This is a genomic window from Enterococcus sp. DIV1444a (genome assembly GCF_051712125.1).
GTDB lineage: Bacteria > Bacillota > Bacilli > Lactobacillales > Enterococcaceae > Enterococcus > Enterococcus faecalis.
The window spans coordinates 1,304,803-1,420,145 of sequence record NZ_JBIOOG010000001.1 but is presented as its reverse complement, the minus strand read 5'-3'; the positions used below and the strand labels follow the sequence as shown (position 1 = coordinate 1,420,145).

Here is a 115,343-nt window from a genome sequence, read left to right as displayed (position 1 = left end):
TAAACCAAAAACCGATGTAAAAATTGAAAAAATTAATATTCTTCAAGAAGCAAAAAAATAACAAAAAGTCAGAACGTACCCTGAAGTTACGTTCTGACTTTTTGTTATTTTTGAATCGCTTGTAATGCTTTTTCTGGTACTTGGTCTTGATTGACCTCTTCATACGTATTGATGTGGGCCCCTTTATTTGAGACTTTTAGATAATGATCTGTTTTTAATTCATGGTCCGCTGTAAAAGTTATTTCTCGTGTTTTGCCTTCCTCATCTGCGGCTACTTGCGTATAGCTAGCAATTCCATAACCATTAACGCTATCGGCTTTCTTTGTTTTAACATACACATTTCCTTCTTTAACCAATGGATTTAATTGATCTAACACGCCAGCTAGTTCGCCAGAGTTCTTCTCTGCGTAAAACTTCGCCCCAAATAAACCACCACCAATAACAATTGCTGTCACCACTAAAAATTTAATAAATTTCATCACACAAATCCTCCCGAGTAATTATTCTCTGTTACTTCTTCCAAAGTATAGCAAGTTTTAAACAATACTTCCTCGGGCGCAACGACCAGTTTTTTCTCAGACTTATGTCGTATTTTTGTTATTTATTTAAAATAACAAAAATACTACTCTTCTATCAATAATTGACTCAATAATTGAATTTCTTGATTCTTAGTCAAACCGATTGTTTTCATTGTAACGGCTGTGGCTAACCCTAAATAGATCACTACCATTTTAGGAAATAATTCGACAAATTTTTCTTTGTCCATTTGTACATATTTTTTATCCAATAATAAACGTTCTTCAAAAAAAGTTTGAAGCATTTGTTGTAGTTCTTCTTCATAACCATGCGCTTTCATAAATAACGCTGTATAGACTTTTTGATGTTTTTGAGCAAATAATATAAAGTTCAGACCCAATGCAATCGCTGGGTCTGATGCACCGACATCTGCTTTATAAAATAATTGCATACGATGAAATAACGATTTAATTAAGGTTCGTTTTAAATCGTCCATGTTGACAAATTCTAAATAAATCGGCTGCGTAGAAATCCCCATAGTCTCTGCAATATTTCTCGCGGTTAAACTAGAAAAACCTTTATCTACTGCAATTTTTTCAGCTACGTTTAAGATTTTTTCCTTCGTATATACCTTCGTTCTAACCATTTTCATACCCCTTTTCTCTTTTAGTTAACAATAACTTTATTATGTTTACACAAAAGAAAACCATTTCCATTATATATATAATATTTTACACTTTTTTATGCGTTTCTTTTCTCAAAATTTTCTATACATTTCAAAAAAATTGAGAATTTTTAATACTTCTAAACAAATAGGTCCAGAACAAATGGTCATCCACCTTTTGTTCTGGACACTAAACGGTCGCTCTCTTTATTCTGCCGTTTGTTTTCCTTGTTCTTTTGCAAGCTCGTTTTTATCATAAGCTACAAAGAACGGATAGTAAATCAAGATCGCCACTAGAATTAAAATAATATTCAAAACAGCAGCACGCCAATCACCGCCTGTCGCCATAAAAGCGCCAATTGGCCCTGGTAAGGTCCAAGGTGCGGTAAAGACAACTTCACTTACTAAACCTAATTTTGTGGCAAACCAAGCAATCGTTGCTAAAACCATTGGTGCAAAGATAAAAGGAATCATTAAAATCGGATTTAAGACAATCGGTACACCGAAAATAACTGGCTCATTAATATTAAAAATAGACGGTGCTAAAATAGCTTTCCCTAGTTTTGAACCATATTCTGATTTTGCCCGGAAGGCTAATAATATAGCTAAACCAATTGTGGCCCCGGCACCACCAATCCAAATAAACCATTGGTAAAAAGGTTCTGCAGCAATCCGAGGTAATGCTTCGCCAGCTGCTTTAGCAGTCGTATTTTCCTCTAATAGTTGTAGCCATAGAGGACGCGCCAACGATCCTACGATTGAAGCGCCGTGAATCCCAAAGAACCAGAAAAATGTGGTTAAAAAGACTAACAGCAAGACACTCAATAAAGAGTCCGCTGCTTGAACTAGTGGTCCGACTAAGTTCCCTACAAAGGTGTGCCAATCAAAGCCTAAATAATAAGTGATTGAACCAATCAATAACATGACAATCAACGTCGGCGTCAGCGATTCAAATGAACGAGCAACAGCAGGCGGAACGTTATCAGGCATTGTAATTTTGAACTTAGACTTATCTGTCACTCGATAGATTTCGACAGCAATAATTGACGTAACTATCCCGACAAACATCCCTGCACCACCCAAATTAGCCATTGGCAAAACAAAGCCAGAAACGCCAGCTGCTTTACTGGCTTCTTCAGGAATTGCCACAGGTACTAATGTTAATAAAAAAGCAATCGTGGCTAAAATCCCTCCTGAGACTTGATCAAGATTATATGATTTCGCTAAACTAGCGCCAATGCCAAAAGTCGCATATAGTGCCATAATGTACATCGTCATTCGGTAAGGCAATAAGATTGTAGCAGCATTACTTGTTAAAAATTGAGTAATGCCCCAAGATTCTGGTAACGGCGGAAACGCAATAATTAGAAAAAAAGAACCGACAATAATTAAAGGTAATGTCGCAATAATCCCATCCCGCACCGCACGTAAATGGCGCTGATTGGCAATTTTAGCCATTGGTCCAGCTAGATGATTTTCAATCCAAACAGTCAATTTATCTAACATAAATAACCCTCTCCTCTGTTTTTCTCTTAAAAAATAACTCCTTTAATCAGCCATAAATAAGAGATAAGCTCTAATAAAATAAGAGAAATTAAAAACAACCAAATAAAACGCTTACAAAAACCTGTTTTCGTTTCAATAAAATAATGACTATACGCTAACGCAAAAGCAATCCCAACAGGCAAAAAAATCATGGCACCAATATTAAACGGCAGATTGAAAGTCCATAATAAAACACTCGGCAACAGGACACCACATAAGAGCCCCATACTAAAAAGAAAACCGGCACTTTTAACTGAAAACTTAGGAACCATTGCTTGATTGTTTTCCATTTCAATTTCGCTCCTTTCGTTTGTTATTTTGTTACATTTAAAATTATAAGCTATTAAAAATATTATTTCAATCTATTCGCTGATTTAATACTAATTTTAAAATAAAAAACCAGTCCACTGAGTGAACTGGTTTTATGCTTATTCGACAAATTCAAATTCAAAGTTACCAATCCGAACAATGTCGCCATCTTTCGCGCCACGTGCTCGTAATGCCTCATCGACACCCATACCACGTAATTGACGTGCAAAACGCATTACTGTTTCATCATGATCGAAATTCGTCATTTCAAATAATTTTTCTAATTTTTCACCAGATAAAACCCATGAAGCATCTGGTTCACGATCAATCGTAAATTCTGGACCTTCTGGTTGGAAGCCATAACGAACGGTTTCTTCCTCTACTACTTCATCTTCATATAATGGGAATTCCGGCGTTACTTCCAACAAGTCAGCTGTTGCATTTAATAAAGGTTCAATACCTTTACGAGTAACCCCAGAGATTGGGAAAATAGGTAGCTCATCAGCATACTCATCGGTGCGTTCCTTCGCAAGTTGCTCTTTAAATTTTGCTAAATTCTCTTCTGCTTCAGGCATGTCCATTTTATTGGCAACAATAATTTGAGGTCGCTCCATCAAACGTAAATTGTGTGAAGCCAATTCTTTATTGATTGCCAAATAATCTTCATAAGGATCGCGTCCTTCCATGCCGCTCATATCAATGACATGTAAAATAACACGCGTCCGTTCAATGTGGCGTAAGAACTGTGTTCCTAAGCCGACACCTTGAGAAGCTCCTTCAATTAAGCCTGGCAAATCTGCTGCAGCGAAGCTTCGACCGTCACTAGTAGTCACCATCCCTAAGTTTGGAACTAACGTCGTAAAATGATAGGCACCAATTTTCGGACGTGCGGATGAGATAACAGAGAGTAACGTTGATTTTCCTACAGAAGGAAACCCAACTAACCCAACATCTGCTAAAACTTTTAATTCTAATTCGATTTTACGTTCTTGGCCAGGTTCGCCGTTTTCGGCAATTTCTGGTGCAGGGTTTCTTGGGGAAGCAAAGCGAATATTCCCGCGACCACCGCGTCCGCCTTTTGCTACTACTAAGGTCTGACCATTCTCAATTAAATCCCCAATTAAGGCTCCAGTTTCTGCATCACGAACTGTTGTACCTGGTGGAACTTTGACAAGTAAATCTTCTGAACCACGACCGTGCATTCCTTTACTCATACCATTTTCTCCAGGTGTCGCCTTAAAATGACGATTAAACCGGAAATCCATTAATGTGCGTAATCCTTCTTCAACAACTAAAACAACGTCGCCACCGCGACCGCCATCACCACCAGCGGGACCCCCATCTGGTACATATTTTTCTCTACGGAAAGCAACCATTCCGTCGCCGCCTTTACCAGCTTTGACATCAATCGTCACTTGATCTAAAAACATGGACATATAATTTGTCCTCCTATTCTACTTCTACTATCTTTAATCACTTCAAAAAGCGTGATTTGAAAGTCTTTATTATTGTATCGGGAAAACAATCGTTTGTCTAGCAATTCTAGTTAGTTATCGTTGGAAAAAGCAAAATTTCTCATGAATCTTTCGCTTTCTTTTTGTCGCTTCGCTATCAGTCTTTTGACAAAAAAATTTTAGAGGTTCATACTATAGATAGTTGAAGAAAATCACTTTTTCAGCAAGGGTTCAAAGAAACACAAACAGCTAAAGGAGGAATTTTTGTTATGACAGTCAAAGTAGGAATTAACGGTTTTGGAAGAATTGGTCGTTTAGCCTTTCGCCGAATAAAAGAAGTTTCTGATGATATTGAAGTTGTGGCAATCAATGATTTGACTAGCCCCACAATGTTGGCTCACTTATTACAATTTGACTCTACGCATGGCACCTATCCTGGCACCGTGACAGCCACTGAAAATGGCATTGTGGTTGACGGCGAAGAAACCCGTGTCTACGCAGAACCAGATGCAAGTAAAATCCCTTGGGTTAAAGAAAACGGAGTAGACATTGTCCTTGAATGTACAGGTTTTTATACCTCGGAAGAAAAAGCACAAGCTCATTTAGATGCAGGTGTGAAACGTGTGGTTATCTCTGCTCCTGCAGGCGCAATGAAAACCATCGTTTATAACGTCAATGATGATACACTTGATGCCAAAGATAAAATCATTTCTGCCGGCTCATGTACGACAAACTGTCTAGCACCGATGGCTTACTTCTTAAATAATGAATTCGGTATTGAAGTTGGTACCATGACAACTGTCCATGCCTACACATCAACACAAATGTTACTAGATGGCCCTGTTCGTGGCGGAAATCTTCGTGCGGCACGCTCTGCTGCAGACAATACTATTCCCCATTCAACTGGTGCTGCTAAAGCAATTGGCTTAGTTATTCCAGAACTTAATGGAAAATTACAAGGCCATGCCCAACGTGTTCCCGTTGTGGATGGATCCTTAACAGAATTAGTTAGCATTTTAAAAACAAAAGTAACAGCTGATCAAGTAAATGAAGCAATGAAAAAACACACCATTGATAACCCTTCTTTCGGTTATGATGATCGTGAAATTGTTTCTGGAGACATCATCGGCACGACAGAAGGGTCGATTTTTGACCCAACGCAAACAGAAGTAACGACAGCTGGCGATTTCCAATTAGTGAAAACTGTGGCTTGGTATGACAATGAATATGGTTTTACTTGCCAAATGATTCGCTTATTGGAAAAATTTGCTAATTTATAATTTCAATGAATAAAAAACTGCCTTGCATTAATTAATGCAAGGCAGTTTTTTTTAATGTTTACTTTGACAACTTTGACAAATACCATGAAAAGTTAAGCGATGATCTTTGACTAAAAAATGATACCGACTTTCAACAATTTGCTCTACTTCACCAAGCAAGTCTTCTTCCACTTCCTCAATTGTGCCACATTCTAAGCATAACAAATGGTGGTGAAAGTGCTTGGCGCCTTCTTTTCTTAAATCATAGCGAGCTAAACCATCGTTAAAGCTCACCTTATCAACGACTTTTAAGTCTGTTAAGATTTCTAGCGTTCGATAGACTGTTGCTAGACCAATTTCCGGACTTTTTTGTTTTACCAAGAAGTAAATTTCTTCTGCTGATAAATGATCTTTTTCATTTTCCAATAATACAAGTACGGTTGCTTCCCGTTGTGGTGTTAATTTAAAGCCTGATTCATGTAATTGTTTTTTTGTCTTTTTTAAAGCAGCAGTCGAATCCATTATTACAGCTCCTTGTTTAGAATGATTACAAATTAAGAAACTTAATTTATCAATCAAATTAAAATAATTATAAAAGAAATAACTGTAATTTGCAAGATATTCTCAATTAGCTACCTTAATTTTTTTCTTTTGATTGTTCCAACGAGCCAATTAGAATTGTTTTACCATCTTCTTGTTTAATTAATTTTTGTTTCATTAAATGGCCTAAGGCGCGTTTAAATTGCGCTTTACTAATGCCAAAGGTTTGTTTAATTTCAGCAGGGCTTGATTTATCGGTGAAAGGAATTTGGTGATCGTTTGCTCTTTCTAAGAAAGTTAGAATCATTAACGCATCATCGCTGATTACTTCATGACTTCTTGGTTTTAATGAAAGATTCAATACGCCGTCCGGCCGCACGCCAATCACACGTCCCACTACTTTTTCACCTAAACGTGGTTCCTGGAATCGTTCAGAAGGATGGATAAATCCAATGTATAAATCATCAGTTAAAATATACGTTCCTGCAAGTTTCAGACGATACACATGCCCAGTTAAGTTTTGGTTTTGCATTTCAGCATTCCCGCGTTTCGCCATGGCTTTAAAGACTTTTTCATCTGCTAATTCGCCCCAAATGCGGTCTTTACTGTCCACTTTTAAAGTAACCATTACTCGGTCTTCTTTTTTAGGCCAAAGTTCCCGCATAGTTGGTAATTCATCCAACGAAATAACGACATCTTTATCTGGTAAGCCAACGTCTACAAAGACACCTAAATCACGTCTCGTTCCTGTGACAGTACCAAAGCCATAGCTACCAATGCGCACAGTAGGAATTGTAGTTGTCAGTGCTGGCTCTTGTTTTTGATTTAAATAACCAAACCCTTCTACAGCCTCCCCTATAGCATGTGTACCTTCTTCTTTTTTTAAACGGAATGTGATGCCATTTTTTTGAACAAAATAAAATTGTTCATTTTCATCGACTACAATGCCGGTAAATGTTGTTGCTAGTAATTCTCTCATTTATCATTAACTCCTCAAGGAAAAGCAATCGAACAAAAGATTTCCGCTTTTGTTCGATTGTTTCTATTTTCTTTTATTGCCCTGCATTACGAGAAGCGTTCCCTTTGAACCAACCTGTTTTAGCATTGATTGTAACTAAGTACATGTGAACATTTTTCTCTGTAGTGCCTTCTAATAATTTTGATTGATTGTTGGTTGCATAAAGATTGTAGTAACCTTCGCCATTCACAATTTTGGCAGGTTCTAAAGAATAGCCGCCAGGAACCACATAGCCACGAGCAATCACTGTGTCTAAGACTTTTTCTTTCACTCCTGGTGCCCATGTCCATGCTGGATTGCTACTATCAGCGATATCGGCAGCATCTGGCGCATAAAGCGGACTAGTGTAAACCCCGTCACTATTCGGCGCCGTGTAGCCATTCGCTTCTGTTTTTACTGTTTCTTCCTTCTTAGCGTTCTCTTTTTTCGCGGCAGCATCTTGTTTCGCTTGTTCTTCTGCTTGTTTTGCTTGCTCTGCGGCAGCTTGTTCTTCTGCAATTCTTTTCTGTTCTTCTTCAACCTTGGTTAACGCTTGGTCAGCTGTCGTGACTTGTTTGACCAGTTCTTTTTTCAGCTTATCACTTGTTACTTTATCTACTTCTGCCTTAGCAGCTTGATACGTGTCTCGATTCAGCTGATTGGTAGTTTTTCCATCTTTATAAATGACCTCAACCGCTTTTTTAGCTTTTTGTAATTGGTTGTATTGTTGGTTCGCTTGATCGATTGCTTGGTTCATCAATTGGTCAAATGGATCATTTCCTGTTAATTTCTTTACGGAAATTGGTTGATCAGCAGCTAGAATCGCCGGTTTCAACTCATTGCCATTGACAATCGGCGCCTCAAATAATTGGTTGATTTGTTGAATGGTTTGTTGCTTCTCTTTCAATGTTTGAATTTGTTTATTTAATTGAGAATACTCTTCTGAATCTTTAATTTCCGCGACTTGTTTTGAGAGTTTTTCTGGACTAACAGTCACCATATCGGGTTTAATAAAAACTTGCTCCTTCGTGGTATAAAAGGCTGCTAGTTCATCTTTCAGCGTATCTGTTTTCTTGGTTAGTGCCGCCGCCTCTTGCGCGGCAGCTTTTTGCGTTTGATCATGATACGCCCAAGCACTACCTCCAGCTAATAAAACAACCGCAAGCGCAACGAAAGCCACTTTTTTTGATGGTTTCTTCGGAGCAGGCGCTGGTTGAGCATTCCCAGTTTCATTCATCGGTGGTATCACACCTGAATCTGAAACTTTTTCCTCGGTTGCATCAGCGTCGCTCGGTACCTCTAGCGACGCTGCACTTGTTAACCCTTCTTCAGAATCTGAAATGGATTCAGTTGGTGTTTCGGCTTGGGTTAATACTGCCTCACCGCTGTTTTCTAACTCTTGGGTCTCTGCTGTTTCTTCTGATTGATTTTCAGACATTTCTGTATCTGCTCGATGCGCTTGAATATAAGCTTGCAAAGTTTCGTTTGGTGTTACATCTTGATCTTTTATCGGTGGTTGTGAAAAAATTTCTTCTTCAGAAGTAGCAGGGATAACTTCAGTTCCTGAAATTTCTGTTAAAGCTGCCTCTTCTGACTTCACCGTCTCAGATACCTCAGCCGTTTCTGCTTCAACAGTAGTTGTTTCTTCTGTTGGTTCTTCTAAAGTAACTGCTTCGTCCGTTGCTAGTTCTTCTTCTGTTAAATGAGTAGGCATCGCTTCTGTCGCTGGTGTCGTTTCCTCCACCAAATCATGAGTCTCCTCACTAGCCCCTTCTTGAAGCGCTGCTTCTGGACCAGAAACATCCTCTGAATCAGAGACTATTAAGCTATCTTCTGTCGACTCTTCTTTTTTGTCATCACTACTTTCTTCTTCTGGTGATTCGCCAAATAGTTCCATCACATGGCCTAAGCTCATATCTTTTAACTCAGACCACTCAATATTCTCATTTAATTGATTTTCGTGTTGGTCATTTTCCTGTGTTTCAAAATCTATATTGGTTGAAGTCGTTTCCGCTTCTTCTGTATCAACTGTTGTGTCAGTTAGTGAATAGCCACATGTTGGGCAGGTCGTTAATTCTGCATCGAATTCGTTCCCGCACTTCGGACATTTCTTTGTCATTCTTCCGCCTCACATTCTGCTAATATTCCATTACTTCTAATTTACCACAACTTGCGCCTTCTTCCAATAACTAGCAATGACATTTAGAGACTTTTTAAAAATCAAAAGCGGCTCTTCTCGCATGCACGAAAAGAGCCGCTAAACGGTATGTTTATTCTAAAAAGTCTTTTAATTGTTTTGAACGAGAAGGATGTCTTAATTTTCTTAACGCTTTTGCTTCAATTTGACGAATACGTTCGCGAGTGACACCGAAAACTTTTCCGACTTCTTCTAGCGTACGTGTCCGACCATCATCTAAACCAAAACGTAAACGTAAAACATTTTCTTCACGGTCTGTTAAAGTATCCAGAACATCTTCTAGTTGTTCTTTTAACAATTCGTAAGCTGCATGTTCAGCAGGACTGGTAGCATCTTGGTCTTCAATGAAATCACCTAAATGTGAATCATCTTCTTCACCAATTGGTGTTTCTAAAGAGACTGGCTCTTGTGCGATTTTTAGGATTTCACGAACTTTTTCTGTTGGTAAATCCATTTCCGCACCAATTTCTTCTGGCGTTGGTTCTCTACCTAAATCTTGCAATAGTTGGCGTTGAATCCGAATCAATTTATTGATTGTTTCAACCATGTGAACAGGAATTCGAATCGTTCTAGCTTGGTCCGCAATTGCCCGCGTAATCGCTTGACGAATCCACCAAGTAGCATACGTAGAGAATTTGAACCCTTTACGGTAGTCAAATTTTTCAACAGCTTTCATTAAGCCCATATTACCTTCTTGAATTAAATCCAAGAATTGCATACCACGACCTACATATCGTTTAGCAATTGAAACAACCAAACGTAAGTTAGCTTCTGCTAAACGTTGTTTTGCTTCTTGATCGCCTTCTTCAATTTTAAGTGCCAATTCAACTTCTTCTGCGGCAGTTAATAATTGAACGCGCCCAATTTCTTTGAGGTACATACGCACGGGATCATTAATTTTAACACCTGTTGGCGCAGATAAGTCTTCTGCTTGGGCCTTTTCCGCTTCTTTTTCATCTTTTTTCAAGCTATGTTCACTTGGGTCTCCATTTTCATCGACCACGCTGATACCAGCATCTTCAACTTTTTGGATCAATTTTTCCATAGCTTCCGCATCCAAAGTATACGGTGTGGCTAATTGATTCGCTAAATCATCATAAACCACTGTTCCTTTAGGCTTGTTTTCTTTGATAAATGCTGCCACTGCAGCTTCATATTTTTTACTTGTTTCTTTTTCCATGAAAGAAGGCCCCCTTCATTTTTCGGTTCACGCTTGAAATAAAAGATAAATCACTGGGACTTATCAAAATAAAATGAACAAAACGTTTGGTTCTATTCATTTATTACTTAAGTAAATGTTCGTTGAGCTTTAAGCTGTCGTGCCAATTGGATAATCTCCATTGTTAATTCGGCTTCAAGCTGTTGGTTGCCCACTCGTTTTGCTTCTTGCTGTTGAATCTTTTTCTGCTCAATTGCCTCTGCAATACTTGATAAGGCAATTACATGTAATAAATCGGCAACTTCTCGCTCAGAGCTTTCTTCCGATAAATTCTGATACGCAATTTCAATTGCTAATTGTTTGGTTTGATTATCTTGCAAGAAATTAATAAAATCGGCAATGTCGAAACTTTGATGCAGTGTCGCATAACTTTCTAGCAAGAAATATAATTCTTGGTATTCATCATGAGCGAATGAAAAATCTGGCAATTGTTGAACGGTCTGCCGTACTCCTTGTTCATTCATTAAACGAAATAGTAAAGAACGTTCTGCTTTTTGAACTTGGGTTAACGGTAACTTGTTCTGAACGTGATTCTCTTCAAAAACAGGTTCTTCCATTGGTGGTGGCATCATTTCATCTTGATAAAATTGTTGCCTTTCTTGCCGTTGGACTGAACGTTGCTCTTGCTTCAATTGATTGAATTGTTCTTCCAAACTATGAACAGAAAGTTGAAATTCCTGAGCAATTTGGTTTAAATAACGATCACGTTCCAAGGGAGATTGAACATTGGTTAACTCCCGTAACAATTCGTTCACATAATCCAATTGTTCTTTTTCGTTATTCATGTTTCTAGTTAAACGATGATAATTCATTTTAAAACTAAAAACTGTTTCTCGGCCATGATTGGCTAAATTTTGAAAAGCTTCTGCGCCATATTTCCGCACATATTCATCAGGATCCAGCTTTTCAGGGATACTGACAATACTCAAGTCAAAATGACTGTTTTCTTGCAATAATTGAATCGCACGGTTTGTGGCTTGAACACCGGCATTATCGCCATCGTAACAAATAACTACTTCCTTAGCGACCCGTTCCAAACGCCGAATTTGTTCATTAGTCAAACTAGTCCCCATTGAAGCCACGCCACTTTTTACGCCTGATTGCCAAGCAGCGATAACATCCATGAATCCTTCAAAAAGCAAGACCGTATTTTCTTTACGAATTTCTTTTCTGGCTTTATCAAAGTTAAACAGCGTTTCTCGCTTATTAAAAAGTGTTGTTTCAGGACTATTCAAATATTTAGGCATCTCATCCCCTGGAAAATCAGCTGTTTTTAACAAGCGACCAGAAAAGGCGATGACATTGCCTTGGGGATCATTAATTGGAAACATGATTCGTTGATAGAAACGATCTAAAAACGTACCGTTATCTCTTTGGACAAACAGCCCAGAAGACTCAAAAAGCATTTCATCCAGTTGTTCATTTTTAAAAACTTGACTTAAGAAATCACGTTTTTGCGGCGCAAATCCAATTTGAAAGGTCTCAATTAGTTCTTGTGTTAACCCCCGCTCTAATAAATAGTTTAATGCGGGTTCGCCAATTTTAGTATTCACTAAAATATGATGGTAAAGTTCTGCGGCTTTACTATGCAGTTGTAACAAACTCCGTCTTTGTTGGTTTTCTGGGGTATCCGCTACTTCACGCGGCTCTGACCAATCAAAGTCCACAGATAAATGTTCCAAATCTGCAACACGTTTCACGGATTCTGGAAAACTAATGCCTTCAATTTCTTGCAAGAAATTAAAAACAGTTCCACCTTTCCCGCAGCCAAAACAGTGAAAAATTTGTTTGTCTTCTGCTACTGAAAATGAAGGGGAACGTTCTTCGTGAAACGGACATAAACCCATATAATTTTTACCGGATTTTTTTAACTGGACATACTGCCCAATAATATCTACTATATTCGTTCGGTGACGAACTTCCTCAATGACTTCCTGAGGAATGCGTTGTGCCATTGTCCTCACCTCCTAAGAATAGCATTGTGCTAACTCATGTGATTGACCGTTTAAAAAACGCACTGTCATTTCAGTGCGAATTCCAATGGACACATTTACACATGATTTATTGTATCACATAATCTCTGTTTTTCAAGTATCTTGTTTCAACTCAACAAAAAAAAGAAAGTATCTAGGACAAAAGTCATCCTGACTCCTGCCCTAGACACTAACTCTTAAAATAATCAGTGAAACATCAAGCTTGCTCCGACTTCCTTCAAGGCTTAAAGAAGAACTACATTCTGGAGACGAATGCTTTTAGCTCAACCTCTGTTTTTTATAAATCTTTAATTGTTTTTCCAGCACGTTTCATTTGTCCGAAACCAATTGCTACACGCACTACAATATTAATGGCCATCATAATAAAGAAGAGACCCATTGTTTGCGAAGTTAAGAAACCAATTTCTAAAATGTTGTGGAATAACATAGCTGCTACATAGATACCAATAATGGTACTGAAAACCAAGAAAATACGTAATGGATTTAAAGGCAGACACGCGCGAACAACAGCCATACAGCTAATTCCAACTAATAAATAATACATTAACGTCGTGGTGTCTAAAGAAGAAAATCCTTGATTTTGTCCAATCAGATAAACAGCAATGATATTCGCTACAACTAAAAGCGCATTAACAGACGCATTTTTCAAAGCCGTTGGTAAAAATTTCCCGACAACTTTACGTTTGTCCCCTTCGAAAGATAAGAAGAAGGCTGGATATCCTTCAATTGCTAAATCAATCAAGGTCACTTGAATCGGAATGAACGGGAACGCAATGGCCGTTAAGGCACAAATGATTGAGAGAATAAACGAATAAATCGTTTTAATGAAGAAAACGCTGGAAACTCGGGTTACATTATTTACCACACGTCGTCCTTCAAACAAGACATCTGGTAACGTTGTAAAATCAGAATCTAGCAAAACTAGATTAGAAATTTGCCGAGTAGCGCCATCTCCTTCTGCCATGGCGATACTACAATCCGCTTCTCGTAACGCTAAAACATCGTTGACGCCATCGCCGGTCATCGCCACCACATGCTCTGTGTCTTTCAACTCACGTACAATGGTTCGTTTTTGCTGAGGCGATACACGTCCGAACACTGTGTATTGCTGAACCGCTTCACGCACTTCTGCTTCTGTCGTTTTGGTCGACAAATCAATATAAGACTCATAACCGGGTAGCCCAGCACGACGAGCAATATTTGAAACAGTCACCGGATTATCACCAGAAATTACTTTTAAGTCGATTCCTTCTTCTTTTAGATAAGCCAGTGTTTCTTTGGCATTTTGGCGAATTGGATCATCAATTTCTAGAATTGCTAATGGCTCTAAATAAGGCATTTTGGTTTCGTTTAACGGTTGTTGCTCCGCAATAGCTAACATCAAGACGCGATAACCATTCTCTTGTGCTGTAAAAACAGCTTCTGGCAACCGACTATCGTCTACCAAACGCTCAGGAGCCCCTAAATAAACTGTTCCAATTTCTGGAAATTCAATAGCCCCCCATTTTCGTTCAGAAGAAAAAGCCAAGACTTCTTTTACGCCAAATCGATTGGATACTTCATAATGATCACGAATTGCTTGCATTGTAATATTATTATCCGTACTTTCAGATAGGTAGCTTCCGATAATCTGCGGGAAAAGTTCTTCATATTTATCATGCAAGATAATCGCCTTTTGCACTTTCATTTTACCTTCCGTAATCGTTCCAGTTTTATCTAAACACAAAGTGTCCACATGGGCCAATGTTTCAATTGAGTACATATCTTGTACTAAAATACGTTTTTTGGCTAACTTAATGACACCTGTTGTCAGCGCAATACTAATCAATAGTACTAATCCTTTTGGTAACATGCCTAACAAAGCAGCTGCAGAAGCAACAACGGATGTTTTGATGCCAGCATCTCTTAACCAAAAAGCTTCAACAAATAAAATAATCCCTAGAGGAATAATCACCCAACTTGTAAATTTAGAGACTTTACGAATCGAATTGACTAACTCTGATTGGATTGGTTTATGCACTTTGGCTTCTTGGGTGATTTTCACAGCATAGTTTTCGGCACCAACGTGGATAACACGGGCATAGGCTTGTCCGCTAACAATGAAACTTCCAGAAAGCAAGGTATCACCGATTTCCTTTTCAATTAAATCTGATTCACCTGTTAACAACGCTTCGTTCGCTTCGACTTTACCGTCAATAACTTCCATATCAGAAGGAACTTGTTCCCCTGCAGAGATAATAACAATATCTTCCATAACTAGTTCTTTTGTATCAATTTCTTGTTGTACGCCATTTCGAACAACATGAACATTTTCTTTTGCCACAATAGATAATTTTTGAACTAAATTACGGGCATGAATTTCTTGGAAAATCCCGATTGACATGTTCACAATAATAATCGCTAAGAAAGCCAGATTGGAATACGCTCCGACAAATAGTAAACAAACAGCGATTGCAAAGTTTAAAAAGTTGAATAACGTCATGACGTTATCAAAAATAATATCTTTTGTAGATTTTGCTACATTTTCCTCATAATTATTTTGAAGGCCTAACTCTTTCTGCTTGGCAACTTCTTCTGTACTTAACCCTTTTTTCAGGTCGACTTTATTCAACATCCAGCTCTTTCCCTACCTTTTCAATTAATCAGTTACATCCCTTCTAGTTTACTTGCATTTTCATGAAACTGCAAGAAAAGCCTAAAAAATTCCTGTAAGTTGAAAGAATTCTTTAGACTTTTCTCGTTTTAATTTAACTTTTCAATAAACCAACGATTCATTTTGACAATTTCCGCATAGAACATATTGCCACCATTTTGATAAAGGTAACCACCATTGTAAACTAACGCTTGCCAACGATAATAACGATATTTCGTATTTTGGTCATTCCCTAACAACGGTGAAAGGACTTCTCTTGAATATTCTTCTGCTAACTCTGTCGTATGTTTCCCGCCGCGTTCTTTCACAAACTGAATGTAATCCAGTCCATAATTATATGCTTGTACGCCCGTCCATTCATCACAGCCAGCTTCTTTTGCTTTCCCTAACGCTTCCGCGAGAAATTTGACGCCATGTGCAATACTTTCTTCTGGTGTTTCAATCACTTCTTGTTGCCCATAAACACTTTCACTGCTCTGCATAATATCACCAGATTTCCCTTTAGATTCTGTATAGATAATCGCTAAAGCTAATGTTTTGTATTCAGGTATTTTATTTTTTTTGACTTCTGCTTCTACTTGCTTTTCAAAGGTCATTACCGTTTCAACATTTTGATGTATTTTATAGCCAAGATAGCCAAGACCAGCAACTAAACCAACAAACAAAAGTAGCATGATTTTATAAATTATTTTTCTTACTCTACGCATCGAATCATCCAAACTTTTTCTTTTAAGATACGTTCTATGTTACTTGAAATAACCGAAAAAAGCGAAGTTTTTGTTACTTCTTTAGTTTTATTTAATAAAAGTAACTTTTTTGTGAACAAACCGTTCCTTCGCAAGATTGAACGTTTTCACATAGAATAGAATAACAAGTAATTTTGTTCTATTGACGCTTATTTATTGCATCAAAAAAGCCTAGATAAGAATGAACAAAATTCTTTTCTAGGCTTGACTTTATACAACTTATCTATTCTTTTAACAAACAGTCAAATGTTTTATGGAATTTTTTTCCCAGTCATTTCTTCATAGTCTCTACTCATCATTCTCCAAGCTTTTTCAATATCTTCATTCAATCCAAACAAGCCGCTTCTACCAACAATATAAATATCAGGTCCTGCAGCATCAATTCGCTTAAATGAATTTCTATTCGATGAGCCGTCCATTTCAATTACATAACGATACCCTTTTTCTTCACGTAAATTACGAAGAGCAACAATTTTATCAAGTGTTCCTTCAATAAATCGTTGGCCAGCAAAACCTGGATCAACGGTCATGATTGTGATTTTATCCAACAATTCAATATATGAAAAGATTGATTCAATAGGCGTTTCGGGATTAAGGACGATCCCTGCTTTAAGATTAGCATTGTGAATTTGGTCAATTAGGCGAAATGCTAGACCATCTAAAACCTCTGCATGCATACAAATCCATTCACATTTGATATCTACTAGTTGTTGTACCCAAAAACTTGGATTCGTAACCATTAAATGGGCAGATACTGGGAGCTTCGAAATTTTTCTTAACTCCTCAATAAACCACGGAGATAATGTAATGTTTGGCACATAGTGACCATCCATAATGTCTATATGATACGAAGCAACATGATCATTTAAAAAGGTGATTTGTTGTTTAAACTTGTCCAAATCCATCGTCATTAGTGACGGAGAAAATTCAACTTTGTTCATTCTAATTTTCAACTCTTTCTATCTGATTATTTGTTTGATGTTTTTGAAAATTTTTCTAACTCGTTATATTCAGACGTTGACACATCTCTGACAGGCAATATAAATTGCATTAATTTTGTTGCGCTTTTTCATTTTGTTTAGAAAATCTGAATATCTTCCAAGTTTATCTCCTCTTCTTCTTTTTCTACTAAAGCTTCCATATCTTTCTCAGTTACATCTTTCTTAATAATCGCTAAAACTAAACCGGTAACCACAGCGTTTACAACAATTGCAATAACACCAGCCAGCGGTTTACTCATTGTTGGAATCATTAAAACACCGCCAAATGGAACAGTCGCATCTGCCCCTAAGATCATTGTTGTTGCGCCACCCACGAAGCCACCAATCGCTGTAGCAATGACTCCTCGGACAATATCATTCATAACTAAAGGAATAACACCTTCAACAATGTTAATCACGCCCATTGGTACGGCAGACTTTAACGTTTCAACTTCTAGTTTTGTATAAATATTTTTTCTAAATAATTTAGCAAAGAAGAAAGCTAATCCAAAGCCTATTGGCGTTGATGTATTTACTAATTGCAATGCTGTAATTGGTCCATTAAGTCCTTCCGCTTGCATTGTCAAAACAAAGGCAAAAACAGTTTTGTTAATGGGTCCGCCATAGTCTATACCACTTAATAAACCAATTACACCACCAAAAATTAATAATGACGAGTTACCTAAGCTATCTAAAAAGTTCGTTAATAATGAAGTAAATGCCGTTATTGGGGTCCCGATAATATATACCATGATTAATCCACCAGTAATTGAGGTTAAAAATGGAATAATTAATGTTGGCATTAACCCTCTCGCCCAGTTTGGTAATTTCACATATTTTAAAATAGCTAATACAAGATATCCTGCCAAGTAACCACCTAAGATACCACCAATAAAGCCAGCGCCAACTGCATTCGCAGTTAAACCAATAATAAATCCTGGAGCAATTCCAGGTTTACCAGCGATTGAAAAGGAAATGCCAGTAGATATAACAACCGGCAGTAAGCCTAAGCCAGCGCCACCCATAGTAGCTAAAGCATCCCAAAGCGAAAATTCACCTGGTACCAAGGTTCCTTGACTTGAGCCACCAAACCCCATACCAATTGCAATTAAAAAGCCAGCACCACAGACAATTGGAATTAAATATGAGATTGCTGTTAATAAATGACCTTTAAGATTTAACTCTTTTAGTTTTTTCATTTTTATCCTCCTAAACATTGTTCTTTTCATTTTATTTTCTATTTTAAAAAATTGCTGTTATGGATTCTTCTGTAGAAAATATCCACAATATGCTGTCTCAGTAATTTCATTAAGAGAAAGCCTTTACTACATCCTCTGGCGATTTTGATTGAAGGAGTTCTTTCACTACTTCATCATTTCCGAGTTTTCTGGCAAACAATGATAATAGTTTAAGATGGCTAGTTATTTCTTTATGATCATTCCCCACAGCAAAAAGAATGATTCCTTTTACGCCGTTATCATCTAAAGATTCCCAAGGAATTTCTGTACTATTAATACCAATGGCCACGCCCATTTTTTTTACATACGCACTTTTGCCATGTGGAATGGCTAGATAGTTTCCAATGCCTGTTTGGCCTTCCGCCTCTCTAACATAGATATCTTTTATAAAGCCTGTTTCCTCTGAAATATTGCCATTTTCAAGCAAAAGATTGGCTAATTCTTTTAACGCTTCCTCTTTTGTATTTACATTCATATTCGTTTTAACGGTTTTTAAGTCAATGATATCCTTTACTTCCATTACAATTCCTCCTAGAAGGTTACTTTTCTTGTGTCATAACTTCTTCTGCTTTTTCAATTAGTTTAGTGGGTGATTTTACAGCAACTTCTGTAGGTACTTGAATGATTCGTTTCCCATCAAAACGCTCTCTTCCAGAAATTTTTACATCAATGGCTAATATAACAATGTCCGCTTCCTTAATTTGTTCATCCGTTAGTTTGTTTTCAATCCCAATGGTCCCTTGTGTTTCTACATGGATCTCAACTCCTGCTTTTTTTGCAGCGTTCTCTAATTTTTCTTGTGCGATATATGTGTGAGCAATTCCTACTGTGCAGGCTGCTACGCCGACTATCTTCATTATTTTTCCTCCTCAAATCTTTCTATATTTTTATAAAAATCTGTTTCTGTTTTTAAACGCAACAACTTTTCTAAGAAGTCTTCATTTGCTAATTTTCTAGTAAATCGACTGATTTCTTTTTTTACTTTTAACCGTTCATTTTCTTTTAGTAAGATGACAATAATTAATTTCACTTGCTTAATGTCTGCCGTCCATTCTTGGATTTCTGTTTTTAAGCCAATCAGATATATTTCACTTTTTTTCAAGAGTGCATTTTCTAAATGTGGCAAGACAATTTGCTCTGCAATCTGATTACTTCCCATCTTCTCACGATTTACCAAAGATTCCTCAATCTGCTTTTTTTCTTTGGGCGTTAACAAAGGTGCTGCTGTTTCTGCAATGAATTGATATACTTGCTGTTTTGAAAGAAGTTCTTGGTTTAGGAAAACTTGGTATAAAGGACTAACGTTCATGATAGATTTCCTCAACTTTTCTTTGTAATCGATACTGATCATCAGTTGTAAACATGGCACTGACCAACAATGATTTAATAGGGACTTTTTCCTGTAAATGAATCGTTGTCAAAATCAATTCAATATCAGAATAATCTTTTAATGATTTCCTTATATTTCGTGTGGCAATAATTTCAACAATTTGTAATTCAGGGAATTTCTTTTCAACTTTTACTCTCAATAGTTCTGAAGTTCCAATTCCAGTGGTACACATAATCAAAGTACGAATAGGTAACTGATTGGTTTCAATCATTCGCGCAAAATACAATGTAATAAACCCATTCTCATCTTCGTTTATAACCGGCAGTTGATAGTTTTTACTTACTTGCTTAGAAACTTGCACAATTTTTCTGAAAATTGTTTCATACGTCATTTTTATTTGATCCAATAAACTATTCTTAACATGTATGCCGTTTTCAAGACGATTTATCATTGGTTTTATATGACTAGCCAATTCAAAAAGTAGCTGATCATTATCAGTTAAAATTTTTAGTTGTGCACTCATTTCCTCTAAATAAAATTGAGTAATTTGCATTACTTTGAAAGAAAAATTAGTTGCTTTACTAAATGAACCTTGCATCCTAGAAGAAACCAAATATTGATATAAGTAATAAATTTCAACGTTAGGCAGTCTCTTATTTAAATAAGTTTCAATCTGTTGAATCGTTGTTTGCGCGACCTTTTTGAGTACTAAGTCCTTTGTTAATTCTTGTTCTTCTTCGTTAGATAATTGGTATTTTTCAGAAATAGCTACTTTTCGTGAACGACTAATTAAGATATAAAGATGAGAAAAGATGTTTACGTTATATGGATGTGGAATAGTAATATCCAGTTTCTTTTCAATGTTCCTGACTTGATCTAACGTAAAAAGGACATCATAATTATTAAAATTTAATGCTTTGTTGTTTCGAAGATCCTCAATATCGATAATGTTCAACAGTTGTATTCTATCGGAAATGGCTTTCCTGATAGCTCTTTCCTCACCGATAATTGCCAACGTTCGATTTTTCCGTTTGAGTGTTAAATCATATTTCTTTAAATCTTCGGCTAATTGTTGTTCATCGCTAAATATCACAGAATCGCCAACATAATATCTTGCAAATAATTCATAAACATTTTTAGCTTGTGGAGAAGCTAACAACAATTCCTCCAGAATTCGATTGCGTCTTTCCCTTGGCGAAAAATCACTTTCTTTTTCGACTAAATGTCGATTCTGTTCCATAAATCGTTCATAGTCTAGCTTGTATCCTCGTCCTTTCTCAGATAATATGAGTGAACCTTCTGAAAATTCATCGTTAATTTTTTTTATCAAACGATAAACTGTCTTAGGAGAAGTACTTAGGCAGTTTGCCAATTCTTTTGCAGTCATATAATCTTGTTTTTTTGAGAGAAGTAACAACAATTTTTGTCCACGTTCTTTTTTCGAACTCATAGCAACCCCTCCTTGATATATTTATTATAATCCATATAAAAGAAAACGCTTCCTTATTTTCTGTCCGTTACATTGGCCATTTTTGTGAGTGGTTAAAGTGTTCAATTATGCGAAACTTTCTAAGGCTATTTATAAATAAAAATCTGTAGAGTAAGCTATTTTGAATTACTGTCTCTACAGACACTAATACTTTCAAAGAATACAAAAAAAGGGCTGCCTTACGGCTAGCCCTTTTTTACTTTTATTTTACGGTAACATTTCCGATTACATCATTCATTGAAGTCGTTTGACCTGCTTTTTGTAAATCGTACTGAGCAACGATATCTTGATTTGTGAAAACAACAATTAAATCTGATTTTTTGCCAGCTTGTTCTAATGCGGCTAAATCAATGGTTGCAATTTTATCGCCTTGTTTTACAACTTGGCCTTCTTCAACATGTAAGGTAAATGGTCCACCTTGTAACTCAACAGTATCTAGACCCATGTGTAATAATACTTCAATGCCTGAATCTGTTTGGATACCTAACGCATGTTTTGTTGGGAAAATGCTAGTAATTTTACCAGCAACAGGTGTTGAAACTTCGCCGTCTGTTGGTACGACGGCAAAACCGTCACCCATCATTTTTGCTGAGAAAACATCATCTGGTACTTCAGAAATAGGAATAACTTTCCCATTTGCTACAGAATATAATTCAGTTTTTTTCGTTGAAACGGGTGTTTTTTCCTCAACAACTGGTTTAGAAACAGGTGTTTCTTTGACTGGTGTTGCTGGCGCTTGGTGGTTATATAATCGTTGCATTTCGTCAGCAACAAATTGTACTTCCGTGCCAACGATCACTTGGATATTGGTGTCATCAATGACTTTCACACCAGGAACCCCAGTTGCTTTAATTTTTGCTTGATCCACTTTGCCTGTATCTTTCACTGTTAAGCGTAAACGAGTTGTACAGTTATCAATAGAAGTTACATTAGCATCAGCGCCTAAACCATCATAAATACGACGAGCTAGAGAAGCAAATTTGTTGTCGCCTTGTGCAACATCTGGCGTTTCTTCGCCATCGCCTTCTTCACGTCCTGGTGTCATTAAGTTAAACTTAGTGATTGCAAAACGGAAACCGAAGTAGTAAATTGCTGCAAAGACAAGTCCTTGAACCACCAACATCATTGGGTGATTAGCGACTGGGTTTTTCAAACTTAAGAAGAAGTCTACAAAACCTGCACTAAAGGCAAAGCCAGCTGTCCAATGCATAAACGCAGCGAATGCTAAAGAAATACCTGTAAAGACCGCATGTAAAACATATAAAGGCCAAGCAACGAACATAAATGAGAATTCTAAAGGTTCAGTAACGCCTGTAAAGAAAGCCGCAAAACCAGCAGCTAACATTAATGAAGCTGTAACTTTTTTCTTCTCAGGACGCGCACATTGATAAATAGCAAACGCGCCTGCTGGTAAACCGAACATCATTACTGGGAAGAAACCAGCTTGATACATCCCCGTTTGTCCGACAATTGCTTTACCAGTATCTAACGCTTGTTGACCAGCTAAAAAGTTCCCAATATCATTGATACCAGCAACATCAAACCAGAAAACAGAATTCAAGGCATGGTGTAACCCTGTTGGAATTAATAGTCGGTTAAAGAAACCATACAAGCCAGCTCCTACGAAACCTAAGCTAGAGATTCCTTTACCAAAAGCAACTAATCCGTTATACACAACTGGCCAGAAGAAGAATAAGACAGCTGAGATTGCTAACATCGAAATAGCTGACATAATAGGAACTAAACGTTTTCCACTAAAGAATGATAAAGCCATTGGCAATTTCACACCAGAGAAACGATTATACATTGCCGCGGCAACTAAACCAGCGACAATTCCGACAAAGACATTGTTGTCCATGCTGTTGAAGGCTGGGTTTACTTCAGCAATATCCTTGAAGCCTTTAATGGCTTGGATAGAAGCAGGCGCTAAAACAGTTTTTGGCACTAAATAAGCGACTAAACCAGCTAATGCTGCCGATCCATCTTTATCTTTTGACATTCCTAACGCTAAACCAACCGCAAATAATAATGCTAAGTTGTTTAAGATAGCCAAACCACCATTCATTAGAAAAGTTGTGGCTGGACTAGCGCCGATTGTTCCCACAATCCAGTTGGCAATACCGACTAATAAAGAAGCCGCCGGTAATACAGCAACTGGTAACATTAACGAACGTCCCATTCTTTGCATATACGCTTTCATTATACGTAACTCCTCACATAAACTATTTAATTTTTATTATTTGGTCATTCTTAATCGTTCAATGTGAATCGATAAATAACCAAGTTCTTCATTTGGTACTTGATAATGAAAATTTCTCATTAATAAGACTTGTACTTTTTTTGAGATTTCATAGCTTTCAGCATACTTTTTCTTTACGACTTCCAAAATTTCTTCATCTAAAACAGCATATTGATTTTGTTGGAAGCGATGAATAAACAAACGTAAATGATTCACCAAACGTGAATAACTGAGACTATTTTTATCATCATGAATATCAATAGCCAATTCCTGCTCGATTAAATGAATAATTTCAGAAACGATTGTAACTTCACGGATACTTTTACTATTATCAGTACGCCCGCTGCGAGCACTATGGATATGAATTGCAATATATCCTGCTTCATCATAACTAAATGGAATTTCTAAGGTTTGTGTTAAATATTCTACAGCCCATTGAGCAATAGCAAATTCTTCACTATATAAAATCTCAATTTCACTTAAAAGCTTGTTCCGAACAATAATATTATTTTGAATATTTTCAGCTGCAAAAGCAATGTGATCACTCAACCCAATATTAATATGTTCATTCAACTTTTCACCCAATACCGTTTCAGCATGTTGGATAATTTCTTCACTCGCTAAAAAGTATTTGTCTTCAATTTGTGATAGCAATACTTGAAGTTTTTTCAGTCCTTCTGGCTCCATCACAAACATCCGCTCTACCAATTGTCGAGATAAGACATCATTTTTAGTCTTATTAAACCCGACGCCTTTACCGACAGCTACTTTCTCCTGTCCTTCGTCAAGAACAAGTACAGCATTTTGATTTAGCACCTTTTTAATTTTCATAAATGACCCTCTTCTGCAGAAGTAATTCTAACATTTTCAGTGAAAACAACAAAAAAAGCATAGAACAATCCCGTTAAACATGTTGCGTAACCACTGTACACCACATTGTATTACGAAATTCTTCCATGCCTAGTATTATCTAGTCACATGAAAACGCTATTCATTTGTTAACAGTGCTTATTCTAACGAGTATCATTATTTTTGTCAACCTTTTTCAATTATTTTTTTATTAATTGTTGACTATTAATAAAAAAGAAGCTCTTATCGGGAAAAAAGTACCTTCAGCTAAAGGTACTTTTGTTCACTAAGTTATTCTTTATAGGCATACTTATATGTGCTCGTTGCACCGAAGTTATGATACTGAATACCTTTGACACCTGGTCGTACAAGCTGACTACGGGCCTCTTGGTATAAAGGAATTAAAGCGGCATCTTCTTCCACCAATACTTTTTCAGCTTTAATTAATGTTTGCCAACGAGTTTCAGGATCATTTGCGTATTTAGTTGTTGACTCTTCAATTAGTTGATCAAACGTTGGGCTAGAATAGTTCATACGGTTGCCACTAACTGAGCTTTCTAAGAAGGTCATTGGATCCTGATAATCGGGGCCCCACATGCCAACAGACAATTCATAATCCCCTTTTCTCATTAATTCAATCGCATTATTTAAAGGAACTGTTTTGACATTAATAGTGAGACCTGGCAACGTTTCTTGTAACTGGCCTTGGATAAATTCAGCAACTTTTCGGTCACTATCACCATCTCTTGAAAGAAGTTCAATGGCTACCTCTCCGTTTAGCTCTGCTTTTGCTTTATCTAAATACTCTTTGGCTTTTTTGGCATCTGTTTTGACAAGGGCACCTGCTTCTTGACGAAAATCTTCATTTGTTTCTGGGTTATAGACAAATTTTTCTGGAATGTACCCATAAATTTCTTTTGAACCATCCGCTAAAATGTTGTCGACTAAGCTTTTTTTATCCAAAGCATAAGCTAAAGCTTTGCGGACATTCTCATTTGCAAAAATAGATGGTTTTTCGTTTCTTTTTTGGTTTAAACGTAAGGAATACACTTTTGATCGTTCGATTGCTTCATAGTCTGGGTTATCTCGATTTTGTTTAGCAAAATCTCCTGTTAAGACAGCCACATCTAATTCACCTGATTCGTACAAATTATAAACGGTATTGGTTTCTTTAAGAACTTCAAAATGAATCGTTTCTGATTTTACTTTTTCTTTATCGTAATAGTCGGGATTACGCACAAAATCCCACGACATTGCTGACTGATCCCAATTTTTCATTAAAAACGGACCATTAGATACAATCATTTCACTAGAAGTGCCATAGGCTTTTCCTTTTTCTTTCACGAATGCTTCGTTTTGTGGGAAAAATGGAGAAAATGCCAATAACGACGTAAAATACGGTACAGGCTTTTCTAAAGTAACCTCCAAAGTATACTCATCAAGCGCTTTGACACCCAATTCCTCTGGTGCTTTTTCCTCTTTTGTAATAGCTGTTCCGTTCAGAATCGTTCCTTCTAACAAGAAAAAGTAATTGGCTTGGTTTTTGGGATTCGCTAATTTACGCCAAGCAAAAACGAAATCATTGGCTGTTACAGCATCACCATTGGACCACTTGCCATCTTCTCTTAGTTTAATGGTATATCGTTTGCCATCTTCAGAAATTTCAGGCATCTCTTTAGCCGCAGCTGGTATTAGTTGATCCTTCCCATCCAATTGATATAACCCTTCAAAGACATTGGATTGTGCGTTAATACTGGCTTCATCTTGTGTAAAAATAGAATCCATTGAACCGATTCCCGAGTTTTCCATTAAATTTAAAACTTTTTTCGAGACACTGGTTTTCTCAGTTGTTTTCTCGTCTATTTTCGTCTCTGCCGTTGTGCCACAACCTACCAAGACCGTACTAACAAATAACATAATTCCCATCATTTTTAACTTTTTCATACTATTCCCCCTCTGTGTCAATCAAATGGCAACTCTTCCATGGAAAGCCGTTCTTGCGAAACTATCAAGCATGCGTAGGGCAAGCCCTCATTTTCGTACTCAAACTCGCCCCGCTGATTGTCAATTGGATCTGCCCGCAATTGCATTTTCGCTGGCTGAAAATCTGCTTGAATTTCACTATTTGCGAACATTCTAAAAACATCTAAATTGCCGAAATAATAATTCCACCGCTGTCTATCGCCGTCTCGATAAGCACCTCCGCCAAAAGACAAATCTGCAAAGAGCCAGCCGTACGGTTCTATATAAAATTGTGCCCAATCATGACAGCCTGTATAATGTGTAGAAACATATAATCCCGATTGCCATTTGGCTGGTATCCCTGCAATCCGACAAAGCGTGATAAACAAAATCGCTTGCACGCCGCAGTCACCTTTTAAATTAGTTGCAGCATACTCTGAAATATTGGAAATTGTAAAATATTCACGCATGAAAGAATAATGAATCTTTGTCGTCACAAAGTCATAAATCAAGCGTGCCTTTTTTAAGGGATTATTTTCATCGCCTACAAGATCATCTGCTAAATTTCTTAAATAAGGCGTGAATCGAATATGCGGTAACTGTTCCTCTAAATCAAAGCTTGGTTGCATTTTGTCTACGTTATTTTCTTCTAACTGCTGGTAAACCATCCGATTAACATAACAATATTCAACTGTAAACGTTTGATTTTCTTTTAAGATTGTTTCAAAACACAGTGTTCGTTGCGGCGCATCTTCTGCCGCAATATAGGTGGCCTCAGGTGACGTAGCCAGAATTTCAATTTCTGATTGTTGTTGACACGCTTTGGGCAGCGGCAAATGGACACGAACACGCTCACCTGAATGTTCAAATTCTTTTTTCACCTGAATAGTGGCTTTAATTGTTGTTCTCACTTTTCTACCACCATTTTTTTGCATTTGTTCGATGTTCTCTTTTAGTTCTTTTTTGCGGAGAATTTCTAATTGATTGCTTTCTGCTTCTCGCAAACGTGCAACATATGCCGCATTTGTTTTAATTAAATTGGCCAAAAATCGAAGTTGGAAATACGGTTCACCGTCAATATAAACCCAGTCCACTAAACCCGTTTCTTTTAAACGAATTAATTCCTCTGTTTGATAATCCTGAAAAGTATCTCTCATCATTTGATCAGCTTTTGCAAAGCTATGAGGATACTCATTCATACGCATCATTTTAATGACATCTTTTTCAATTATCAGACGTTCTTTTAATGCCTGCGGAAGTTCTTTTGTCAACCAAAAATCAATGGCAGTATCCGCGCTTGCAAAATCGCCAAATTCTTTCACCCTTTGAATTTCCTCAGGCAAAGGGACACTAAGATACTTTAAGTCATACTTCATTTGCTTTGCTCCTTTTTTAATGAGAAATACCTAATCCGGCTGCTTCTCCTAATTCCAATAATGGTTTTGCTTCTAAGGATACGCCCCCAGTTACGGGCGCAGTTTCTAAACCGAATGTCGCATCTAAATCTGCTCGTGTGATATTCTTTTGAGCAGCAGCTAAATGAGCAGCAGCCGTGATGCCAATGGTTGTTTCTTCCGCCATGCAACCAATCATGCATTCGATACCTGCTGTTTCACAAATCTGATTAATTTTCAATGCTTCATGAATGCCGCCACACTTCATTAATTTTATATTGATAACATCGACTGTGCCTTTTTTTACTAATTCCAACGCATCTTGGGCATCAAAACAGCTTTCATCAGCCATAATTGTCGTATTGACTTGTGAGGTAACGTATTTTAGGCCTTCTAAATCGCGCCTTTTAACTGGCTGTTCCACTAACTCAATTTGATAATCTGCCAATTCTTGAATCGCTTTAACTGCATCTTTGGGCGTCCAAGCTTGATTCGCATCTAAGCGGAGCTTGATATTAAAGCCAACTGCTTCACGAATCGCTTTTACTCTTGCAATATCAGCTTCAATTCCTGTTCCGACTTTAATTTTTAATGTATCAAAACCTAGTTTGACTTTTTCGACGGCTTTTTGTGCCATCACATTTGGTTCATCAATACCTAGTGTGATATCCGTTATCACTTGGTTATCATAGCCACCTAACAATTGATAAAGAGGCAGTTGCGCTTTCTGACCCATCAAATCATAACAAGCAATATCGATTGCTGCTTTTGCGGCTGGAGCGAAAGCAGATATTTTATCCATGACTTCATGAATTTTCTCAATATTAAAGGGGTTTAAGCCAATGATTGCTTGACCAAATAATTCGATCGTTTCCAGCGTGCCAGCCAACGTTTCACCGGTAATAAAAATGCCGGGCCCTCCTTCTCCATATCCAACTAATCCCTCTTCTGTTTCAATTTCTACAATTGCGCTATCCGCCGATTCAATCGTCCCCAAAGCGATTGTAAACGTTTCTTTCAGTTTGATTTTCGATGCCCTAACATGTACCTGCTTAATTTTCATAAAATCCTCCCTTTAACATTTTCAATTAATTGAAAATTCAGTTTTTTTAAAAGCTCAAAAATTAAATTTTGATTGTTATCGAACATTCTAAACTCATTATTTTCTAATGTCAACAAAATAATGAGATTAAGATTAAAATAATATGAAAATTGAATTCACGAGCTCTTTTATAAATCAGTAAATTCCAGAACATGTGAGATACTTCTCATTTACAAACATCCTTAAAAAAGGTATGATAGTGAAGAGGCAACTTGCAAAGGAGTAGAAGACGAATGAGTGAACAACCTCAACAACGCTCAACCGAAGAAGTTGAAGCAATCAAAGAAGATATTTTAACTGCATTAGAAACAGTGATTGACCCTGAATTAGGCATCGATATTGTTAATTTAGGACTAATTTATGAAGTTGAATTTGCAGAAGAAACTGGTGATACTGTCATCAAAATGACCTTAACCACAATGGGCTGTCCGTTAGCAGATGTTTTAACAGAACAAATCCATGGTGTTTTAAAAGATATTCCTGAAGTGAATAATATCGAAGTAAAATTAGTCTGGTACCCTGCATGGACAACGGATAAAATGAGCCGTTACGCACGAATTGCTTTGGGTATTCGCTAGTTATTTCGAGACTTTGACTAATGATAAAAACCACCTGAAAGAACTAATCGGTCAGTTCTTTCAGGTGGTTTTTTATTTGACTAATAGTTTGGTAGTCCAACTTTATTATTTTTCTTCTCAAGCACTTTAAATTTAGCTAAACGAGTCAAACAAAACAAGACATGGAATCATAAAAATCCATGTCTTGTTAGTCGGGTGCTGTTTTTACCGCAGGACAGTTTTCTTCCAAAAATTCAAAAATACTACTGTAATAATTTTCAGGTTCGTAGACACTTGAAGATAAATGTGGTGCTTTAGCAACAATGAGGCCTTTTTTTATCCCTTGAGTTGCCGCTAAATTTTCTTCAAACATCGTCATTGGAACAAAACGATCACCTGTGCCGTGAATAAAAAATGTTGGCAACGTATTTTTGTGTAATTGCCTCACAGAAGAAGCGGTTTTCAATTGAAAGCCATAGTTATTTAATGCTAATTGATTAGCAATTGTTAAAATAGGAAAAGCGGGTAAATGAAAAGATTCATGTAGGACATATTTAAATTCATCATAAACAGAAGTGTAGCCACAATCCACTATTAATCCGCGAACATTCGTTGGTAACTTTTCACCACTTGCCATCATGACGGTAGCCGCCCCCATGGAACCTCCCACTAAAATAATTTCTGCTTCCATATCAATGGCAAGAACTTCACTAATCCAACTTAATAAATCTAACCGATCCAACCATCCCATCCCAATTTTATTCCCTGAACTTTTCCCGTGCGCACGCAAATCGGGAACTAAAACATTGTAACCTTCTTCTGCAAAACGTAATGCAGTATATGCCATATCGCGTTTTCCGTTTGAACGATAACCATGCACACAAATCGCCCAACGATGGTTATCTGGATAAGGGATAAAGCACCGCGCATACAATGTTTCGTCTTTAATTTTCAACCAACGATCTTCAGCAAAAGACTCTGTCCAAAAAGCTTCGCCTTCTTGTTTTTGTTGTTCTTCTATTTTTGTGTATCTTGTTTCCCGTTCTTGAAAATTATCAGGATTTAATAACCGATGCCCTTTTTTATGATACCAAGGATTGTCTTTAATCAAAGCGATTTTCAAAAAATAATTGGCAATGTAAAAAGAAAAAACAACGCCAATCATTGCAAAAATGATCAGTAACCCGAGGAGCCATTTCATCTGCAAATCACACCCTCTTCTAAAGTATTTCCTTCTCCATTTAATATACTATGGATCTTTCATTTCTGAAAGAAATCACCCTTACATTTTGTTATTTTTTGAAAAAAGCAGCCGTCTCAAAAAGAGGCGGCTACTTTTACTCTATCAACAATCCAACGTTGTCATATCTTCATATGTCTCACGGCGAGCAACTAATTTTGCTTGTCCATCTTCGACAAAAACCACTGCTGATCGAGGATTTCGGTTGTAATTACTTGCCATTGAATAACCGTAAGCCCCCGTACTACTGATGGCCAATAAATCCCCTGCTTTAACTTCTGGCAATAAAATATCTCGAAGTAAGACATCGCCTGATTCGCAATATTTACCAACCACCGTGACTTTCTTGACTGAATCATGCCCATCACGATTTGCTAGAAAACCATCATAAACCGCTTGATACAAAGCAGGCCGTATATTATCACCCATGCCACCATCTACGGAAACAAAATGACGAACGCCAGGAACCTCTTTTTGCGCGCCAACTGTATAAATCGTTGTGCCCGCTTCGGCAATTAAACTGCGGCCTGGTTCAATCCAAAGCTCAGGCAATGGATACCCGAATTGTTCACAATGACCTTTCAATGAATCAACAATTTTTTCAACAAACGTTGCTGGTGCTAATGGCTCATCTTGCTGCGTATACTGCACACCAAAACCACCACCCATATTTAAAACACGTGCTGTAAATTGATGGACTTGCCGCCAACCTTCTAAAATAGTAAACATTTTTTCAACAGCTGCTAAAAAGCCTTCCACAGCAAAAATTTGCGAGCCAATATGGCAATGGACCCCTTGTACATCAAAAGAGGGATTTGATAAAAGGCGAACGAGTGCTTCTGTTGCCTGCCCACTTGCAACATCAAAACCAAATTTTGAATCTTCTTGGCCTGTCAAAATGTAATCATGTGTTTCTGCATCCACACCAGGACTCACCCGAAAAAGAACTTTTTGTGTTTGGTTTCGTGTAGTTAATAATTCTTCCAACAAGTCAATTTCGTAAAAATTATCTATGACAATAGTACCTATTTTGTTATCCAAAGCGTAACGCAATTCTTCAGGGGTTTTGTTATTTCCATGGAATTCAATTTCTGCTGGCTCCATGCCCCCTTTTAAAGCTGTGAATAGTTCCCCACCAGAGACAACATCACAAGCAATATCTTCTTCTTTTAACACTTGATAAATAGCTAAACAACTAAATGCTTTACTTGCATAAACCACTTTATTTTTGTTACCTAATTGATTTAACGTTTGTTTAAAACCACGTGCCTGCGCGCGAATATGAGCAACATCATAGACAAATAACGGCGTCCCGAATTTTTGCGCCAACTTTACGGTGTCACAACCACCGATTTCTAAATGATTTTCCCGATTCATTTTTGCTGTACCAAATAACATTTTTTCCCGCCCCTTCATTTTGTTTTATTAAAAATCATAGCATAAAACCCAGTAGCTTCCTATAATTTTCCACATTTTTCTCGGACTTTCTCCTGTTGCTTTTTTACGCTAAATAGCCTACAATAATTGGCATACAGATAAAAAACCTTTATTATCAAGACTTTAATCTTTTAAATTAAAATTGGTATATACGAAAAAGAAAGAAGGCAGATGACTTGGCTACACTGAACCGCGATCAACAAATTGAAGAAATTATTAATTTGGAAGCAATTTTGAATTTACCGAAAGGAACAGAACATTTTGTCAGTGATTTACATGGTGAATTTGAAGCTTTTGACCATATTTTAAGAAATGGTTCTGGGCGAATCCGAGAAAAAGTTCAATTTTTATTTAAACAAGAATTAAATGCCCATCAGATGGACGAGCTTTGTTTTATTATCTACTATCCAGAAGAAAAATTAACACTTTTAGAAAATGAAAGCGCCCTCTCTTATGAATGGTGGCTATTAACGATTCGCCGTCTGGTTGAAATCGTCCGTTCTTCTTCGATGAAGTACACACGTTCTAAAGTTCGCAAAGCCCTTCCTGAAACCTATGGGTATATTCTCGAAGAATTGATTTATCAATATGATGAAACAACAACCAAAAATGGTTACTATCAACAAATTATTGAAAAAATTATTTTACTAGGTGAAGCCAAACGTTTCGTGACAGAATTAGCTTATCTAATCCAACGTCTGATTATCGATCACCTACATGTTATTGGGGATATCTATGACCGGGGGCCAGCACCAGATAAAATTATGGACCGATTAATGTCCTATCACTCCTTGGATATTCAACTAGGCAATCACGATATGATTTGGCTGGCTGCTTATAGTGGTTCACTGGCTTGTTTAGCCAATGTAGTACGTATTTGTGCTCGCTATGGAAATTTAGATTTGTTAGAAGAACGTTATGCTATCGATTTAACCGCCTTAAAAAAATTTAGTTTAGAAACGTATAAAGAAAATCCTGCTTTTGCACCCAAGAAAAATCCCTATCGTGCGTTAACTGAAGCTGAAAAACAAATAGCGATGCGTGTGCAACAAGCCATTGCCATTATTCAAGAAAAACTAGAAGGCCAAATTATTGGTCGACGTCCTGATTTTAACTTGGCACATCGGCTACGCTTAGATAAGATTCAAGGGGAAACTATTACTTTTGACGAATGTCGTTATACATTAATTAACAGCTGTTTCCAAACCGTTTCTGAAGAGCAGCCTTACCAATTAACACGTGAGGAAAAACAGATAATTGATGATTTATTAACGCAATTTCAGTCTTCGCCGCGGTTAACAAAACACATGCGCTTTCTAATGGAAAAAGCTTCTCTTTACCTTGTGTATAATCAAAATTTATTGATCCACGGCTGTCTGCCTCTGAATGCGGACGGTACGTTTCAAGCTTACACATTTAAAGGCCACTCCTATTCAGGAAAAGCTTTAGTTGACTTCTTTCAGAAAATGTTAGAAGAAGCATACGCTCAGCCTGCTATTACAGATGACTATGCGACAGATTGTTTATGGTATCTTTGGTGTGGCGAAGGTTCCTCATTATTTGGCAAACGAGCTATGAAAACCTTTGAGCGTTATTTTCTCGCTGAAAAAGAAACACACCATGAAGAAAAAAATCCTTACTACTCTTTGCGTGATACGGTTGAAGTTTGTGAAAGAATCCTAGATGAATTTGAAGTGACTGGTGAAAATCGACATATCATTAATGGCCATACACCAGTTAAACGAACAAAAGGCGAATCGCCAATCAAAGCAAATGGCACGCTTCTCGTAATTGACGGCGGCTTTTCAAAATCTTATCAGACAATTACTGGAATTGCTGGTTATACATTGTTGTACAACTCGTTTGGGTTACAACTGACCGCGCATAAATCTTTTTCTAGTAAAGAAACAGCCATTTTAAATAATCAAGACATTCATTCCATCAAACAAGTCATCGATCGCCCCTTACAGCGGTTATTGGTGAAAGATACCACTATCGGCAAAGAGCTATTAAAGCAATCGCAAGCACTTCAAAAACAAATGAAACAAAACCAGGAGTGCCGTTAAAAAGACGCTTGCGCTCTTATCCGAAAAATGATTAAATGGAGGAGTTGAGAAAAATATCTATTAGAGAAACGGAAAGGGTTTTACATTGAAGAAACAGCAACTCTCACTTTACGGCACCATTTTCTTTCTTTGCTTTTTCCTAATTGTGGGCTTCTTCTTCTCAAGTCGTGGCGAAGATTATGCCAAAGAATCTGAACAAAAAGTTACAATTGATTCCGCCAAACATGAGAAGCATACAAACAACAAGGAAGAAAATAATTCAGCAAATACAGTATTTTTTGATAAAATAAATGACCTGCTCGTCGCTTCTGTCAAAGAATTTGAAGGAACGGTCGGGATTAGTTATTTAGATTTGGAAACTGGCGAACAACGTTCTGTGAATGGCCAACATGAATTTTATACAGCTAGTACTATTAAAGTGCCACTGACGATGCTAGTCGCCGACACGGTTGCTTCTGGTCAAAAAAAATGGACAGACCTGATTCCCTATAACGCCGAAGAAGATTATGAAGAAGGAACTGGGATCATTGCCTATAATATCCAACCAGAATATCCATTAAAAACGTTACAAGAATATGCCATCACCTATTCTGATAATATCGCTAAAAATATGCTCTATGACACATTGGGTGGTGATGCAAAAGCAAAACGAGAAATGTATCAGCGTTATTTGCACAAGACACCTTCGATTGAAGAACCACAATTTTCTTCGGAAGATGCGCTTGTTATTCTACAAAAATTATATACTGAAAAAGCAACGAAACCAGATTACCAAGCGATTTATGATTCTATGAAACAAAGTGTTTTCCATGAAAGAATGGAAACTCCCACAACTCAAGGGAAAGTTGCTCATAAAATTGGTTCCTATGATGAATTTATTCATGATATGGGGATTTTAGAAACACCTCACCCCTTTGCTTTAGCAATTTTTACTAAGGGACCTGATAATGCTAAGAGTTCTGCGTTTATTGCTTCAGTGACAGATAAACTTTGGCAATTGCAAGTGTCTGAATATCCTAATCAATAACAGTAAAAAAATACCCTTGGTTTATTAAAACGGCTTAATAAACCAAGGGTATTTTGCCTATTGTTTGTTATTATTATCCGTTTGTACAGCCAACAACTTCGTAAAACGTTCTGCCAACATTTGGTGGGCATCAATTTTTTTGGTTCCTTGTGCTTTTGCTGCAAAACTAGCAAAGTTTAAGCCAGCCCCAAATAGTTGTAACGCACCGTTGCCTAAATCTCCCTTTTTAAGAGCTTCAAGCCCATCTTCGATAAATTGGTTACTTTCATCTAAATGACACTCAGGAAGATATTTCACGCCGTGATGATAACGTTTTACATTCAGAATGATTTGCTTCGCGGCTTCTTCTGAAATAGCTGCTCCCAAGTTTAACAGTAGCTCATTAATTGGTTCCACCAAGTGAGCATAGTCACTTTCGTACTTTTGACAATTCAGTGCAATCGCTTTGCGGCGTTCTTCATTTTTCATTTTTTTCACTCCCTTTTTTATTAAAAACGAGCACGAAAGCTACCAACTGGCTTCGCACTCGTTCTTTCTAACCATTAATTTTCTTTGTTCATGCTTTTAATTTTAATTAGACGTGTAATTTCGCCACGTTCATTTTCTTCTAATTTCATTTGAATGTAGTAAATTGTTTCTTCTAATTGTGGAATCGTCATATACTCTAAGGCGTTGACACGACGACGCGTTTTTTCAATTTCTTTTGATAATAATTGGCACGTCTTTTCAACATTTGCAAGTGCTAATAATTTCGGTAAAATGCTTGAAATTTTAGCAAAAGCTTGATCAAGCTCGCTGTTTGAATTCACGTAGCCATAATCTAAGGGTGCTTCTTGAACCGATTCATCGTAATCAAAAATCATTTTAGGAACTGGCACACTTAAGATGTTCTGTTCAATAATTTCTAATTCAACTTTTTCGGCTGGAATTGCCACTAACTCTTCAATAAAGGCTTCGTTCAGCGTTGCGTTTGCCAATACAAAATTTGATAACGCATCTGTCACTTCTTGTTCAACCTGAATACGTAACTCATTGTTTTCTTTGACTAGCGCAATAAACCTTCGCATCAATTCATCTTGTTTGTCTTTCAGCAACTTATGACCTCTCGTGGCCGTAGTTAACTGTTTTTTCAGTCGGGAAAGTTCCATACGGGTTGGATTAACATTTAATCGAGCCATTTTTCTACTTCCCTTCAGTTAAATATTGATCGAGCATATCCTCTTTAATTCGTTTTAGTTCTGTTCTCGGTAGCATACTTAATAGTTCCCACCCAAGATCTAACGTTTCTTCAATCGAACGGTTTGTATCGAATCCTTGGTTGACATATTCTTCTTCAAAACGTTGGGCAAAAGCTGCGTAAATTTTATCGACATCCGAAAGAGCTGATTCTCCTAAAATGACAGCTAATTCTTTGGCTTGTTTCCCTTGTGCATAGGCTGAGAACAATTGATTCATCGTCGCTGCGTGATCCCCGCGCGTTTTGCCTTCGCCAGTTCCTTTGTCTTTAAGACGGGAAAGTGATGGCAATACATCAATTGGTGGTTGGATACCGCTCTTATATAGTTCCCGGGACAAGATAATTTGCCCTTCTGTAATATAGCCAGTTAAATCGGGAATTGGATGTGTTTTATCCTCCTCTGGCATTGTTAAAATAGGAATCTGTGTTACGGAACCTTTTGAACCACGAATTCGGCCTGCCCGTTCATACAACGTTGCTAAGTTCGTGTAAAGATAACCTGGGTAACCACGACGTCCTGGAACTTCACGGCGTGCTGCTGAAATTTCTCGCAACGCTTCGCAATAATTGGTCATATCCGTCATGATAACTAAGACATGCATGCCCTTTTCATAAGCTAAATATTCAGCGGCTGTCAAAGCCATTCTAGGCGTTGCAATCCGTTCAATGGCTGGATCATTCGCTAAGTTCATAAACAAGACTGAACGATCAATTGCGCCTGTTTGACGGAAATCTTCCATAAAATATTCCGCTTCTTCAAAGGTAATCCCAATGGCCGCAAAAACTACGGCAAATTCTTCTTCACTATTTAACACGTTGGCTTGTCTGGCAATTTGTGCTGCTAATTCTTTATGAGGTAAGCCAGAAGCTGAAAAAACAGGTAATTTTTGGCCGCGAACTAAGGTATTTAAATGGTCAATCGCTGAAATCCCTGTTTGGATGAACTCATCAGGATAATCACGAGCAACTGGATTGATAACTTCGCCGTTAATATCTAATTTTTTCTCAGGTAATAATTCTGGTCCATTATCTTTTAAACGACCTAAGCCGTCAAAAACGCGCCCCATCATATCTGGCGAAACCCCTAATTCTAAAGGATGTCCCAGAAAGCGAACTTTTGAATCACGAATATTGATATTACTCGTTCCTTCAAAAATTTGGACCATCGCTTTATCTCCATTGATTTCTAAAACTTGCCCTTGGCGAATTTCGCCATTTTGCATGCGCACTTCAATTAATTCTTCGTACTTTACGCCTGCCACTTTTTCAACAATCATCAGAGGACCAACGACTTCATTGATTGTGCGATATTCTTTAATCATTCGTCATTCCTCCTTCAGCAATGATTTCTTTTACCGTTGTTTTAATTTCTGCTTGTAAACGATCCAATTTTTCTAATTCTTCTTCTGGTAAATACTTGCTACGAGCAATGCGATCACGGATTTCAACGGTTCCCGCCATTAACTCAGAGAAATAAGTGCCTAAACTTAAGGCTTTTTGACCTTCTTCACCAAAAGTTAGAATCAATTGCAACATTTTCGCTTGTTTGGTTCGAGAAGTGAACGTGTCCACGTCATCAAAAGCATTTTGTTGCAAATAGTCTTCCCGTAATGATTTGGCTGTTTCCAACGTTAAACGGTCTTTATCCGACAAGGAATCAATCCCAACCAAACGAACAATTTCTTCCAATTGAGATTCCTCTTGTAAAATCCGCATCCCTTCAGCTACCATAGCGGCCCAGTTCCCTTGCAATTCCAAGTCTAAATATTGTCCTACTTCTGTGGAGTAAAGAGAATAACTTTGCAACCAGTTAATAGAAGGAAAATGACGTTTTTGTGCTAACTGGGAATCTAAGCCCCAGAATACTTTAACAACGCGTAACGTATTTTGGGTGACAGGTTCTGATATGTCCCCACCAGATGGCGAAACCGCACTAATCGCCGTAATGCTTCCTTCACGATGATCTTTTCCTAACGCGATGACTTGTCCTGCTCGTTCATAATATTCAGCTAAGCGGCTACCTAAATAGGCTGGATAGCCTTCATCACCAGGCATTTCTTCTAACCGGCCACTCATTTCTCGTAACGCTTCTGCCCAACGAGAAGTAGAATCCGCCATAATTGCGACTGAGTAACCCATATCACGGAAATATTCTGCAATGGTAATCCCTGTATAAATCGAGGCTTCCCGTGCTGCTACCGGCATATTTGACGTATTCGCAATTAAAATCGTCCGATTCATCAAAGACTCACCAGTTGTTGGATCAATTAATTCTGGAAATTCATTTAAAACATCTGTCATTTCATTCCCGCGTTCCCCACAACCAACGTAAACGACTAAGTCGACATCGGCCCACTTAGCAATTTGATGCTGAACGACTGTTTTTCCAGCGCCAAATGGTCCTGGAACTGCTGCCGCTCCGCCTTTCGTAATTGGGAAAAAGGTATCAATTACGCGTTGTCCGGTCACCATCGGTACTTTGGGACTTAGTTTTTCTAAAATGGGACGTCCCCGCCGAACGGGCCATTTTTGCATCATGCTAAAACTTTCCGTTCCTTTAGCCGTTTCCACTGAGTAAACTGTTTCATCAATGGCAAAGTCACCTGCTTTAATTTCGGCAATCGTTCCTGAAACGCCGAAAGGCACCATAATTTTATGTTGAATAATCGGTGTTTCTTGAACCACACCGACGATGTCACCTGCCGACACTTCTTCACCAACTGCCACAGTCGGTTCAAACGTCCATTTTTTCTCACGATCTAACGCATCAATTTTAACGCCACGACCTAAAAAGTTACTGTGGGTTACTTCTTGAAATGTATCCAATGGTCGTTGAATACCATCAAACATTTCGGCAATTAAACCTGGGGCTAATTCAACAGATAATGGTTCTCCTGTTGAAATAACTGGTTCTCCTGGTCCAATGCCTGTTGTTTCTTCATATACTTGAATCGAAGCGACGTCGCCTCGCATTTCAATAATCTCTCCGATAACGCCTAAATCTCCTACATGACAAATGTCTTGGATACTAGCATCTGACATGTTTTCAGCTAAAATCAAAGGACCTGAAACTTTGACAATTTTTCCAATTTGCACGCTCATTCTCCTTTGCATTATAAAATATTTTGTCCAATTGCTTTTTCAACATTTTTTTCAATCTCACTTAAACCGATTCCGATTGTACCATTATGACTTGGGATTAAAATAATCGCTGGTGTCACTTGTTCTTTGTATCGTTCAATCGTTTCTTCTGCTAAAGTAGAGGCTTCTTCCGTTATGAAAATGACCCCAAACTTATTTTTCGCCATAGTTTCAATGGCTTCTCTAACTTGCATTTCTGAAATGGCATGATGGACCTCAAAGCCAAACAGTTTAAATGGTAAGATTGAATTTTTGTCTCCAATGACCCCAATTTTATACCCCATTGACTTTTCGCATCCTTTCTCGAATTTTTTCATTTGAAAACCCACTATGTTTTCCGACCAAAATTAAACGTAGATTTTTCCATTCAACCTCTTTCGCATTCAAAAAGGCTAGTAATGGGAGCGGCCCAAAAGCAACCGTTCGACCGTTTTCATACATTGAGGTCAGGTAATCATCCTTGAGTTTTTCAAAAGCCAATAAATTTAATTCATTGGTTTCTTTATTGATGATCTTTTCTAATAGTTGTCCGTAATTCGTTGTTCTGACAAATGCAGTAAATTCTACAAGTGACTTTTCCGCATAGGTCAACAGCTCTTTCTTTGAGATACTGCCAGCGCTAGAAAGCACGGTTGATAAAAAGTTACTGTTTTGATGTTGAACAATCCCTCTGGCCATCGTTGATAGATTGGTTAAATCAATAAAAGCGATGACCTCCTTCGTTAACTCTTCATAGCCCAATTCATCCGCCAATTTTCGCTGTTGCTGTAAAAATGCTCGATCATAAAGGATATCAATTGCTTGCGGCAAACCGCCTTCTTCCAGATAGGCAAAAACATCACGGATTACTTCTAACAATGCTGGCTCAAGTTCGGAAGAGTTTTTTGTATGAATGGCGCTTTTGACTGTGTTTAGAGAATAACGACCATCCTCTAAATAAAGATAATCAAAATCTTTACCTGTTCGCTCAGCTTTCGTCAAAATCTTCAAGTTATGGAAGGTAAAACGCATCGTATACAACGTTACTACAGCTGGTTCTGGAGCTATTTCATATAACCACCGATAAAGATTTCCCAATGCTTCAGAAGAATGGTAGTCAAATTTTTCTTCAAAAGTTTCGGTTAAATAAGGTTGATAAACCGTACTTTTTAACATATTTTTAACGTCTTCAACTGTTTCCGCTTCTAAAAGTTGTTGAAACTGTTGCTCAGAAAGCAACTCCGTTTCTTTTAAACGAATCAGCGGATTAATTTGATGATACGTTGGTTTTCTCATTCTACGTCCTCCCTTCTTAACTGAAAAGTTTTTCTGCTACTTTAAAGCCTTCTGTTTTTTGAATCTCTTCAACTAATGCTGAAAAGAGAAAATTATAATCCAAACCATCTTTTGCAACGATAAAGCCACTTTCTTTTGGAACAACCTCCTCTGAAAGCTCCCATTGAACAGTAGCATCAGAAAGTGCGGTCAGCCACTCTTGCGTTACTTTCGTTTGAGAATACTCGCCTAAAAGAATGGTTGCTTTTCCTGTTAATTCAAGTGAGCCTAATTGTGCTTTCATAAATTGTTGAAATTCTTCCGCTGACCATTCACTCATCTTTAAGACCACTTCGTCAAATAATTGGTTAAGATATGCTTGTTTTTTATTTAATGCATCTTGACGAATTTCTAGTGTTTGCCGTTGTTGGCGTTGTTTAAATTCTTTTAATAATTGTTGTTGTCGTTTTTCTATTTCATGTTCTTGCTTCAGCAAAATTTCTTGTTGTGCTGCTTGGAATTCTTGATCGATGCGCGTTTGTTCACTGGTGACATAGGCTTCGACTTCTTGCTTTCCTTGCTGCTTAATTTCACTGATGATTTTTTCAATGGCATCCATCCATCTGCCTCCTCAATTATTTGACGTTCAATACAAGTAAGAAGGAAATTACGAACCCTAAGATGGCATAAGTTTCAACCATGGCAGCATAGATAATTCCTTTTGTTGCATGTTCTGGTTTCTTCGCTAAAATTTGGATCCCCGCAGCGGCTACACGACCTTGGGCAATCCCAGAGAACAATCCTGCAAAGGCAATTGGTAAAGCTGCTACAAAATAGTTCAATCCTTGAACCATACTCATATCGTTTCCTAAGTTAATATAAATTAAGAAAGCAATAACGAAACCGTATAATCCTTGTGTACCTGGTAATAACTGTAAAATTAACGCTTGACCAAATTTTTCTGGCTGCTCCGTCGTTAAAGCTGCTGCTGCTTCCCCAGTAAAGCCAACTCCTTTGGCTGATCCAATCCCAGCAAAAATTGTCGCCATCGCCATTCCTAATACTGCAAAAACAATTCCACCATTATTATTAATTAAGTAATCCATCATCTCTATTTTCCTCCAATAAATAATTTTCTATTTTTTCTCAACATTAACATACTTTTCTTTTGTTTTTAGCGGGTTAAACGCCCGGCCACCGCCTGTGTAAAATTTTCCAAAGAACTCAACATATTGCAAACGTGCACCATGAACATACGCACCTAATAACGATAAGAATATGTTTAACGCATGTAAAACAATTAACAGCAAGATCCCCACGCTAAAACGGGCAACTGGCGGCATGAACTCAACGAGCATATTAAACGCTGAAGCAATACTTCCCCCAGCAATTCCTAACGCCATCAAACGTGTATAACTAACTAAATCACCGACATAGCCTGTCACACCGTATAGTCCATACAGTCCTTTGGCTAAACCTTTTAATTTGGCCTTCGATTGAATCATTGGAATCACAATAATTGCAACGGCAGAAAGGCTAGCTAAAATCGCACCTGCTGTAAATAAGCCTTCATTTTTAACTACTAATTTACCAACGACTAACAATGCTAAACCAAACAAAATCCCTAACCAAGCGTAACTTTCGTTAATACTATCTAAATAGCGCCTTTGTTTTGATAACTGAATCCCATTAATCATTAAACCGACAACCAATTGGATAAACCCAAAAATAACCGATAAAATAAGAATCGTATTTACATCTTCGGTCGTTGATAAAATCGGAAATGGTGATTTGATTCCAAACATTGTTGGCGGTAATGCTGCACCGAAAAACGAACCGTAAATGAAGCCCCAAATAATTGTTGGAAATGATAAAATCAAGAAAAAGTCGGCAAAACGTTTCATGCCTCTAGGTAAAACAAATGCTTTCAAAGCAATAATAGACAAGAATAGCATCAGTAAGCCATAGCCAATATCCGCTACCATCATGCCAAAAAAGACTAGATAAAACGGCATCATCGCGGGTGTCGGATCAACTTCTTCATATTTTGGTAAGCTATACATCTCTGTTAACATTTCAAACGGCTGCACCAATTTATTATTCGCTAGTTTAACTGGTATATCTGTCTCAATTTCCACCTTCGTAGGATTTTCAAAAGTAAGAGCTATTTCGTCCTTAGGAACTTTTTCTTCAATCGCTGTCAAAATCTCGGCTTTTTCTTCGACTGGAATCCACGTTTGCAAGATAAAAAATGAGGAAGCATTTAATAAATGTTGACGTGCTTGCTCTCTTTGGATAACCGCCAATAAGACTTCTTCAGCCAAGCAAAACGTTTCATAGAAATCATGATAAGAAGCCAGTTGTTGCTTTAAGGTTTTTTCTTCTTTTTGTAAAATTTCATATCGTTCTTTGACTTGTTGATATGCCTCTTTAGGCGGAACATCATAACGGTATTGGAGTGATTCAAAACTATATTGGTTTAATAACTCGGTTACCTTTTGCTGATGTTCCTTCAGATAAACGAGTGTAAAATAACTATGGTGCATACTTTGATAAATTTCTTCAAAATAAACTGTTGGCCATTGAGATAAAGCGCTCAAAAAGCTGGCTTTATTGGCTAGATTTATCGAACCATGAACGACATAACTACTTTTTAACTGCTGTTTATGCGGTAAAACATCCAGATATTGCCAGCGGCCTAATAATTCTTCTTCGGCTTCTAATCCTTGGCGATCCGTTTGAATTTGTTTCAAAGATTCTTGAATATTCTTTAATTCCGTCAAATAGCTTTGTAATGTTTCTTCATCAAAGGTTTGTTCCAACTCTTCCAAAGTATAGACTTTTCTTTTTATCTTTAAACCTTTTCCTGAAGAGCGTGTCAAAAATAAAAGAAGCTCTTGCAATTGTTGTAGCATCGTTTCATATTTACGTAGCTGTTCAGTTGACTGTTCTGCTTGTAAAAAAGAATATTGACTCTTTAAGGCTTGTTCTTCTTCAGGCGAATGAAAAATCCGTTTTACTTCGACAATTTGCAGGCCTTGAATGGCTTGTAGAATTGCTGCTTCTTTTTCAGCAGCGGCAATTATTGTCATTTTTTCCATTTTACTAACTGCCATAAACGTCTTTCACCCTCTCAATAATTGAATCAATGACTTGTTCTTTGTTCGCTTCGTAACGTTCGTGAAGCGCTTGTTCTGTGCGCTTTGTTTCATCTAAAAGTTGTTCTTTTTCAAGTTGTAACATCTTTTCTTGCGTTGCTAGTGAATCCGTCAGCACTTTTTCAACAGCTTCTTCACTCTCTTGCCGTAGTTCAGCTAAACGTTCTTGCTTCTGTTCTTCATATAAACGACAATTCATCTTAGCTTGTTGCCGATGCTCTTCCACCGCATCTTCCGCTGCCTTGATTTGCTCTAGTACTTCTTGTACCATTATCTCCACCTCCTTAGTTTTTACACCTTTAGCATATAAGAAAAAGGACTAGCGAAATAGAGATACGCTCAGCCCTTTTGTTTTAGGTATGCAAAAAGGCGCAAACTCAAAAATTGTTCTTCTCACCCCTTGAAGAACTGAATCCTTGAAGCTTTCGCCCAACCATTCTTTATTCAATACTCTACCATCTTAGCAAAGTTTTTCGCAAAATTCAATACTTACCCAAATGAATTAAAATAACAAACTTTCCCTTTTATAATAGGTAATAAAAATAATAAATTTTTTCACATCGATGTGCTATACTTACGTAAACAATTAAATTTATTTGGAGGGATCTCTGATGAATATACGATATATTTCAATCTCTGGTAATACACGCTCATTTGTTCAACGTTTAACAACTTATGCCGAAGAGCAACATCAGCAAAACGAAAAAAATCCTACGATTACTTTAAAAGAAATTTCGGAAAATTCTCCGTTAGAAGTAGAATCAGAACCATTTTTTACCTTTGTACCTACCTATTTAGATGGTGGCGATGGCGTCAACAACGGCAATACCGAAATTTTAACAGAAGTCATGCGAGAATATCTTGCTTTTGAAAATAATTATCGTTATTGCTCCGGCGTGGTGGGCAGCGGCAATAAAAACTTTAATCACCAATACTGCCTGACAGCCAAACAGTATGCAGAACAATTCAACTTTCCCTTCTTAGCTGATTATGAATTAAGAGGCACCCAAGCGGATATTGAACGAATTTATGCTATTTTAAAGGAAAACCAATAAGCAAGTTTCATTACTAAAAGGCTCACCTATGATAGACTACATTTTGAGGTGAATAAAATGAGAAATACATGGTTAGCAGAACAACTTCAGTCAATCAGTGAAGAACCCAATTCTTTTATTATCGAGGAAACCATCAAATATATTGAACAATTAGAAGATGATAATGAAAGTCTTCAAGTTGCATTGGAAGGAACTATTTGGAGTCCTAAAAAATGGAACGAACCTTTGGAAAAATAGACTAGTAGTTTACATTCAAAGTTGGTAATCCTTATTTAAATTTAGGTACGCATTGTCTATCCGAATAATTTTTAATAAACCACTCTTTTATGTAAAGAGTGGTTTATTAAAAATGCTACATATTTTGTCATCTATTCAGCATATATTTCTTCTGTCCGCTCAAAAAAATGCGCTTACATAGATATTAATATATTACTTTATTTGTCTTGAAGTGCTTATTTAAGAATAGTATACTATTCTTAAATAAGCACTATATACATTTGTTTTATCAAACAAAAAGTGTAGATAGTTATTATATTATTTTTATAATATTTGATTACTAATAATTGTGAGCATCAATATATTAGGAAATGGGTTGATTTTTGATAAATATAAACAATGTTTTTGGGGATTACCGACAGTATTAAATAATAAATAAGGAGTTTTTAATATGATGAATTTTTCTGTTTTTTGTGTTCTTTTAGGTGGACTTGGTTTAATTTTTGGTGCTGTTTTATTTTTAACACAACTATTATTAAAATATGACAAGAAAAAATCTAAACAAATATTGTTATTCTCTACTATATTTGTAGTTTTAGGTATTATCATTGGAGTTGCGGCTCCTTCAAATGAAAAATCGGAAAAAGCATCCTCTACTTCGGACAGTAGTTCTCTTTTATCTAATGAGAGTTCTACAACACAAACTACACTAGAAATGGACCAAACATTATCAAGTTCTACATCTCAAAAAAATAAAGAAGTAAATATTGCAGAGTATGCATCAGACATAAGCTATGATAACTTAGCTCGCAATCCTGAAAATAATAAAGGAAAAAAACTAACACTTTCAGGCACGATTATTCAAGTTATCGAAGGCACTGATTATTCTCAATATAGACTAGCAATGGATGATGATTATGATCGTATAGTATTTATAGAAATTCCTAAATCCTTATTATCATCTCGAATCTTAAATAATGATATTGTTACAATTTATGGAAAATCCTATGGAACTATTGATTATGAATCAACATTGTCTGGCAATATTACCGTTCCCGCTATTGCAGTTGATAAATTCGAAATCACGGGACAAGCTGAATAAAAAATTAATACTTAAGTTTTTTTATAACTCACTAAAAGTTCTCTTAAAATAAAAGAACGAGCTGTAAATAAACTTAAATTATATCAAATGCACCACAAAAAATCAGGTAACTAAAACGTTACCTGATTTTGTTTGTAAATGTATCACCATTTGTATCACCAAAAATATTTAAAAGCAAACATCTTTGTATCACCACAAAGCTAAAAATCAGCTTAGAATGCTATTTTATAGGCGTGCATTTAAATCTTTTGCTAATTCTTCAAATCCTGGTTTACCTAATAAAGCGAACATGTTGCGTTTGTATGCTTCAACACCTGGTTGATCAAATGGATTAACCCCATTTAAGTAACCTGAGATACCCACCGCAATTTCAAAGAAGTACATAACATAACCTAATGAATAAGCATCCATTGTTGGCACTTTAACGATCATGTTTGGCACACCACCATCTGTGTGAGCAAGCAACGTACCTTCGAACGCTTTTGTATTGACGAAGTCAATTTCTTTTCCTTGTAAATAGCCTAAGCCATCTAGATCTTCATTTTGTTCTGGAATTGAAATGCTATGGCGTGGATTTTCAATTTTAACCACTGTTTCAAATAAGTTACGCATACCTTCTTGAACATATTGACCCATAGAATGTAAGTCAGTTGAAAAGTCTGCGGCTGCTGGGAAAATACCTTTGCCATCTTTTCCTTCTGATTCACCGTATAATTGTTTCCACCATTCAGAGAAATAGTGCATGCCAGGCTCATAGTTAATTAACATTTCAGTTGTTTTACCTTTACGATATAAAATGTTACGTAACGCAGCATATTGATAGGCTTGGTTTTCTTTTAAGTCGCTCGTTGCGCCGTATTCTTTACGTGCATCATTTGCACCTTCCATTAAACGATCAATATCCGCACCGCTAACAGCGATTGGTAAAAGACCTACTGGCGTTAAAACAGTGAAACGGCCGCCCACATCATCAGGAATCACAAATGTTTCCCAACCTTCCGCATCGGCTTCAACTTTTACTGCTCCTTTAGCACGGTCTGTTGTCGCATAAATACGTTTATTGGCTTCTTCTTTGCCATATTTATTAATTAATAACTCTTTAAAGACGCGGAAAGCAATCGCTGGTTCTGTCGTAGTTCCAGATTTTGAAATAACGTTGACAGAAAAATCACGATCACCAATCACATTGATTAAATCAGCTAAATAAGTTGAGCTGATGCTATTTCCAGCAAAGAAGATTTGTGGCGCTTTCCGTTCTTCTTTTGATAATAGATTATTAAATGAATGTGTCAAAAATTCAATTGCTGCACGGGCACCTAAATATGAACCACCGATACCAATGACTACTAATACCTCAGAGTCAGATTGAATTTTTGCTGCTGCTTTTTTAATGCGCGCGAATTCTTCTTTGTCATAGTTTTCTGGTAAATCAATCCAGCCAGTAAAATCATAACCAGCTCCTGTACCTTCACGTAATGCTTTGTCCACTGCAGTGACTTGTGTTTGCATGTATTCCAATTCATGTTCAGCAACAAATGGTGCTAATTTGGAATAATCTAATTGAATGTGTGACATTCCTTTTCCTCCTCGAAAGTAAACTTACTACATGTATACTTTACGTGTTTTTAGACATTTTTTCAAGCAAATTCTTTTGGATAGACCAATTGTTTAATTTTAACTATTTAATTAGTGATATTTATTCTCTTAATCAAACAAACCAACAAAAAATGCTAGGATTTCCTAGCATTTTTTGTTATTAAACGAGTCCTTGACTCAGCATCGCTGCCGCTACTTTTTCAAAGCCAGCAATATTCGCACCTAAAACAAAGTTATCTCGTGCCTGATATTCGTTAGCTGTATCACGACAAGTCTCATAAATGTTTTGCATAATTTGATCTAGCATACCGTCAACTTTTTCAAAGGACCAAGCTAAACGTTCAGCATTTTGGCTCATCTCTAATGCAGAAACCGCAACACCACCTGCATTAGCGGCTTTGCCTGGACAATAAATTACAGCTGATTTAGCAAAAACGGCGACTGCCTCTAGTGTACAAGGCATATTTGCGCCTTCTGCCACGACTTTCACTCCGTTTTTCACTAAAATAGCGGCTTGTTTTTCGTTGATTTCATTTTGTGTTGCACAGGGTAACGCAATGTCATACGCTGTTTCGAAATCCCAAACAGATTCTTTGTCATAATAAGTTGCGCCTTTACGTGTTTCAACATATTTTGAAATGCGTTCACGATTTTTTTCTTTTAGTTCTTTTACTAGCGCCACATCAATTCCTTCTGGATCATAGACAAAGCCAGACGAATCGGAACATGTGATTACTGTGGCCCCTAACTCAGTTGCTTTTTCCATGGCATAAATTGCGACATTCCCACTACCTGAAACAGCGACTTTTTTGCCTTCAAATGTATCGTTTTTATCTGCTAATAAATGTTTAACAAAATAAACCGTTCCATAACCCGTCGCTTCTGTTCTTGCTTGGCTTCCCCAGTATCCTAAAGGTTTTCCAGTCAACACTCCTGCATCATAGTTACGCAAGCGTTTATACATGCCAAACAAATAACCAATTTCACGAGCGCCTACGCCAATATCGCCTGCTGGAACATCTGTACTTGGACCAATATGTTTTTGAAGTTCGGTCATGAAACTTTGACAAAAGCGCATCACTTCAGCATCTGACTTACCTTTTGGATCAAAATCACTGCCGCCTTTGCCGCCACCGATTGGCAAACCAGTTAAACTATTTTTAAAGATTTGTTCAAAGGCCAAAAACTTCATCACACTTAAATTCACACTTGGATGAAACCGTAAACCACCTTTGTATGGTCCAATCGCTGAATTATATTGGACACGATAGCCTCTGTTCACATGCCAGTTGCCTTGGTCATCTTGCCACGGCACACGAAATTGAAAAATACGTTCAGGTTCAATCAAGACACCTAAAACATTTGCTTCAATGTATTGAGGATTTTTTTCTAAAAAACCTTCTACGGTTGGTAAAAACTCATCGACTGCTTGTAAATATTCTGTTTGACCTTGGTCTAATTGGTGAATCTTTTCTTGAATATTTTTAACATATTGTTTTGCGTCCATTTAATCATCCTCTCATTGTTATAGGTTTATTTTAACTGAAAATTCAAAAATTACCATAGTCAAACGTTTATTTTTTCCTTAAATCCAGAAAAAATCCCGTAATTATGGTACACTACCTATTGAATTGGAGGAGAACTATGAAGAAATTTGATGTAATTATTGTCGGTGCTGGGACGAGTGGCATGATGGCCACGATTGCGGCCGCAGAAGCTGGTGCTCAAGTATTATTGATTGAAAAAAATCGCCGTGTTGGGAAAAAATTATTAATGACTGGTGGCGGTCGCTGTAATGTAACCAATAATCGGCCCGCAGAAGAAATTATTTCATTTATTCCTGGGAATGGAAAATTTTTATACAGCGCATTTTCACAATTTGATAACTATGATATCATGAACTTTTTTGAATCCAATGGTATTCACTTAAAAGAAGAAGATCACGGGCGCATGTTCCCTGTTACAGATAAATCGAAGTCAATCGTTGATGCGCTATTTAACCGTATTAACGAATTAGGAGTCACTGTATTTACAAAAACACAGGTCACAAAATTACTACGAAAAGACGATCAAATAATTGGCGTTGAAACCGAACTGGAAAAAATTTATGCACCGTGTGTTGTATTAACAACTGGCGGCCGCACGTATCCTTCTACAGGAGCAACTGGTGATGGCTATAAACTAGCCAAAAAAATGGGGCATACCATCAGCCCACTCTATCCTACCGAATCGCCTATTATTTCTGAAGAACCTTTTATCCTTGATAAAACGTTGCAGGGCCTCTCTTTACAAGATGTTAATTTAACTGTTTTGAACCAAAAAGGAAAACCTTTAGTTAATCATCAAATGGATATGCTGTTTACACATTTTGGTATTTCAGGACCTGCTGCGCTCCGCTGTTCTAGTTTTATTAACCAAGAATTAACTCGCAACGGCAATCAACCTGTCACCGTAGCCTTGGATGTGTTTCCGACAAAATCTTTTGAAGAAGTGCTGAAAAACGTTGATTGCATGATTGACGAACAGCCAAATAAAGTGGCGAAAAATGCCTTTCATTCTTTACTACCAGAACGTCTGCTCACTTTTTACCTAGAGAAACTAGCAATTGAAGAAGTGCCTGCCAAACAACTAACAGAAAAGCAACGTCTTTCCTTTGTGGAACTACTGAAAGATTTTCAGTTCACTGTTACGAAAACATTGCCTTTGGAAAAATCTTTTGTCACAGGCGGTGGGATTTCCCTCAAAGAAGTGACCCCAAAAACAATGGAGAGCAAATTAGTCAATGGTTTATTTTTTGCTGGTGAACTTTTAGATATTAATGGCTATACTGGAGGCTACAATGTTACAGCTGCATTTGTCACTGGACATGTTGCCGGTTCCCATGCTGCAGAAATTGCAGAATACACCTATTTACCAATTGAAGAAGTCTAAGAGGTCGGGACGGAACCGTTTAACTCCGAGAACCAAGTAGGTACTGTTCAACATCTATTTGCTTTGCAAATAGTGTTTCTCAGCAATAAGAAGGAATTTCCGAAAATTGCTTTTTAATTTTTGGAGAATTTCGGCTTATTTCCGAAGGACCTTCAACTCTTAGAGCTTTAGCACTTAGAAGTTGTTGAGATCGGAGCAACGTGTAGTGTTGGTTCTGTTCCCGCCGTTTATCAGGTTTTGAGCCTGGGACAAAAATCCAAAGTGATTTTTGTCCCAGGCTCTACTTTTTTTATTTATCAATAATTTTCCCGTTTTCTAAATAAAGAGTGTGAGTAGCTACTTTTTCCACAAACGTTTCATCATGCGAGGTGAAAATTACTGTTCCTTGATAGGCACTTATAAATTCTTCAAGTGCTTGGATTGTCTCTAAATCAAGAAAATTTGTGGGTTCATCCAATAAGATAATATTATTTGGTTCTATAAACAATTGCGCCAAAGTAATTTTTATGGCTTCTCCACCACTGAGAGAAGATATCTTTGTCTGTAAATTTTCTTGTTGAAAACCTAGCCGATATAAAAGTGAACGCACAATCTTTTCAGAATAATTTGTCCGTTTCAATAAATAAGTCAACAGTGGTTCATCATTTTTTAATCGATAATCTAATTGATGATACGTTCCTAACCGGACTTTGGGAGAAAAGTAAATGGCCGGGTGACGGGCTTCAATTTGTTGAAGGAAAGTACTCTTCCCAGCACCATTTTTTCCACAAAGTGCTATTTTTTCGTTTAAAGGAATTTGAACGTTCACATGGTTAAGAATTGTTCGATTCTCATAAGCGAAAGTTAAATTTTCAATTCTAATTGGATATGGATTGTATAAAGAGAACTGATTATTAGTAGGAAAAATAATTTTTCGCTCTTGTTTTGCTTGTGCAACATCTGGTAATCTGTCAATTCTGGCATTAATCGCTTTCGCTTGTTTTTGGAGTGCTTTTTGTACGGTATCTTTTTGTTTAGAACCAGCTAAACGACTAGGTTGAATTTGCTTTTGTTTTTGTTTTTTTGAAACATGACTAGATTTTTGCGCTTGCGCTTGTTTCTTTGCGTAAGACTCCTGTAATTTTTTCTTTTCCTTTTGATACTGACGATAGACATTATATTGTGTTTGCTGTTCCAATTCTTTTTGACGACAATACGCATCGTAGTTCCCTAAATATTCTTTGACATGTCCATCCGAAACTTCCCAAATTTTCTCTGCTAATTGATTCAAGAAAAAGCGATCATGACTAACAAACAAAACGGTCCCATAATAATACGTTAGATCTGCCACTAACAACTGACGATGTTCTTTATCTAAATGTGTGGTTGGTTCATCTAAAATAACCCCGGTTGGATACTCTGAAAATAATGTTGCTAAGCGTTTTTGGACTTTTTCGCCACCACTTAGTTTTTGATTTTTCTGATTTAGCAAACAGTTTTTGGCAGTTTTCTCCGGTTCATTCGTTATTTCTTCAGCTACTTGTGCCAAGTAATGAAAGTCGTTCAATCTTTGAACTTTTCCTTTGTCTGATTGAATCTTACCCATAATTAAATTGAGCAGTGTTGATTTTCCTGCGCCGTTTTTACCAATAATCCCAATTTTTTCATTTTCATATACAAATAATTCATCAATTTCTAGAATTGGTTTTCCCGAAAAGTGAATACTTACTTCTTTCAGATGAATACTTAATTTTTTCATTTTGCCCTCTTCTTTCATTTCTGAAACGAAAGAATCTTGGGTACGCAAAAAAGGACAGCCTAATCGCTAGCCTTGTAGTTTCGTATAAAAGTACACACGCCACCCATGAATTTTAATTTCAGACTTTTTGATAAGATTTATTCAATTTATTTTGTCAAAAAGTCAATCCAAATTCTGATAGATGCCAACATACAATTATACCTCCTCGTTTAATTACTCCCACACTAACACCTCTGCTTTCTTTTGTCAATTCTGACCCTAAAATCAGAGAATCGGACTTTAGTAGGATACAATTCTAACGAAACTATGGCAAAATAAAGACGGAGGTGAAAACCATGAAGATTACATTGACACGAAAAACATCAGCTTGGGGCGCGTTACGCTATTTTACATTTTATAAAAATGGTGTGCATCAAGGGAAACTTTTTACTAATGTACCTATTGAAATTGAGGCTGACCCTGGGGATGTTTTAACGTTCTATGAAGGCTGGTTCCAATTTTATCGGCGCATTGAAGTTACTGAAGATACCAAAGAAATCACGATTATCAATTCTAAAAAATTACAGCACGTTTTTTATACCTGTGTCGTCTTATTTTTAATTTTAACGCTATTATTCCTTTCCGCACAGAAACTTTCGACGTTTATTATTGCTGAAATTTTAATTTACTCTGGTATTCAATGGCTGTTCCGGCAACAAACCTATCATTTTACTGTCAAGAAAAAAACGGAATCCTTTGCTTCCTATTCTAAAAAAAGTATCGCACACTAAACGAATCTTTAGCGTGCGATATTTTTTAATTACTTTTCATTAATTCGGCCACATATGTGACTGTTTCTGGTTGTGTTTCTTCAATTTTATTAATCGCATCTGCAAAATTCGGTAAATGTGCTTTGTGGGCAATTAATAATTCGTCCAACAAGGTCTTCGCCATGACGCCGCCAGGAACTAATGGATTAATAGTGAAAGCATGCAATGCTGCGCCGTAATCACCATTGATGGCTGCTCGAATAACCGTTTCTTCCATAGCTTTCATATTTTGAATAATTCCTCGTGCTGCTGGCGGAAAGGCCCCCCAGTTGTAGGGTTCATGGCCATGTGCTGTCACAGGTCCAGATACTTCTACAACACAATCATACGGTAAATCAGTAATTGTCCCATTATTTTCAGTAGAAACAACCATATCCGTTCGTTTATCATTATAGATTGATGCGATCATTTCACAAGCTGCATCGCTATAGTGTGTGCCGCCCCGTTCTTCTAATTCTTTTGGTTTGTAATCTAGTTTGGGATCTTTATACAATTCAAACAGACGACTTTCCGTTTCTTTAACCACTTGTGCTCTTGTTTCGCCCCGTTCATACTCTTCAATGGAATGCTTCAACATCTCATCTTCAATATAATAATAGCGATGATAACCACATGGTAACATGCCTAAATCTTTCAACTGTTCATAATGGAACGGCGCATCAAAAATATTTTTCAAATGACTTTCTTGCTCTTGTTTAGGTCCGTAAATTAAATCAATGAGTTCTTGTGTTCGCTCTTGTCCTTCTTTGTCCCAAACGCGGTGCCAATGGAAATGATTAATTCCAGCAAATTTAAAGAATAAGTCTTCTTCTGGAATTCCCAGCATTTCGGCCGCTTGTTTTCTATGACCAATCGGCACATTACATAAGCCAACTGTTTTTTTCCAACCGCCATGTTTAATTGCGGCTTCCGTAACCATTCCAGCTGGATTAGTAAAATTCACTAACCAAGCATCTGGGCAAAGACGTTTCATATCGTCAATAATAGCTAAAATGACAGGAATTGTTCGAAATGCTTTAAACATTCCTCCCGCGCCATTTGTTTCTTGGCCTAATACGCCATGGGACAAAGGAATCCGTTCATCTTTAATGCGGGCATCTAATAATCCTACACGGAACTGTGTTGAAACAAAATCCGCCCCTTTTAAGGCTGCTTCACGGTCCAATGTTAAATGAACTTCCCAATCTAAACCAGCAGCTTTAATCATGCGCTTCGCCATTGCCCCAACGATTTCCAATTTTTCTTTACCAGCTTCAATATCGACTAACCAAATTTCCTTAATTGGCAGTTCATCTTTTCTTTTAATGTATCCTTCAATTAATTCAGGTGTATAACTAGAACCGCCACCAATTGTTGCAATTTTTAATGCTCCTCTTGTCATCCGTCTTCTTCCTCCTTGATTAAATTGTTATCGTTTACATATTTAGGATAAATTATGGGAATGTTCCCATGTCAAGCACTATTTTCAAAAAAATGTATGCTATACTTCTTATAAGAATACATTCCACTTTGGAGGTAAAAAATGACGTCTATCATTGATGTAGCAAAAGTTGCCGGTGTCTCGAAATCGACTGTTTCTCGCTTAATTTCTGGAAAAGGATATGTGAGTGCCGATAGTCAAGAAAAAATTCTCAAAGCAATGAAAGAATTAAATTATACCCCGAATTATGTGGCTCGGAATTTACGAGCAGGTGCCACAAAAACCATTGGCTTTTTAGCACCTAGTTATTTAGGTTCCTTAGGCATTTTCTTGAATCGTTTTATTTCAATTGCCAAAAAATACAATTATTCCGTAACCTTATTTTTTACAGATGGCGATCATCAGAAAGAAATTGATGCCTTGAACCAATTAAAATACAAACAATTAGATGGCTTGTTTTTATTGACACGGACAAATGAATGGTCGGTGATTGAGCCTTACAGCGCGTATGGTCCTTTAGCAACCTGGCATCGTATCGATTCACCTAAGATATACTCTTCCTACATTGATCATTACTCTGGTTATTATCGTTCCTTAGAATATTTACAACAACAAGGATACCAAAAAATTGGTCATGTCCTCGGTAATCCCGAAAATTTAAACACGCACGCACGAAAACGTGCAATGAAAGATTTTTATGAAAACACTCAGGCACCTTGGCAAGCTGAGTGGCTGATTAATGATCAGTATACTAACCATTCTGGTCGCAAAATTGCCCATTACTGGCAACAATTAACCGACAAGCCAGAAGCTTTGGCCTTTTATAATGATCACGTAGCAGCTGAGTTTATTTCAGAACTTGAAAATCTAAATTATACCGTTCCTCGCGATGTCGCTGTCATTGGCTTTGATAATAGTTATGTCAGTGAGTTGATGCATATAACAACTGTCGATTATGCCATTCAGTATCAAGCCGAAAACTCATTTATTTACCTATACAACCAATTAAATCAGACGAGCATTCCTGAAAAAAAATTAACCGTTCGTCTAGTTGAACGACGAACGGTACCTAAAAAAGACCCGGCAGATCAGTCACTTTGACTGATTTACCGGGTCCTTTTAGAGTTAAACAAAAATTATTTATGCTTTTGTTCATTTTTTAAAATAGAAATTGACTGTTTTAAGGATTGAATCATGCCGCCTTCGCTGTATACAAGAACGTTTGATTTGTATAAACGAGCAGAAAAGATTGTTAAAATAATTCCAAAGACTGCCAAAATCACTAATGAGACAATTGCTTCCATCGTTGAAGCCGTTTCGGTCGCCAAGCGTACTGGCATGATGTATGACGAAATCAGTGGAATAAACGAAGTCACTTTCACCACGATATTTTGTGGATCATTCGTTCCAAACGTAATGCCAATCATATAACCGATTAAACCAATATACATGATGGGCTGAACTGCTTTTGCTGTATCCTCTGGTTTGGAAACAAGGGAACCACAAAGTGCTGCCAAAACAGCAAAAACGAGAATGCCAATAATGAAAAAGCCTAATGTAAAAATAAAGGTTGATGAAAAAATACTTTGTGGTGAAATACCACTTAATAAACTTTTCATAAAATCAAGATTTTTCAATTGAGAATAACCGAGAACAAACGCCACTCCGTAAATGAAAATTTGTGTTAAAGCAACTAGAATAACCCCGGTTAATTTGCCATAAAAATGGGTTTGCGCTTTTGTACTAGAGAGAATAACTTCCATGATTCTAGTACCTTTTTCGGAAGCAATCTCTTGGGCAATAATAGAAGAATAGCTGCTGATAAAAACAAATAACAAAATTGTTAGACCCATTGCTAACGCCATTTGAATCCCTGTGTTATCTTCTCCCGTTTTTATTTTGCCATTTTCATCAAAACTAATTTTTGCTTTTTTAAATGTTGCTTGTTGATTCAACATGGCAACTTGCTCAGCTGTTAGGTTTAAACGATTGGCATTGGCCATTGTTTGTAATTGGTTTAACATTTGAGGGATTAGCATCTCGGTTGCATTTCCTAAAGAGCGTTCAGAGTAAAGTTGACCAGAGATCTGATTATTTGTAGTATCCAAAAGTAAATAGGCATCAATTTTCTCGTCTTTTAATTGTTCTTGGGCCTTTTTCTCAGAAGAAACAGCTTTAAAAGAAAAATCCTCTGACTTATTCTTTGCCAATTCTTTAACCAACGCTTGATTTTCCGAAACCAGACCAATGGTCGTATCTCCTGAAAAACCGCTAGCTAGAGAACCCGCTAAGTAAACAATTCCTACAAGAAGAAATGGCGCTAAAATCATGATTAAGAAAGACAACGACTTCACATTTTTCTTATAGACATCTGTCGCAATAATCCAAAATTTACTCATCTTGCCCACCTACTTTCATTTTGAAAATTTCTTCCAATGTTGGTGGTTGTTGATTAAACATTGGAATGTAGCCATTGGCTGTTGCTTTATCAAACAACACTTTGCCCACTTCAGCGTTTTCTAATGTCGCTTCTAAGACGCCATCTTGTCGCAAGTGCGCTTCTTTCACGCCTGCTGTAGCAGCAACTTCCTCAACAGATAACGGTGATTCTAAGAATAATTTTGTTCGACCAAATTGTTCTCGAATTTCATGAACCTGGCCATCTAAAACCATGCGTCCACTTTTTAACATGACTAAATGGTCACAGATTTTTTCCACATTGTCCATATTATGACTGGAAAAAATGACACAAGAACCTTGATTTTTCAATTCAATAATGCCGTCTTTTAATAATTCTGCATTAACTGGATCCAAGCCACTAAAAGGCTCATCTAAAATAATTAACTTCGGTTCATGAATAAGTGTCGCAATCAATTGAACTTTTTGTTGATTCCCTTTTGATAAAGATTTAACTTTATCCGTTTTTTTGCCTTTAACTTGAAATTTTTCCATCCAAAAGTCAATTTTAGGTTCAATTTCTTTTTTAGTTTTTCCCCGCAATGAAGCGAAATAAATTAGTTGGTCTTCAATCGTAATTTTAGGATATAAACCCCGTTCTTCTGGTAAATAACCAATAATATTGTACTCTTTTTCGTTTAATGGTTGACCATTCCATAAAACTGACCCGCTATCTTGTGTTAAAAAATTTAAAATCAAGCGAAACGTAGTTGTTTTCCCGGCACCATTTTGGCCAATTAATCCTAAAATTTTCCCGTCCGGTATCGTAAAGGATACCTGATCGACTGCTTTAAAATCCCCAAAGGTTTTGACTAACTCTTTTACCTCTAACACATAAACGCCCCCTTCACTTTTTCTAAACCGCTGTTTAGTTACTCATATCGTATCTTTCCTGTGTTGGCTTGTCAATGACAATTGTTATGGAAAGCTGTTGCACTTTAATCAGATGCTTTATTTTCTGCTAAACGAAAAAGGCCATCCGTCTCGGCAGAAATATGCACTTCATTTACAGTCAAGCCTGTGCTTTCATAAAATCTATTTTTAAATTCCATTACCGATTTTGATGATTGGCAGGCCCAAATTCGACCTGTACGATTCAGCCAAGTCCCCAATTCATTCATTAAACGCTCATCAATCAGACGTGGATTTGGTACTTTTTTAAATTTTATTTGATAAACGGGTGTTAGTATTTTCATGATCAGACGCCCTCTCTTTTAAGTTAACATTAGTATATCATGAAAGAAATCGTTATCATACTTTCTTGAGATTTCAACCTTTTATGAAAAATTTGAATAAAAAGCCAGACAAATTAGGTACTTTTCCTAATTTGTCTGGCTCATTTTCATTTATTTTTTTGTTTCTTGATGCAAATGACGATACACATTCTTCGCGACAGTTTCAGGTAACCCAGCTTTTCTTAATTCTTCAACACTGGCTGCCGTAATATTTTTAAGCGATTTAAATTCTTTTAAAAGATTTTTTTTACGTTTCGGCCCCAAACCTTCAATATTATCTAATTTCGAAGCAAAACTATTTTTACTACGTAATTGACGATGAAATGTGATGGCAAAACGATGGACTTCATCTTGGATTCGTTGCAACAAGAAAAATTCTTGTGAGTTTCTTTCCAATGGTACAACTTCTAAGTTTGGACCAAATAAAAGTTCACTCGTTTTGTGCTTGTCGTTCTTGGCTAATCCAGCTACAGGAATATCGACTCCTAGTTGATTGACTAACACATCTTTGGCAACATCGACTTGACCTTTACCACCATCGATTAAAATTAAATCAGGAAAAGGCAAGCCTTCTTTTAAAACTCGCGAGTATCTGCGATAAATGACTTCTCTCATAGAAGCGTAATCATCAGGACCTTGGACAGTTTTTATTTTATATTTTCGATACTCATTTTTAGCTGGCCGTCCGTCAATAAACACAACCATCGCAGAAACAGGGTTGGTTCCCATAATATTTGAATTATCAAATGCTTCAATTCGAATGGGCGCAGGTATATTCATCGCATTGCCTAATTTTTCAACTGCGCCAATTGTTCGTTCTTGTTTCCGTACAATCAAATCGAATTTTTCATTTAAAGCAACTGCAGCATTTTTACTGGCTAATTTAACCAATTTTTTCTTTTCTCCCCGTTGCGGCTGCAAGACTTTCGTAGCTAATAAAGCTTCGACGCTTTCTTTATCAATGTCATCAGGAATCAAGACTTCTTTTGGCACAAAATGCTCATTCTCTTGATAAAATTGTCCAATAAAAGTTAAAAATGCTTCACTGGCATCATCATAAAATGGAAAAATCGATACATCACGTTCGATTAATTTTCCTTGTCTGACAAAGAATACTTGGACACACATCCAGCCTTTATCAACAGCATAACCAAACACATCACGATCAATTAAATCCACATTCGTCATTTTTTGGCGGGTCATAACTGTTTCAATCGCTTTAATTTGATCACGAAATTCTGCAGCTTTTTCAAATTCCATATGTGCAGCTGCATAAGCCATTTTTTCTTGTAAGCGGTCCTGAATTTCTGTATGTCCACCAGAGAGAAACCCTTTAATCTCTTCCACCATATCTTTGTAGACTTGCGGATCCACATCAAAAGCATAGGGACACAGACATTGTCCTAAATGGTAATACAAACAAGGTGTTTTTTGCGACGGATTACATTTTCGCAAAGGAAAAAGCCGATCTAACAGTTTCTTTGTTTCATTCGCTGCATTTACATCTGGATATGGCCCGAAATATAACGCTTTGTCTTTTAAAACCTTTCGAGTAATCATTAAACGAGGATATTTTTCGTTTGTGATCTTGATAAAAGGATAGGTTTTATCGTCTTTTAACATGATGTTATATTTGGGATTATTTTTATGGATTAAATTAATTTCTAATAAAAGTGCTTCAATATTCGATTCTGTCACAATATATTCAAAATCATCGATTTCACTGACTAATCGTTCTGTCTTAGTATCATGGCTACCACGAAAATAAGACCGGACACGGTTTTTCAAAATTTTGGCTTTCCCAACATAGATAATCGTGCCGTTTTTATCTTTCATTAAATAACAACCAGGTTGATCAGGAAGCAGTGCTAATTTATTTTTTATTCGTTCGTTCATACGATACTTCCTTTCTAACAAAATGCTTCATCTATTATACACCTCTTTTTGTAATTAAACAAAAAAAGCCGCTACTTTATGTACGAAAGAAACAGCCTGAAAAGACAATCGTTAATGATTTCCCTTCAGACTGAATCAGACTATTCGTAATGACTAATCAACGTTTATAAGTGTTTGGCAATCATTGCTTGCAATTGGTCTTTTGTATGAACACCAACTGCTTTTTCAACAACTTCGCCATCTTTTTTCAATAGCAATGTTGGGATGCTCATGATGCCAAAACTTGCTGGTGTTGCAGGATTTTCATCCACATCCATTTTGACGATTTTTACTTCGTCTTCATCATATTCTTCAGATAATTGTTCTAAGATGGGTGCTTGCATACGACAAGGGCCACACCAAGTTGCCCAAAAGTCGATTAAGACTAATCCTTCATCTGTTTCTGTTGCAAAATCTTTATCGGTAATTGCTTGTGTCATTTCACAAACCTCCTACTCTTTACTCTTATTACATGCTTAGTATAACACGTCATCTTTAAGATAGCGAGCGTTCTGCTTACTTATTGTAAGTCCTTGTTTATTGGAATTTTACGACAGTCGCACCATTACCACCTTGGTTTTGTGGCGCAAATTCATAGCTTTTTACACTGCGGTGATTTTTTAAAAATTCCGTTATTCCGGTTCTTAATGCACCTGTTCCTTTGCCGTGAACAATGGTTACTTGTGGATAGCCAGCTAGAATCGCGGCATCAATGTATTGGTCAACTTCTGCCAATGCTTCTTCGTAGCGTTTGCCACGTAAGTCTAGTTGTGTGCTAACATGACTACTTTCAGCAGAACGAACCGTTGTGACTCTAGGTTTTGCTTCTTTTTGTGGAGCGACAGGCGTCATATCCTCTTCAGAGACGTTCATTTTTAAAATGCCCAATTGGACTTGCCATTGTCCTTTACCGTTGTCTTTTAATAATGTCCCTCGTTGGCCGTAGGTATTGACAATTACTTCATCGCCAGCTTTTAATTTTTTCTGTTCTTTCGCCTTTTTCAGCACTTTGTTTTTAGCAAGCTGGGTTTCTTCATGGTGTAATTGAGAAAGTTGTGTTTTCGCATCAATTAACTGATGTTCTTTGACACCACCTTGTTGGCCACTTTCCAATTGCATTTTGCGAATATCAGAAATAATGGTTTCTGCGTTTTCTTCTGCTTCTGCAATAATTTTATTTGCTTCTTTCCGCGCTTTTTGTAATTCTTTTTCTCGTTCTTCAAAAAATACTTGATAGGCTTCTTTCAGTTCTTTATGCAAAGCGGCCGATTCATCGACATAGTGGCGAGCTTCTAAATATTCAGTTTCGGCCATTTTGCGACGGTTTTCCAAGTCTTCAATCATTTCGTTTAAATCTTGACTTTCACCGTCCATTATTTGTTTTGCAGCTTCAATAATACTGTTGTCTAATCCAAGACGTTTTGAAATTTCAAAAGCGTTACTTCGGCCAGGCACGCCAATTAATAAACGATAGGTTGGACTCAAGGTATCTACATCAAATTCCATACTGGCATTGATGGTTCCTGCTCGATTGTAGCCATACACTTTTAATTCAGGATAATGAGTTGTTGCCATCACATAGGCTCCTTTAGCGCCCAATGAATCTAAAATAGCAATCGCTAAAGCGGCCCCTTCTTGCGGATCTGTCCCAGCACCTAATTCATCAAACAGTACTAAACTTTGATGATCGACTTTCTTTAAGACAGACACGATATTCGTCATATGTGAAGAGAAAGTACTTAAACTTTGTTCAATCGATTGTTCATCCCCGATATCCGCAAATACTTCTGTAAAAATCCCCATTTTACTCTCTTCTTCAACTGGAATAGGTAGTCCAGCTTGGCCCATTAATTGTAAAAGACCTAACGTTTTCAGAGTAATGGTTTTCCCACCGGTATTAGGTCCTGTAATCACAATTGCTTGATATTCTTCTCCAATCACAATGTCATTGGCTACAGCTTTTTCTGGATCTAATAGCGGGTGCCGGGCTTGTTTAAAAACTACATGATTTGCTTGACTAATTTCTGGAACAACTGCTTTTAGTTCTTTTCCAAGTCGCGCCTTAGCATTAATAAAATCAAGTTTACCGATGACATAAGCATTATGCGTAATTTCACGGCGATAAGGGACCAACTCGGCCGACAGTTCTGCCAAGATGCGAGTAATCTCATTTCTTTCGGCAATTTGTTGTTGTCGCAAGCGATTATTCATTTCTAAAATTTGTTTAGGTTCAATAAATAAGGTTTGACCTGAAGCACTTTGATCGTGAACCACGCCACCAAAAATATTTTTATATTCTTGTTTGACTGGAATCACGTAGCGTTCATTTCGCATAGTAACAAGGGCGTCACTCAGATAACGTGCGTTTTTCCCACGAATAATACTATCGAGTTCTTCTCGAATGGTCTGCTCACTACGTCGAATATTTTGCCGAATTGCCTTTAAGGCTGGCGAAGCTTCATCTGTGACGTAGCCATCATCATCAATGGCTTGTTTGAGTTGGCGATTTAATTCAGGCAAAACTTCTAGTTGCTCTCGCCACATATATAAACGTTCAAAATCCACTTCATTTTCACTTAACTCATCAAAAAAACGAGTCAGTTCTGAAGTAGTCGACAAGACACGACCTACTTGTGCTAATTCTACACCATTTAAATCCGCACCAATTTCAATCCGTTTCATGTGTGGTTGAATATTTTCTAATTTAGGAATGGGGATTCCACCACGTAATCGTTGAACTTTTAAACCATCCTGTGTTTCATTCAGCCAGGATTGAATTTTATTTTCATCAGCAATCGGTAATAATTCCGATACTTCATTTGTCCCCTGGGCTGTCACAATAAATTGCAACAACTGTTGTTTTACTTTATCAAACCCTAATGTTGATAGAATACGCTGATTCATTTTTCCACCTACTTTTCTAACTTTTTCATTTGTTGAAAAGACTGAGACATAACATAAGAAGTTTCGCTTTGCTCACTTACTTCTTATCTCTATCTCAGTCCCATTCAGCTTTATTTCGTAATTGGTTCAACCCATAATTCATATGCTTGTTTTGTTAGAATTGGGGTATTTTTTACAATGCCTCGTGCCAAGCCACTTGACCGAAACTGATTTTGGACAATATCTGACGGAATCATTGACGCCGTAGCTAACACTAGAAAAAGACCCACGTATAATACAAGAACACTTAATACGCCACCTAATAGTCCATTTATCTGTTTCAAAACTGGAATAAATGTTAATCCATGTAAAAAGATAGCTAAAAAACGAACGACTAACCAGCCTGCAAACAGCAATAATAGAAACGCAACCGCTGAATAAAAGGCTTTATCCAAGTCTAAAGAAATCTCTTGATTAAAAAAGACAAGCTTTGACGTTGGCGTAACCGATGGATATGGAATATACAATTCTAAATGAGAGGCGACCTCTTTGTAATAGGTTCGAGCAACAAAATATGAAATTAAGTAACCTACCGAATAGAGCACTTGTAAAATCAAGCCTCGTTTAGCTCCTGTATAAAATCCAAAGGCTAAAAGTAATAAAATAAGTATTGTTAACATCTTGTCATCCTTTCAGGAACTACTCCGAAACACCTTTATTTTGAATCTGCTGTTTTCGATTTTCATTCAAAATTTGTTGGGCTTCCACATGATTATGAATTTCTACATCTTCTTGTCCATTCTTTTTCAAAACATCCCGTGCTTCTTCTTCGATAATTTCCATTCGGCGCACACGATTCTCTAATTCAGCCAAACGAATGGTCTTCTGTTTTAAATCTGCTACTTGTTTTTCCAATTTTAAAGCATATTCTTGTTTTTTTAGTTGATCTGAAATTGCATTAATTGCTAATAAAACAGAAGCTTGTTCCGTATCAGTTTGCGGAGAAAGATGTTTAATTTCCGCCAGTTGTTCGTTAACAATTTTTGTGACTAAATCCATATGTTGTTTTGACTCTTGGCCAATAATTGTATACGTATGGTCTGCAATGATTGCTTTATATCGTGTTTTTTCATTTGATGCCATGTTGAGGTTCCCTCCTGTAAATCAATCCATTCTTGCTTATTGTACCATGAAAAAAAAGCGAAGCGCAATTTTCGTACAAATTCTCTCTTATTATATGCCACAAAGCGAAAAATTTAAAGATTTCTTTACAAGAACTCTGGCAATTTAAGAACGAATAGAAATTGTGTAGGAGAAAAAGCGTGGAACAAAAAGTCAAAGTGATTTTTGTCCCACGCTCAAAACCTGATAATCAGCTAAAAACGTTTGTTTCAGCTGTACTTTTTAAGATTTAGTTATTATCTTTCATCTTTTCTACACGTAAACAACGCATAGCATTTAAAACAGCGATAATCGTTACGCCAACATCAGCAAACACTGCTGCTTGCATTGAAGCCAAGCCTAATGCACCTAGTCCCAAGACAATGATTTTAACAGCAATCGCAAAGATAATGTTTTGTTTAACAATTCTCAATGTTTTTCTTGATAATTTAATCGCAGAGGCGATGCGACTTGGTTCATCATTCATAATCACCACATCAGCAGCTTCAATTGCCGCGTCACTTCCTAAACCACCCATGGCAATCCCAACATCAGCCCGGGCTAAAACAGGTGCATCATTCATGCCGTCACCAACAAAGGCAACTTTGTTTTTAGGTGAAGATGCTTTTAACAACTCTTCTAAACGATCCACTTTGCCATCTGGTAAAAGTTCTGCATAAACTTTGTCAACACCAACTTCTTTTGCAATAGCTTCTGCAACTTGTTGATTGTCTCCAGTCAGCATAACAGTTTGTTTGACCCCTTCAGCTTTTAATTCTTTTATTGCTGAAATGGCATCTGGTTTCAATTGATCCGCAATCACTAAGTAGCCTGCAAATTGATTATCAATAGCGACAAAAATTAAAGTTCCAGCTTCCTTCACTTCTGGTGCTTCGATACCAAATTGTTTCATTAACTTCGCATTACCGACTAAAACTGTTTTGCCTTCAATTGTGGCTTTGATACCGTGTCCGGCAACCTCTTCAATTGCTGTTGCTGGAACAGTTTCTTTGCCATAGCTTTCTTTAATAGAAATAGCAATTGGATGAGTGGATAATTGTTCTGCTGTTGCTGTTAAACGCAACAACTCTTCTTCGGGTAAGACAACACTAGTTATGTTTTGAACCACAAAATTTCCTTTTGTTAGCGTACCAGTTTTATCAAAAACAATCGTTTCCGTATTCGCTAAAATTTCTAAATAGTTGCTTCCTTTAATTAAAACACCTAGTTTGCTGGCTCCGCCAATTCCACCGAAGAAACTTAAGGGAACAGAAATGACTAAAGCACATGGACAAGAAATAACCAAGAACGTTAATGCCCGATAAACCCATTCATTAATAGAAGTATCTGGGAAAATAAATGGTGGAATCACTGCCAATAAGACAGCTAAAACAACGACAACTGGTGTATAGTAACGAGCAAATTTAGAAATAAAGTTTTCTGCAGGGGCTTTTTTACTGCTAGCATTTTCAACTAAATCTAAAATTTTGCTAACTGTTGAATCCCCAAATTTTTTCGTAACATTAATGGTCAAGGCACCATTTTTATTGATAAAACCACCTAAGATTTCATCGCCGACTTTAACCGTTCTTGGAACGGATTCACCAGTCAACGCAGAGGTATCTACCATACTTGATCCATCAATAATTTGACCATCTAAAGGAACTTTTTCACCTGGTTTCACTAATATTTGTTGCCCAATTTCAATTGTATCTGGAGCGACCGCTTTTATTTGCCCATTTACTAAAAGATTTGCTGAATCTGGACGAATATCCATTAATTTGGCAATTGATTTTCTGGATTGATCAACCGCAGCACTTTGGAACCATTCGCCGACTTGGTAGAACAACATTACTGCCACAGCTTCGGGATATTCCCCAATAAAGAATGCCCCAATCGTTGCTACAGACATTAGGAAATTTTCATCAAACACTTCCCCCCGAAAAATATTCGTTACCGCTCGTTTGACAATGTCGCCACCAATTAAGACATAAACGACTAAATAAGATGCCAAAGCAACCCAATTATTACTTGGTTTAATGATAATAAGTGCTAAAAATAAAACAAATGCAATAATGATACGAATTAAGCGATTCTTATTTGGATTACGTCCCTCTTCTTCTTTGACATCTTTTAAAGAAATAACTTTGACATCTGGTTCTAACTTACCAATCATTGCACGCGCTTCATTTTCGACTTCTAAATCATGTCCTGATTCAACTTCCAGTGTCATTTTTTCAGCCATGAAGTCCACACGCGCTTTTTCTACTCCGTGAATTTTTTGGACAGATTTTTCAATTTTGTCTGCACAACTTGCACAATCAAGTCCTTCTAGTTTATAACTCTTTTGCATTTAAACACCTTCACTCCCTATATAATAGCGATTATTTCGTTTACATGAATAACCTTTCATGAATCTATTATAAATGAAGATGCAATCATATGTCAACCGCTTCACGTAATCTTTTTCTGTTTTATAGACATAATGGCATAATTGCTGTAGGTGGAATGGATAACTGAGTAATAACTTTCGGATTGAGTCTATTGCTGCCTTTCCACCAAATTTGGGTTTGTTGGTGTTGAAACCAAGCACTCTGTTCAAAAGGTGCTGACAATGTTTGTAAGTGATGCACTTCGATTTGATTAGTTGCCTGCGGTTCTGTTGTGAAATCATGGGCCCGAATACCAATAGAATGACAAGAAATAGGAACTTCTTGTGTAACCATTAGTGTTTGTTGCCAGCCAATCACTTGGACTCGGTGCGCATCTATGCGTTTGACAGGCCAAATATTTTTACAACCAGTGAGTTTAGCTGCTTCAATCGTTTGAGGTAGGTTGAACAATTGATTTGTTGCACCAAAAAGTGTTCGGCTTTTTGTGATTATCACTAAACTCTGACATAACTTATACAGTTCATCTAAACTATGACTCACAATTAAGGCTTGTTGATTTAAATTACTTAATCGCTGTTGAAGTTCAATTTGCAGCTCTTCTTTTAAAGGTGCATCTAATGCGGAAAATGGCTCATCTAATAATAGGTAAGCCGGCTGAGCCGCTAGCATTCGCGCAAAAGCCACTCGTTGTCTTTGTCCTCCAGAAAGTTGACTAGGATATTGTTGTTGGACTTTAGTTAAGTGAAAAGACGCAAGCAATTGAGTGACCAATTGTAAATCTTTTGTCACGCACGTGAGATTTTCTACTACCGATAAATGAGGAAACAACGCATACTGTTGAAACAACAGACCAATTTTTCGTTGTTGCGGCGACAAATTGATCTTTTGTTCAGCATCGAATAAGACTTGATCATTTAAGACAATCTGACCTTTATCAGCAGTTTCAACACCCGCAATACATTTTAATAACATACTCTTGCCACAACCAGAAGCGCCTAAAATTCCTGTTGTTTGAGTCTTTGTTTCAAACTGAATTTGCAAAGTATGACTTTTCAATTCTTTTTGAATATCAACAATTAATCTCATTCCGATCTTCTCCAAGCGCGCTGACTAAAAAATTCCGTAAAAAATAAAATAATCAGGCAAAGTAATAACATAATCACAACATATTGATTGGCTAAACGCCAATCCCCACTTGCTACAGCAGAGTAGATAGCTAAAGGAAGCGTTCTTGTTTTGCCAGCAATATTCCCTGCTAACATTGTCGTCGCTCCAAATTCGCCTAACCCACGGGCAAAGGCTAACACACCACCGGCCAAGAGACCGTTCATCGATAAAGGTAACGCAATTTTTCTAAAATATCGACTTTCCGAAAATCCGAGTGTCTGGGCCACCGCCAATAAGTCACTATCCATTTGTTCAAACGCCGTTAAGGCTGAACGATACATTAAAGGAAATGAAACAGCAACGGCAGCAATAACCGTAGCTGGCCACGAAAAAACAACTTGAATGGCAAAAAAATCAAGTAAAAACTGGCCGACTGGTTGCTGAACACCAAAAATAGTTAAGAGAAAAAAACCAAAAACCGTCGGCGGTAAAACTAATGGCAACGTAAATAAACTATTCAAAAGAATTTTTAATTTACGATTTTTCAAACGAAAAACAATATACGCAACGCCTGTTCCTAAAACAAAAGTAAATAAAATGGCAATTATTGCTGTCTGAAAAGATAAAAGAATTGGTCGAACATCCATTTTCCCACCTACTTTGTTAACTTAAAGCCAATATTTTCAAAATATTTTCTGCATTGTTGACTCTGTAAAAAATTTAAAAAAGCATCCGCTGATTTTTGTTTCTTAGAGGCGGCAATTTTACCAACCGGATAGATGATTGGCTTTTTCAAAGCAGCTTCAGGCATGGCCGCAACAATCGCTACTTTTGAATTGGTTGCTGCATCTGTCGCATAAACCAAGCCAGCATCTGCACTTGCATTAGCTACCCATTCAAGGACTTCTGTTACATTCGTGCCAAAGCTTGCGTGTTTTTCTACATAGGACCAAGCATCTAAAGCTTTTAAGCCTTCTTCGGCATATTGACCAGCTGGAACACTCGCAGGATCACCAATTGCTATCATTTGGGCCTTTTTTAAATCAGAAAAATCGTACCACTTGGCTTGATCTTGATTAGGTACAATTAGAACGAGCTGGTTTTCCAATAAAGGAACGACACTTTTCTGACTAATTAGTTTTTCTGCAACTAATGCATTCATTTGTTTTGTCGAGGCCGAGAAAAATACATCGGCTTTTAGGCCTTTTTCAATTTGCATCTGTAATTTTCCAGAACTATCATAGGTTCCAGTTACCTGAATATCTGGATGCTCTTTTTCAAAGGCTGGAATAATTTTCTTCTCCATGACTGATTCTAAGCTAGCTGCTGCTGCAAGGGTTATTTCTTCTTTTTTTGTTGAAACTGTTTCTTTTTGCGGCTGATTTGTACATGCAGCAATTAGGGCAACTAAACTGAATAAGCTAAGCAGGAACACAGCCTTTTTTTGTTTAGACATTTGAACGCCTCTTTTCTTTTATAAATACCCGCCATAACTCAAGTCAATAATTTCAGATTTTTTTATCACTTCTTTGGCCATTAATCTTGGTAACAACAAATCAAAAACAGTTTTTTCTGAAAATAAAACACCACCTGGTAAGCCAATGATCGTTTGCTCTCCTTTATAAGCCAGCAAAAACATTGATCCTGGTAAGACTGGCGTCCCATGGGTTACGATTTCAGCACCTGTCTGTTTAATGGCTAACGGTGTCAAATCATCAGGATCTACACTCATACCACCTGTACAAACAATCAGATCAAACCCTTGTGCTAACATCTTTTTGATCGCAACAGTAATTTTTTGCGGCTGATCATCGACAATTTCTTGCTTGACAATCGTAACTAAAGGATACGCGGAGAACTTGGCTTTTAACACAGGGTAAAAAGCATCTTCAATCAATCCTGTGTAAACTTCACTGCCAGTAGTTACAATCCCGACACTTATTTTTTTGAAAGGTTTCACAGAGATTAGTGGCTCAGAAGTACTGAGCTGACGTGCCTTTTCTAATTGCCCTTTAGAAATTGTTAGTGGAATCACTCGAAAGGCTGCTACTTTTTCATCTTTCTGAACTTCTATATTGGTAATTTTAGTCGACAAGGCGAGACCTTCAATTTCATTTAAAGCAATTAATTTTTCTCGATTGACTTTTAAAAGACCTCTCGTGCCAGCTTTAGCAACAATTTTCCCTTCATGGACTTCACTCGGCTGACATGAGTCATCTGTTAACAGATTATACAAAAATGTCGCTGCCTCTTCTTCATGTATTTCCGCTGGGTCCAAGACAACAAACAGATGTTTTTTCCCTAATGATAAAAGAATTGGAATATCTTCTTGAACAACTACATGTCCTTTTTTAAAACAAACTTCCTTGGTTTTCCCATAGTTAATTCGCGTAATATCATGACTCAATGGAAGGCCAACTGCCTCTTCTGTTCGAATTGTTTTCATGGTTTATTCCTCATCATGTATGATTTTTTTATTTGTGATTAAATCCAAAGCGTGGGGCAAAATAGGCAACAAAAAGTGCAAATGTTCTGTGACACTTTTCGGGCTACCAGGCAAATTAACAATGAGCGTGCGTCCTCTTTGAACAGAAACGCCACGACTTAGCATAGCAAATGGCGTTTTTCCCAAGCTAAGTTGACGCAAGCCCTCACTGATTCCAGGAATGACTCGCTCTGCTACACGCAAGGTTGCTTCTGGGGTCCGATCCCGTTCACTCAACCCTGTGCCGCCTGTCGTTAAAATCAAATCACAGGATTTAGACCACTCTTGCAATAGCTCTACTAATTGATTTTCTTCATCTGGTAAAATGGTTTGTTTAGTTACCTGGTAGAGCGCAGGTAACTGTTCACGAATTAAGGAGCCTGATTGGTCGACAGCAAGCCCTTGAAAGCAACGATCACTTAATGTTACAATGCCCACTTTAAACAACGTCTAACTGGTCTCCTTTTTTGATATGACCTGCTGTCACAACGACTGCAAAGATTCCTTCTCTAGGCATGATGCAATCGCCCACTCGCGCGTAAATCTGACAGTGTTTATGGCACTCTTTCCCAATTTGAGTAACCACCAATTCAGAATCGCCTATTTTCATTTTCGTTCCAACGGGTAATTGACGTAAATCAATCCCTGAGACGATAATGTTTTCCCCGAAAGCACCATTGCCAACCCGAGCTCCTTTTTCATTGAAAGCCGTTATTTCTTCAAAAGATAACAAACTGACTTGTCGATGCCAATTCCCGCCGTGCGCATCATTTTCTAATCCAAAGCCTTTAATTAAGTTGACTTCAGGAATTTCCTTTTTCTGTGTGCCTCTTCGTGGGCTAATATTTATTGCAATAATTTCTCCTGTTTTCATACTTACCCTCCTATTTGTGACATAAATCGTTGTTCTCCTTGTTGTTCCAAGAAAAGATGTTTTTCAGGCTTACAGGCAATGCCACTCTTAATAATCCCTAACAATTTTGCTGTTTGTTCCTTAGCCAAAGCTTCCTTTAACGAGTAGCCTTCTGCAGAATGCAGGCACGTTTTTAAATGGCCGTCTGCAGTAATTCGGATTCGATTGCACGTCTCGCAAAAACAATGCCCTAGCGCACTAATAAACCCTATTTTTCCTTTAAAATCTTTTAAGGCGTAATAACTAGCAGGGCCATTGCCCAATGGTTTTTGGTATGGTTGCAACGTTCCATAATGTTTGGTTAAAATGGCTTCTACTTCTTCTTGCTGCTTCCCCGGATGCTCCTTTCCTAACCCGATTGGCATCATTTCAATGAAACGAAGATGCACAATCTCTTTCTTAGCGATTTCAGCCAGTTCTACAATTGTTGCTTCACTTAGCTCTTTCCTAGCTACAGTATTAATCTTGATATTAGGTAGTCCCACATCAATCGCTTGTTCTAAGCCCGCCAGAACATTCCTTAACTGACCAACTCTTGTTATTTCTCGAAATTCTTCTGGATCCAGAGTGTCTAAGCTAATATTAATGCCGTCCAAGCCCGCCTCTTTTAATCCTTGAGCCTCACGAGCTAACTTCATGCCATTAGTCGTTAGGGTTACTTTTTCGATGCCTGAGATTTGCTTTATCCTTTTAATTAAAGAGAGTAAATTTGGTCTAACAAGCGGTTCACCACCTGTTAATTTAACTTTTTTGATGCCTTCTTTCGCTAATATCCTCAGTAAAAAAATAATCTCATCATCTGTTAGAAGCTGCTCTTTTTTTAAAAAGCAAAGACCTGTTGCTGGCATGCAATACGTACAGCGTAAGTCACAACGATCTGTTAAAGACAAACGAACATAATCAATTTCACGGTTAAATACATCTTTCATGCTGTTCACTCATCACTTTCCTTTGATTTAATTGAAGAACGAATGAAATGACCACTACGTCCACCATTTTTCTCTAATAAACCAATGTTTGTCATTGTCATGCCCCGATCAATTGCTTTACACATATCATAAATTGTTAAGAGTGTTGCCTGCACACCTGTTAGCGCTTCCATTTCAACGCCAGTTGAACCCACGGTTTTTGTAAAACAACGTACTTCTAAACAAGTTTGATTGCGCCAATCAAACTGAATTTCACACTTTGTCAAAGCAACCAAATGACACAAAGGAATCCATTCAAACGTTCGTTTTGCAGCGGTAATCCCAGCTACTCTTGCTACCTGTAATACTTCACCTTTTTTAATCATTTGGGTCTGGATCGCCTCTGCTGTCGCTTCCAACATATGAATCTCTCCATAAGCGAGGGCTGTTCTTTCAGTGTCATTTTTTCCCGAAATATCAACCATATGCACTTCTCCTTGTGTATTCAAGTGCGTAAATTCCTTACTTTGAACCATTTCTCCACCTCACATTTGACATTGTTAACATTTACACAATACTTCTTTTTCAAGTGTATCACTCTTGCTTAAAAAAAACAATCTGGCATCCATAATTTTTTTTAGCAAAAAGTCGAAGTGAAAAAACGTTAAACGACAAAAATTACGCGCTTCGCTTAATGCGCCCAAACTTTTGTTTAAATCTTAAAACTTTAAAAATGATAAGCCACCAGTCGCTTCGACTGATGGCTTACTTTCATGCTAATCTTAGGTCAGGTTGTCATCAAGTTTGCCAATAATAGACTTTTACAAGCGCGCCTTTTTTGAGTAGTACACCAGCTGGTTGTTCTAGCAGGCAATTTGTTTCTAAAGTATTTGATAAATTGGAGGAAAGATGACTTTTTGTCACTAAATTTACTTTGCCATCTATTTCTTTCGCTCGGTAAAATCGACGTAGTCTACTGGGGGCTAATTCATGCGCTAAAATTACTGTTCGTTCCTTGAGATTTAACTCGACACAATTAAAAAAAGTAGCTAATAATGTCCAGTAAAAAAGATGTAAATTAACCATTGCCGCAAACGGATTGCCTGAAACGCTTAAAATGAGTGTTTCTTGAAATTGACTTCCCATAACTGGGGTTCCAGGTTTCATATTTACAAAATGAAACAGCTCTGTTCCGCCGATACGCTTAATCGCTAAAGGTAAATTGTCCTTTTCACCTACCGAAACACCACCACAAGTAATTAATACATCAAGTTTTGGTAAAATCTCAAACAGCTTATTCGCTAATTCTACAGGGTCATCTGAACAATGGTCTAGGTGGATTACTTCATTGCCACTTGCTTTGACAAAAGCTGCTAACATGTAGAGATTACTATTATAAATTTTCCCAACTGACAGTGGTTCTTCCAAAGAAACTAACTCACTACCAGTCGCTAAAATCCCCACCTTCATGCGCTTCAAAACAACAACTTTGTCAATCCCTTGCATTGCCAGTAAACCAATCATTCGACTATTGATCTGTTGATGTTTTGCTAAAATTTTTTGCTGAAAAGCAATATCCTCCCCAATTTCCGCATAGTTTTGGCCCGCAGTGACAGATTGAAAAATTTTAACATGGTCTTGCCCAAAATCCGTCCATTCTTGTGGCACTACAGCATCAAAATCGGTTGGAATAAAAGCACCTGTCGTTATTTTAATCGCACAGTCATTCGTCTGATTGCAATAAAACATGGAATCCCCTGCCACTAAAGAACCGACGACTTTTAAACAACTTGGGCTTTCAGCAGTCGCACCTCGTGTTTCTACTGCACGAACGGCATACCCATCCATTCCGGCACGAGGAAAATGAGGAATCGCCGTCTCTGCAAAAATGGTTTCTCCGCTAATCCGGCCCAAGGAATCAAGCAGCGCCACTTCTTCTGTTTGACATTGACTCTTCATATGTTGGGTCATTCTCTCTCGTGCTTCTTCCAACTCGATCATGTTTTAACCATCCTTTTTTATTTATTCACTGGTTTAATCGCAACAGCACAAACTTTATATTCAGGAATTGTGGCGATATCATCAAATACAGCATTGGTGATTTCGTTAACATTCCCATCTGGAAAGTGGAATGTCATAAAGACTTCTTGCGGAAATACTCGATTTCCGACAGCCGCATAGGTTTCGATTTTGCCACGTCGAGAATGAACTTCAACTTTGTCACCTTCTTGGATTCCCAGAGCTTGTGCATCGACTGCATTAATCTCAATATAAGAGTGATTCGCTATTTGGTTAATCCCTTCCGTTCGTCCTGTCATTGCTCGGGTATTGTAATGGTAGAGCATCCGTCCTGTCGACATTAAATACGGGTACTCTTCATCTGGTAATTCTTGTGCTTGCTTATACGGAATTGCTTTAAATAAACCTTTTCCACGAGCAAAACTGCCCACATGCATAATCGGCGTGCCTGGATCCGTCAAGCTACGACAAGGCCATTGTAAGCTCTCCTTCTCTAATCGTTCATAATTAATTCCGCCAAACGAAGGCGTCACAGCTGAAATTTCTTCCATAATTTCTTTTGCAGATTCATACGCACAAGGATAGCCCATCCGTGTCATGACTTCACAAAAAATTTCATAATCTTCTCGAGCTTGTCCCCTTGGTTCAACAGCTTTACGAATTCTTTGCACGCGCCGCTCTGTATTTGTAAATGTCCCGTCTTTTTCTGCATAACTGATGCCGGGTAAAACGACATCCGCATAAGCAGCCGTTTCGGTCATAAATAGTTCTTGAACCACTAAAAATTCTAAACTTTCTAAAGCTTGACGAACATGTCCTGTGTCTGGATCCGTAACAATTGGATCTTCTCCAAAAATATAAAGGCCTTTGACGTTTCCTGCCGTTGCTGCTGGTAAAACTTTAGTAGAAGTTAAACCTGTGTTTCTATTTAACAGCACATGCCAAGCTTTTTCAAATTTGTCGATTACTTCTGGATTATTGACTTTTTGATAGCCTGGGAAATCATAAGGCATACAGCCCATATCACAAGCACCTTGAACATTATTTTGACCTCGCAAAGGATTGACACCACAGCCTGGTTTTCCAACTTTACCTACCAACATTGCCAAATTAGACATACTCATAACACCCTCAGTTCCTGTCGAATGTTCCGTTACGCCTAAACAATAAATGATTGGTGCTTTTTCTGCTTTTGCATACATGCGTGCTGCTTGAATTAAATCTTCTGGATGAATATGACAAATTTCTGCGACTTTTTCCGGCGTATAATCAGCCACCATTTTTTCTAAGTCTAAAAATCCTTCTGTCCGTTCTTCAATAAAGTGGCGGTCTGCTAAACCTTCTTTCAAAATCACATGCATCATGCCATTAGCAAATGCGACATTCGTTCCCGCCTGTACTTGTAAATGCAGTGCACTATCCTTCACTAAGTTAATTTTCCGCGGATCAACAACAACAACTTGTGTTCCTCTTTGGATGGCTTGGCGAATTTGCGCACCAATAACTGGATGAGCTTCCTCTGGATTGGAACCTACTAATAAAATCATGTCGACATCTTCAGTGATATCAGCAATAGGATTGGTCATCGCGCCAGAGCCTAAGGTTTGAGCTAAACCATGGACCGAAGCCGAATGACAAACACGGGCACAGTTATCAACATTATTGGTACCAAAAGCAGCACGCACCATTTTTTGAAAGACATAATTATCTTCATTTGTCGCTCTAGAGCACGAAAAACCAGCAAGAGCATCCGGACCGTTTTCTGCTTTAATTTCGTTAAATTTTGACGAAACAAGCGTTAAGGCTTCTTCCCAAGAAGCAGGTTCAAAAATGCCATTCCGTTTAATTAATGGCTCCGTTAAGCGATCTCCTGACCCAACAAATTTATATGAAGCAAATTTTCCTTTCACACAAAGTAAATTTTTATTAGCTGGTCCATCTAGGGGTTCAACACCCACCAAACGATTATTTTTAACGAGTAAATTCATCTGACAGCCTGTCCCACAATGCGGACAAGTTGTAGGGATTTTCTGGGTTTCCCATTTGCGGTACTCTTTCGTATCTTTTGCTGTTAACGCACCTGTAGGACAGGAAGAGACACAATTGCCACATGATTCACAGATAGATTGTTCAAACGCCTGTCCATAACTCGGCATCATTTTTGTTTCAAAACCACGATTAGCAATACTAAGTACATCTCTTCCCTGCCGCAATTGACAGACACGGGCACAACGACGACACATGATACACTTTTCTGGATCATAAGAGAAAAATGGATTACTGGTATCTTCTTGGTGGCAAGGCATTTTTTTCCCCTCGGTAAAGCTAGTGGCATCAATCCCATAATCTAGCGCATACTGTTGTAATTGACAATCCCCGTTTTTTCCACAAGAAAAACATTCTAATTTATGATTACTCAATAATAAATCAAGAATAAAACGTCTGGAATCAGCAACTTTTTCAGAATGTGTTGACACAACCATGTCCTCTTGACAATGTGCCGTACAAGCAGTTGTTAAGCCACCACGTCGGCCGCCTTCCACCTCAACCACACACATCCGACAAGAACCATCAGGCGCTAATTCCTTTAAATGACAGAGCGTTGGGATTTCAACACCTAGCCCTTTCGCTGCTTCGAGAATGGTAGTCCCTTTAGGCACAGTTACTTCTTGGTTATCAATAGACAATGTAACTGTTTGCGTATGCAACTTTGTTTTCATTTTTACCAACCTCCTTTGCTGGTGGCATAGATTTCTGTTTCAGCAGTCGTTTCAAATTCTTCTGGAAACAAAGTCAATGCACTCTTCATTGGATTTGCGACGGATTGGCCCAAACCACAAGCTGATAATCGCGTGACATGCGTGAGCATCTTTTCCAATCGTGGCAAATCACTAGCTGTTGCCTCGTTCCGATTGAATTTACTCAATAATTCCAAAATCCTAGTTGTTCCCAATCGACAAGGGGTGCATTTACCACAGGACTCATGAGCAAAAAAGGCCGCCACGTGTACTAAATAGTCCACAACATTGACTGAATCATCCATTACTACAATTGCGCCAGAGCCGACAGATAAGTCATGGGCCCATAAATCTTCGTAAGAATACAAACAATCCGTTAACGTTGCGACAGCACCAATTGGACCGGATTGCCCACCGAAGTGAATAAATTTCAATGCTCGACCAGTTGCAGAGCCGCCACCGTATTGCTCACCATAAATTATTTCTTCTAATGGTGTTCCAAGGTTGACCTCGTATAAGCCCCGATTTTTAATATGTCCAGACAAACAAATTAGCTTTGTTCCGCCACCATCGGCAGTACCCATCTCTAAAAAGGCTTGTCCACCTTCTCGTAAAATTACCGGAACACTTGCAAATGATTCAACATTATTCACTAATGTTGGTTGCAAATATAAACCAACATCTGCTAAGTGTGGTGGTTTGACACGCGGCCGCCCCGTTTTTCCTTCAATTGAATTTAAAAGTGCTGAGTTTTCCCCACAAATATAGGCGCCAGCACCAGAAATAATCGTAATATCATAATTGAATCCTTCAATCCCTAAAATGTTTTCACCTAAAAAGCCAGCTTGTCGTGCCTTATCGAGTGCTTCTTGAAAGTTTTTTTGGATTCTGCGATATTCTCCTCGCATATAAATATAACCTGCTTTTGCTGAAAATAAATAGCCAGCAATGATCATTCCTTCAATCACACTCAATGGATCTTCAGATAAAAGTACTTTATCCTTAAAGGTCCCTGGTTCGCCTTCATCAGCATTACAAACAATGTACTTTGTGGTTCCTTTTGCCTGATAAAGATGGCGCCATTTTTTTCCTAAAGGATAGGCTGCTCCACCGCGACCTCTTAAGTGCGCAATATCCAGTTCGTTTAAAATTTCTTCATCTGATAGTGAAATTGCTCTTTTTAAACCATCAAATCCATCGTATTTACAATATTCAGCAACATCGGTCGCAGATTGCATTTTTCCCATTCTCTCTAATAACATTGGTTGGTTTCTCTTAAGCATTGACTCACCTCCTACAATCCTTCATAGCAATCATTTTGCAAATGTTGAATTAATTGATAAATTTTCTCTTCTGTTAGTTGGCTAAAAACGGTGTCCTTAATTTTAATTACTGGGCCTAAATCACAAGCCCCGATACAAGGAATACTGTGATACATAAACAAGCCATCTGGGGTCGTCTGATTCTCTGGCACTTCTAAAATGGTTTCTAAAACTTCAGCAACCATCGCCCCACCAGTATAATGACACGGCGTACTGTTACAAATCTTCAACACATACTTCGCTTGCGGTTCCGTCTTTAAAATGGCATAAAAACTGACGATTTCATAGACTCGCGCTTCTGTTAAATGCAGATGCTCTGCAACTAATTGAGCTGTTTCCTGATCGATATACCCTTCTTCTGAAGCAAATTGTAATTCAATTAAAATATTTAAAATTCGTTGTGGATCAGCATCGTTTTCTAGAATAATCGCTTCTTTTTCAATTAAGCTTAATGCACACATTCCTTTTTATTCCCCCTTTTTAGTGAAACTTGAAGTTGTTCTCCTTGATAATAGATACGCAATTCTTTTGGTATTTCAGCAGATAGCAAGCAAAAATCGGCTTTATCTATGACTTTTTTTGCTGATTCTTTTTGGCGATTCTGGTTATTCATCATAAGAAATAGTCCTGGCTGCACAACGTTACGTAACGAATTTGATTCACAAATGATTAAAGCTTGGGCCGGCACAGCTTTCAAAAATTGCTGAATAGCTTCCGCCAAATTTTCTTGAAAAACTTTCAATAGAAAAACTTTTTGACAACCTGCAGCTAATAATTTCATGGTATCTTTATTGCCAAGCGTCTGTTGCTCTTCTACTAATTCATAACCAGCTGTAATACTGGTACAAATTCCGCAGCCTTTTGTACCTCGTTGACACACCCCTCGTTGACCACTAATCGTAATAATCTTCAAGCCATAAATTGGATAGACTTCTTGGTACTGTTTAATAAGGGCTTCGGCTAATGTCGTTTTGCCACTATTTCGACCAGTAGAACCAATTTGAATCATGTTCGGCACCTCAATTGCCATAGAGTTCCTCCGTCTGAATCGTTTTCTCAACTCTTGGTTTGACAGTTGCTGGTTTTGTCATAAAGATCAATGGTACGGCCATAAAAAGGCTGCCCCCCACCGCATTGCCTAAAAATACCCATAGTGTATTCTGCAAATAATCCCACCAACTGATTGTGGTGCTTTGTGAAAAAATTGCTGCTGGAATAATAAACGCATTGGCGACCACGTGTTGAAACCCACAAACAACGAAAACCATGACAGGAAACCATAAGCCAAACATTTTACCTAAATATGATTTTGCCAACGCTCCGAGATAAACAGCTAAACAAACAAAAATATTACAGCCTATCCCTGAAACAAAAGCGACTAACGGTGGATCAGCAATTTTCGCCTGAGCAACTGCGACTGTTTTATCCAGAAATGCACCTTCAGTTAACCCAACAATATGGCCAAATAAATACGCTACGAGAAATCCGCCCAGACAATTGGTCAATAAAACAACTACCCAGTTATAACAAAGAGTTCCCACTCGAACCTTTTTCTGCAATACGCCTAATGTCATCACCATCATATTGCCAGTTGCTAACTCACCACCAACAAAAGTAAGCGCTATCAATCCGACTGGAAATAAAGAACCGCCCAGAAAATTATTAAAACTTCCCCATTCTGTGGGGGCGGTTCCAGTGATACGAATAAACGCTAAGTAACCCAGTGCAATACAAAAACCAGCCATGATGCCTAAAATACAGAGTCGAACAAACGATAATTTCCCTTTCATTTCTGCCTTATCACCTAAGCTTGCAACTATTTCTTCACTAGTGAAAAAATCCATTACGATTCCTCCTTTTTATCGATACCACTGAGACAATTCTTCTTTTCGATTGACATTTTCAAGTTGCTTCTCTTTTGATAGTTGCACCGTTTTTACAGATAGGTGCTCAAATTCTCGGCGAATCTGATAGTTATTTTGCGCAAGTTGCTTTTGAAATGTTGGTAAACAAGAACATCGATAAAAGCCAAATAATGGTTCTTGACGACCCTCAAAGTCAAAGATTGTTACTTGATTTTGTCCACGCTTAGAGGCTAACTGATACACAAGTTTAGGAGAAAAAGTTGGTATATCACAGGCAATTACAAACACTTCAGCTTTCTGAGTATAGTTCATTGCTGTCACAATCCCACCTAATGGTCCCTTTCCAAGATACATATCTTGAATGATTGTGCATTTTCTAAACGCCGTAGGAAATTTTTGACTATCATCCGTTACTAAAATAACCTCTTCGAACAGTTCCATTAACTTTTCAGCTGTTTGCAAGATCACGTATTGGCCTTGAACTTTCAGTAATGCCTTATCAAATCCCATCCGTGAACTTTTCCCGCCGCATAACAGCACTGCTGTACAATCAGCAATAATTTTCCCCACCCCTTTACCATAATTTTTATTAGTTCAAAAAAATATTTTTTAGTCATGTATTAAGTCTATTATAAGACATCCCTCGTACAAGTCAATTCCTTTTAAAAAAAAAGAACGAGAAAAAGAGTCGCTCTTTTTCTCGTTCTACCTTATTCATCTGTTTGACGTTTTATTTCTTCAATCTCAATGCGTAATGATTTTCGTTTCTCAATGGCGACATAAACCAAGCCAATCAAAAAGGGTAAAACAAAGCTACCAAATCGATACAGTAAAACAGATGCTACAGCATCAACATTGCCGACCAATGGTTTAAACAACAATAAGTAAACAAATTCAAATGGCCCAATGCCAGCAGGTGTTGGAATAACTCCTGAAAGAATAACAGCAAAACTGGTAAAGGACATCACTAATAATAAATCAATGTTCGGGTGATTTTCCACTAAAACAATGTAAGGAATAATGTACCAAAATAATAATTTAAATACGTTCCATGAAAAGATTCGGAGCAACGCTGAGCGATCTTGTGTAATTGTTTGCACAGCCGCCCGCAAGGAATAGATTTGTAAATTACAATTATCCACCCAATCTCTTAGTTTTGGTCGTTTGAACCAACGATTGGTAAACTTAACCAATAAAACTTGCAACTTTAAGCTACTAGATAAAATAAGCAATGCTGCAATTATTACTAATGTTAAAATAACACCTGCTAAAATGAATGGAATCATCTTAGGCGCATTTTCATAAAACAAGGAGAATTGAATAATCAAACCAATAATTGCTAAAAAAATCACGGCCGCTTTATACATAATCATATGTAATGCCGTTATCCCCACACTTTTAGAAACAGGAATTCCTTTTTTCTTATAAAAATAAATTTCCGAAAGCAAGGTTCCCGTGCCAAATGAAATAATCCGATAAAATGCTACATAACAAGAAGTAAAAAAACCATCTACTGTTGTAAAGTCTTTGTTAAAATAACGAGCTATTTCCTTGATTGAGCGCCCTTCTGCAAATTGATAAACTACACCAAAAAAAATAACAGCAATCAGCACTAGCCAACTCGTTTCCATCAGTTGAGCAAAAATATCACTTAATGAATTATCCATGACATAAAAGATTACGCCTAAAACGATAATCATTAACAACATATTTAAGCCAATTTTTACTTTTCCTTTCATCGCTTCTCCTTTTTTGTTCTTACTTAAACGTTAGATAGATGCAACTAATCATCACGATTACGCCAATTGAATAACACAATGCGAAAATTGGTTTTTGGGTTTTATGATGAAATTTCTTTTGTCCCATTAGCCCACCTAGACCGCCACCGACCAGTCCTATCGTCAATAAGCGGCGTTCTGGAATACGCCAGTTCCCACGTTTGGCTTGTTTTTTGTCATAACCCATCATACTAAACAATACTAAATTAATAACGAGGAAATAAATGATTACTATCCACTGAAACATTCTTTCTGGTCTCCTAACTAGTTACTGTACTAGGATACCTTGTTCTGATTCTAATTGCAAAAAAATTTTCAATGACTCATGAAACTACAACAGGAAAGTAAGCTCTCGGTTGCCCGTTTTCTTACTTTCCTATTGAGTGCCTCATTTATTTTGCATTTAATTCAACAATTTTAATAATCACATTGGTCGCTTTTTCCATGGCTTGTAATGAAACAAATTCAAAACGGCCATGCATATTTTCGCCACCAGCAAAGATATTTGGTGTTGGAATCCCTAAATAAGAAATTTTTGAGCCATCCGTTCCACCACGAACAGGTTCAATAATTGGTTGAATGGACAATTCTTCCATTGCCTGTTTAGCAATTTCGACAATGGACATATCTTTTTCAATTACTTCTCGCATATTATAGTATTGATCAAATAAGTCAACTTTGATTCGTTCTTCATCAAATGGTGCATTCAGTGTTTGTTGAATTTCTTTAATTTTAGCTTTACGTGCTTCAAAAATCTCGCGATTGTGGTCGCGAATAATATACGTCATTGTAGCTTCTTCTGGCGTTCCAGCAAACGCTGCTAAATGATAAAAGCCTTCTTCACCTGCTGTTTTTTCTGGAACTTCGTCAGCAGGTAAGGCATTATGGAAATCAATTCCTAATTGTAACGCATTAATCATTGTATTTTTCGCCGTGCCTGGATGAACGTTTTTCCCTTGAATTGTAATTTCTGCTTGCGCCGCATTAAACGTTTCAAATTGTAATTCGCCTACTGGTCCGCCATCCATTGTATAAGCAAAATCCACGTTAAATTGAGCGACATCAAATTTGTCGGCACCGACACCAATTTCTTCGTCAGGACCGAAAGCCACACGAATGGTGCCATGTTTAATTTCTGGGTGATTAATTAAATATTCCATGGCTGTCATTATTTCCGCAATACCTGATTTATCATCCGCCCCTAATAAAGTGGTACCATCGGTTGTGATAAGTGTTTCACCACGATAATTTTTTAAGTTAGGAAAGTCTTTCGTATTTAAAGTGAATTTGCCTTCTTTATCTAAAGGAATCGTTGATTCTCCGTCATAGTTCTCAACAATTTGCGGAGAAACATTCACTGCATTAAAATCAGCGGTATCCATATGGGCAATAAAGCCGATTGAACGAACGTCTTTCTCCACGTTACTAGGTAACGTAGCAATTACAAAACCATTTGTTTCGTTATAAATAACATCGCTCATTCCTAATTCTTCTAATTCTTTTTTTAAGGTTTGTGCAAAGGCTACTTGTGTTTGTGTTGATGGTGTCGTTGTGCTTGTTGCATCTGAGCGTGTTTCTGTTTTCACATAGCGTAAAAAACGAGGTAATAAATTTTCATACATAAAAGAACACTCCTTTAATCTTCATTTTTTTATTTAAAACGAAATGGGTTGGTATTCGCTTCTGATTCAAAAATGGATACAGCCCACTCATTTTCTTGTTTCCATTGATTCATTAATTCCACAAGTTTTGGCTTACAAAGCGCTTCAATGTAATGACCAGGATCGATAACTGGTAAATCTTCAGCAATCATGTCATGTGCCGTATGATAATACACATCACCAGTAATATAGACATCGGCTTGTTTACGTAATGCATCATGATAGAATTTTTCACCACTTCCACCACAAATGGCTACCCGTTGAATCATTTTAGTATCATCTTTTGCAATGACCCGCAAGCCGTCCAATTGGAAAGCTTCCTTGACTTGCTGTACAAAATCAGAGAGCCTCACAGGCTTGTCTAATACTCCAACCCGACCTAAACCAAATTCTTTTGATTGATTTTCAATGGTATAAACATCATACGCTGGTTCTTCATAAGGATGTGCCTGTAACATAGCTGCCAGAACTTGTTCTTGCTTAGTTTCAGGGAAAATCACTTCGATTTTTGCTTCTTGGACAACACTTTCTTGACCAATTTCGCCAATCGTGGGATTTGCTCCTTGTGTTGGTGTAAAACGTCCTGTTCCAATTAAAGAGTAACTTGTTTTAGAATAATCACCTTGAGCTCCAGCGCCAGCTAGACCTAAAGCTTCTCTCATTTGCGGAGCTTCATCAATTGGCACAAAAACGGCTAATTTTTTATAAGGAACAGTATGTGTTTTAGTTAAAAAGGTGGTCTGTTTAATTCCCAATAATTCACAAAACCAATCGTTTAAGCCATTATCAATAATATCCATGTTAGTATGCGCTGCGTAAACAGCAATATCGTGTTTTAATAAATCAGCGTACATTTTTTCTTGAAAATTATCTGTGGTTAATCGCTTAACTGAGCGGAAAATAGGTGGGTGTTTCGCAATAATTAAATCAACCTGCTTCTCAATTGCTTCTGCAACGACCTCAGGACGAACATCTAAGGTAACCATCACATTTTCAATTGGTTTATCTAACGTACCAATGTGCAAGCCCACAGGATCTCCCGTTTCAGCTAGCCACTCGGGACAATAGTCATTGAAGCGTCGAATCAATGTCTTACCGTTCACAGCCATTGGCCAGTACCTCCTCAATTAATTGTTGGTCTTGCTGTAGTTTCGCTTGTTTTTCAATATGTTCTCCACTTGCTTTTGCTAGTTGTGCAAGAACCGTTTTGCGCTGTTTTAATTCTCGTTGCCATTTTTTGGTAAAAACTGGTCCTTGTTTTTTAATTAAAACTGGCCCAAATAGTAATTCTTGGTCCGTATAAGAAACGGATTGCTCTTTTTTTTCGGCTACGATAATTTCGTATATTTTACGGTTTTCTTCCACGATTGTTTCATCAATAATACTGTAGTCATTTGCCACTAACCAGCGGCGTAAAGTTGGTTCACCAATATTCGGTTGTAAAACAAGGCGTTCCTTCCCTGTTAAACGATTTTTTTTGCGTCCAGCTTCTAAAATATCTCGGATTAATGTGCCGCCCATTCCACAAATACTAATGACGTCTATTTGATCTTCAGGTTCAATTGCATCTAGCCCGTTCGCTAAACGTACGATAATTTTATCCGTCAAATTGGATTTACTGACTTGGTTTTTGGCAGATTGATAAGGGCCTTCCACCACTTCCCCAGCCACAGCAAAAGAAAGTTTATTTTCTGACATTAAAGCAACTGGTAAATAAGCATGGTCTGAACCAATGTCTGCTAAGCGACTTCCTCTAGGGATTAAATCACCAACCGTTGCGAGACGTTTTGATAATTGATTTTCATTCATATTTTTGATTCCTCCGTTGCTTATTATACCATTGTCAATTGAAGATGAAAACTTAGACATTACTGCAGTCTACTGTTTTCTCTCCTTAATCATTTATAAAAAAGAACCCTCTTCAAAATCAATTCCATCACTTTGAAGAGGGCTGTCATTATTGCTATAAAGAGCATTCTCCTTATATTAATAATAGGGAAAACATTTTTAATTAGGCATTTGCCAACCAGTTTTCAACTTCTGCTAAGGCATCCGCAATACCTGCTGGATTTTTCCCACCAGCTTGAGCCATATCAGGACGACCACCGCCGCCACCGCCAACTTTTGGCGCAATTGCTTTGATTAAGTCACCGGCTTTTAAGCCTTTGCCGTTCATGTCTTCTGTCATAGCCGCTAACAAGCTTACTTTTTCATCTTGTGCAGTTGCCAGAACTAGTACATCAGACAATTCTTTTTGTTTCCATTGGTCGGCCAATTGGCGTAATTGATTCATGTCTTTAACATTGACTTGAGCGGCAATATAACGAACACCGTTGACCTCTTTGACATCTTTGAAAATGTCACCAGCTTGTTGGTTCGCTAATTTACCAGCCAATTGTTCGTTTTCTTTTTGTAGATCACGTAGTTGTTGTTGCAATTGCTCTGTTTTCGTAACCACTTCTTTTAATTGAGGTGATTTAACTAATGTAGCAATCTCTTTCAATTGACGTTCTTCTTCTTGTAAAAGTTGATACGCTTCTTTACTCGTCACTGCTTCGATACGGCGTACTCCTGCACCAATCCCAGATTCAGAAACAATTTTGAAAATCCCGATATCTTCTGTATTAGCAACGTGTGTCCCACCACATAATTCGATAGAGTAATCCCCAATATTAACTACACGGACTTCTTTGCCATATTTTTCACCAAATAACGCCATTGCGCCCATATTTTTTGCTGTATCAATATCTGTTTCAATCGTGACAACAGGAATAGCTTCCCAGATTTTTTCGTTAACGATGGCTTCCATCCGCGCTAATTCTTCTGATGTAACTTGCCCAAAATGAGTAAAGTCAAAACGTAGATGTCCCGGCGCAACTAATGAACCTGCTTGGTTGGCATGCTCCCCTAACACATCTTTTAAAGCACGATGCAATAAATGAGTTGCCGTATGATTTTTCAAAATACGTGTCCGCATCCGTTCGTCCACTTGCAATTGATAAATTTGGCCTTCAGCTAATGGCGCCAAAACTTCTACTTTGTGTAAAAATTGACCGTTTGGTGCTTTTTTCACATCCACGACGTTGGCAACTACTTCGCCAGCGGTATTTTTCACATAGCCGCGGTCAGCAATTTGTCCACCCATTTCAGCATAAAATGGTGTTTCGGCAAAAATTAATTCGGCCGTTCCTGCAGATGCTTCATTTACTAGTGCGTCACCTTGAATAATAACAAATAATTCACTATCATGTGTTAATTCTGTATAGCCAACAAATTTACTTTCTACTTTAATATCTGTTAATAATGCAGATTGAACACCCATTGAAGTTTCTTTACTGCGGGCAGAACGAGCACGCTCACGCTGTGCTTCCATTTCTGTTTCAAACCCCGCATGGTCGACTTTCAAGCCTTCATCTTCCGCAACTTCTTCCGTTAATTCTACTGGGAAGCCAAAAGTATCATAAAGTTTGAAGATAATTTTTCCATCTAATGTATCGCCTTTTGCGTCTTTAACTTCTTTAATAACCTCATTTAACATGCTTAAACCTTCATTAATAGTTTCATGGAAACGTTCTTCCTCTGTCCGAACCACTTTTTCAATGAAGTCTTTTTGTTGTAATACTTCTGGATAGTAGCTTACCATGATTTCGCCAACAACAGGGACTAATTTGTATAAAAAGGCTTCATTAATGCCTAATTTTTTCCCATGCATTACTGCACGACGTAATAAACGACGCAGCACATATCCACGACCTTCATTTGAAGGAAGCGCACCATCGCCAATTGCAAAGGACAAGGCACGAATATGGTCAGCAATCACTTTAAAGGAAACATCCGTTTGTGGTGCATCCCCATATTTCACGTTGGTTCCTAAAGCTTCTACCGCATGAATGATTGGCATAAATAAATCAGTTTCAAAGTTTGTTGGGGCATCTTGAATGATAGACACAACACGTTCCAAGCCCATCCCCGTATCAATGTTTTTATGTGGTAATGGTTCGTACGTATCTTCTGGTGTATGGTTGAATTCAGAGAAAACTAAGTTCCAAATTTCTAAATAGCGTTCATTTTCGCCACCAGGATAATTTTCTGGATCATCTTCTGGGATATCTAAAAATTCTTCGCCGCGATCATAAAAGATTTCCGTATCCGGACCACTTGGACCAGCACCAATATCCCAGAAGTTATCTTCCACATCAATAATATGGTCTTCAGATAAACCAACTTCATCACGCCAAATGCGTTTCGCTTCTGTATCTTTCGGATAAACAGTCACATATAATTTTTCTGGGTCAAAAGCAAGCCATTCAGCACCTGTTAAAAATTCCCAAGCCCAGTGAATCGCTTCATTTTTAAAATAGTCCCCAATTGAGAAGTTTCCTAACATTTCAAACATTGTATGATGACGGGCCGTTTTCCCAACATTTTCAATGTCATTTGTACGAATAGATTTTTGGGCATTCGTAATTCTTGGATTTTCTGGCACAACAGAGCCATCAAAATATTTTTTCAAAGTTGCAACACCAGAGTTAATCCATAACAAGGTTGGATCATTTACTGGTACTAAAGAAGCACTTGGTTCTACTGAATGTCCTTTAGACTTAAAGAAGTCTAAATACATTTGACGAACTTGACTACTTGTTAATTCTTTCATTGATTTTCCTACTTTCTATTAATAATTAACTATTTATGTTTTGTACCCTCTTAAGCGGCTGATTGTGAACACAAAAAACACCATTGCAGTCAAGGACGATTGCTCGCGGTACCACCTTGATTGCAATGATGTTGGATCATTACCTCTTAAGCTCTATAACGCAGAGTCGCGTTGATATTTCTATCAAGTCCATCTAAAGGGAGCAAGTAAATTTATCTGATGCCCTTCTCTCAGCAATGAACGGCTTTCTGTGATCAAAATAAGATTCCTCATATCCTTTAGCTTATAGTCAAAAGTATAAGAAAGATCTGCTGAAAAGTCAATTGTTTTCGTAGGAATGTTTCTTACTGAATTGTTTCAAACAATGTTTGCTCTAAATAAGGTAAAATTTGTTCATTTATTTGATACCCTTTCCCCCACGAGGTTGTAATAATTTCTTCATTCATGCCTGCCTCACTAAATTTTTGTTTCACTCGTTTACATACAAAAGACAGCTGCGATTTTGTCGAAGCATCTGGTTCTTTCTGCCAAAGCATGCGACAAATTTGATCACGGTCCAACCCTTCGTGGGCATGATGATACAAGATTTTTAAAAAACGTTGCTCGTTTTTTGTAAAGCGAATCTTTTTTACTTGCTCGTCAAATAGCTCGGCTGTTACTTCGGCAAAATTTTGATCGACAATGTCAATCTTTTCACGAATATCTTCCAATGAATCTTTTAGACCTAACCATCGGATAATGCCTCTTTCCTGCCAAATCTCCGCTTCACGTTTGTTACACAGCGATTGCGAACGTCGATAAATCGGTTTCTCTAATGATGTAAGACTCCCTAGCAATCTCAAACAATCATTCTGAGAAAGTGTCTCGCTTAAAACAATTGCATCAAAATAATTAAAAAAAGCTAACTCACGTTCTATAGTTTCTTCAAAACAGTTTGTACAAAAGACTTCATAATTTAAATGTTGTAATTGCTGTTGAAATGTTTGCTCAACTAAAATGTTCTTTGTTAATACCAAAATCCTTCTCATTTCTTCTTTCCTCCTAGAATTTCTTTCTACTACTAATAACTAAACGGATCAATCAAAATACGTTACCAAATTGTGTATTTCTTCCATCGATTGATTAATAAACACCTTTTTAACTTCATCTCTCTTCACTCCTTTTTTCTTTATTTTGGTGGTTATTTATATTATATTAGAAAATGAATTTTTTTGTGTGTAAAATTTTTTTATCCTCCGTAAAAAAAAATGAATTTCCTTTAGTAGCAACTATTACAGCCAGTTTTTTACCAAAAAAAGGCCCAAAACTTCCCATTTTTTGCTAAAACACACTAAAAATTCTATAAATTTATTATTATTTTCTTGAGAAAACATCAAAATGTTGGTTCTAAAGACCAACATTTTGATGTTTTTAATAAAAATCTTTACAATTAATTAGTAATTTTTTTCACTTTTAGCGATAACAGCTCTTAAAAAAGAGTTATTTTAAAAATGACTTAAATATTTATCAAAAAAAGGAGGAACTAAAATCTTTTCGATTCTAGTTCCTCACTTTTAATATTCAACATCTTTTTTAATTAGAAGAATTCTTTTTGGCTTTTCTGGCAGAACGATCTTTTTGACGACGCTCAATTTTACGTTTTTTCTTATTGTTATCTTCAATTGCCCAATTAATTTTTTTCTTGTATCCCGGTTTAATTTTTTTCTTTTTCTTTTTCACTAAACCAATTAACGTTGGGTCTAATTCTTCTCGAGATTTTTCTCGTTTTGTTCGACGATTGCGATCATACGTCTCTACAATCTCACCATTTTTAATTTCTTTTGGTTTGAAAGAAACACCTAACTGCTCAATCTGAGTAATCGCTTCATCATCTGCTGGTGAATATAATGTTATGGCAGTCCCGCTTAATCCATTACGTCCTGTGCGGCCAACTCGATGAATAAAGAAGTCTAATTCATGGGGAACTTCTGCATTGATGACATGCGAAACCCCTTCAATATCAATCCCACGCGCCGCTAAATCAGTAGCTACCACATATTGATAATCAAGATTTTGAACTTGACGCATCACACGTTTTCTTTCGCGTGGTGTGATATCTCCATGAATTTTGGCAACTTTTAGGCCCTGATCTTTTAAGTAATCAGTGATTTCATCGACTCGCTGTTTGGTATTTGCAAAAACAATTGCTAAATAAGGATGCCCGATAGTCAATAATTGATAAATGATTTGATTGCTGTTTTTTCCTTTAGTGGAAATCAACCAATTGTCAATTGTTTCTGAAATAACTGCTTTTGGTTTGATCTGTTCAATCACTGGATTTTCTAAATATTTTTTTAAAAATGGTCGTAGTTTTTCTGGAATGGTTGCAGAAAAGACGAGCATTTGTAATTTTTCTGGCAAACGACCAGCAATTTGATCGACTTCTGCTAAAAAGCCCATATCTAGTGTCATATCTGCTTCATCGACAACAAAGGCAAAAGCCGTATGCACTTTCAAGGCTTGCTCATTCATCATATCTAAAATTCGCCCTGGTGTACCAATCACCACATGAGGTTGCTGATGCTTTAATTTATTTAATTGCCGTTGTTTATCTGTTCCGCCAACAAAATTTGACACTCGAATTTCTGGTTGACTGAAACGAGCCAGTTGCTGCGCTTCTTGATAAATTTGATTGGCTAATTCACGACTAGGCGCAGTAATCACAATTTGCACTTCGTTGATGGTTGGCTTAACTTTATCAAGTAATGGAATTAAAAAAGTATGCGTTTTTCCACTTCCTGTTTGTGATTGTCCAATGACACTTTTCCCCTTCTTAATGATTGGGATTAATTTTTCTTGGACTTCTGTTGGTTCTTCAAACCCTTTTTCTGCGAGTGCTTCGTTAATAAAAGGTTGAAATTGAAATTGTTTAAATGAAGGCACTTGCCTCACCTCTTCTCGTTAAATTCTTTATGCACTTTGGCATTATAACACAAAAACAACTTTTACTCACCTGCTGATTCCTTTGTTTTCGCAACTTCTAATGTACTGACTGTATAAGTATGGCTGGCTTTTTCATAAAACAAACGACGTTTTTTACGAATCAAGGTAACCAAAACGTTGACCAAAAATAGTAAATATAAAATTAAACAGAACAAATACAAGAGTAATGACACCATTTGCAACATCCGATTAGAAGAATTCAATAAATCAGTGGCATTAGCTAGATAAATACTAATGAAGCCATACACAAAATACAAATAACCGTAGCGAACAAACAAGGCTTTTAAACGAATTTTTTCATGTCCTGTTTCAACCACCCGAATGCGAACTACTTTTTTACCTAACGTTTGACCATTAGTTAGTTTCATCATGACAATAAAGACCGCAAAAACCATGATAAAGAACCACATCCGATCTGAAAAAATTGGATAATTAGTTGCCCAATTTTTATAAGCTGGAATAAAATTTAATCCAAAAACGAGCAAGCCTTGTACAAAGCCAATCGCCAACCAATCAATCCCCCAAGCTAAGAAACGTCTTAACAGGCTAACTGTCTGCCCTTTTTCATAAGAGGTGGCATCAATTTCTTCTCGTGTTGGCAATAAAAAGGTAAAGAGCGGCGTCAACCAATACCCAACCATTCCTCCGACGGTATTATTAATTAAATCATTGACATCCGCCAAGCGATACGAACGTGGGTAAATAAAATAAAGACCAGATAACTGTGTTAATTCAAAAAATAATGACAATAAAAAACTAGCAAGAACTGTTTTTAAAAATGAGCATTTGAAATAATACCGTAAATACACACCAAAAGGTAAAACTAATAAAACATTAAACAGTGGTTCTAAAACGGCATGCTGTTTTAATGCTGGTAAATACGTACTAGGATCTTTGAGCGAAAAAACGGTTTCGTTTAAAATACCTGAAATAAAATGAAAAGGCCGCAATTCCATTGTTGGTCCTGTGTATTGAGCCACTTCTGCCCGAGATGGCAACGGTAAAATCACCAAGAAATAGGCACATAATAAATAAAAAACAAATGAATACAAAATCATTGCTCGTGTCCAAACAAATGAACCATATTTGCGGTATTCATAGATTAATAATGCCCCAGAAATAAAAAATGCTAGAAACGGGAAAATAATGATTGCCCATTTAATTGGTTCGCTATATACTGCCATAAAAATTCCTCCAAGATATACAATTTCAAGTATCAATGCCTCAATAACACTATACTTGTTTCTAAAAAAATGTACCAACAATAAATTTTATTTTGCAAATCATCTCCTTTGCAGTATCATTAAGAAAAAGGAGGACGTTCTCATGTTACAGCCATATTTTGCATTTGGAGTGCCGCTATTCTTACTTGTACTCTACTTATTCTTTGCACTGATTCACCGTCAAACAACGATTCATTATTTACGGTTTATTTTGCTACTTATTTCAACATTTCTGATGGTTTTTAGTTTCCAAGTATTGCAAGAATCATGGACCATCAATCCTGAAACGTTAAAAGATGCCGCTTATTCTCCGCAATGGTTATGGATTCCTTTAGGTATCGGATTAATCCTCACTATTTACAACGCTTGGCACGGCCTTCGTACAATGATAAAATACAAGACCGATAAACATTAGTAAGAGTCTAGGACGATGGTTGTGTCCTAGACTCTTACTGTCTCATCATTCAAATGAAATTTAATTTTTCTTAACAAACTCAGATTTTAACTTCATTGGACCAAAGCCATCTACCTTACAGTCGATGTTATGATCGCCTTCCACTAAACGAATGTTTTTCACTTTTGTGCCTTGTTTAATTGCTCCGCTAGCACCTTTGACTTTCAAATCTTTGATTACAGTAACACTGTCACCATCCGCTAAAAGATTGCCATTTGAATCCTTGACTACTAAGCCTTCTTCTGCAACTTCTTCCGTTGGTGACCATTCATGACCGCATTCTGGACAAATAAATAGTCCGCGATCTTCATAGGCATATGCCGACCCACATTCAGGGCAGTTTGGTAATTGCTCTGTCATTAACGTTCTCCTTTGTAAAAAATAATTCTTTTTCATTTTACCTTATTTTCTAGTGAATGAAAAGTAGTCCTAATGATTTATCAACGACAGATAAGTACTTTCTAATTACTGATTTATTTTGGGGCCCACTCTTGGCAAGCTGCCTGGATTTCTTGGTAAATCACTTCAATTTCTGCTACATCATGTGCATTAGCACCACTTGCCAAAGGATGGCCGCCGCCATGATGCTTTTTGGCAATTGTATTAATGATTGGTCCTTTGGAACGTAATCGAACGCGATAATAACCTTCTGGCTGTTCAACAAAGATTGCCCATGAGAGAACATCTTCAATTTTTCCTGGCATTGAAACAATGGCTGCCGTTTCAGAATCGACAATATCATAACTGTTTAAAATACTTTGTGGTAAAACGACACGAGCAGCGCCATTTGCGTCGATTTCTAAATTTTGATAAATATAACCCGCTAATTTAGCAACCTTTAAAGGCATTTGGTCTAACTCACGATTTAAGTCTGCGGCATTAAAGTTAAACGTACGCAATTGCGCAGCGACAGCGAGTGTATGCGCCGAAGTGGAAGGATAAAGAAAACGCCCTGTATCCCCCACAATCCCAGCATACAATAAACGAGCTGCATTATCTGTCATCGTTAATTCTGCTAAATGCTGTTGCCAAAAATCAACAATAATTTCACTACAACTACTTGCATTTGTATTCACCCAAACTAAATCTCCATAGGGTTCATCATTCGGATGATGATCGATTTTAATTAATTGATCGCCTAAAGAAAAACGCGCATCACTAATTCGTGGAGCATTTGCAGTATCTGTTACAATGACTAATGCACCTCGATAGACATCGTCAGTAATAACGTCCATTTCAGCTAAAAACTCTAAGCCTTCCACTGGTCCGCCTACTTGATAAATATTTTTTTCAGGAAAGCTCGCTCTTAAGAGTTCTGCTAACCCAACCTGTGAGCCAATCGCATCTGGGTCGGGCCTTTGATGTCTATGAATAATAATTGTTTCATATTGTTTAATTGCTGCCATAATTTCTTTTACTACGTCCATTCTTTGTAGCCTCCTACGTTCTCTCCATCACTTGGCAAACAACAATTGCTTTTGCCACAATGACATTTTCTAAATAAACTTCAATATCTAATTTTGCAGAGCGACGACCAATTTCTAAAATCCGTGGACGAATGTCCAATTCACTTTCCAACTGGATTAGCCGCAAATAATGTAGATTCACTTGTTCAATTAGTACATTTCTTTTTTGATTCATCAACATTGTTCGTTGTGTCACGTTAGAAATAATTTCACTTAGGACACCAAACGAGATGGTACCAACACTGTTAACCATTTGGGGCGCAACCGAAAAACGAAAACGGGTTGTTTCTTTGCCATTTTCTTCAACAGGCATCACTTCCCCGGAAATTTGATCTGAAATTGTATCTGCAATTTGTGGTTGTCGTTGCACCAATTGCATGGCTTTCATCACATCTTGGCGAGAAACAATTCCAACAAGCGCTAAATCATCTTCTACCACCGGCATGACTTCTAGACCATCCCAAATCATTTGATGACTGACACTCGCCACACTCATCATCTTTTTCACAACATTGGGGTCCTTTGTCATGACTTTATCCACGGTTAAATGTTCACTTTTACCAATGACATCTTTGGCTGTGACAATCCCCACTAAACGTAATTTCTTATTTACTACTGGGAAACGAGAATGATGGGTACTTTCAGATAATGCCTGATAATCTGCAATCGTTTGAGTTGTCAACAAATAATTGGTTTTTTCAAGCGCTGTATAAATATCACTGACGAGTAAAATGTCTTTTTTAATCAGCTGATCACTTAAAGCACGGTTAATCATAGTAGCCACAGTAAATGTATCATATGTGGTTCTCAAGACAGGCATACCCAGACGATCTGCTAACTGCGCAATCTCTTCAGATGTTTCAAATCCACCTGTAATTAAAACGGCTGCCCCATTTTCTAAAGCAAGCTTTTGCACACCTTGGCGGTTACCAACAATCATTAAGGATCCGGGAGTAATATATCGCGTCATCGCGGTTTCTGTCATCGCACCAATTACAAATTTATTAAGGACTTTGTCTAGACCAGAGCTACCGCCTAACACATCTCCTTCAATAATCCGGACCACTTCACCAAATGTTAATTTTTCAATATGTTTTTTTAACTTCCGCTCAATTCGTATCGTACCAACACGTTGAATGGTGGAAACAAGCCCAATATTTTCTGCATCTTTGATGGCCCGATACGCTGTTCCTTCACTAACACTTAAACTTTTGGCAATGCTTCGAACAGAGATTCGATCGCCAATCGGTAATTCTTCAATATGTTTTAAAATTTGATCATGTTTCGTCGCCATAATTTCCTCCTAAACTAGGATCGTCTCTCCTGGGTTTAATACTTTCCCGCCAACTACTTGTTCTACGAATATTGCTGGATTTTGTTGGATAACAGGAAAGGTATTGTAATGAATTGGAATGGTTATTTTGGGATTTAAGTAAGAGACTGCTTGTAGCGCATCCTCTGGTCCCATCGTATAATTATCGCCAATTGGTAAGAACGCTACATCAATGGATTGGTCTTTTGCAAAAAGGCGCATATCTGAAAACAACGCCGTATCACCAGCGTGATAAATTTTTTTATCTTCTGCTTCTAAAATAATCCCACTTGCTTCGCCCATGTAAGTCATTACGCCGTCAATTTCATAACCGGAACTATGCAAAGCTGGTACAAATTTAACCGAACCAAAAGGAAAGACACAGCGCCCACCTAGATTCATTCCATGCGCTTTTACCCCTTGCGACTGCGCATACGTAGCCACTTCAGCTATCGCAATAATCGTTGCCTTGTTGGCTTGAGCAATTGCTAGCATATCGCCAATATGATCGCTGTGTCCATGAGTGATTAAGATGTAATCAGGGTGTAAATCTGCAAGTGAAACGTCCGCTAAAGGGTTGCCATTAATAAAAGGATCAAATAAAAGGTTCGTGCCGTCATTTAGACGAATTTCAATACATGAATGTCCATGTCCTATCAGTTCCATTTGTATTCCTCCTACGGTATTTTCTACACAATCTTATGATAATTAATCGTCAAATTCATTCTTAAAAGTAATACAGTTTAGTACAGTTTACTTTCTTTATTGTAACAGAGAATTAGAAATATACAATCGCATTTGCTTATTTTCTTAGCTAGTAAAGAAACAGACGAGAAAAATCATGAATCTTTCTCGTCTGTTTCTTTTTACTTATTTGGTTGTTTTCCGAAAACGTAAAATCGTTAATATAAAGGCCGCTACACATAATAGAAAGGCGACAAAAAAGGTTTCACGCATTCCCACAATAAATATATCTGGGCGATTAGCCAGATACGTGGTCACTCTTTCACCATATGCTTCACTCATGCCACGATATAAAATGGTCGTTGACAACGCAATCCCAATGACCATCCCTAAGTTTCTAGCAAAAGAATTCATACTTCCTGCTACACCTAAGTCTTGCTTTTCAACACTGCTCATAACCATTGTATTGTTTGGAGACTGGAAAAGTGCATTTCCTAATCCCATAATGGCTGTTGCAATCACATAATACCAGATAGGCGAATTCATATCTAAAAACATATACATTAACGACGTACAGCACAAAAGCAACAAGCCGCCAAACGTTAAAATACCTGGGCCAATTTTATCCGTCAAATAGCCACTCAGAGGAGCCCCAACCACCATTAATAACGGAAATACCATCATTAATAGACCAGCATAACTAGCACTTAGTTTGCGTGCATCCTGCAAATAAAATGGAATGACAACATTTACAAAAAAGTTTGAGGCAAAAATTAAAACGGCGGACAATAAACTTAAAGTAAAAATTTTGTTTTTAAAAATTGCGAACTTAATAAGTGGGCTTTTTCTTTTCCGTTCAACCATTATAAATAATCCTAGTGCGATTACTGCAATAATGAACAATAAATAGGATTGTACCGAGCCAAATCCGCTCTCTTGTCCGAGGAAAATCCCGCCGAAGAACGTCATAATCGCAATGGCAATACAAGCAAATCCTGGAAAATCGATTTTTTCTTTTGTTTTTGTAATATCTTTTGGTAGAAACTTTTCACCGATTAAAATTGTAATTAGCCCCACGGGAACATTAATCCAAAAAATATAAGACCAAGAAAAGTTTGATAAAATCAACCCACCAATCCCAGGACCAGCAATCGCTCCTAAAGAGACAAAGGCACCTACTGCACCGAGCGCCCGCCCTCTTTCCTTCAGAGGGAATACTTCCGTAATAATTCCTGAATTGGTCGCCATGGTCATGCTAGCACCAATACTTTGAACGACTCGCGCAAATAGTAGAAAGCTCAGTGATTGATTAAAGCCACAAAGTAACGAACCAATCGTAAAAATAACCGTGCCAATTCGATAAACTTTTATTTTTCCAAAACTGTCGCCAATTTTTCCAAATAATAATAAACAAGCACAGACAACCATTAAATAGATAGATACGACCCATTCCGCTTGATTCATGGGTACGAACATTTCTTTTGAAATTGTCGGTAAAGCAATATTTACAATACTGGAATCTAAGGTAGACATGAAGGTAAACATAGCCACAGAAACTAAGATCCACCAACGATTTTTCTGTACTTCAGAATCCTCTTGGTAACTTTTAATTTTCTCCATTGATTCATCCCCTCTCGCTCCAAAGCAATTTACTTACTAATAATAACTCTATTTCTGCTTTTTTTCATCGGAAATTTTCTAAAAAATCACTCATGAGATGTTCACCTTCTTATTACACGCTCGCAATTGACAACCCTTCGCTTTTACGCTAATTTAAAATTAACAAACGGAAAACGCAAGGAGGACTTGAAATGACCTTAATTTCTCGCATTAAACAATTAGCTCAGTCAAAGCAATTAACCCTCGCCCAATTAGAAAGAAACGTCGGTATTTCCAATGGACAAATTCGTCGCTGGGATACCTCTTCACCTAAAGTAGAGAATCTTTTAAAAATAGCAGACTATTTTTCTGTTTCCTTAGACTATTTAATGGGCCGCACCCAACAAACAGAGATTAATCATCAGGCACCTATTACCAACATACAAAAAGAGTTACATATTCAGATTACTACGGAAGGCTTAACGGAGGAAGAAATTACTCAGTTAGAGGAAGAAGCAAATCGTTTCTTGCGGTTTCGTAAATTTGAAATGACCAATCCTTAAATAATACGACAGTCAGCGGCTCTGTGTTGTTTGTACTTATTAATTTATTCAGCCACTAGCATATTCATTGTAATAAACCAAATAAAGGCCAGAAGGAGACACTTTCTGGCCTTTATTTGGTTTATCTTCTTTATTTATCCTTACTTATAAAATAATCGATTTACCATACTCGATAATTTTCTCTAAACTTGTGTTCAATCGTAAACCAATTAGAATTATTCGTTGTTCCCAAATACGTCCATCCATTCGCAGAATAATCATTACGCACATTGATTTTCCCATAAACATATCCATGTAAATTTGGCGCCCAATTCCCTGTTGCTCGAGTTTGATATTGATGGAAATACCTCACGACCCAACCAACATAAGCTCTGTTTCTTGGGTTAACAGATTGACTACCAATCTCGTTTTGCAATTCAACTAACGCATCATTTTGAATGACTTCTTCCGCCTCTACTGGTGAATTAAACACCAAACTAACACCCAACAAATTTGTTAGAACACAACCATACACAACTTTCTCTTTCTTTAATTTAATGTTAATATAATCTATATAACTAATTTCTAATAAAAGGAGGAAAAAAATTGAATAATTCAATAGAAATAACCAAGATCTGCGTAGCATTGAACAATAAAAACATCTTGAATAACTTGTCGCTTACATTAAATACGGGATCAATCACATGTATTGTGGCCCCAAATGGTACAGGAAAAACGACTTTTTTTAAATCACTCGTCCAACTTATTCCGTTTGAATCTGGTGAAGTAATAGTTGATAAAACATCAATCAAAAACAGATCTGACTACAATAAAAAAATCTTTTTCATAGAATCCGCTAATCAATTATTTGCAAATCTTACCGTTTACGAGAATATGCAAGTAGCGGCCAAGTTATGGAAACATGATGCTAATTTTGAATCAATCATTAACTTAGTCGGTGTTAACACGTACATAAACAAAAAAATTAAACACCTTTCTGCAGGTATGAAGCAAAAAGCCTTGCTCTCAGTCGCCATCGCTAGTGGCGCGTCTTTTCTGATTTTTGATGAGCCATTAAATGGTCTCGATATTGAAAATGTTGAGTACCTAGCAACCGTCTTTCTTACTTTAAAAAAGCAAGGAAAAACATTACTTTTGTCATCTCATAATATTTTCGAAATAAGCAAGCTTTGTGATGCAATTTATTTTTAGATAGCGGTATTCTGAAAGCAGCGTCACTAGACTATCTACAATTAAAAGAAGAATACTACGAACTATATGCAACGAAAGGTCGTGCCTAAATGATAAAATTTGAACTAATTAAAATTTTTCGAGAGAAAACCACTTATTTTCTGTTTGCATTATTCGTTCTCGTTATTAGCGTTCCTTTTTTTCTAGGAAATGCCAATTTTAATTATGTAAAATATTACGAAGATAATTACTATGCCGGCATAACAACGATTGAAAGTATCAAAGACGACCCAACTGCAACAAAAATCGTTGAAGACATCAAGGAAACAAATGGTTATTTAAAAAAACTCATTGATTCTCTAAAGAAAGGAGATCAAAAAGCGATTGTTGAAAATGAGTATAACTTGGAAAAAAAAACGCTAGAAGGAATTCTAGATGGTAGTCTGCAAGCTAGACCAATTAGTGAACAAAAAAGTATAGTGGCCGTACTGGAGTATTTAAAAAACAATGGGCTAAATAAAACGAGTGATAATCCAAAAAAGATGGGCGTAATCCAATATCTAAATTTGGTTTTTTCTTCTCCTCAATTAATGCAAATTATTTTAATTCTGATTAGTTTCCAGATTGCTTATTTATTTAATTTAGACTATAAAAAACATAATTTCATTTGGTATTGTGTTTCTTCTAACTCCTATGTACGAACATATTACACCAAGCTTTTTGCCATTGTTTTGTCGCTCTTTGCAAACCTACTCAGCGCATTTCTCCTTGTACTTGTATTTGTCTTTCTGAAAAATGGACTGGGTGTGTTTAATTACCCGATTGCCACCAGTTCGAAAAATACGGAAGTCAGTTTGATAGCAACAGGTGACTTTGTCGTTAAAACAATCTTCTTTTTTATATTATTTCTAGCATTTCTAGCATTGTTAAGTTTAGTATTCAGCATTCTAACAAGTAATTTAATTCTAAATCTCTCAGTTTTAATTATTCCATTAGTGATTGGACAATACGATGTACTCAATACGTTACTTAACGAGAACTTAAAACCTTACATTCTCTTAAGCTACTTGGATATGCCTCATATTCTATTAGGTGGTGACATTATGAGACCTTTGCGAAATCCATTGTTAACCTATCAAAACGGGATCTTAATAACTCTTCTCACCATTCTCGTACTTGTCATAATCTCTCTAACTATCTTACTCTGTCCTTCTCAAAAGTTAATAGCAAAAAAAACTAGAACCTAAACAAAAAAACCACCACGACCGTCGTCTGTGGTGGAAATGAAGGTTGTTATTTACTCTTGGTAGGAGTAAGTATGAAAAAACCAATTCGGGATAATTGGCATAACGTAAGTATAGTGGTTTGTGCCTTTTTTATCATGAGTTTCAGCTATATTTTTTATAAAACTTTTATTAGAACACCATTAACAGTCCTTTATTTAGATTCTTTAAAGCGTTTCCCTATATTGAACATATTGTTTTAAACATTCGATTTCCTGTGCTACACTTACTCTTAGAAGGGGGATTTTATTATGGCAAATCAAAAAAAAGATAGCTTATCAACATTATTTTCTGAAGAAGTTCATGGACCTTTTGTTACCTTCTTGTTTAACACCCATGTCGCTCATCAAAACGTAGAAAAAGATTCGCTTGTTTTGAAAAATTTTGCAAAAGCGGCAAAAACACGCTTTGAAAAAAAATTTCCTGAAGAAAAATGGGCCGTTTTCCAAGAAAAAATTGATGCACTTCTAGCTGATGCTTCCTTCTGGCGCAACGGCACAGCAAGTGTTTCAATTATCTTATCTCCAGAGAATACCTTAGTCCAACGATTAGATGTGCCCGTTGATGATCAATATTACGTGGACACGATTCCTTATTTACTTGGACTAGTCAAAGACAAACAATTTAACTACCATTATTACCTACTTGCTCTAAATCGCGATTCAATGAAACTTTACAAGGTCGATCATACGACTGTGACTCCTATTGAATTGCCTAAAGATGCACCAACCGACGTGGTCACAGCTTTAGGTGATGAATTAACGGGTGGCAATTTAAACTTTTCAACTCAAGGTAGTTCTAATGGTTCTAAAGAAGGTGTCGCTTATCATAGCATCAATACTAAAGATAAAGAAGTTGAAATTGATTGGGTGAACTACTATCAAGCGGTCGATACTTTCTTAAAAGATCAACTGGATAATCCTGAAAAATTACCGCTTTATCTTTATGCTTTACCAGAAAACCAAACACTTTTTAAAAAGATTGCTAAAAATCCTTATTATGATTGCTCAATTTCAGTTGCTGCTTCACCTGCACAAGCAACCATTCAAGATATCCGCAGCGCTAGTGAAAAAATAGCTGCAGAGTTAACAGAAAAAGAAACAGCTTCTTATAACAAATTACTAGATCGTAAATTTTTAGATCAATTTACTGATATTTCGCCAGCGGCAGCTGACGGTAAAATTTCCCATCTTTTTATTGCAACGTCACTCTTTGTTACTGAAAACAATGAAATGTCATCTGAAGAATATGACCGTCGCAAACTTTTAAACACTATTGCTTACCAAGTCATCCAAAACGGCGGTCAAGTTTTTGTCTTAGACCAAAAAGCCGCACCAGATGAAAAATCTTTAGCGGCTATCCTCCGTTATTAAAAAACAGCCAAAAGCCCATTGTAAGAAAGCGCCTTACAATGGGCTTTTTTTCTTAGCCTTATTGAAACAGCACTATAACAGCCTTATCTTCACTTTCTAGTTTTTAAAAAACATCCGATAAAAAAGAAAATAAGGTTATTGCTATACAAAAACCAGTTAGTATGCTATAGTAATAGATGTAGTTTTTGTTCGGTAATATGGGTAGCTGTTTCAAATAAACATCTTCCACATTTTTCACCTTTCAAGTAATTGCAAAATATGAATGTGTTATAACACACACATCTAGGAGGATATTTATTATGGAAACAGGTACAGTAAAATGGTTTAACTCAGACAAAGGCTTTGGCTTCATCACTGCAGAAAACGGAAACGATGTATTCGTACATTTCTCAGCTATCCAAGGTGACGGCTTCAAAACTTTAGAAGAAGGTCAAGCAGTAACTTTCGAAATTGAAGAAGGTCAACGTGGCCCTCAAGCAACTAACGTTTCTAAAGCTTAATTAAACAATACTGACTCAAAAACCTGACGTTAAACGTCAGGTTTTTTTTATAAAAAAAAACAAGAAAACTTTCTGAAACTAAGTGTTTCCCCTATTTTTTTTTAAGAGTTTTCGTTATACTGAAGAGGAAAAATGTTTTAAAGGAGTTTATTTATGCAATTTTATGGTGATTTAACCTTTTTAGGTGTTTATTTATTGGGTCTCTTTTTCATTCCTTCGTGGCGGAAAAAGAAAAAAGAACACGATTGGTTACCGTGGACGTTTGGTTGGACTATCTTTTTATTCTTCTCTTATGTTTTGTATTTAGAAATCATTCGTGGTACAGCCTTCTTTTTAATCCCTATTGCTTTTTTTGGCTTGTTTGCGCTCTTCTATTTCAAAGAAAAAAGGCGTTTGTTAAATGGGACATTATTTAATATTTTTCTTGTAGTTCTAGCAATTTATTTAGGGATTACTGCAATCCGGACAAACAACTACTTTCTAATCACCTTAGCAATTATTGCCCTTTTGGCTATCTTTATCGGGTTGGCTTTAGGAATTTATGCCTTAATTATTTTCCTTTATTGGAATGCGGTCGTTGTTATGAGAAAAGAAGGTCGTTCTTTAGGGAACTTGTTGACTTTGTTACTGGCGATCGGTTTGACATTATTGTTAATTTATAATTTCTTTTTCCAATCATTATTACCGACTTGGCTCTCCTTGCCACTAACTATTGCACCATTTATTTTGACTTATTTCGCGTTTGTTTTTTATAATTTCTTGACCGTTTCTACGTTGTATCAATTTAATCAGCCAAAATATACACAGGATTATATTGTTGTGTTAGGTTCTGGGTTAATCAATGGTGAGATTGTCCCGCCGTTATTGCAAGCCCGCATCAACAAAGCGATTCAATTTTACAAGGCTCAAAATCGCGCCACGTTAAATCCACCAAAAATCGTCATGTCTGGTGGCCAAGGTCCCGATGAATTACTTCCTGAAAGTGTCGCAATGAAAATGTATGCTTTGACGCAAGGTATTCCTGACGATGATATTTTAGTAGAAGCTCATTCAAAAAACACACTGGAAAATATGCGTTTTTCCAAAGAAACGATGATTGAGGATTTTGGAAATACTAATTTCCAAGCCATTTTTACTACAAACAATTATCACCTTTTCCGAGCGGGTCTTTTCGCTCGAATGGCTGGCTTAAAAGCTGATGGTATTGGAGCGAAAACCGCATTTTATTTTTTACCTAACGCGTTTATTCGAGAGTTCATTGCTATTGTAGTGATGTACAAACGCCGCCATATTATTGTTTGCGGCCTAGCTGCCATCGGTATGGTTATGTTATTCTTAACAGGCTTGATTATTCAGTAAAGAAGGAGTTTCCCCTATGAGTTTGTATCAAAAATTTATTCAAAATGAACGTTTGCGACGTTTTTGCGTCCTTGCTTTGATTATTTTTGTGCTTTATTTATCCAGAAGCATGATTACTACAATTCTTTTAACATTTATCTTTACCTATTTAGCTGTTCGTTTAGTCCATTTTGTTCAACGCTATATGAAAATCCCAACGATTGTCATCGTTCTCTTAACCTATGCATTGGTTGTTTTTCTAATCTATTTAGCGATTACTAAATATGTCCCCGTTTTAGTTAACCAAACGACTCAAATGATTAATTCTGTAGTTGATTTTTATCAAAGTCCACATACAGATACAAATCAAGTATTGCAATTTATTGATCAATACTTGGAAAAATCCAACTTACTCTCTCAACTACAGAATGGTGCTTCAATGATTCTACGCTATATTCAAGATATTGGCGCTGTTGGCTTATCGTTTGTCATGTCCTTTATTTTAAGTTTCTTCTTTATGATTGAGAAGAAACAAATGGCCGATTTTTCTAAGTTATTCTTAAAAAGTGATTTTGATTGGTTTTTTCAGGATATCTATTATTTTGCCAACAAGTTCGTCAACACATTTGGTGTCGTAATGGAAGCTCAGTTTTTCATTGCTGTGGTGAACACAGTTATTACTACCTTGGCCTTGGCAATAATCGGCTTTACGCAGTTACCTAGTTTAGCCATTATGATCTTCGTTTTGAGCTTAGTTCCAGTTGCCGGTGTGATTATTTCCTGCATTCCTCTAAGTTTCATTGCTTATTCCCAAGGTGGCTTGAACGATGTGATTTATATCTTAGCTTTAATTACAATCGTCCATTTATTTGAATCTTACGTGCTAAATCCTAAATTTATGTCTAGTAAAACAGAGTTACCAATCTTTTATACGTTTGTCATTTTATTAGTTAGTGAGCGTCTCTTTGGTGTATGGGGACTTATTGTAGGAATCCCTGTATTCACTTTCTTCTTAGATGTCTTAAAAGTAAAACCGATTCGTGGCCTAAAACGGCTACCCAATGTTAAAAAAAATAGTTCAGCAGAATAAATTCTGCTGAACTATTTTTTATTTTTTTCTTAAATCATTTAAAATAGCCGAGGCTCGGTCTTGGTTCATCGTTTTTTGACGTTTTAATTGTTGAGCGACTTCCTCAACCTCTTTACCAGTAGCTCCGACCGTCATCGCTAAAGAACGTGCTTGTAAAGCCATGTGTCCTTTTTGAATTCCTTCAGAAACTAAGGCCCGTAACGCCGCTAAATTTTGTGCCAAACCAACAGCCGCTACTACTCGACTTAGTTCTTTTGCATCTGTCACTGCTAACAAATCAGCGGCTGCTTGAGATTTAGGCAAGACTTTTGTGGACCCGCCCACCGTAGCTAAAGCAAGCGGGACTGAAATTTCACCAATTAGTTGTTCGCCATCCAGCGTCCAACTAGTCAAGCCTTGGTAGCGACCTTCTTTCACCGCAAAAGCATGACAAGAAGCACTAACAGCGCGCGTATCATTTCCAGTGGCTAAAACTACGGCTTCAATGCCATTCATGATCCCTTTGTTATGCGTGACTGTCCGATAAGGATCTAACGAAGCATAGCGTGAAGCTAAAACAATTTTTTCAGCAATTTCCCGGCCATTGCTCCCCTTACTTAGACGTGAAACTGGAATAGCCGTTTTCATCGTAACAACCGACTCCGTTGCATAATTACTTAAAATACTGAATAAAATCTTTTGCTCCGCAAACCATTCACGGAACAACTCTGCCACGCCTTCCAACATAGCGTTAACGATATTCGCCCCCATTGCATCCTTAACATCTACTAAAAAGTCGACAGATACAAATGATTCATCAAAAGCACGATATTGCAATTCTCTTAAGCCGCCGCCGCGTTTAACGATAGATGGATAACTTACCTCTGCTTGTTGAAAAATTTCCGTTTCTCTTACTTGTAGTTTATCAATCAATGACTCGGCGTCTGCAACATCGTAAAAAACGATTTGACCACGCATCAAGCGTTGTTGACTCACTGTTTTAAATCCTTGTGCTATTTTGGCACCATTACTCAAAGCCGCAATCACTGAGGGCTCTTCTGTCGCCATTGGTACCAAATAATCAGTTTCGTCCACTGTTAAATGTAAGCCAACGCCCATCGGCACTTCTGTTTCACTGATTTGATTTTCAATCATATGATTGGCAATCTGCGAAGATAAAGCTGTATTTTCAAATTCTATTTTTGTATCGGCAGAAATCTTACCTTCATTAAGAAGAGAAGCCAGGCGTTCCTCAGGACTCATTTGATAAAATCGGCTGTTTTTTTTTTGCTGAGGTCTCTCTAGTAGCATAGCGAGTCCTAAGCCACCACCGATACATAAAGAAGCCACGCCATATTTTTTTTCTTTTTGATTTAATTGATAACTTAAACTCGTTAATAAACGAGCACCTGTGGCACCAATCGCATGACCTAATGAAATACCGCCACCATAAATGTTGACCTTTTCCTCTGGTAAAGCCAGTTCTCTTTGGACCACGATTGAAGTTGCTGCAAATGCTTCGTTGATTTCATACAGATCAATCTCTTCCGTAGTAAGTTGATTCCGCGCTAACAGTTTTTGAATGGCTTTAATCGGCGAAATCCCCATATAGGCTGGATCAATGCCGACTTCCACGCTGTCTCGAATAATAGCTAAATAAGGAAGACCGTGTGCTTCGGCATATTCTTGTGAAGCAACAATCAAAGCAGAAGCCCCATCATTAATGGTTGACGCATTCCCTGCAGTCACGGTACCGTCTTCTTTAAAAACAGTTTTAAGCGTTCCTAGCTTCTCAACGCTCGAATTAGGGCGAATCCCTTCATCTTTCTCCACAAGCGTTCCTGACACTTCTAAGGGAGCTATTTCGTCAGCGAACATCCCTTCTGCTTGTGCTTGAGCTGCTTTTAATTGTGAATGTACAGAAAATTGATCTTGCTCTTCTCTCGTTACATGATACTTTTCGGCCACATTTTCAGCAGTTAAACCCATTGCTTGACCACTAAAGGCATCTGTTAATCCATCGCACATCATACTAGAAAAAGGCGCATCATAGCTTTCTGTTTCGTAATTAAAGCGTTGTAATTTAGGTGCTTGGGACATATTCTCAATTCCGCCAGCAATTAAAACTTCCGCTTCCCCTAATTGAATCAATTGTTTCGCCAAAATAACGGCCTTCATTCCTGATCCGCAGACCTCATTAACTGTCATTGCGGGAATTTCATGAGACAAACCGCTGTTTATTGCTATTTGTCGTGCGGGATTTTGGCCATTTCCAGCTTGTAAAACATTTCCGAAGATTACTTGATCAATTTCTTCAGAAATATGGGAATGTCTTTTCAAAAGTTGTGTTGTAACATGTGTTCCTAAGTCTACGGCACTTACTTGACTTAAGCTGCCTTTATATTTTCCAATTGGTGTTCGTAATGCATCAATAATAACTACTGTTTTCAACTAAATGCACCTCCATCTTGAAATATATCATAAAATCCCAGAATCACAAGTGCCAATCACTGAATGTTAACAGACTTATAAGATATTTTTTAATAATCTATGAAGTTAATACAAAAATTCCCCATTTTGGTTCATTTCGTGCTATTTTATATAATGAATCTATTTATCGTAAAGGAGTTAAAGAAATGACAATTGGGATTGATAAAATTAGTTTTTTTGTGCCCCCATATTATATTGATATGACGGCACTGGCTGAAGCTAGAAATGTAGACCCTGGAAAATTTCATATTGGTATTGGGCAAGACCAAATGGCGGTGAACCCAATCAGCCAAGATATTGTGACATTTGCAGCCAATGCCGCAGAAGCGATCTTGACCAAAGAAGATAAAGAGGCCATTGATATGGTGATTGTAGGGACTGAGTCCAGTATCGATGAGTCAAAAGCGGCCGCAGTTGTCTTACATCGTTTAATGGGGATTCAACCTTTCGCTCGCTCTTTCGAAATCAAGGAAGCTTGTTACGGAGCAACAGCAGGCTTACAGTTGGCTAAGAATCACGTAGCCTTACATCCAGATAAAAAAGTCTTGGTCGTGGCGGCAGATATTGCAAAATATGGCTTAAATTCTGGCGGTGAGCCTACACAAGGAGCTGGGGCGGTTGCAATGTTAGTTGCTAGTGAACCGCGCATCTTGGCTTTAAAAGAGGATAATGTGATGCTGACGCAAGATATCTATGACTTTTGGCGTCCAACAGGCCATCCGTATCCTATGGTCGATGGTCCTTTGTCAAACGAAACCTACATCCAATCTTTTGCCCAAGTCTGGGATGAACATAAAAAACGAACCGGTCTTGATTTTGCAGATTATGATGCTTTAGCGTTCCATATTCCTTACACAAAAATGGGCAAAAAAGCCTTATTAGCAAAAATCTCCGACCAAACTGAAGCAGAACAAGAACGAATTTTAGCCCGTTATGAAGAAAGCATCGTCTATAGTCGTCGCGTAGGAAACTTGTATACGGGTTCACTTTATCTGGGACTCATTTCCCTTTTAGAAAATGCAACGACTTTAACCGCAGGCAATCAAATTGGGTTATTCAGTTATGGTTCTGGTGCTGTCGCTGAATTTTTCACTGGTGAATTAGTAGCTGGTTATCAAAATCATTTACAAAAAGAAACTCATTTAGCACTGCTGGATAATCGGACAGAACTTTCTATCGCTGAATATGAAGCCATGTTTGCAGAAACTTTAGACACGGACATTGATCAAACGTTAGAAGATGAATTAAAATATAGTATTTCTGCTATTAATAATACCGTTCGTTCTTATCGAAACTAAGTATTTATATCCCCCGATTCAATCAACAAAAGAGCTAGACATTCAAGCAAAAACTTGAATGTCTAGCTCTTTTTATGAAAGCCAAACTTCTTTGACCCCGTTTGTCACGGCGATACCATCTGTCAAAGCTAAACGTTGTGAATAAGAAACGTAGCCATAATAAACATCAACACCGCCGCCATTGTTCCAAGTAACAGTGATTTTAACATTTGGAGTAATCGATTTTGTAGCTGGTTGGGTCGTCGGGCGATAACTAGTCGTATCATAACTTAAAATAGTGCCCGAAGCTCCACTTATTTCGGCTTTTCCTGTGTAAATTTCGCCATTCGTATTCGTCTGCGTGACCGCTCCATCCGATTCAATGATTAAACCCGCTTGCTTTTGATCTCCTCGTGGATAATAAAAAAGATAGGTGGTTGCCCATTTAGCAAATTCATCTGGAATCGGTTTAAGTGATTCCGTTTGTGCCGGACTTGTCTGCGGTTGCTTTTCAACCACAACTTCTTCTTGTCTTTTTAAACCTTCATTATTTTGTTTATTTAGTTTCTCCACCGTTTCTTTAACGATCGAATAGTGTGGTTTCCCTAAATCGCTGACGGGGATCGTAGCTAATTTTTCTTCTGATTCTTTATATTGCCCCTCTGCCGTTAACTTTTTAGCTTCTGTAATAATGACATCATACTTGGTTTGGTCTACAGAAGAGGATGTGCTTTGTCGCGTAGCTTCGACTTGCTTTGTAATACTGGTTTTTTCTGTGGTCACGTCTGACGAATTTCCACAAGCACTTACAAACATTGAGCTAACGATTAATAAACATCCCACAATCACATGCTTTTTCATCTTTAAATCCCCCATTTGTCTATCTTTGTTATTTTTTGTTACTTAAATTATCCCATAGATGAACAAAAGAAACCATTATTTATAAAAAAAGTTTAGCAAGCGCTTCAAGAGAGGCACTTGCTAAACTTTTTTCTCACTGTTATTGATTGATCACTTTGACTAGTTCTTCAAATAATAATGCACTAGAAGCTGCTCCTGGATCAATATGACCAATTGCTCGTTCCCCTAAATAAGAGGCACGTCCTTTTTTCGCCACCCAATCTTTTGTTGCTTCAGCAAATTGTTCAATTTTTTCTTCATTAAATTGTTCCGTTCCGATTACTTCAGCAACAGGTGCCCAGACATCGACCATCGTTTTATCTCCTGGTTCAGCTTTGCCACGCATCTGAATCCCAGCTAGACCTTGCTGAACAATTTCTTTTAATTGTTCTGGCGAACTAATGGTTTCCAAATCTTTTGTCGCTTTGGTCATATTCATAAACGCAGTCCCATATAAAGGGCCAGAAGCTCCGCCAACTTTTGAAATCAAGGCCATGGATAAAACTTTAAATGTCTCCGTGATTGTTGTTGGTACTTTTTTGTCAAACGCAATTTTGTATTCAGCCATACCACGAGCCATGTTGTTGCCATGATCCCCATCACCAATCGGCGTATCTAATTCACTTAAATAGTCTTTTTTTTCTTCAATAACTTTTGAATAATTGTCTAACCATGTTTGAATGTCTTTTACTGTTAATTCCATCTTTTATCACCCTTACCAAGAAATTGTTGTTACATTGCTTTCTAGCGCTGTTTGCCAGTCTTTTGTCGCCAAGTCAATCATCGTTAGAGATAATCCTTGCATGTCAATGGACGTCATATAGTTACCCACTTTATGGAAGGTCACTTGAACACCTTTGTCTTCTAATAATGTTAGCACATCGTTCATAAATACAAATTGTTCCATTAATGGCGTGCCACCCATGCCATTGACAAGTACCCCCACTGTTTGTGGTGGTTGTTGATAGCTACTTAATGTTTTTTCAACTAATTCTTTCGCTAACTCTTTTGATGGTTGGATTTTTTCACGGCGATAGCCTGGTTCTCCGTGAATCCCTACGCCAAATTCAATTTCATCTTCTGGTAAAGTAAAACCTGGTTTGCCAACTTCAGGCACAGTGGCTGCTTTTAAAGCCACTCCAATGGTTTTCGTGGCTGCTACAATCTTTTCTCCTAAAGAAACGAGCTCTTCTAATGAAGCACCTTGGCGGGCATGATGTCCTAAAATTTTATGAACAAGAACAGTCCCGGCAACTCCTCGTTTTCCAGCGGTATAGGTGCTATCTTCGACAGCAATATCGTCATCAACAACGACCATTTCTACATGAATGTCTTCCATATCAGCCATATCTTTGGCCATTTCAAAATTCAAAATATCGCCTGTATAATTTTTTACGATTAACAGAACACCTGCCCCTTGATCTGCCGCTTGGATCCCTGTTAAAATTTGATCTGGTGTTGGTGAAGTAAAGACATCCCCTAATACTGCGGCATTTAACATCCCAGCACCAACAAACCCAGCATGTGCAGGCTCATGACCACTTCCGCCACCAGATACTAACCCAACTTGTTTGTTTGAGTCGTTGCGAGCAATCACGCGAGAATCTTCGACTTGATGAACAAGGTTTCCATAGCTTTTCACAATTCCTTGGAGCATTTCTTCGACAATTTTTCCAGGTTCATTAATAATTTTTTTCATTTAGTTCCACCCTTTCTTACCAGCATTTTGAGCTTCTGCTAAAATTTGCGTCAAATCATCTGAGACACCTGCAGTAATTGCTGCCGCAAAAGCCCCTTCAACCAGTGGTGCATCGACTAAATGATAGTGTTTCTGTTGGTCTTCTTCTAGCATATCAAAAGCTAATTCTGAACTTAAAACGGCACTGCCTAAATCGGCAAAAATTAAAAATTCTCGGTCAGAGTCCGCTTCGTTAATCGTATCAATGATTTTCATTGGATCTGAACCTAATGAACCATCCGATGTGCCACCAAGTGAATGAATCGTAATTTCTTCACTGGCGTTCATCTGTTCAATCATCTCTTTAATACCATCTGTAATCATTTTGCTATGTGAAACGAGTAAAATATCTGCTTTCATGTGGACACTTCCTTAATCTAATTTATGTCTTGTTTTATATTCTTGTCCGACTTTATCTGCAACAATGATTGCATTCGCTACTTCTTCAACGACAATTGGAAATGGCATTGAATGAATTGATTCTTCCGGAATGCAAGCAATTTTGGCTACTTCCAAAGCTTCTTCATAAGTGATTTCATCGACACCAATGTCTGAAAGCGTTAATGGTAAGCCTACAGAAGCGCTAAAGTCTAATACAGCTTCCAATTCGTCTTTTGCTGCATCTTCTAATACAAGTTGTGCAATGGTTGCAAAGGCTACTTTTTCACCATGTAAATAACTGTGCGCACCAGGTAAGACTGTCATACCGTTATGAATCGCATGCGCTGCAGCTAAACCGCCACTTTCAAAACCTAAGCCTGAAAGTAAGATATTTGTTTCGATAATCTTATTCAATGATTCAGTAACCACGTTTGCATCACAAGCTAATTTCGCTTTTAACCCATCTTCCTGGAGATTTTCCCAGCAAAGTTTTGCCATGGCCAAAGCTGCATATGTGCCGCTAGCAGCGGGCGTTAAGCCTTCTCTTGAACCCATTGGCAAACTAGCATTAACCCGAGAATATGAATTGTGTGTTGCGCGTGCTTCAAAATATGTGGATAAGGCATCCCCCATTCCGGCAACTAAAAATCTAGTTGGCGCTTTGGCAACCACTTTTGTATCAACCATAACGACGCTTGGACTTTGTTTAAAGTAAGCATAATCATCAAATGAGCCATCTTCATGATATAGTACAGCTGAATGCGAAGTTGGTGCATCTTGAGCCGCAATCGTTGGTACAATAATTAAATTTTCACCTTCTGCTACGACTTTTGAAGCATCGATTGCTTTACCGCCACCTAAACCAATGATACAGTCTGCTTGTTCTTTTTGTCCAACGTTTTGCAAGCGCTTTGTTTCTTCCCGCGTTACTTCTCCACTAAAGCCACCCTCTACGAAGGTAATGTCAAACTTTTTCGCTGTTTCTTCCAATTGCGGACGTACACGATCAACGTCAGCAGGATTTGCAATTAGTAACGCTTTTTTTCCAAAAGTTGAAACGAAGTAACCTAAGTTTAGTAATTCATCTTCCCCTTGAACATATTTCGTTGGTAAAATCAATGCTTTTCTCATGTTGATAGCCTCCTATATTTTGTTTACATACATAGTATAAAACGCTTTCATCAAAAAAGCATTGAACTTTTGGTATCGTTCTCTTACAAAAAATGATAGAATTATTTTGTGAAATAATAAAATATTATGATTTTTAAACTTTAGATTGAAGGATTGCCTTATGACTGTAGAATTAAAAAATATTTTAGATTTAGAAAAGTGGGAAAAATTGCAAGAATCATTGGCCTTAAGCACTCGTTTAGCTATTATTTTAGTTGATTATAAAGGTCGACCGGTGACGAAACATAGTCAAGTTCAACCCTTTTGTCAACTGGTACGTCACTCCCCTGAGCTCTCGAAACTTTGTGAAAAATGTGATGCTCGTGGTGGCTTAGAAGCTGTTCGCACTGGTCAGCCTTTTATCTACCGCTGTCATTTTAACATCGTTGATATGGCCATCCCCATTATCGTTGATGACCAATATGTGGGAGCCATTATGGCTGGTGAAGTTTTGCTCGAAGATCATCAAGAAGAGTTAGAACAGGTTTTAACCATGAATGATGCCTCCATTCAAAAATTTTTAGTAACACATCAAGAGCTGTATCAACAATACCCTGTTTTAGAACTAGCAGACTTAGAAAAGAGCGCGACATTAATCGCAGATTTAAGCCAATATATTATTTCTGAAGCCATCAAAAAAGATTATTTAATCAACACTTACAAACAATCTTTACAGATTAGTTCGCGAAAAGAAGAGCTGGAACCATTGAACATGATCCAAAAAGATATTCAACAAACTTTATTAACTGCTCAATTAACTCCTTCAAGCGCCTATCAAACTAAAAATAAGCAATTACAACCAGTTTTAGATGCCCTTTGGGAAAACAAATCGCTGCGTCTAAATTTACAAGAACTGGCAGACCTTGTTCATTTGACACCGACGTATTTAAGTCGTTTATTAAAAGAGGAGTTTGGTATTCCCTTTAGTCAATTTTATCGACAATTAAAAATCACATGGGCTAAACAGCTTCTTTTGGAGACAGATAAAACGATTGCCCAAATCAGTGAAGATTTAGGCTTTGTTGAAGATAGCTATTTTGTCCGTATCTTTAAACAAGAAACGGGTGAAACACCCCTTAAATACCGTAAAAGAAAAAACAGAGTATAAAAAAACAACGACTTTTAGGAGTCGTTGTTTTTTTACACCTTTTGCTCTTGCTGTGGCTAATGCAACAAGTGCAAAAAGCGCATTATATCTGTCGTGCGACAAAGTGATACTATTAAATATGAATTGGTAAACCTAAAGCCAATTCAGCTGTATCCATAGTAATTTCGCCCAATGATGGGTGTGGGTGGATTGTTAAAGCAATGTCTTCTGCATTCATGCCAGATTCAATAGCTAGAGCTAATTCAGAAATCATGTCACTAGCCCCGACACCGGCAATTTGTGCACCGATGATGACATTGTCTTCCACAGTTGTAACTAAACGCATGAATCCTTCAGTTTTATCTAAAGAGATTGCACGGCCGTTACCAGCAAATGGGAATTTGTAGCCTTTTGCTTCAATTCCCGCTTCTTTTGCTTCTGCAACAGTCATACCAACGCTTGCCAATTCTGGATCAGTAAAGGCAACGGCTGGCATTGCTTTGTAATCAACTGCAACTTTCTTACCAGAAATTGCTTCAGCAGCAATTTTTGCTTCGTAGCTTGCTTTATGCGCTAACGCAGCACCTGGTACGATGTCGCCGATTGCGAAAATGTTTTTCACGTTTGTACGTCCTTGGTTGTCAACTGGGATTAAACCACGTTCGCCAATTTCAACGCCCGCTTGTTCTAAGCCTAAGTCGTCTGTGTTTGGACGACGTCCAACAGTGACCATTACGTAATCTGCTTCAACACTTTCTTCTTTTCCGTTAACTTCATATTTAACAGTGACGCTATCGCCATTATCAACAGCTTCTTTAGCCATTGCTGAAGTCACGATTGTTACGTTTTTCTTCTTGAAGTCGTCTGTGACAACTTTAACCATGTCTTTTTCATAAGTTGGTAAAATTGATGGGCTACCTTCTAAAATTGTTACTTCTGAACCTAAGTTAGCATAAGCGCCACCTAATTCAGCACCGATGACACCGCCACCGATAATAACGAATTTTTTAGGAACTTCTTTTAAGTTTAAACCGCCTGTAGAATCTAACACGCGTCCGCCAAATTTGAATCCTGGGATTTCAATTGGACGAGAACCTGTTGCTACAATAG

106 protein-coding genes and 1 other annotated feature (2 of these 107 only partly in view) are annotated in these 115,343 nt (G+C 37.4%); of the genes, 21 read left to right on the top strand and 85 right to left on the bottom strand.

Features of this window, described 5'->3' with window-relative positions:
* Positions 1–61, top strand: the end of a protein-coding gene (locus IGI87_RS06990; protein WP_002374887.1) for a peptidylprolyl isomerase. It extends 689 nt beyond the left edge of the window; 61 of the gene's 750 nt are visible here — the last part of the coding sequence; the start codon falls outside the window, past its left edge; it ends in the stop codon at positions 59–61.
* A 43-nt stretch (positions 62–104) separates the two neighbouring features.
* On the opposite strand, the gene IGI87_RS06985 is transcribed toward IGI87_RS06990, so the two are convergent.
* From IGI87_RS06985 to obgE, 5 genes are all read right to left on the bottom strand, one after another.
* A complete protein-coding gene (locus IGI87_RS06985; protein WP_002357632.1) occupies positions 105–479 on the bottom strand; it encodes a YxeA family protein in 375 nt (124 codons plus the stop codon).
* A gap of 143 nt (positions 480–622) precedes the next feature.
* The gene (locus IGI87_RS06980; protein ID WP_317095309.1) at positions 623–1,168 is read right to left on the bottom strand and encodes a TetR/AcrR family transcriptional regulator; all 546 of its coding nucleotides are present in this window, start codon (positions 1,166–1,168) and stop codon (positions 623–625) included.
* 219 nt (positions 1,169–1,387) lie between these two features.
* Entirely contained in the window at positions 1,388–2,686 is a 1,299-nt protein-coding gene (locus IGI87_RS06975) for a PTS sugar transporter subunit IIC (protein WP_280210443.1), read from the bottom strand.
* Between the two features lie 26 nt (positions 2,687–2,712).
* Positions 2,713–3,015: a hypothetical protein gene (locus tag IGI87_RS06970; RefSeq protein WP_002357636.1), complete on the bottom strand. Its 303-nt coding sequence runs from the start codon at positions 3,013–3,015 to the stop codon at positions 2,713–2,715.
* 138 nt (positions 3,016–3,153) lie between these two features.
* Positions 3,154–4,470, bottom strand: a complete 1,317-nt coding sequence (gene obgE / locus IGI87_RS06965; RefSeq protein WP_002384537.1) for a GTPase ObgE — start codon at positions 4,468–4,470, stop codon at positions 3,154–3,156.
* Positions 4,471–4,757: 287 nt separating this feature from the next.
* On the opposite strand from obgE, the gene gap reads away from it, so the two are divergent.
* Positions 4,758–5,768, top strand: a complete 1,011-nt coding sequence (gap, locus tag IGI87_RS06960) for a type I glyceraldehyde-3-phosphate dehydrogenase (protein WP_438736535.1) — start codon at positions 4,758–4,760, stop codon at positions 5,766–5,768.
* Between the two features lie 51 nt (positions 5,769–5,819).
* On the opposite strand, the gene fur is transcribed toward gap, so the two are convergent.
* The 18 genes from fur to IGI87_RS06870 form a co-directional block, all read right to left on the bottom strand.
* Positions 5,820–6,269 (bottom strand): ferric iron uptake transcriptional regulator, encoded by a 450-nt coding sequence (fur, locus tag IGI87_RS06955; protein ID WP_002357640.1) that lies wholly within the window; start codon positions 6,267–6,269, stop codon positions 5,820–5,822.
* A 115-nt stretch (positions 6,270–6,384) separates the two neighbouring features.
* Complete coding sequence (locus IGI87_RS06950) at positions 6,385–7,266, bottom strand: CvfB family protein (protein ID WP_113793992.1); 882 nt, start codon at positions 7,264–7,266, stop codon at positions 6,385–6,387.
* A gap of 73 nt (positions 7,267–7,339) precedes the next feature.
* Entirely contained in the window at positions 7,340–9,403 is a 2,064-nt protein-coding gene (locus tag IGI87_RS06945; protein ID WP_438736534.1) for a cell division site-positioning protein MapZ family protein, read from the bottom strand.
* Positions 9,404–9,554: 151 nt separating this feature from the next.
* Positions 9,555–10,661 carry an RNA polymerase sigma factor RpoD gene (rpoD, locus tag IGI87_RS06940; protein WP_002360364.1) on the bottom strand — a complete coding sequence of 369 codons (1,107 nt, stop codon included), beginning with the start codon at positions 10,659–10,661 and terminating at the stop codon, positions 9,555–9,557.
* A 107-nt stretch (positions 10,662–10,768) separates the two neighbouring features.
* Positions 10,769–12,655 (bottom strand): DNA primase, encoded by a 1,887-nt coding sequence (gene dnaG / locus IGI87_RS06935; protein ID WP_438736533.1) that lies wholly within the window; start codon positions 12,653–12,655, stop codon positions 10,769–10,771.
* 316 nt (positions 12,656–12,971) lie between these two features.
* Positions 12,972–15,308: a cation-translocating P-type ATPase gene (locus IGI87_RS06930; RefSeq protein ID WP_438736532.1), complete on the bottom strand. Its 2,337-nt coding sequence runs from the start codon at positions 15,306–15,308 to the stop codon at positions 12,972–12,974.
* Positions 15,309–15,436: 128 nt separating this feature from the next.
* Positions 15,437–16,054 (bottom strand): lysozyme family protein, encoded by a 618-nt coding sequence (locus tag IGI87_RS06925; RefSeq protein WP_438736531.1) that lies wholly within the window; start codon positions 16,052–16,054, stop codon positions 15,437–15,439.
* Positions 16,055–16,344: 290 nt separating this feature from the next.
* Positions 16,345–17,034: a D-allulose 6-phosphate 3-epimerase gene (gene alsE, locus IGI87_RS06920; protein ID WP_438736530.1), complete on the bottom strand. Its 690-nt coding sequence runs from the start codon at positions 17,032–17,034 to the stop codon at positions 16,345–16,347.
* Between the two features lie 137 nt (positions 17,035–17,171).
* On the bottom strand, positions 17,172–18,272 hold the full coding sequence (locus IGI87_RS06915; protein WP_438736529.1) for a PTS fructose transporter subunit IIC: 1,101 nt from the start codon (positions 18,270–18,272) through the stop codon (positions 17,172–17,174).
* 109 nt (positions 18,273–18,381) lie between these two features.
* Positions 18,382–18,831, bottom strand: a complete 450-nt coding sequence (locus tag IGI87_RS06910) for a PTS sugar transporter subunit IIA (RefSeq protein WP_438736528.1) — start codon at positions 18,829–18,831, stop codon at positions 18,382–18,384.
* Between the two features lie 19 nt (positions 18,832–18,850).
* A complete protein-coding gene (locus tag IGI87_RS06905) occupies positions 18,851–19,168 on the bottom strand; it encodes a PTS fructose transporter subunit IIB (RefSeq protein ID WP_002357651.1) in 318 nt (105 codons plus the stop codon).
* Positions 19,168–19,620, bottom strand: a complete 453-nt coding sequence (locus IGI87_RS06900) for a PTS sugar transporter subunit IIA (RefSeq protein ID WP_113793982.1) — start codon at positions 19,618–19,620, stop codon at positions 19,168–19,170. The genes IGI87_RS06905 and IGI87_RS06900 overlap by 1 nt, the downstream gene beginning before the upstream one ends.
* Complete coding sequence (locus IGI87_RS06895; RefSeq protein WP_113793981.1) at positions 19,610–21,091, bottom strand: BglG family transcription antiterminator; 1,482 nt, start codon at positions 21,089–21,091, stop codon at positions 19,610–19,612. Before IGI87_RS06895 ends, IGI87_RS06900 begins: the two co-directional genes overlap by 11 nt.
* 241 nt (positions 21,092–21,332) lie before the next feature.
* Positions 21,333–23,330, bottom strand: coding sequence for an N-acetylglucosamine-specific PTS transporter subunit IIBC (gene nagE / locus IGI87_RS06890; protein WP_438736527.1), 1,998 nt, complete (start codon positions 23,328–23,330; stop codon positions 21,333–21,335).
* A gap of 36 nt (positions 23,331–23,366) precedes the next feature.
* Positions 23,367–24,200, bottom strand: coding sequence for a PRD domain-containing protein (locus IGI87_RS06885; RefSeq protein WP_002357655.1), 834 nt, complete (start codon positions 24,198–24,200; stop codon positions 23,367–23,369).
* Between the two features lie 309 nt (positions 24,201–24,509).
* The gene (locus IGI87_RS06880; protein ID WP_438736526.1) at positions 24,510–26,162 is read right to left on the bottom strand and encodes a peptide ABC transporter substrate-binding protein; all 1,653 of its coding nucleotides are present in this window, start codon (positions 26,160–26,162) and stop codon (positions 24,510–24,512) included.
* A 17-nt stretch (positions 26,163–26,179) separates the two neighbouring features.
* Positions 26,180–27,556: a transglutaminase-like domain-containing protein gene (locus IGI87_RS06875; protein ID WP_438736525.1), complete on the bottom strand. Its 1,377-nt coding sequence runs from the start codon at positions 27,554–27,556 to the stop codon at positions 26,180–26,182.
* 16 nt (positions 27,557–27,572) lie between these two features.
* Positions 27,573–28,637 carry a dipeptide epimerase gene (locus tag IGI87_RS06870; RefSeq protein ID WP_104854718.1) on the bottom strand — a complete coding sequence of 355 codons (1,065 nt, stop codon included), beginning with the start codon at positions 28,635–28,637 and terminating at the stop codon, positions 27,573–27,575.
* Positions 28,638–28,909: 272 nt separating this feature from the next.
* Here IGI87_RS06870 and IGI87_RS06865 point away from each other — a divergent pair, with 272 nt between their 5' ends.
* Positions 28,910–29,254, top strand: coding sequence for a metal-sulfur cluster assembly factor (locus tag IGI87_RS06865; protein ID WP_002357660.1), 345 nt, complete (start codon positions 28,910–28,912; stop codon positions 29,252–29,254).
* A gap of 187 nt (positions 29,255–29,441) precedes the next feature.
* Here IGI87_RS06865 and IGI87_RS06860 read toward each other — a convergent pair whose 3' ends face one another.
* Both IGI87_RS06860 and lysA read right to left on the bottom strand, forming a co-directional pair.
* Positions 29,442–30,434, bottom strand: coding sequence for an alpha/beta hydrolase (locus IGI87_RS06860; RefSeq protein ID WP_164982888.1), 993 nt, complete (start codon positions 30,432–30,434; stop codon positions 29,442–29,444).
* A gap of 144 nt (positions 30,435–30,578) precedes the next feature.
* On the bottom strand, positions 30,579–31,889 hold the full coding sequence (gene lysA, locus IGI87_RS06855; RefSeq protein ID WP_438736524.1) for a diaminopimelate decarboxylase: 1,311 nt from the start codon (positions 31,887–31,889) through the stop codon (positions 30,579–30,581).
* 197 nt (positions 31,890–32,086) lie between these two features.
* Here lysA and IGI87_RS06850 point away from each other — a divergent pair, with 197 nt between their 5' ends.
* Together IGI87_RS06850 and IGI87_RS06845 are read left to right on the top strand one after the other, a co-directional pair.
* Positions 32,087–33,976, top strand: coding sequence for a fructose-1,6-bisphosphatase (locus IGI87_RS06850; protein ID WP_113793970.1), 1,890 nt, complete (start codon positions 32,087–32,089; stop codon positions 33,974–33,976).
* A 145-nt stretch (positions 33,977–34,121) separates the two neighbouring features.
* Positions 34,122–35,003, top strand: a complete 882-nt coding sequence (locus IGI87_RS06845; protein WP_438737414.1) for a serine hydrolase — start codon at positions 34,122–34,124, stop codon at positions 35,001–35,003.
* A gap of 57 nt (positions 35,004–35,060) precedes the next feature.
* Here IGI87_RS06845 and IGI87_RS06840 read toward each other — a convergent pair whose 3' ends face one another.
* The 10 genes from IGI87_RS06840 to IGI87_RS06795 all read right to left on the bottom strand — a co-directional run bounded on the left by IGI87_RS06840 (position 35,061) and on the right by IGI87_RS06795 (position 44,064).
* A complete protein-coding gene (locus tag IGI87_RS06840) occupies positions 35,061–35,471 on the bottom strand; it encodes a hypothetical protein (protein WP_438736523.1) in 411 nt (136 codons plus the stop codon).
* A gap of 74 nt (positions 35,472–35,545) precedes the next feature.
* On the bottom strand, positions 35,546–36,181 hold the full coding sequence (locus tag IGI87_RS06835) for a V-type ATP synthase subunit D (protein WP_002357673.1): 636 nt from the start codon (positions 36,179–36,181) through the stop codon (positions 35,546–35,548).
* Between the two features lie 4 nt (positions 36,182–36,185).
* Positions 36,186–37,562 (bottom strand): V-type ATP synthase subunit B, encoded by a 1,377-nt coding sequence (locus IGI87_RS06830; protein ID WP_002357674.1) that lies wholly within the window; start codon positions 37,560–37,562, stop codon positions 36,186–36,188.
* Positions 37,555–39,336: a V-type ATP synthase subunit A gene (locus IGI87_RS06825; protein WP_162782468.1), complete on the bottom strand. Its 1,782-nt coding sequence runs from the start codon at positions 39,334–39,336 to the stop codon at positions 37,555–37,557. The genes IGI87_RS06830 and IGI87_RS06825 overlap by 8 nt, the downstream gene beginning before the upstream one ends.
* A gap of 17 nt (positions 39,337–39,353) precedes the next feature.
* Positions 39,354–39,665 carry a V-type ATP synthase subunit F gene (locus tag IGI87_RS06820; RefSeq protein WP_002357676.1) on the bottom strand — a complete coding sequence of 104 codons (312 nt, stop codon included), beginning with the start codon at positions 39,663–39,665 and terminating at the stop codon, positions 39,354–39,356.
* Entirely contained in the window at positions 39,655–40,656 is a 1,002-nt protein-coding gene (locus IGI87_RS06815) for a V-type ATPase subunit (RefSeq protein WP_438736522.1), read from the bottom strand. The genes IGI87_RS06820 and IGI87_RS06815 overlap by 11 nt, the downstream gene beginning before the upstream one ends.
* Positions 40,657–40,672: 16 nt before the next feature.
* The gene (locus tag IGI87_RS06810; protein ID WP_002365627.1) at positions 40,673–41,254 is read right to left on the bottom strand and encodes a V-type ATP synthase subunit E; all 582 of its coding nucleotides are present in this window, start codon (positions 41,252–41,254) and stop codon (positions 40,673–40,675) included.
* A gap of 16 nt (positions 41,255–41,270) precedes the next feature.
* Positions 41,271–41,744 (bottom strand): V-type ATP synthase subunit K, encoded by a 474-nt coding sequence (locus tag IGI87_RS06805; protein ID WP_002363905.1) that lies wholly within the window; start codon positions 41,742–41,744, stop codon positions 41,271–41,273.
* Positions 41,745–41,771: 27 nt separating this feature from the next.
* Entirely contained in the window at positions 41,772–43,751 is a 1,980-nt protein-coding gene (locus IGI87_RS06800) for a V-type ATP synthase subunit I (RefSeq protein ID WP_438736521.1), read from the bottom strand.
* Positions 43,741–44,064 carry a V-type ATPase subunit F gene (locus IGI87_RS06795; RefSeq protein ID WP_002381927.1) on the bottom strand — a complete coding sequence of 108 codons (324 nt, stop codon included), beginning with the start codon at positions 44,062–44,064 and terminating at the stop codon, positions 43,741–43,743. Before IGI87_RS06795 ends, IGI87_RS06800 begins: the two co-directional genes overlap by 11 nt.
* A gap of 116 nt (positions 44,065–44,180) precedes the next feature.
* Positions 44,181–44,228 (bottom strand) — a sequence feature (sodium ion sensor (DUF1646 type); this cis-regulatory element may regulate processes involved in with the transportation of sodium ions).
* A gap of 176 nt (positions 44,229–44,404) precedes the next feature.
* Between IGI87_RS06795 and nrdI the strand changes: the two genes are divergently transcribed.
* The 3 genes from nrdI to IGI87_RS06780 all read left to right on the top strand — a co-directional run bounded on the left by nrdI (position 44,405) and on the right by IGI87_RS06780 (position 46,166).
* The gene (nrdI, locus tag IGI87_RS06790; RefSeq protein WP_104855020.1) at positions 44,405–44,848 is read left to right on the top strand and encodes a class Ib ribonucleoside-diphosphate reductase assembly flavoprotein NrdI; all 444 of its coding nucleotides are present in this window, start codon (positions 44,405–44,407) and stop codon (positions 44,846–44,848) included.
* Between the two features lie 57 nt (positions 44,849–44,905).
* Positions 44,906–45,085 carry a hypothetical protein gene (locus IGI87_RS06785; protein ID WP_002357684.1) on the top strand — a complete coding sequence of 60 codons (180 nt, stop codon included), beginning with the start codon at positions 44,906–44,908 and terminating at the stop codon, positions 45,083–45,085.
* A gap of 430 nt (positions 45,086–45,515) precedes the next feature.
* On the top strand, positions 45,516–46,166 hold the full coding sequence (locus tag IGI87_RS06780) for a hypothetical protein (protein WP_438736520.1): 651 nt from the start codon (positions 45,516–45,518) through the stop codon (positions 46,164–46,166).
* Between the two features lie 225 nt (positions 46,167–46,391).
* Here the strand turns inward: IGI87_RS06780 and IGI87_RS06775 are convergent, their stop codons facing one another.
* Both IGI87_RS06775 and gdhA read right to left on the bottom strand, forming a co-directional pair.
* Positions 46,392–47,741, bottom strand: a complete 1,350-nt coding sequence (locus tag IGI87_RS06775) for a glucose-6-phosphate isomerase (protein WP_438736519.1) — start codon at positions 47,739–47,741, stop codon at positions 46,392–46,394.
* A gap of 181 nt (positions 47,742–47,922) precedes the next feature.
* Positions 47,923–49,269: an NADP-specific glutamate dehydrogenase gene (gene gdhA / locus IGI87_RS06770; RefSeq protein ID WP_002360402.1), complete on the bottom strand. Its 1,347-nt coding sequence runs from the start codon at positions 49,267–49,269 to the stop codon at positions 47,923–47,925.
* 137 nt (positions 49,270–49,406) lie between these two features.
* Between gdhA and IGI87_RS06765 the strand changes: the two genes are divergently transcribed.
* Complete coding sequence (locus tag IGI87_RS06765) at positions 49,407–50,693, top strand: NAD(P)/FAD-dependent oxidoreductase (protein WP_438736518.1); 1,287 nt, start codon at positions 49,407–49,409, stop codon at positions 50,691–50,693.
* A gap of 289 nt (positions 50,694–50,982) precedes the next feature.
* Here the strand turns inward: IGI87_RS06765 and abc-f are convergent, their stop codons facing one another.
* The gene (gene abc-f, locus IGI87_RS06760) at positions 50,983–52,449 is read right to left on the bottom strand and encodes a ribosomal protection-like ABC-F family protein (protein ID WP_438737412.1); all 1,467 of its coding nucleotides are present in this window, start codon (positions 52,447–52,449) and stop codon (positions 50,983–50,985) included.
* Positions 52,450–52,745: 296 nt separating this feature from the next.
* On the opposite strand from abc-f, the gene IGI87_RS06755 reads away from it, so the two are divergent.
* Positions 52,746–53,201 (top strand): hypothetical protein, encoded by a 456-nt coding sequence (locus IGI87_RS06755; RefSeq protein ID WP_438737410.1) that lies wholly within the window; start codon positions 52,746–52,748, stop codon positions 53,199–53,201.
* A 25-nt stretch (positions 53,202–53,226) separates the two neighbouring features.
* Here IGI87_RS06755 and IGI87_RS06750 read toward each other — a convergent pair whose 3' ends face one another.
* Positions 53,227–54,621, bottom strand: coding sequence for a 6-phospho-beta-glucosidase (locus IGI87_RS06750; RefSeq protein WP_010712419.1), 1,395 nt, complete (start codon positions 54,619–54,621; stop codon positions 53,227–53,229).
* Between the two features lie 141 nt (positions 54,622–54,762).
* Between IGI87_RS06750 and IGI87_RS06745 the strand changes: the two genes are divergently transcribed.
* The gene (locus tag IGI87_RS06745; protein WP_438736517.1) at positions 54,763–55,761 is read left to right on the top strand and encodes a LacI family DNA-binding transcriptional regulator; all 999 of its coding nucleotides are present in this window, start codon (positions 54,763–54,765) and stop codon (positions 55,759–55,761) included.
* Between the two features lie 35 nt (positions 55,762–55,796).
* On the opposite strand, the gene IGI87_RS06740 is transcribed toward IGI87_RS06745, so the two are convergent.
* The 33 genes from IGI87_RS06740 to IGI87_RS06580 form a co-directional block, all read right to left on the bottom strand.
* Complete coding sequence (locus IGI87_RS06740; RefSeq protein WP_438736516.1) at positions 55,797–57,059, bottom strand: ABC transporter permease; 1,263 nt, start codon at positions 57,057–57,059, stop codon at positions 55,797–55,799.
* Complete coding sequence (locus tag IGI87_RS06735) at positions 57,052–57,951, bottom strand: ABC transporter ATP-binding protein (RefSeq protein WP_438736515.1); 900 nt, start codon at positions 57,949–57,951, stop codon at positions 57,052–57,054. The genes IGI87_RS06740 and IGI87_RS06735 overlap by 8 nt, the downstream gene beginning before the upstream one ends.
* 104 nt (positions 57,952–58,055) lie before the next feature.
* Positions 58,056–58,313: a DUF3884 family protein gene (locus IGI87_RS06730; RefSeq protein WP_438736514.1), complete on the bottom strand. Its 258-nt coding sequence runs from the start codon at positions 58,311–58,313 to the stop codon at positions 58,056–58,058.
* A gap of 150 nt (positions 58,314–58,463) precedes the next feature.
* The gene (uvrC, locus tag IGI87_RS06725; protein WP_438736513.1) at positions 58,464–60,248 is read right to left on the bottom strand and encodes an excinuclease ABC subunit UvrC; all 1,785 of its coding nucleotides are present in this window, start codon (positions 60,246–60,248) and stop codon (positions 58,464–58,466) included.
* Between the two features lie 164 nt (positions 60,249–60,412).
* Positions 60,413–60,727, bottom strand: coding sequence for a thioredoxin (gene trxA / locus IGI87_RS06720; protein ID WP_002357703.1), 315 nt, complete (start codon positions 60,725–60,727; stop codon positions 60,413–60,415).
* 97 nt (positions 60,728–60,824) lie between these two features.
* On the bottom strand, positions 60,825–63,191 hold the full coding sequence (locus IGI87_RS06715; RefSeq protein WP_438736512.1) for an endonuclease MutS2: 2,367 nt from the start codon (positions 63,189–63,191) through the stop codon (positions 60,825–60,827).
* Positions 63,192–63,301: 110 nt separating this feature from the next.
* Positions 63,302–63,850 (bottom strand): CvpA family protein, encoded by a 549-nt coding sequence (locus IGI87_RS06710; protein WP_438736511.1) that lies wholly within the window; start codon positions 63,848–63,850, stop codon positions 63,302–63,304.
* Between the two features lie 19 nt (positions 63,851–63,869).
* Complete coding sequence (zapA, locus tag IGI87_RS06705) at positions 63,870–64,313, bottom strand: cell division protein ZapA (protein WP_002357706.1); 444 nt, start codon at positions 64,311–64,313, stop codon at positions 63,870–63,872.
* Between the two features lie 268 nt (positions 64,314–64,581).
* Entirely contained in the window at positions 64,582–66,684 is a 2,103-nt protein-coding gene (locus IGI87_RS06700; RefSeq protein WP_438736510.1) for a heavy metal translocating P-type ATPase, read from the bottom strand.
* Positions 66,685–66,805: 121 nt separating this feature from the next.
* The gene (locus IGI87_RS06695) at positions 66,806–67,810 is read right to left on the bottom strand and encodes an ATP-binding cassette domain-containing protein (protein WP_438736509.1); all 1,005 of its coding nucleotides are present in this window, start codon (positions 67,808–67,810) and stop codon (positions 66,806–66,808) included.
* On the bottom strand, positions 67,807–68,478 hold the full coding sequence (gene modB / locus IGI87_RS06690; protein WP_113793941.1) for a molybdate ABC transporter permease subunit: 672 nt from the start codon (positions 68,476–68,478) through the stop codon (positions 67,807–67,809). Before modB ends, IGI87_RS06695 begins: the two co-directional genes overlap by 4 nt.
* Positions 68,479–68,486: 8 nt before the next feature.
* Positions 68,487–69,287 (bottom strand): molybdate ABC transporter substrate-binding protein, encoded by an 801-nt coding sequence (gene modA / locus IGI87_RS06685; RefSeq protein WP_242365945.1) that lies wholly within the window; start codon positions 69,285–69,287, stop codon positions 68,487–68,489.
* An 18-nt stretch (positions 69,288–69,305) separates the two neighbouring features.
* Complete coding sequence (locus IGI87_RS06680; protein ID WP_438736508.1) at positions 69,306–70,277, bottom strand: molybdopterin-binding protein; 972 nt, start codon at positions 70,275–70,277, stop codon at positions 69,306–69,308.
* A 3-nt stretch (positions 70,278–70,280) separates the two neighbouring features.
* The gene (locus tag IGI87_RS06675; RefSeq protein WP_242365943.1) at positions 70,281–70,763 is read right to left on the bottom strand and encodes a MogA/MoaB family molybdenum cofactor biosynthesis protein; all 483 of its coding nucleotides are present in this window, start codon (positions 70,761–70,763) and stop codon (positions 70,281–70,283) included.
* Positions 70,756–71,190: an MOSC domain-containing protein gene (locus tag IGI87_RS06670; protein WP_242365942.1), complete on the bottom strand. Its 435-nt coding sequence runs from the start codon at positions 71,188–71,190 to the stop codon at positions 70,756–70,758. Before IGI87_RS06670 ends, IGI87_RS06675 begins: the two co-directional genes overlap by 8 nt.
* A 2-nt stretch (positions 71,191–71,192) precedes the next feature.
* Positions 71,193–72,167 carry a GTP 3',8-cyclase MoaA gene (gene moaA / locus IGI87_RS06665; protein ID WP_438736507.1) on the bottom strand — a complete coding sequence of 325 codons (975 nt, stop codon included), beginning with the start codon at positions 72,165–72,167 and terminating at the stop codon, positions 71,193–71,195.
* Positions 72,164–72,673 carry a cyclic pyranopterin monophosphate synthase MoaC gene (gene moaC, locus IGI87_RS06660; protein ID WP_104854999.1) on the bottom strand — a complete coding sequence of 170 codons (510 nt, stop codon included), beginning with the start codon at positions 72,671–72,673 and terminating at the stop codon, positions 72,164–72,166. The genes moaA and moaC overlap by 4 nt, the downstream gene beginning before the upstream one ends.
* Before the next feature lie 262 nt (positions 72,674–72,935).
* Positions 72,936–74,138, bottom strand: a complete 1,203-nt coding sequence (locus IGI87_RS06655; RefSeq protein ID WP_438736506.1) for a molybdopterin molybdotransferase MoeA — start codon at positions 74,136–74,138, stop codon at positions 72,936–72,938.
* Positions 74,139–74,155: 17 nt separating this feature from the next.
* Entirely contained in the window at positions 74,156–76,876 is a 2,721-nt protein-coding gene (gene fdhF / locus IGI87_RS06650) for a formate dehydrogenase subunit alpha (protein ID WP_438736505.1), read from the bottom strand.
* 2 nt (positions 76,877–76,878) lie between these two features.
* On the bottom strand, positions 76,879–78,177 hold the full coding sequence (locus tag IGI87_RS06645) for a complex I 51 kDa subunit family protein (protein ID WP_438736504.1): 1,299 nt from the start codon (positions 78,175–78,177) through the stop codon (positions 76,879–76,881).
* Between the two features lie 11 nt (positions 78,178–78,188).
* Complete coding sequence (locus tag IGI87_RS06640; RefSeq protein WP_104854996.1) at positions 78,189–78,677, bottom strand: NADH-quinone oxidoreductase subunit NuoE family protein; 489 nt, start codon at positions 78,675–78,677, stop codon at positions 78,189–78,191.
* Positions 78,665–79,246, bottom strand: a complete 582-nt coding sequence (locus IGI87_RS06635) for a hypothetical protein (RefSeq protein ID WP_317095339.1) — start codon at positions 79,244–79,246, stop codon at positions 78,665–78,667. The genes IGI87_RS06640 and IGI87_RS06635 overlap by 13 nt, the downstream gene beginning before the upstream one ends.
* On the bottom strand, positions 79,236–80,060 hold the full coding sequence (locus tag IGI87_RS06630) for a formate/nitrite transporter family protein (protein ID WP_104854995.1): 825 nt from the start codon (positions 80,058–80,060) through the stop codon (positions 79,236–79,238). Before IGI87_RS06630 ends, IGI87_RS06635 begins: the two co-directional genes overlap by 11 nt.
* Before the next feature lie 15 nt (positions 80,061–80,075).
* Positions 80,076–80,651 carry a molybdenum cofactor guanylyltransferase gene (mobA, locus tag IGI87_RS06625; protein WP_162782461.1) on the bottom strand — a complete coding sequence of 192 codons (576 nt, stop codon included), beginning with the start codon at positions 80,649–80,651 and terminating at the stop codon, positions 80,076–80,078.
* Between the two features lie 140 nt (positions 80,652–80,791).
* Entirely contained in the window at positions 80,792–81,820 is a 1,029-nt protein-coding gene (locus IGI87_RS06620; protein WP_438736503.1) for a lysylphosphatidylglycerol synthase transmembrane domain-containing protein, read from the bottom strand.
* Between the two features lie 19 nt (positions 81,821–81,839).
* On the bottom strand, positions 81,840–82,106 hold the full coding sequence (locus IGI87_RS06615) for a DUF1294 domain-containing protein (protein WP_438736502.1): 267 nt from the start codon (positions 82,104–82,106) through the stop codon (positions 81,840–81,842).
* A 145-nt stretch (positions 82,107–82,251) separates the two neighbouring features.
* Entirely contained in the window at positions 82,252–83,481 is a 1,230-nt protein-coding gene (gene pepT / locus IGI87_RS06610; RefSeq protein WP_113793927.1) for a peptidase T, read from the bottom strand.
* Between the two features lie 29 nt (positions 83,482–83,510).
* Complete coding sequence (locus tag IGI87_RS06605; RefSeq protein ID WP_438736501.1) at positions 83,511–84,629, bottom strand: Nif3-like dinuclear metal center hexameric protein; 1,119 nt, start codon at positions 84,627–84,629, stop codon at positions 83,511–83,513.
* Entirely contained in the window at positions 84,613–85,329 is a 717-nt protein-coding gene (locus tag IGI87_RS06600) for a tRNA (adenine(22)-N(1))-methyltransferase (RefSeq protein ID WP_438736500.1), read from the bottom strand. The genes IGI87_RS06605 and IGI87_RS06600 overlap by 17 nt, the downstream gene beginning before the upstream one ends.
* A 202-nt stretch (positions 85,330–85,531) precedes the next feature.
* The gene (alaS, locus tag IGI87_RS06595) at positions 85,532–88,174 is read right to left on the bottom strand and encodes an alanine--tRNA ligase (RefSeq protein WP_438736499.1); all 2,643 of its coding nucleotides are present in this window, start codon (positions 88,172–88,174) and stop codon (positions 85,532–85,534) included.
* A 344-nt stretch (positions 88,175–88,518) separates the two neighbouring features.
* Positions 88,519–89,202, bottom strand: a complete 684-nt coding sequence (locus tag IGI87_RS06590; RefSeq protein ID WP_104854988.1) for a helix-turn-helix domain-containing protein — start codon at positions 89,200–89,202, stop codon at positions 88,519–88,521.
* A 544-nt stretch (positions 89,203–89,746) separates the two neighbouring features.
* Positions 89,747–91,105: a DEAD/DEAH box helicase gene (locus IGI87_RS06585; protein ID WP_407057402.1), complete on the bottom strand. Its 1,359-nt coding sequence runs from the start codon at positions 91,103–91,105 to the stop codon at positions 89,747–89,749.
* Between the two features lie 53 nt (positions 91,106–91,158).
* Positions 91,159–92,340, bottom strand: coding sequence for a VanZ family protein (locus IGI87_RS06580; protein WP_113793922.1), 1,182 nt, complete (start codon positions 92,338–92,340; stop codon positions 91,159–91,161).
* Positions 92,341–92,395: 55 nt separating this feature from the next.
* Between IGI87_RS06580 and IGI87_RS06575 the strand changes: the two genes are divergently transcribed.
* Positions 92,396–92,794 (top strand): hypothetical protein, encoded by a 399-nt coding sequence (locus IGI87_RS06575; protein ID WP_280210394.1) that lies wholly within the window; start codon positions 92,396–92,398, stop codon positions 92,792–92,794.
* 60 nt (positions 92,795–92,854) lie between these two features.
* Here IGI87_RS06575 and IGI87_RS06570 read toward each other — a convergent pair whose 3' ends face one another.
* From IGI87_RS06570 to IGI87_RS06550, 5 genes are all read right to left on the bottom strand, one after another.
* On the bottom strand, positions 92,855–93,193 hold the full coding sequence (locus tag IGI87_RS06570) for a zinc ribbon domain-containing protein YjdM (protein ID WP_002357741.1): 339 nt from the start codon (positions 93,191–93,193) through the stop codon (positions 92,855–92,857).
* A 113-nt stretch (positions 93,194–93,306) separates the two neighbouring features.
* Positions 93,307–94,260, bottom strand: a complete 954-nt coding sequence (locus IGI87_RS06565) for a DHH family phosphoesterase (RefSeq protein ID WP_317095357.1) — start codon at positions 94,258–94,260, stop codon at positions 93,307–93,309.
* Positions 94,261–94,273: 13 nt separating this feature from the next.
* Positions 94,274–95,593 carry a DRTGG domain-containing protein gene (locus IGI87_RS06560; RefSeq protein WP_002357743.1) on the bottom strand — a complete coding sequence of 440 codons (1,320 nt, stop codon included), beginning with the start codon at positions 95,591–95,593 and terminating at the stop codon, positions 94,274–94,276.
* 9 nt (positions 95,594–95,602) lie between these two features.
* Positions 95,603–96,277, bottom strand: coding sequence for a metal-dependent hydrolase (locus tag IGI87_RS06555; protein WP_438736498.1), 675 nt, complete (start codon positions 96,275–96,277; stop codon positions 95,603–95,605).
* 204 nt (positions 96,278–96,481) lie between these two features.
* Entirely contained in the window at positions 96,482–97,915 is a 1,434-nt protein-coding gene (locus IGI87_RS06550; protein ID WP_104854982.1) for an MFS transporter, read from the bottom strand.
* A 191-nt stretch (positions 97,916–98,106) separates the two neighbouring features.
* Between IGI87_RS06550 and IGI87_RS06545 the strand changes: the two genes are divergently transcribed.
* The gene (locus tag IGI87_RS06545) at positions 98,107–98,457 is read left to right on the top strand and encodes a helix-turn-helix domain-containing protein (RefSeq protein WP_104854981.1); all 351 of its coding nucleotides are present in this window, start codon (positions 98,107–98,109) and stop codon (positions 98,455–98,457) included.
* A 160-nt stretch (positions 98,458–98,617) separates the two neighbouring features.
* Here IGI87_RS06545 and IGI87_RS06540 read toward each other — a convergent pair whose 3' ends face one another.
* On the bottom strand, positions 98,618–98,929 hold the full coding sequence (locus tag IGI87_RS06540) for a hypothetical protein (RefSeq protein ID WP_438736497.1): 312 nt from the start codon (positions 98,927–98,929) through the stop codon (positions 98,618–98,620).
* A gap of 113 nt (positions 98,930–99,042) precedes the next feature.
* On the opposite strand from IGI87_RS06540, the gene IGI87_RS06535 reads away from it, so the two are divergent.
* From IGI87_RS06535 to IGI87_RS06510, 6 genes are all read left to right on the top strand, one after another.
* A complete protein-coding gene (locus tag IGI87_RS06535) occupies positions 99,043–99,648 on the top strand; it encodes an ATP-binding cassette domain-containing protein (RefSeq protein ID WP_438736496.1) in 606 nt (201 codons plus the stop codon).
* An 89-nt stretch (positions 99,649–99,737) separates the two neighbouring features.
* Positions 99,738–100,874 carry a hypothetical protein gene (locus IGI87_RS06530; protein WP_438736495.1) on the top strand — a complete coding sequence of 379 codons (1,137 nt, stop codon included), beginning with the start codon at positions 99,738–99,740 and terminating at the stop codon, positions 100,872–100,874.
* A gap of 287 nt (positions 100,875–101,161) precedes the next feature.
* On the top strand, positions 101,162–102,283 hold the full coding sequence (locus IGI87_RS06525) for a baeRF6 domain-containing protein (RefSeq protein WP_438736494.1): 1,122 nt from the start codon (positions 101,162–101,164) through the stop codon (positions 102,281–102,283).
* A gap of 299 nt (positions 102,284–102,582) precedes the next feature.
* On the top strand, positions 102,583–102,783 hold the full coding sequence (locus IGI87_RS06520) for a cold-shock protein (protein WP_104854570.1): 201 nt from the start codon (positions 102,583–102,585) through the stop codon (positions 102,781–102,783).
* Between the two features lie 153 nt (positions 102,784–102,936).
* The gene (locus tag IGI87_RS06515) at positions 102,937–104,142 is read left to right on the top strand and encodes a YdcF family protein (RefSeq protein WP_162782455.1); all 1,206 of its coding nucleotides are present in this window, start codon (positions 102,937–102,939) and stop codon (positions 104,140–104,142) included.
* 16 nt (positions 104,143–104,158) lie between these two features.
* Positions 104,159–105,211 (top strand): AI-2E family transporter, encoded by a 1,053-nt coding sequence (locus IGI87_RS06510; protein ID WP_113793917.1) that lies wholly within the window; start codon positions 104,159–104,161, stop codon positions 105,209–105,211.
* An 18-nt stretch (positions 105,212–105,229) separates the two neighbouring features.
* Here IGI87_RS06510 and IGI87_RS06505 read toward each other — a convergent pair whose 3' ends face one another.
* The gene (locus tag IGI87_RS06505) at positions 105,230–107,641 is read right to left on the bottom strand and encodes a hydroxymethylglutaryl-CoA reductase, degradative (RefSeq protein WP_438736493.1); all 2,412 of its coding nucleotides are present in this window, start codon (positions 107,639–107,641) and stop codon (positions 105,230–105,232) included.
* 185 nt (positions 107,642–107,826) lie between these two features.
* Here IGI87_RS06505 and IGI87_RS06500 point away from each other — a divergent pair, with 185 nt between their 5' ends.
* Positions 107,827–108,978, top strand: coding sequence for a hydroxymethylglutaryl-CoA synthase (locus IGI87_RS06500; protein WP_002361740.1), 1,152 nt, complete (start codon positions 107,827–107,829; stop codon positions 108,976–108,978).
* A gap of 72 nt (positions 108,979–109,050) precedes the next feature.
* On the opposite strand, the gene IGI87_RS06495 is transcribed toward IGI87_RS06500, so the two are convergent.
* From IGI87_RS06495 to IGI87_RS06475, 5 genes are all read right to left on the bottom strand, one after another.
* Complete coding sequence (locus IGI87_RS06495) at positions 109,051–109,833, bottom strand: hypothetical protein (protein WP_438736492.1); 783 nt, start codon at positions 109,831–109,833, stop codon at positions 109,051–109,053.
* A 124-nt stretch (positions 109,834–109,957) separates the two neighbouring features.
* Entirely contained in the window at positions 109,958–110,560 is a 603-nt protein-coding gene (gene dhaL / locus IGI87_RS06490) for a dihydroxyacetone kinase subunit DhaL (RefSeq protein ID WP_002360441.1), read from the bottom strand.
* 12 nt (positions 110,561–110,572) lie between these two features.
* The gene (dhaK, locus tag IGI87_RS06485) at positions 110,573–111,556 is read right to left on the bottom strand and encodes a dihydroxyacetone kinase subunit DhaK (protein ID WP_104854576.1); all 984 of its coding nucleotides are present in this window, start codon (positions 111,554–111,556) and stop codon (positions 110,573–110,575) included.
* Positions 111,557–111,955: a dihydroxyacetone kinase phosphoryl donor subunit DhaM gene (gene dhaM, locus IGI87_RS06480; RefSeq protein ID WP_002357762.1), complete on the bottom strand. Its 399-nt coding sequence runs from the start codon at positions 111,953–111,955 to the stop codon at positions 111,557–111,559. It abuts the gene before it with no gap.
* A gap of 12 nt (positions 111,956–111,967) precedes the next feature.
* On the bottom strand, positions 111,968–113,107 hold the full coding sequence (locus IGI87_RS06475; RefSeq protein ID WP_002363858.1) for a glycerol dehydrogenase: 1,140 nt from the start codon (positions 113,105–113,107) through the stop codon (positions 111,968–111,970).
* A 160-nt stretch (positions 113,108–113,267) separates the two neighbouring features.
* On the opposite strand from IGI87_RS06475, the gene IGI87_RS06470 reads away from it, so the two are divergent.
* Positions 113,268–114,254: a PocR ligand-binding domain-containing protein gene (locus IGI87_RS06470; RefSeq protein ID WP_438736491.1), complete on the top strand. Its 987-nt coding sequence runs from the start codon at positions 113,268–113,270 to the stop codon at positions 114,252–114,254.
* Positions 114,255–114,366: 112 nt separating this feature from the next.
* Here the strand turns inward: IGI87_RS06470 and lpdA are convergent, their stop codons facing one another.
* Positions 114,367–115,343, bottom strand: partial view of a dihydrolipoyl dehydrogenase gene (gene lpdA, locus IGI87_RS06465; protein WP_113793913.1) — the 3' portion only. 430 nt of this gene lie beyond the right edge of the window; the window shows 977 of its 1,407 coding nt (coding positions 431–1,407); its start codon lies off the right edge, out of view — the gene reads right to left on this strand; it ends in the stop codon at positions 114,367–114,369.

Coding starts and splice junctions, on each gene's coding strand:
- IGI87_RS06985 (WP_002357632.1), bottom strand. CDS start 479: ATGAAATTTATTAAATTTTTAGTGGTGACAGCAATTGTTATTGGTGGT.
- IGI87_RS06980 (WP_317095309.1), bottom strand. CDS start 1,168: ATGAAAATGGTTAGAACGAAGGTATATACGAAGGAAAAAATCTTAAAC.
- IGI87_RS06975 (WP_280210443.1), bottom strand. CDS start 2,686: ATGTTAGATAAATTGACTGTTTGGATTGAAAATCATCTAGCTGGACCA.
- IGI87_RS06970 (WP_002357636.1), bottom strand. CDS start 3,015: ATGGAAAACAATCAAGCAATGGTTCCTAAGTTTTCAGTTAAAAGTGCC.
- obgE (WP_002384537.1), bottom strand. CDS start 4,470: ATGTCCATGTTTTTAGATCAAGTGACGATTGATGTCAAAGCTGGTAAA.
- gap (WP_438736535.1), top strand. CDS start 4,758: ATGACAGTCAAAGTAGGAATTAACGGTTTTGGAAGAATTGGTCGTTTA.
- fur (WP_002357640.1), bottom strand. CDS start 6,269: ATGGATTCGACTGCTGCTTTAAAAAAGACAAAAAAACAATTACATGAA.
- IGI87_RS06950 (WP_113793992.1), bottom strand. CDS start 7,266: ATGAGAGAATTACTAGCAACAACATTTACCGGCATTGTAGTCGATGAA.
- IGI87_RS06945 (WP_438736534.1), bottom strand. CDS start 9,403: ATGACAAAGAAATGTCCGAAGTGCGGGAACGAATTCGATGCAGAATTA.
- rpoD (WP_002360364.1), bottom strand. CDS start 10,661: ATGGAAAAAGAAACAAGTAAAAAATATGAAGCTGCAGTGGCAGCATTT.
- dnaG (WP_438736533.1), bottom strand. CDS start 12,655: ATGGCACAACGCATTCCTCAGGAAGTCATTGAGGAAGTTCGTCACCGA.
- IGI87_RS06930 (WP_438736532.1), bottom strand. CDS start 15,308: ATGTTGAATAAAGTCGACCTGAAAAAAGGGTTAAGTACAGAAGAAGTT.
- IGI87_RS06925 (WP_438736531.1), bottom strand. CDS start 16,054: ATGCGTAGAGTAAGAAAAATAATTTATAAAATCATGCTACTTTTGTTT.
- alsE (WP_438736530.1), bottom strand. CDS start 17,034: ATGAACAAAGTTGAATTTTCTCCGTCACTAATGACGATGGATTTGGAC.
- IGI87_RS06915 (WP_438736529.1), bottom strand. CDS start 18,272: ATGAAAAAACTAAAAGAGTTAAATCTTAAAGGTCATTTATTAACAGCA.
- IGI87_RS06910 (WP_438736528.1), bottom strand. CDS start 18,831: ATGGAAGTAAAGGATATCATTGACTTAAAAACCGTTAAAACGAATATG.
- IGI87_RS06905 (WP_002357651.1), bottom strand. CDS start 19,168: ATGAAGATAGTCGGCGTAGCAGCCTGCACAGTAGGAATTGCTCACACA.
- IGI87_RS06900 (WP_113793982.1), bottom strand. CDS start 19,620: ATGAACGTTAGTCCTTTATACCAAGTTTTCCTAAACCAAGAACTTCTT.
- IGI87_RS06895 (WP_113793981.1), bottom strand. CDS start 21,091: ATGAGTTCGAAAAAAGAACGTGGACAAAAATTGTTGTTACTTCTCTCA.
- nagE (WP_438736527.1), bottom strand. CDS start 23,330: ATGAAAGCGTATATGCAAAGAATGGGACGTTCGTTAATGTTACCAGTT.
- IGI87_RS06885 (WP_002357655.1), bottom strand. CDS start 24,200: ATGAAAATTAAAAAGGTGCTAAATCAAAATGCTGTACTTGTTCTTGAC.
- IGI87_RS06880 (WP_438736526.1), bottom strand. CDS start 26,162: ATGAAAAAGTTAAAAATGATGGGAATTATGTTATTTGTTAGTACGGTC.
- IGI87_RS06875 (WP_438736525.1), bottom strand. CDS start 27,556: ATGAAGTATGACTTAAAGTATCTTAGTGTCCCTTTGCCTGAGGAAATT.
- IGI87_RS06870 (WP_104854718.1), bottom strand. CDS start 28,637: ATGAAAATTAAGCAGGTACATGTTAGGGCATCGAAAATCAAACTGAAA.
- IGI87_RS06865 (WP_002357660.1), top strand. CDS start 28,910: ATGAGTGAACAACCTCAACAACGCTCAACCGAAGAAGTTGAAGCAATC.
- IGI87_RS06860 (WP_164982888.1), bottom strand. CDS start 30,434: ATGAAATGGCTCCTCGGGTTACTGATCATTTTTGCAATGATTGGCGTT.
- lysA (WP_438736524.1), bottom strand. CDS start 31,889: ATGAAGGGGCGGGAAAAAATGTTATTTGGTACAGCAAAAATGAATCGG.
- IGI87_RS06840 (WP_438736523.1), bottom strand. CDS start 35,471: ATGAAAAATGAAGAACGCCGCAAAGCGATTGCACTGAATTGTCAAAAG.
- IGI87_RS06835 (WP_002357673.1), bottom strand. CDS start 36,181: ATGGCTCGATTAAATGTTAATCCAACCCGTATGGAACTTTCCCGACTG.
- IGI87_RS06830 (WP_002357674.1), bottom strand. CDS start 37,562: ATGATTAAAGAATATCGCACAATCAATGAAGTCGTTGGTCCTCTGATG.
- IGI87_RS06820 (WP_002357676.1), bottom strand. CDS start 39,665: ATGGGGTATAAAATTGGGGTCATTGGAGACAAAAATTCAATCTTACCA.
- IGI87_RS06815 (WP_438736522.1), bottom strand. CDS start 40,656: ATGAGAAAACCAACGTATCATCAAATTAATCCGCTGATTCGTTTAAAA.
- IGI87_RS06810 (WP_002365627.1), bottom strand. CDS start 41,254: ATGGATGCCATTGAAAAAATCATCAGTGAAATTAAGCAGCAAGGAAAG.
- IGI87_RS06805 (WP_002363905.1), bottom strand. CDS start 41,744: ATGATGGATTACTTAATTAATAATAATGGTGGAATTGTTTTTGCAGTA.
- IGI87_RS06800 (WP_438736521.1), bottom strand. CDS start 43,751: ATGGCAGTTAGTAAAATGGAAAAAATGACAATAATTGCCGCTGCTGAA.
- IGI87_RS06795 (WP_002381927.1), bottom strand. CDS start 44,064: ATGGTACAAGAAGTACTAGAGCAAATCAAGGCAGCGGAAGATGCGGTG.
- nrdI (WP_104855020.1), top strand. CDS start 44,405: ATGAATATACGATATATTTCAATCTCTGGTAATACACGCTCATTTGTT.
- IGI87_RS06785 (WP_002357684.1), top strand. CDS start 44,906: ATGAGAAATACATGGTTAGCAGAACAACTTCAGTCAATCAGTGAAGAA.
- IGI87_RS06780 (WP_438736520.1), top strand. CDS start 45,516: ATGATGAATTTTTCTGTTTTTTGTGTTCTTTTAGGTGGACTTGGTTTA.
- IGI87_RS06775 (WP_438736519.1), bottom strand. CDS start 47,741: ATGTCACACATTCAATTAGATTATTCCAAATTAGCACCATTTGTTGCT.
- gdhA (WP_002360402.1), bottom strand. CDS start 49,269: ATGGACGCAAAACAATATGTTAAAAATATTCAAGAAAAGATTCACCAA.
- IGI87_RS06765 (WP_438736518.1), top strand. CDS start 49,407: ATGAAGAAATTTGATGTAATTATTGTCGGTGCTGGGACGAGTGGCATG.
- abc-f (WP_438737412.1), bottom strand. CDS start 52,449: ATGAAAGAAGAGGGCAAAATGAAAAAATTAAGTATTCATCTGAAAGAA.
- IGI87_RS06750 (WP_010712419.1), bottom strand. CDS start 54,621: ATGACAAGAGGAGCATTAAAAATTGCAACAATTGGTGGCGGTTCTAGT.
- IGI87_RS06745 (WP_438736517.1), top strand. CDS start 54,763: ATGACGTCTATCATTGATGTAGCAAAAGTTGCCGGTGTCTCGAAATCG.
- IGI87_RS06740 (WP_438736516.1), bottom strand. CDS start 57,059: ATGAGTAAATTTTGGATTATTGCGACAGATGTCTATAAGAAAAATGTG.
- IGI87_RS06730 (WP_438736514.1), bottom strand. CDS start 58,313: ATGAAAATACTAACACCCGTTTATCAAATAAAATTTAAAAAAGTACCA.
- uvrC (WP_438736513.1), bottom strand. CDS start 60,248: ATGAACGAACGAATAAAAAATAAATTAGCACTGCTTCCTGATCAACCT.
- trxA (WP_002357703.1), bottom strand. CDS start 60,727: ATGACACAAGCAATTACCGATAAAGATTTTGCAACAGAAACAGATGAA.
- IGI87_RS06715 (WP_438736512.1), bottom strand. CDS start 63,191: ATGAATCAGCGTATTCTATCAACATTAGGGTTTGATAAAGTAAAACAA.
- IGI87_RS06710 (WP_438736511.1), bottom strand. CDS start 63,850: ATGTTAACAATACTTATTTTATTACTTTTAGCCTTTGGATTTTATACA.
- zapA (WP_002357706.1), bottom strand. CDS start 64,313: ATGGCATCAAATGAAAAAACACGATATAAAGCAATCATTGCAGACCAT.
- IGI87_RS06700 (WP_438736510.1), bottom strand. CDS start 66,684: ATGCAAAAGAGTTATAAACTAGAAGGACTTGATTGTGCAAGTTGTGCA.
- IGI87_RS06695 (WP_438736509.1), bottom strand. CDS start 67,810: ATGAGATTAATTGTTGATATTCAAAAAGAATTGAAAAGTCATACTTTG.
- modB (WP_113793941.1), bottom strand. CDS start 68,478: ATGGATGTTCGACCAATTCTTTTATCTTTTCAGACAGCAATAATTGCC.
- modA (WP_242365945.1), bottom strand. CDS start 69,287: ATGTCTAAACAAAAAAAGGCTGTGTTCCTGCTTAGCTTATTCAGTTTA.
- IGI87_RS06680 (WP_438736508.1), bottom strand. CDS start 70,277: ATGAAAACAATTCGAACAGAAGAGGCAGTTGGCCTTCCATTGAGTCAT.
- IGI87_RS06670 (WP_242365942.1), bottom strand. CDS start 71,190: ATGAAAACAGGAGAAATTATTGCAATAAATATTAGCCCACGAAGAGGC.
- moaC (WP_104854999.1), bottom strand. CDS start 72,673: ATGGTTCAAAGTAAGGAATTTACGCACTTGAATACACAAGGAGAAGTG.
- IGI87_RS06655 (WP_438736506.1), bottom strand. CDS start 74,138: ATGATCGAGTTGGAAGAAGCACGAGAGAGAATGACCCAACATATGAAG.
- fdhF (WP_438736505.1), bottom strand. CDS start 76,876: ATGAAAACAAAGTTGCATACGCAAACAGTTACATTGTCTATTGATAAC.
- IGI87_RS06645 (WP_438736504.1), bottom strand. CDS start 78,177: ATGCTTAAGAGAAACCAACCAATGTTATTAGAGAGAATGGGAAAAATG.
- IGI87_RS06640 (WP_104854996.1), bottom strand. CDS start 78,677: ATGTGTGCATTAAGCTTAATTGAAAAAGAAGCGATTATTCTAGAAAAC.
- IGI87_RS06635 (WP_317095339.1), bottom strand. CDS start 79,246: ATGGCAATTGAGGTGCCGAACATGATTCAAATTGGTTCTACTGGTCGA.
- IGI87_RS06630 (WP_104854995.1), bottom strand. CDS start 80,060: ATGGATTTTTTCACTAGTGAAGAAATAGTTGCAAGCTTAGGTGATAAG.
- IGI87_RS06620 (WP_438736503.1), bottom strand. CDS start 81,820: ATGAAAGGAAAAGTAAAAATTGGCTTAAATATGTTGTTAATGATTATC.
- IGI87_RS06615 (WP_438736502.1), bottom strand. CDS start 82,106: ATGTTTCAGTGGATAGTAATCATTTATTTCCTCGTTATTAATTTAGTA.
- pepT (WP_113793927.1), bottom strand. CDS start 83,481: ATGTATGAAAATTTATTACCTCGTTTTTTACGCTATGTGAAAACAGAA.
- IGI87_RS06605 (WP_438736501.1), bottom strand. CDS start 84,629: ATGGCTGTGAACGGTAAGACATTGATTCGACGCTTCAATGACTATTGT.
- IGI87_RS06600 (WP_438736500.1), bottom strand. CDS start 85,329: ATGAATGAAAATCAATTATCAAAACGTCTCGCAACGGTTGGTGATTTA.
- alaS (WP_438736499.1), bottom strand. CDS start 88,174: ATGAAAGAATTAACAAGTAGTCAAGTTCGTCAAATGTATTTAGACTTC.
- IGI87_RS06590 (WP_104854988.1), bottom strand. CDS start 89,202: ATGAGAAGGATTTTGGTATTAACAAAGAACATTTTAGTTGAGCAAACA.
- IGI87_RS06580 (WP_113793922.1), bottom strand. CDS start 92,340: ATGGCAGTATATAGCGAACCAATTAAATGGGCAATCATTATTTTCCCG.
- IGI87_RS06570 (WP_002357741.1), bottom strand. CDS start 93,193: ATGACAGAGCAATTACCAAACTGCCCTGAATGTGGGTCGGCATATGCC.
- IGI87_RS06565 (WP_317095357.1), bottom strand. CDS start 94,260: ATGGACGTAGTAAAAGAAATTATGGCAGCAATTAAACAATATGAAACA.
- IGI87_RS06560 (WP_002357743.1), bottom strand. CDS start 95,593: ATGGCGACGAAACATGATCAAATTTTAAAACATATTGAAGAATTACCG.
- IGI87_RS06555 (WP_438736498.1), bottom strand. CDS start 96,277: ATGGAACTGATAGGACATGGACATTCATGTATTGAAATTCGTCTAAAT.
- IGI87_RS06550 (WP_104854982.1), bottom strand. CDS start 97,915: ATGGAGAAAATTAAAAGTTACCAAGAGGATTCTGAAGTACAGAAAAAT.
- IGI87_RS06545 (WP_104854981.1), top strand. CDS start 98,107: ATGACCTTAATTTCTCGCATTAAACAATTAGCTCAGTCAAAGCAATTA.
- IGI87_RS06530 (WP_438736495.1), top strand. CDS start 99,738: ATGATAAAATTTGAACTAATTAAAATTTTTCGAGAGAAAACCACTTAT.
- IGI87_RS06525 (WP_438736494.1), top strand. CDS start 101,162: ATGGCAAATCAAAAAAAAGATAGCTTATCAACATTATTTTCTGAAGAA.
- IGI87_RS06520 (WP_104854570.1), top strand. CDS start 102,583: ATGGAAACAGGTACAGTAAAATGGTTTAACTCAGACAAAGGCTTTGGC.
- IGI87_RS06515 (WP_162782455.1), top strand. CDS start 102,937: ATGCAATTTTATGGTGATTTAACCTTTTTAGGTGTTTATTTATTGGGT.
- IGI87_RS06510 (WP_113793917.1), top strand. CDS start 104,159: ATGAGTTTGTATCAAAAATTTATTCAAAATGAACGTTTGCGACGTTTT.
- IGI87_RS06500 (WP_002361740.1), top strand. CDS start 107,827: ATGACAATTGGGATTGATAAAATTAGTTTTTTTGTGCCCCCATATTAT.
- IGI87_RS06495 (WP_438736492.1), bottom strand. CDS start 109,833: ATGGGGGATTTAAAGATGAAAAAGCATGTGATTGTGGGATGTTTATTA.
- dhaL (WP_002360441.1), bottom strand. CDS start 110,560: ATGGAATTAACAGTAAAAGACATTCAAACATGGTTAGACAATTATTCA.
- dhaK (WP_104854576.1), bottom strand. CDS start 111,556: ATGAAAAAAATTATTAATGAACCTGGAAAAATTGTCGAAGAAATGCTC.
- dhaM (WP_002357762.1), bottom strand. CDS start 111,955: ATGAAAGCAGATATTTTACTCGTTTCACATAGCAAAATGATTACAGAT.
- IGI87_RS06475 (WP_002363858.1), bottom strand. CDS start 113,107: ATGAGAAAAGCATTGATTTTACCAACGAAATATGTTCAAGGGGAAGAT.
- IGI87_RS06470 (WP_438736491.1), top strand. CDS start 113,268: ATGACTGTAGAATTAAAAAATATTTTAGATTTAGAAAAGTGGGAAAAA.